At 26.6% G+C, this 115343-nt stretch carries 94 protein-coding genes, 6 tRNA genes and 3 pseudogenes (1 of these 103 only partly in view); 52 read left to right on the top strand and 51 right to left on the bottom strand.

The window, feature by feature from the left end:
• Positions 1–1066, bottom strand: the 5' portion of a protein-coding gene (locus MBIO_RS03695) for a potassium channel family protein (RefSeq protein ID WP_041594247.1). The gene continues 62 nt to the left of window position 1, outside the view; only the first 1066 of its 1128 coding nucleotides appear in the window; it begins with the start codon at positions 1064–1066; the stop codon falls past the left edge of the window.
• Positions 1067–1154: 88 nt separating this feature from the next.
• Between MBIO_RS03695 and MBIO_RS03690 the strand changes: the two genes are divergently transcribed.
• Entirely contained in the window at positions 1155–1703 is a 549-nt protein-coding gene (locus MBIO_RS03690) for an MHJ_0274 family protein (RefSeq protein ID WP_013355026.1), read from the top strand.
• Positions 1675–2316: a CDP-diacylglycerol--glycerol-3-phosphate 3-phosphatidyltransferase gene (gene pgsA, locus MBIO_RS03685; RefSeq protein ID WP_013355027.1), complete on the top strand. Its 642-nt coding sequence runs from the start codon at positions 1675–1677 to the stop codon at positions 2314–2316. The genes MBIO_RS03690 and pgsA overlap by 29 nt, the downstream gene beginning before the upstream one ends.
• Positions 2317–2354: 38 nt before the next feature.
• Here the strand turns inward: pgsA and MBIO_RS03680 are convergent, their stop codons facing one another.
• The 3 genes from MBIO_RS03680 to trmB are packed head-to-tail and all read right to left on the bottom strand — an operon-like array spanning position 2355 to position 4053.
• Complete coding sequence (locus tag MBIO_RS03680) at positions 2355–2642, bottom strand: hypothetical protein (protein ID WP_013355028.1); 288 nt, start codon at positions 2640–2642, stop codon at positions 2355–2357.
• Positions 2643–2676: 34 nt separating this feature from the next.
• Positions 2677–3432: an NAD-dependent protein deacylase gene (locus MBIO_RS03675; protein ID WP_013355029.1), complete on the bottom strand. Its 756-nt coding sequence runs from the start codon at positions 3430–3432 to the stop codon at positions 2677–2679.
• 6 nt (positions 3433–3438) lie between these two features.
• The gene (gene trmB / locus MBIO_RS03670) at positions 3439–4053 is read right to left on the bottom strand and encodes a tRNA (guanosine(46)-N7)-methyltransferase TrmB (RefSeq protein WP_041594246.1); all 615 of its coding nucleotides are present in this window, start codon (positions 4051–4053) and stop codon (positions 3439–3441) included.
• Positions 4054–4160: 107 nt separating this feature from the next.
• Between trmB and MBIO_RS03665 the strand changes: the two genes are divergently transcribed.
• Genes MBIO_RS03665 through MBIO_RS03645 form a run of 5 tightly spaced genes read left to right on the top strand, consistent with a single transcriptional unit; the run spans position 4161 to position 10712 of the window.
• Positions 4161–4355, top strand: coding sequence for a helix-turn-helix transcriptional regulator (locus MBIO_RS03665; protein WP_013355031.1), 195 nt, complete (start codon positions 4161–4163; stop codon positions 4353–4355).
• The gene (locus MBIO_RS03660; RefSeq protein ID WP_013355032.1) at positions 4355–7450 is read left to right on the top strand and encodes a DEAD/DEAH box helicase family protein; all 3096 of its coding nucleotides are present in this window, start codon (positions 4355–4357) and stop codon (positions 7448–7450) included. The genes MBIO_RS03665 and MBIO_RS03660 overlap by 1 nt, the downstream gene beginning before the upstream one ends.
• An 8-nt stretch (positions 7451–7458) precedes the next feature.
• Positions 7459–9114, top strand: coding sequence for an HsdM family class I SAM-dependent methyltransferase (locus MBIO_RS03655; protein WP_013355033.1), 1656 nt, complete (start codon positions 7459–7461; stop codon positions 9112–9114).
• A 16-nt stretch (positions 9115–9130) separates the two neighbouring features.
• Positions 9131–9634, top strand: coding sequence for a restriction endonuclease subunit S (locus MBIO_RS03650; protein WP_041594245.1), 504 nt, complete (start codon positions 9131–9133; stop codon positions 9632–9634).
• Positions 9624–10712 carry a restriction endonuclease subunit S gene (locus MBIO_RS03645; protein WP_013355035.1) on the top strand — a complete coding sequence of 363 codons (1089 nt, stop codon included), beginning with the start codon at positions 9624–9626 and terminating at the stop codon, positions 10710–10712. The genes MBIO_RS03650 and MBIO_RS03645 overlap by 11 nt, the downstream gene beginning before the upstream one ends.
• A 23-nt stretch (positions 10713–10735) precedes the next feature.
• Here the strand turns inward: MBIO_RS03645 and MBIO_RS03640 are convergent, their stop codons facing one another.
• Positions 10736–11404, bottom strand: a complete 669-nt coding sequence (locus tag MBIO_RS03640) for a restriction endonuclease subunit S (protein ID WP_013355036.1) — start codon at positions 11402–11404, stop codon at positions 10736–10738.
• A gap of 18 nt (positions 11405–11422) precedes the next feature.
• Complete coding sequence (locus MBIO_RS03635) at positions 11423–11995, bottom strand: recombinase family protein (RefSeq protein WP_013355037.1); 573 nt, start codon at positions 11993–11995, stop codon at positions 11423–11425.
• Positions 11996–12158: 163 nt separating this feature from the next.
• Here MBIO_RS03635 and MBIO_RS03630 point away from each other — a divergent pair, with 163 nt between their 5' ends.
• Positions 12159–14312 carry an ATP-dependent Clp protease ATP-binding subunit gene (locus tag MBIO_RS03630; protein WP_013355038.1) on the top strand — a complete coding sequence of 718 codons (2154 nt, stop codon included), beginning with the start codon at positions 12159–12161 and terminating at the stop codon, positions 14310–14312.
• A gap of 72 nt (positions 14313–14384) precedes the next feature.
• Here MBIO_RS03630 and MBIO_RS03625 read toward each other — a convergent pair whose 3' ends face one another.
• The 5 genes from MBIO_RS03625 to MBIO_RS03600 all read right to left on the bottom strand — a co-directional run bounded on the left by MBIO_RS03625 (position 14385) and on the right by MBIO_RS03600 (position 22800).
• Entirely contained in the window at positions 14385–18752 is a 4368-nt protein-coding gene (locus MBIO_RS03625) for a PolC-type DNA polymerase III (RefSeq protein WP_041594244.1), read from the bottom strand.
• A 483-nt stretch (positions 18753–19235) separates the two neighbouring features.
• Positions 19236–19964, bottom strand: coding sequence for an MAG0920 family protein (locus tag MBIO_RS05340; RefSeq protein WP_013355040.1), 729 nt, complete (start codon positions 19962–19964; stop codon positions 19236–19238).
• 29 nt (positions 19965–19993) lie between these two features.
• Positions 19994–20551, bottom strand: a complete 558-nt coding sequence (locus MBIO_RS03610; protein WP_232048373.1) for an MAG0920 family protein — start codon at positions 20549–20551, stop codon at positions 19994–19996.
• 141 nt (positions 20552–20692) lie between these two features.
• Entirely contained in the window at positions 20693–22003 is a 1311-nt protein-coding gene (locus tag MBIO_RS03605) for a hypothetical protein (protein ID WP_013355042.1), read from the bottom strand.
• Between the two features lie 455 nt (positions 22004–22458).
• Positions 22459–22800, bottom strand: coding sequence for a hypothetical protein (locus MBIO_RS03600; protein ID WP_013355043.1), 342 nt, complete (start codon positions 22798–22800; stop codon positions 22459–22461).
• A gap of 79 nt (positions 22801–22879) precedes the next feature.
• Between MBIO_RS03600 and MBIO_RS04740 the strand changes: the two are divergent.
• Positions 22880–23782: pseudogene (locus MBIO_RS04740) on the top strand (IS30 family transposase).
• A 200-nt stretch (positions 23783–23982) separates the two neighbouring features.
• Here MBIO_RS04740 and MBIO_RS03585 read toward each other — a convergent pair.
• The 8 genes from MBIO_RS03585 to MBIO_RS03550 form a co-directional block, all read right to left on the bottom strand.
• On the bottom strand, positions 23983–24366 hold the full coding sequence (locus tag MBIO_RS03585) for an MG284/MPN403 family protein (protein WP_013355044.1): 384 nt from the start codon (positions 24364–24366) through the stop codon (positions 23983–23985).
• A gap of 41 nt (positions 24367–24407) precedes the next feature.
• Positions 24408–25844, bottom strand: a complete 1437-nt coding sequence (gene proS / locus MBIO_RS03580) for a proline--tRNA ligase (RefSeq protein ID WP_013355045.1) — start codon at positions 25842–25844, stop codon at positions 24408–24410.
• Between the two features lie 131 nt (positions 25845–25975).
• Positions 25976–26128: a 50S ribosomal protein L33 gene (rpmG, locus tag MBIO_RS03575; protein WP_013355046.1), complete on the bottom strand. Its 153-nt coding sequence runs from the start codon at positions 26126–26128 to the stop codon at positions 25976–25978.
• 79 nt (positions 26129–26207) lie between these two features.
• Positions 26208–26450, bottom strand: a complete 243-nt coding sequence (locus MBIO_RS03570; protein ID WP_013527195.1) for a hypothetical protein — start codon at positions 26448–26450, stop codon at positions 26208–26210.
• A 27-nt stretch (positions 26451–26477) separates the two neighbouring features.
• On the bottom strand, positions 26478–27758 hold the full coding sequence (locus MBIO_RS03565; RefSeq protein WP_041594243.1) for a transglutaminase-like domain-containing protein: 1281 nt from the start codon (positions 27756–27758) through the stop codon (positions 26478–26480).
• Positions 27759–27852: 94 nt separating this feature from the next.
• The gene (locus MBIO_RS03560) at positions 27853–29505 is read right to left on the bottom strand and encodes a transglutaminase domain-containing protein (RefSeq protein WP_013355048.1); all 1653 of its coding nucleotides are present in this window, start codon (positions 29503–29505) and stop codon (positions 27853–27855) included.
• 110 nt (positions 29506–29615) lie between these two features.
• Complete coding sequence (locus MBIO_RS03555) at positions 29616–30170, bottom strand: inorganic diphosphatase (protein ID WP_013355049.1); 555 nt, start codon at positions 30168–30170, stop codon at positions 29616–29618.
• A 56-nt stretch (positions 30171–30226) separates the two neighbouring features.
• Positions 30227–30583 carry a hypothetical protein gene (locus tag MBIO_RS03550; RefSeq protein ID WP_013355050.1) on the bottom strand — a complete coding sequence of 119 codons (357 nt, stop codon included), beginning with the start codon at positions 30581–30583 and terminating at the stop codon, positions 30227–30229.
• A 112-nt stretch (positions 30584–30695) separates the two neighbouring features.
• On the opposite strand from MBIO_RS03550, the gene MBIO_RS03545 reads away from it, so the two are divergent.
• From MBIO_RS03545 to MBIO_RS03535, 3 genes are read left to right on the top strand one after another with little or no spacing between them, the layout of a single operon-like run.
• The gene (locus MBIO_RS03545; RefSeq protein WP_013355051.1) at positions 30696–31532 is read left to right on the top strand and encodes an HAD-IIB family hydrolase; all 837 of its coding nucleotides are present in this window, start codon (positions 30696–30698) and stop codon (positions 31530–31532) included.
• A gap of 31 nt (positions 31533–31563) precedes the next feature.
• Entirely contained in the window at positions 31564–33459 is a 1896-nt protein-coding gene (locus tag MBIO_RS03540; protein ID WP_013355052.1) for an ABC transporter permease, read from the top strand.
• Positions 33459–34487: an ABC transporter ATP-binding protein gene (locus tag MBIO_RS03535; RefSeq protein WP_013355053.1), complete on the top strand. Its 1029-nt coding sequence runs from the start codon at positions 33459–33461 to the stop codon at positions 34485–34487. The genes MBIO_RS03540 and MBIO_RS03535 overlap by 1 nt, the downstream gene beginning before the upstream one ends.
• Positions 34488–34544: 57 nt before the next feature.
• Here MBIO_RS03535 and MBIO_RS04895 read toward each other — a convergent pair whose 3' ends face one another.
• Entirely contained in the window at positions 34545–36920 is a 2376-nt protein-coding gene (locus MBIO_RS04895) for a YobI family P-loop NTPase (protein WP_334198840.1), read from the bottom strand.
• 33 nt (positions 36921–36953) lie between these two features.
• Entirely contained in the window at positions 36954–37220 is a 267-nt protein-coding gene (locus MBIO_RS03525; RefSeq protein ID WP_013527198.1) for a hypothetical protein, read from the bottom strand.
• A gap of 348 nt (positions 37221–37568) precedes the next feature.
• Here MBIO_RS03525 and MBIO_RS03520 point away from each other — a divergent pair, with 348 nt between their 5' ends.
• Positions 37569–39410: a ribonuclease J gene (locus tag MBIO_RS03520; RefSeq protein WP_013355055.1), complete on the top strand. Its 1842-nt coding sequence runs from the start codon at positions 37569–37571 to the stop codon at positions 39408–39410.
• Between the two features lie 80 nt (positions 39411–39490).
• Here the strand turns inward: MBIO_RS03520 and MBIO_RS03515 are convergent.
• Positions 39491–39566: transfer RNA gene (locus MBIO_RS03515), tRNA-Lys, on the bottom strand.
• Positions 39567–39867: 301 nt separating this feature from the next.
• Complete coding sequence (locus MBIO_RS03510) at positions 39868–40254, bottom strand: hypothetical protein (RefSeq protein WP_013355056.1); 387 nt, start codon at positions 40252–40254, stop codon at positions 39868–39870.
• A gap of 199 nt (positions 40255–40453) precedes the next feature.
• Here MBIO_RS03510 and rplK point away from each other — a divergent pair, with 199 nt between their 5' ends.
• The gene (gene rplK / locus MBIO_RS03505; RefSeq protein ID WP_013527199.1) at positions 40454–41056 is read left to right on the top strand and encodes a 50S ribosomal protein L11; all 603 of its coding nucleotides are present in this window, start codon (positions 40454–40456) and stop codon (positions 41054–41056) included.
• Complete coding sequence (gene rplA / locus MBIO_RS03500; protein WP_013355058.1) at positions 41056–41751, top strand: 50S ribosomal protein L1; 696 nt, start codon at positions 41056–41058, stop codon at positions 41749–41751. Before rplK ends, rplA begins: the two co-directional genes overlap by 1 nt.
• An 87-nt stretch (positions 41752–41838) precedes the next feature.
• Here the strand turns inward: rplA and MBIO_RS03495 are convergent, their stop codons facing one another.
• From MBIO_RS03495 to MBIO_RS03455, 11 genes are all read right to left on the bottom strand, one after another.
• Positions 41839–43653, bottom strand: a complete 1815-nt coding sequence (locus MBIO_RS03495; RefSeq protein WP_041594242.1) for an aminotransferase class V-fold PLP-dependent enzyme — start codon at positions 43651–43653, stop codon at positions 41839–41841.
• A gap of 49 nt (positions 43654–43702) precedes the next feature.
• Complete coding sequence (locus MBIO_RS03490) at positions 43703–44608, bottom strand: phosphatidate cytidylyltransferase (protein ID WP_013355060.1); 906 nt, start codon at positions 44606–44608, stop codon at positions 43703–43705.
• Positions 44609–44729: 121 nt separating this feature from the next.
• Positions 44730–45815 carry an ABC transporter ATP-binding protein gene (locus MBIO_RS03485; protein ID WP_041594241.1) on the bottom strand — a complete coding sequence of 362 codons (1086 nt, stop codon included), beginning with the start codon at positions 45813–45815 and terminating at the stop codon, positions 44730–44732.
• A gap of 1 nt (position 45816) precedes the next feature.
• Entirely contained in the window at positions 45817–53856 is an 8040-nt protein-coding gene (locus tag MBIO_RS03480; RefSeq protein ID WP_013355062.1) for an ABC transporter permease, read from the bottom strand.
• Between the two features lie 207 nt (positions 53857–54063).
• A complete protein-coding gene (ftsH, locus tag MBIO_RS03475) occupies positions 54064–56157 on the bottom strand; it encodes an ATP-dependent zinc metalloprotease FtsH (protein WP_013527202.1) in 2094 nt (697 codons plus the stop codon).
• A 58-nt stretch (positions 56158–56215) separates the two neighbouring features.
• A complete protein-coding gene (tilS, locus tag MBIO_RS03470; protein ID WP_013527203.1) occupies positions 56216–57106 on the bottom strand; it encodes a tRNA lysidine(34) synthetase TilS in 891 nt (296 codons plus the stop codon).
• Position 57107: 1 nt separating this feature from the next.
• The gene (pth, locus tag MBIO_RS03465; protein ID WP_013527204.1) at positions 57108–57668 is read right to left on the bottom strand and encodes an aminoacyl-tRNA hydrolase; all 561 of its coding nucleotides are present in this window, start codon (positions 57666–57668) and stop codon (positions 57108–57110) included.
• A gap of 66 nt (positions 57669–57734) precedes the next feature.
• A complete protein-coding gene (locus MBIO_RS04735; protein WP_081439138.1) occupies positions 57735–57950 on the bottom strand; it encodes a C-terminal helicase domain-containing protein in 216 nt (71 codons plus the stop codon).
• 239 nt (positions 57951–58189) lie between these two features.
• Positions 58190–58570: a hypothetical protein gene (locus MBIO_RS03460; RefSeq protein ID WP_013355067.1), complete on the bottom strand. Its 381-nt coding sequence runs from the start codon at positions 58568–58570 to the stop codon at positions 58190–58192.
• A 10-nt stretch (positions 58571–58580) separates the two neighbouring features.
• A complete protein-coding gene (locus MBIO_RS04890) occupies positions 58581–58742 on the bottom strand; it encodes a hypothetical protein (protein WP_158303400.1) in 162 nt (53 codons plus the stop codon).
• Between the two features lie 25 nt (positions 58743–58767).
• Entirely contained in the window at positions 58768–61008 is a 2241-nt protein-coding gene (locus tag MBIO_RS03455) for an ATP-dependent DNA helicase (RefSeq protein WP_013527206.1), read from the bottom strand.
• Positions 61009–61636: 628 nt separating this feature from the next.
• On the opposite strand from MBIO_RS03455, the gene dnaA reads away from it, so the two are divergent.
• From dnaA to MBIO_RS03440, 3 genes are all read left to right on the top strand, one after another.
• Entirely contained in the window at positions 61637–63049 is a 1413-nt protein-coding gene (gene dnaA, locus MBIO_RS03450) for a chromosomal replication initiator protein DnaA (RefSeq protein ID WP_013526577.1), read from the top strand.
• A 130-nt stretch (positions 63050–63179) separates the two neighbouring features.
• Entirely contained in the window at positions 63180–64286 is a 1107-nt protein-coding gene (gene dnaN, locus MBIO_RS03445) for a DNA polymerase III subunit beta (RefSeq protein WP_013526578.1), read from the top strand.
• A gap of 1 nt (position 64287) precedes the next feature.
• Positions 64288–64509, top strand: coding sequence for an RNA-binding S4 domain-containing protein (locus tag MBIO_RS03440; RefSeq protein WP_013526579.1), 222 nt, complete (start codon positions 64288–64290; stop codon positions 64507–64509).
• A 137-nt stretch (positions 64510–64646) separates the two neighbouring features.
• On the opposite strand, the gene MBIO_RS03435 is transcribed toward MBIO_RS03440, so the two are convergent.
• From MBIO_RS03435 to MBIO_RS03420, 4 genes are all read right to left on the bottom strand, one after another.
• Positions 64647–67445 carry a hypothetical protein gene (locus MBIO_RS03435; protein WP_013526580.1) on the bottom strand — a complete coding sequence of 933 codons (2799 nt, stop codon included), beginning with the start codon at positions 67443–67445 and terminating at the stop codon, positions 64647–64649.
• Positions 67446–68333: 888 nt separating this feature from the next.
• On the bottom strand, positions 68334–68546 hold the full coding sequence (locus MBIO_RS03430; protein ID WP_013354280.1) for a hypothetical protein: 213 nt from the start codon (positions 68544–68546) through the stop codon (positions 68334–68336).
• Positions 68547–68769: 223 nt separating this feature from the next.
• A complete protein-coding gene (locus MBIO_RS03425; RefSeq protein WP_013354281.1) occupies positions 68770–69261 on the bottom strand; it encodes a deoxycytidylate deaminase in 492 nt (163 codons plus the stop codon).
• 83 nt (positions 69262–69344) lie between these two features.
• Positions 69345–70247, bottom strand: coding sequence for a DegV family protein (locus MBIO_RS03420; RefSeq protein ID WP_013354282.1), 903 nt, complete (start codon positions 70245–70247; stop codon positions 69345–69347).
• Between the two features lie 26 nt (positions 70248–70273).
• Here MBIO_RS03420 and tapR point away from each other — a divergent pair, with 26 nt between their 5' ends.
• Both tapR and tyrS read left to right on the top strand, forming a co-directional pair.
• Positions 70274–70912, top strand: coding sequence for a TyrS-associated PheT N-terminal domain-related protein TapR (gene tapR, locus MBIO_RS03415; protein ID WP_041594281.1), 639 nt, complete (start codon positions 70274–70276; stop codon positions 70910–70912).
• Between the two features lie 8 nt (positions 70913–70920).
• Positions 70921–72156 (top strand): tyrosine--tRNA ligase, encoded by a 1236-nt coding sequence (tyrS, locus tag MBIO_RS03410; RefSeq protein WP_013354284.1) that lies wholly within the window; start codon positions 70921–70923, stop codon positions 72154–72156.
• Positions 72157–72197: 41 nt separating this feature from the next.
• On the opposite strand, the gene MBIO_RS03405 is transcribed toward tyrS, so the two are convergent.
• Complete coding sequence (locus MBIO_RS03405) at positions 72198–72977, bottom strand: MIP/aquaporin family protein (protein ID WP_013526582.1); 780 nt, start codon at positions 72975–72977, stop codon at positions 72198–72200.
• Between the two features lie 140 nt (positions 72978–73117).
• On the opposite strand from MBIO_RS03405, the gene MBIO_RS03400 reads away from it, so the two are divergent.
• A tRNA-Thr gene (locus MBIO_RS03400) sits at positions 73118–73191 on the top strand.
• 131 nt (positions 73192–73322) lie between these two features.
• On the opposite strand, the gene MBIO_RS03395 is transcribed toward MBIO_RS03400, so the two are convergent.
• Both MBIO_RS03395 and MBIO_RS04885 read right to left on the bottom strand, forming a co-directional pair.
• A complete protein-coding gene (locus MBIO_RS03395) occupies positions 73323–73592 on the bottom strand; it encodes a hypothetical protein (RefSeq protein WP_013526583.1) in 270 nt (89 codons plus the stop codon).
• Positions 73593–73715: 123 nt separating this feature from the next.
• Entirely contained in the window at positions 73716–73883 is a 168-nt protein-coding gene (locus MBIO_RS04885) for a hypothetical protein (protein ID WP_158304006.1), read from the bottom strand.
• Between the two features lie 360 nt (positions 73884–74243).
• Here MBIO_RS04885 and nadE point away from each other — a divergent pair, with 360 nt between their 5' ends.
• Genes nadE through MBIO_RS03380 form a run of 3 tightly spaced genes read left to right on the top strand, consistent with a single transcriptional unit; the run spans position 74244 to position 76871 of the window.
• On the top strand, positions 74244–75038 hold the full coding sequence (gene nadE / locus MBIO_RS03390; RefSeq protein WP_013526586.1) for an NAD(+) synthase: 795 nt from the start codon (positions 74244–74246) through the stop codon (positions 75036–75038).
• Between the two features lie 22 nt (positions 75039–75060).
• Positions 75061–75798: a YebC/PmpR family DNA-binding transcriptional regulator gene (locus MBIO_RS03385; RefSeq protein ID WP_013526587.1), complete on the top strand. Its 738-nt coding sequence runs from the start codon at positions 75061–75063 to the stop codon at positions 75796–75798.
• 32 nt (positions 75799–75830) lie between these two features.
• On the top strand, positions 75831–76871 hold the full coding sequence (locus MBIO_RS03380) for a ZIP family metal transporter (protein ID WP_013354290.1): 1041 nt from the start codon (positions 75831–75833) through the stop codon (positions 76869–76871).
• Positions 76872–77040: 169 nt separating this feature from the next.
• Here the strand turns inward: MBIO_RS03380 and MBIO_RS03375 are convergent, their stop codons facing one another.
• A complete protein-coding gene (locus MBIO_RS03375; RefSeq protein WP_013526588.1) occupies positions 77041–79419 on the bottom strand; it encodes a phosphoketolase family protein in 2379 nt (792 codons plus the stop codon).
• A gap of 236 nt (positions 79420–79655) precedes the next feature.
• The gene (locus tag MBIO_RS03370) at positions 79656–81098 is read right to left on the bottom strand and encodes a class I SAM-dependent methyltransferase (protein WP_013526589.1); all 1443 of its coding nucleotides are present in this window, start codon (positions 81096–81098) and stop codon (positions 79656–79658) included.
• Positions 81099–81388: 290 nt separating this feature from the next.
• Here MBIO_RS03370 and MBIO_RS03365 point away from each other — a divergent pair.
• The 3 genes from MBIO_RS03365 to MBIO_RS03355 all read left to right on the top strand — a co-directional run bounded on the left by MBIO_RS03365 (position 81389) and on the right by MBIO_RS03355 (position 82373).
• Positions 81389–81472, top strand: a tRNA-Tyr gene (locus tag MBIO_RS03365).
• A gap of 3 nt (positions 81473–81475) precedes the next feature.
• Positions 81476–81550 (top strand) — tRNA-Gln (locus tag MBIO_RS03360).
• Positions 81551–81620: 70 nt separating this feature from the next.
• A complete protein-coding gene (locus MBIO_RS03355; RefSeq protein ID WP_013526590.1) occupies positions 81621–82373 on the top strand; it encodes an MAG0110 family membrane protein in 753 nt (250 codons plus the stop codon).
• A 59-nt stretch (positions 82374–82432) separates the two neighbouring features.
• Here the strand turns inward: MBIO_RS03355 and MBIO_RS03350 are convergent, their stop codons facing one another.
• The 3 genes from MBIO_RS03350 to MBIO_RS03340 form a co-directional block, all read right to left on the bottom strand.
• Positions 82433–83167 (bottom strand): hypothetical protein, encoded by a 735-nt coding sequence (locus tag MBIO_RS03350; RefSeq protein ID WP_232048371.1) that lies wholly within the window; start codon positions 83165–83167, stop codon positions 82433–82435.
• Between the two features lie 82 nt (positions 83168–83249).
• Positions 83250–83327, bottom strand: a tRNA-Arg gene (locus tag MBIO_RS03345).
• A 38-nt stretch (positions 83328–83365) separates the two neighbouring features.
• A tRNA-Arg gene (locus MBIO_RS03340) sits at positions 83366–83442 on the bottom strand.
• 355 nt (positions 83443–83797) lie between these two features.
• On the opposite strand from MBIO_RS03340, the pseudogene MBIO_RS03335 reads away from it, so the two are divergent.
• The 15 genes and pseudogenes from MBIO_RS03335 to MBIO_RS05150 form a co-directional block, all read left to right on the top strand.
• Positions 83798–84047, top strand: a pseudogene (locus MBIO_RS03335) (helix-turn-helix domain-containing protein); the annotation flags it as partial.
• Positions 84048–84173: 126 nt separating this feature from the next.
• The gene (gene lysS / locus MBIO_RS03330; RefSeq protein ID WP_041594239.1) at positions 84174–85640 is read left to right on the top strand and encodes a lysine--tRNA ligase; all 1467 of its coding nucleotides are present in this window, start codon (positions 84174–84176) and stop codon (positions 85638–85640) included.
• Positions 85641–86003: 363 nt separating this feature from the next.
• Positions 86004–86165 (top strand): hypothetical protein, encoded by a 162-nt coding sequence (locus tag MBIO_RS04925; RefSeq protein ID WP_013526595.1) that lies wholly within the window; start codon positions 86004–86006, stop codon positions 86163–86165.
• A 168-nt stretch (positions 86166–86333) separates the two neighbouring features.
• Positions 86334–86468 carry a hypothetical protein gene (locus MBIO_RS05160; protein WP_258408937.1) on the top strand — a complete coding sequence of 45 codons (135 nt, stop codon included), beginning with the start codon at positions 86334–86336 and terminating at the stop codon, positions 86466–86468.
• A gap of 510 nt (positions 86469–86978) precedes the next feature.
• Complete coding sequence (locus MBIO_RS03325) at positions 86979–88040, top strand: phospho-furanose lactonase (protein ID WP_013526598.1); 1062 nt, start codon at positions 86979–86981, stop codon at positions 88038–88040.
• 151 nt (positions 88041–88191) lie between these two features.
• Positions 88192–90330, top strand: a complete 2139-nt coding sequence (locus MBIO_RS03320) for a PTS ascorbate transporter subunit IIC (RefSeq protein WP_015511119.1) — start codon at positions 88192–88194, stop codon at positions 90328–90330.
• A 98-nt stretch (positions 90331–90428) separates the two neighbouring features.
• Positions 90429–90707 carry a PTS sugar transporter subunit IIB gene (locus MBIO_RS03315; RefSeq protein ID WP_041594238.1) on the top strand — a complete coding sequence of 93 codons (279 nt, stop codon included), beginning with the start codon at positions 90429–90431 and terminating at the stop codon, positions 90705–90707.
• Between the two features lie 2 nt (positions 90708–90709).
• A complete protein-coding gene (locus MBIO_RS03310) occupies positions 90710–91195 on the top strand; it encodes a PTS sugar transporter subunit IIA (protein ID WP_013526601.1) in 486 nt (161 codons plus the stop codon).
• Between the two features lie 8 nt (positions 91196–91203).
• On the top strand, positions 91204–91857 hold the full coding sequence (locus MBIO_RS03305) for a 3-keto-L-gulonate-6-phosphate decarboxylase UlaD (protein ID WP_013354304.1): 654 nt from the start codon (positions 91204–91206) through the stop codon (positions 91855–91857).
• Positions 91838–92716: an L-ribulose-5-phosphate 3-epimerase gene (locus tag MBIO_RS03300; protein ID WP_013526602.1), complete on the top strand. Its 879-nt coding sequence runs from the start codon at positions 91838–91840 to the stop codon at positions 92714–92716. The genes MBIO_RS03305 and MBIO_RS03300 overlap by 20 nt, the downstream gene beginning before the upstream one ends.
• Complete coding sequence (locus tag MBIO_RS03295) at positions 92713–93447, top strand: L-ribulose-5-phosphate 4-epimerase (RefSeq protein WP_015511114.1); 735 nt, start codon at positions 92713–92715, stop codon at positions 93445–93447. Before MBIO_RS03300 ends, MBIO_RS03295 begins: the two co-directional genes overlap by 4 nt.
• A complete protein-coding gene (locus MBIO_RS03290; RefSeq protein ID WP_232048370.1) occupies positions 93431–94279 on the top strand; it encodes an HAD family hydrolase in 849 nt (282 codons plus the stop codon). The genes MBIO_RS03295 and MBIO_RS03290 overlap by 17 nt, the downstream gene beginning before the upstream one ends.
• Entirely contained in the window at positions 94272–94760 is a 489-nt protein-coding gene (locus tag MBIO_RS03285) for an MPN499 family protein (RefSeq protein ID WP_015511113.1), read from the top strand. The genes MBIO_RS03290 and MBIO_RS03285 overlap by 8 nt, the downstream gene beginning before the upstream one ends.
• A gap of 68 nt (positions 94761–94828) precedes the next feature.
• The gene (locus MBIO_RS05155; protein ID WP_013526604.1) at positions 94829–95260 is read left to right on the top strand and encodes a helix-turn-helix domain-containing protein; all 432 of its coding nucleotides are present in this window, start codon (positions 94829–94831) and stop codon (positions 95258–95260) included.
• Positions 95182–96162: an IS3 family transposase gene (locus tag MBIO_RS05150; protein ID WP_015511046.1), complete on the top strand. Its 981-nt coding sequence runs from the start codon at positions 95182–95184 to the stop codon at positions 96160–96162. Before MBIO_RS05155 ends, MBIO_RS05150 begins: the two co-directional genes overlap by 79 nt.
• Before the next feature lie 120 nt (positions 96163–96282).
• On the opposite strand, the gene MBIO_RS03270 is transcribed toward MBIO_RS05150, so the two are convergent.
• Together MBIO_RS03270 and MBIO_RS03265 are read right to left on the bottom strand one after the other, a co-directional pair.
• The gene (locus MBIO_RS03270; RefSeq protein WP_013526605.1) at positions 96283–97008 is read right to left on the bottom strand and encodes a leucine-rich repeat domain-containing protein; all 726 of its coding nucleotides are present in this window, start codon (positions 97006–97008) and stop codon (positions 96283–96285) included.
• A gap of 92 nt (positions 97009–97100) precedes the next feature.
• Complete coding sequence (locus tag MBIO_RS03265) at positions 97101–99701, bottom strand: PTS sugar transporter subunit IIABC (protein ID WP_013354310.1); 2601 nt, start codon at positions 99699–99701, stop codon at positions 97101–97103.
• 683 nt (positions 99702–100384) lie between these two features.
• On the opposite strand from MBIO_RS03265, the gene MBIO_RS03260 reads away from it, so the two are divergent.
• The 10 genes from MBIO_RS03260 (at position 100385) to MBIO_RS03220 (ending at position 109204) form a co-directional block, all read left to right on the top strand.
• A complete protein-coding gene (locus tag MBIO_RS03260) occupies positions 100385–101368 on the top strand; it encodes a lipoate--protein ligase (protein ID WP_013354311.1) in 984 nt (327 codons plus the stop codon).
• Between the two features lie 9 nt (positions 101369–101377).
• A complete protein-coding gene (locus tag MBIO_RS03255) occupies positions 101378–102259 on the top strand; it encodes an alpha/beta fold hydrolase (RefSeq protein ID WP_013526607.1) in 882 nt (293 codons plus the stop codon).
• 149 nt (positions 102260–102408) lie between these two features.
• Complete coding sequence (locus MBIO_RS03250; protein WP_013526608.1) at positions 102409–103416, top strand: glycosyltransferase family 2 protein; 1008 nt, start codon at positions 102409–102411, stop codon at positions 103414–103416.
• A gap of 12 nt (positions 103417–103428) precedes the next feature.
• On the top strand, positions 103429–104421 hold the full coding sequence (gene galE, locus MBIO_RS03245) for a UDP-glucose 4-epimerase GalE (RefSeq protein ID WP_013526609.1): 993 nt from the start codon (positions 103429–103431) through the stop codon (positions 104419–104421).
• A gap of 65 nt (positions 104422–104486) precedes the next feature.
• Positions 104487–105386, top strand: a complete 900-nt coding sequence (locus MBIO_RS03240) for a hypothetical protein (RefSeq protein WP_232048369.1) — start codon at positions 104487–104489, stop codon at positions 105384–105386.
• Positions 105341–105748, top strand: a complete 408-nt coding sequence (locus MBIO_RS03235) for a hypothetical protein (protein ID WP_015511105.1) — start codon at positions 105341–105343, stop codon at positions 105746–105748. Before MBIO_RS03240 ends, MBIO_RS03235 begins: the two co-directional genes overlap by 46 nt.
• Positions 105749–106153: 405 nt before the next feature.
• A complete protein-coding gene (locus tag MBIO_RS03230; RefSeq protein WP_013354316.1) occupies positions 106154–107440 on the top strand; it encodes a glycosyltransferase family 2 protein in 1287 nt (428 codons plus the stop codon).
• A gap of 31 nt (positions 107441–107471) precedes the next feature.
• The gene (locus tag MBIO_RS05145; RefSeq protein ID WP_015511103.1) at positions 107472–107966 is read left to right on the top strand and encodes a 2-phospho-L-lactate transferase CofD family protein; all 495 of its coding nucleotides are present in this window, start codon (positions 107472–107474) and stop codon (positions 107964–107966) included.
• Positions 107939–108493, top strand: a complete 555-nt coding sequence (locus MBIO_RS05140; protein ID WP_015511102.1) for a 2-phospho-L-lactate transferase CofD family protein — start codon at positions 107939–107941, stop codon at positions 108491–108493. Before MBIO_RS05145 ends, MBIO_RS05140 begins: the two co-directional genes overlap by 28 nt.
• A gap of 12 nt (positions 108494–108505) precedes the next feature.
• On the top strand, positions 108506–109204 hold the full coding sequence (locus MBIO_RS03220) for an NTP transferase domain-containing protein (RefSeq protein WP_013354318.1): 699 nt from the start codon (positions 108506–108508) through the stop codon (positions 109202–109204).
• Positions 109205–109406: 202 nt separating this feature from the next.
• Here the strand turns inward: MBIO_RS03220 and MBIO_RS03215 are convergent.
• The 3 genes and pseudogenes from MBIO_RS03215 to MBIO_RS03205 form a co-directional block, all read right to left on the bottom strand.
• Positions 109407–109877 (bottom strand): annotated as a pseudogene (locus tag MBIO_RS03215) (IS30-like element IS1630 family transposase); the annotation flags it as partial.
• Between the two features lie 164 nt (positions 109878–110041).
• Entirely contained in the window at positions 110042–111259 is a 1218-nt protein-coding gene (locus MBIO_RS03210) for an Mbov_0401 family ICE element transposase-like protein (protein WP_013526874.1), read from the bottom strand.
• A 75-nt stretch (positions 111260–111334) separates the two neighbouring features.
• On the bottom strand, positions 111335–115213 hold the full coding sequence (locus MBIO_RS03205) for a hypothetical protein (RefSeq protein WP_148228955.1): 3879 nt from the start codon (positions 115211–115213) through the stop codon (positions 111335–111337).
• Positions 115214–115343 lie beyond the last annotated feature (130 nt).

The following is a 115343-nucleotide window of genomic DNA, read 5'->3' as shown; positions in this document are numbered from 1 at the left end:
TTTGAATTGTTTCATCAAAACGATGTAATAAATCGTGTTTCATTTCTTTTTCTTCTTCTTTAATTCTTTCTTTAACTCTTCTTTCAATTTCTGCATCAATTATTTCAGCAAGCTCATTAGCTTTTTCTTTATTATCTTTTTTCTTTTGAAAACTAGTTAAAACACTTGCTGCTACCATACCACCAGGTATAGCAATAATTGCAATACCAACAATAGAAATTAAGGGCACAATCATTTTTGTAAAACCACTATAAGGAATATAGTCTCCATAACCAATAGTTGTTAAGGTTATGGCACTAAAGTATAAGGCATCTCCAAAGTTTTTTACAATGTTGGTGTGTTCTGTATAAAACTTAATTTTTTCACTTTCAAATTTAGTTGGATTAGCTTTAACTTCAGGTAATTCTCTAACTAAATTATTTACATATTCTGTTTCTGTATATCAAACTGTAAGAGCAAATAAAACGATCAAAATACCTATAAATAAGAAGATATTGAAAAACAAAACTTTTTCATTTGATACAGATTCTGAAATATTTTTAAAAACTACAAAAACATTTAAAAGCATAATTAATCTTAAAATTCTTAAAAACTTAAAGCCGTTAAAAGCTTTTAATGCATTACTTTGATTAGCTTCAGGCAAGAAATTATTAATCACATAAAGTGAAGGCAAAAATGTAAGAATCAAAATAATATTGCCGCTTGTAATCAAATATTTTAAATATGAAACTCCTATATTTTTACTTTTCTTGTCTCTTGCTGGATAAGTGATTCAATGTATTAATCAGTCAACAACAAAAACAAAAAATGAAGAAATTTCAATAAATTTAATTGCTTTATCAAAAGTATTTTTATGATTTGAATACTTTAATAAAATAAAGCTAACAAATCCAAATAGAACAAAAAGTGCAATGAAAACTAAATAAAGTGTTCTAAAAATTCATAATGTAATTCTATGTTTTTTGTTGTTTGTTTTTAAATCGTTATCAACTGTAACAATTATTCCAATTGCTTCAAAAATGTCATTTATTTTCTTATTTTTTATTAAGTTAGTTTCTCTTTCCATAATGGAAAAAATTATAAAACTAAAATCAATATTTTGTTTATAATTAATATACTTATTTTACTTATACATTTATTTTATAGGAGGTTATATGAAGGGTGGCGTAACAATGTGGATAATACTTGGTATCTTAGTTGCTGTTTTAGCCAGCTTCTTTGTATGAAGTGCTGTTAAAGAAAAGATCAAGAAAAAGAAAAGAAAGAAAGAAGAATTACAATTCAAAAAAGATACTGAACAACAATCTAGATTACTTATTTTTGCTTTAAAAATATTAGTTGACAAAAATGAAAAATATTTAAAAGAATTTGAACCATCAATTGGTCAATACAAAATGTCAAACATAATTAATACAGCTCGTGGTTTCTTAGAAAAATATCAAGAAGATGCTTTATTTAAAGAATGTATTTTGAATAATGCTGATGCTAGGGATGAAATTTTTGCTTTTGGTTTTTTAAGAGATACAAGAAGCAATTCGTGAAGTAAAAGATGTGCTGATAAACTTCAATGAATAGAAGAAAAATTTAATTCATATAACATTTCTCTTTATGAAGATGAATATCAAAGAGTGGAAAAAAGAGTTAATGATTATTATGATGCGGAGTTTTTAAAAGATGACAAAGAAGATGAATCTACCAAATAAACTAACAATACTTAGATTGATTTTATTCTTACCTCTTTTAGCTCTTTTTATTACTTATAAGATGATCCAAAATTACATGGATAATTACTATAAAATAGCTGGCCGTTCAATATTATCTGGAATTTTACTTATCTTTTTAGGAGCAATGATTACTGACTATTTTGATGGCAAAATTGCTAGAAAATACAATATGATTACAAGCTTTGGAAAGCTGTGAGATCCTTTAGCTGACAAAATTATTGTCACAAGTACATTAATTTTTTTAGCTGCTTTTAAATTCATTCCTTTATGAATTGTTATAGTTTTTGTAGTTCGTGATTTGATAGTGGATGGTTCTCGTGTAATAATGGCTGAAAAGAAAATTGGGGTTGAGGCTTCAATTTGAGGAAAGATGAAAACCTTGTTTCAAACGCTTGCAATTATTGCTATTTTAATTATTGCTATAAGCTTTGAATATCCTATTGAATTGGTTGAAAAATATGGCCTAACTTTAGTTCAAAGTGATGCTTGTATTTATGCAATTAACACTCTTACAATTGTTGCATTATTCTTCAGTATTTACTCAGGAATATTGTATGTTAAAAAAATAATCCCTTTCCTAGAAATGGTATAAAAAAGCTGCTTTGGTCAAAAAGCAACTTTTTTATATAATTATTTTTTATGTAAGTAAATAATTAGTGCAAGTATCAAAATTACTGTAATTGCAATGATTATTCCAGCTACTAAAATTACAGCTAAAGAAGACAAATATCTTTTCTTCCTATTTGCAATTATATTGGCTTCATTTTTTTTAGCATTATCAATTGCATCTTTAACTAATTTTTCTCTTTGTTCATTAGTTAAATTGTTTAAATCTTCATTCTTAATAATTCTAAATTTTTCAGCATCGTATAGAGTTGTAATCTCTAAGCTGTTTTCTTTTTTGTCATCTTTATTCATGATAATTTTATTTTATCAAAATTGTTTCATTTAACTATGAATTAGCTAAATTTTCAAAAACATCCTTCATATTTTCATTAAACAACAAGATATTTTCATTGTTACTATTTTCATAACGTGAAGTATCTTTATTTAGAATTACTATTCTTTTACCCTGATAAAAATGAATATATGAAGCTGCAGGATAAACACTTAATGAAGTACCTGCAATAATTAATAAATCACTATTTGAAATGGCTTCAGCTGCATCATTAGTTGAATCTTCCATTAGTGGATCTTCATATAAAACTACATCTGGATTTATTACTCCCCCACATTTACAAGTAGGAATTCCATCTTTATCTTTTTGATGAATTAATTGAGCTAAATCATAAAACTTACCACAGAGCAAACAATAATTACGATTAATATTTCCATGTAATTCAATTACATATTTATTACCAGCTTTAATATCCAAGTTATCAATATTTTGTGTAATAACATGGCATTTATTTTTATTGCATCAGCTTGCCACAGTTTCATGAATAATATTTGGTTTAATGTTATCAAAAGCTATATTTGAAAAATAGTATTCATAAAAATCTTTTTTATTTTTTCTTCAAAAACTTCTTGAAAGAATACTTTCAGGATTCATGTTTTTAAATTTTTTAGAATATAAACCATCAGCTGATCTAAAATCAGGAATTCCTGAAGCTGTTGAAACACCAGCTCCACTAAAGAAAACAATATGTTTAGATTCTTTAATTCAATTTTTAAATTTGTCTATTTTTTCATTAAAATTTTGCACCATATACCTCTATTTAATTTTAGCAAAAATATAATTTATGTTTTTGCCAGCTTGACTTCATTTTGCTTCATAGCCTGTCATAACATTATCTTTAGCATATTTGCTTTTATGAAAATCTGTACCATATGCTATTATGTTTCAATCGTTTTCTTTAAAGCTTTCTAGCGAAAATCCATAAAGTTTATCATTGTCTGATTTGAATTTTAGAATAGTATTTTTATCCATAATAAGTTTATATTTTTCCAAAAAATCTTTGTAAGTTAATCTTCTTTTAAAATGTCTAGCCTTAGGTCAAGGATCACTAAAAGTTAATCAAATTGTGCCACAAGTTCCTTTAAAAATGCTTTTTAATTCTTTAGCATCTTCTAAAATAATTTTAAAGTTATTAAGCTTATATTCTTTAGCTCTTCTTACGCTTTTAGCAGCTACAGTAGCAAACTTTTCTAAACCATAAAAATTTATATTTGGATTTAGAGCAGCTAATTGAGTTATCATTTCGCCTTTACCCATGCCAATTTCAATTACATCAGTATTTTTTAAGCTAATAGGATATTGACTTTTAGTAATCAATAAATTAGATTCTTCAAGCTTTTTTGGTGCATCTTTGTCATTTCTTAATCTCATGTTTTCTATTTTACTATATAAAGGAAGTTAAATATTAATTTAATATTTATAAAAAAATAAAATGTTATAATTTGTTATAAGTTGTTAGCGAATGGAGGCAAAAGATAATGGAATTTAAAGACAAAATTTTACGTGCTAGAGCTCTTTTAAACTTAACTCAAGAAGAATTAGCAAAACAACTTGGTGTTTCTTTTAACACCATAAATAGATGGGAAAATGGAAAAGTTAAGCCAACAAAAGTTGCTAAATTGAGATTTGATGAATATTGTAGAAAAAATGGTGTTTTGTTGGAGGTTAGATAATGGAATTTAATGAAGATACAAGAGTAAAATTACCAGCAACGATTCACTTTTTAAAACTTGGTTACAATTATCAAACTGTTAGAAGCCCAGAAATTAATAGAGACAATAACATTTTTGAAGAAAGATTTCATAGAGCAATTGAAAAAATAAATAAGAAAAAATTTGCTAAAGAAGAAATAAATGAATTGATCTCTGATATAAGCAGAAAAATCAAAAATAAGGATTTAGGAAAAGAATTTTATAATCGATTAATTTCGACCGATTACCCTATAAAACTGATAGATTTTGAAAATATTGAGAACAATGATTTTGCAATTGTTAATGAATTAACTTTTAGAAGTAACGCTAATTCTAATTATGATTCATTTAGACCAGATATTACAATTTTAGTTAATGGTATGCCATTAGCATTTTTAGAAGTAAAAGTTAAAAACAACAAAAATGGTATTCAAGCAGAATTTATTAGAATGTGAGAAGATAGATTAAAAGTTGATGAATACAGAAAATTTTTTAATATGTTGCAAATTGTTTCATTTACAAACAATATGGATTATGAAGAATTTAATGATGCTGAGGCTTCACTACTAAAACAAGGCTCTTTCTATACAACACCAAATGGAAAAGACAATACTACTTTTTCAGCTTTTAGAGAAGATGAACCTAACTACCATGCTAACTACTCTTTTGAGGAAATAGACAATGACAAAATAAAAGAAATTTTAATTGATAATAATATTAAAACTTCACATGTTGATAGTGATTGATTCCAAACAAATTTATCAGATACAACTCCTTGCAACCGTTTTATAACTTCAATTTTTGACAAAGAAAGATTTCTATACTTCATTAAATATGGAATGATGTATCTTAGCCAAATAAAAGAAATTAAAAATGAAACTTTAAATAAAGTTGAACAATTGCCAATTAATCAAAAACACATTATGAGATATCCTCAATTTTTCGCTACAAGAGCAATTATCAAAAGATTCAAACGAACTAATAAAAATGGAATTATTTGACATACTCAAGGTTCAGGCAAAACAGCACTAAGTGCTTTTGCTACAAAAGTAATTAAAGATTATTGAAGTAAAAAGAAAATAAATGCAAGATTCTTCTTTATAGTTGATAGATTAGACTTAATGAGACAAGCTTCTGCAGAATTTGCCAATAGAGGTTTCAATGTTGTTAATGTTGATTCAAAAGAAGCATTCGCTAAAGAATTAAATGAGACAATCGATAGAAATAATAATGGTATTGGCACAATTTGTGTTGTAAACATTCATAAATTTATGGATAGTTCAAAAATGCCAGAAGCTAAAAATGATTACAACATAAGAACTCAAAGAATTTTCTTTATTGATGAAGCTCACAGAAGTTATACAATGCATGGTGAATTTTACAAAAACCTTATGACTTGTGATAGAGATGGAATTTACATTGCAATGACTGGTACACCTTTATTAACTAAAAGAGAAAGATCAAATTTAAAATTTGGAGACTACATTCATAAATACTTTTATGATAAATCAATAGCTGATGGTTATACTTTGAGAATTAAAAAAGAACAAATTAAAACTGAAGCTAGAGCTACAATTATTAGAAACTTAAATATTGAAATTGAAAAATTAGAATCAAGAATTATTTATGAATCAGATGATTATGTTAAAAGCGTTAGCCAATATATAGAAAAAGACTTTATTGATTTTAGATTTATTTGCAGAAATGATTTAACAATTGGTGGAATGATTGTCTGTCGTTCAAATGACCAAGCGAAAAAAATTCATGAATGATTTAAAAAGAATTCTAAATTAACTACTGGCCTTGTTTTATCAGACACTGATAATCCATTGCAAGACAACATAAATAAAAATAATCAAAAAACCTTTAAAGAAAGTAATTATCCAGATATTTTAGTTGTTCACTATATGCTTACAACTGGATATGATGTTAAAAGACTTAAGAAGATGTATTTATTAAGAGGACCTAAAGCTCAAAATCTTTTGCAAACTATTTCACGTGTTAATAGACCCTATCGTAGTCCTAATGGCCAAGAATATCAATATGGATATATAGTTGATTTTATTGATATTGAAAAAGAATACAACAATACTATTGATGCTTATCGTAAAGAAATAGAAGAAGAATACGATTTTGAAGAAGAAGACACTTCCCTTTCTGGTTTAATTATTGATAAAACAGATATCAAAAAAAGATATGATGTTTTAAAAAGTGATCTTGAAAAATTTGTTAATAATTACAATTTAGAAACCTTTGTTGACAAAATTAACAATTTTGACAAAGATACTTTACAAAAGATCAAAAAGATTCTTGTTAATATTAAAAACTGTTCAATTGAATTCAAATTATCACAAGCTGATGAATATTCAAAACTCATTAACGATTATGAAATCAATGTGTTTATTAAAGAAGTACAAAAGAAAATTAATTTTTTAAACTTGCGTTCAGATCCTATTGATACAATTCAATTAATAGATAACAAAGAAGTTGTTCAAATCATTTATGATTTTCTTTTAAAAAATATTACTGTTTTAGATTTAGGTAAATTTGATAAAGAAAATAAAATGGAACTTATTAAACAAAAGTTTATGAAAATGCAAAAAGAAATTAAAGAAAACAAAAATACAAGAGATGTTAAATTTATGAATCTTAATGCATTGATTAAGAAATTACTTGATAAATTAGCTGTTGAGGAATTGACTTACGAAGAAGTAGAAGATGAATTAGATTTAATTTACAATTCAACTAAAAAAATAAATGAAGAAAATAAAGAAATATCTAAAGACTTTGGAAATAGTTTGGCTTTTGTCACAACAATGAATATTGTTTTAGCAGAAACTAAATTAGATCGTTCAATTTTAAAGAACTTTTTATTAATGGTTTATGATGAATTAAAAGGCAACATTTCTGACGAAATCCTCATTAAACAAGGCAAAAATGGATTTATTGACTCAACAAAATCTAAAATAACAACTAGATTAATTAAGAAGAATTTATATAAACAAATTAAAGATAATTACGATTATATTTTGAACGAATTATACTTTAATCTGCTTAATTACAAGGAAACACTTTAAGGAGAAAAATGACTAATTTTACAAAACTTGAAAATAATATAAAATCAATAATCGATGATTTGAAGGGATTGTGTTCAACAAATGGTCTTTCAAATACAGCTGGCGAAGAAATAGTTGTTACTTCTGTCTTTTTATATAAATTTCTAAATGATAAATTCATTTCAAATTTAAAAAAATTTGCAAAAGAATTAAATGTTCCTTTTGAAGAAATAATTAAAAATTCAAACTATATGGATGGATTTTATGATGCTTATCCACAAGATGTTGCATTCAAATATGAAGATACAATTGATTATTTAGTTGGATACATTAATGAAGATGATTTTTATCAAAAATTTGACGATACATTAATTAGAATTTCAGATTATAAACAAAATGAAGCTTTTAATGTTGATACTGCAGAAGGAACTAAAAAGCCACTTTTTGTTCGTCTTAGTACTTTTGTTGAACCTTCAAAAAGAAATAACTTCACAAAAAATGTTTTTTCTTACATTACAAGAGATAGATTTGATTTTGGTGAAGCTTTTAATAATAACTATGATTTCTTTTCAACTATTTTTGAATACCTAATTTCAGATTACAACATTGCAAGTGGTAAATATGCTGAATACTTTACACCTCAAACATTATCAAAAGCTATTGGTGAAATATTAGTTAAAATGTCTCCAATTGAAGATAAAATTTATGAAATATATGACCCAAGTGCAGGTTCTGGATCGCTTGTGTTGCATTTAGCAAATGAACTTGGAGAAGGTAAATTTGGAAATAAGGCTCGTGTTTACACTCAAGATATTTCACAAAAATCATCAAGATTTTTAAGAATAAATATGTTACTTAATGGTTTAAAAGAATCACTAGATAACATAATTGAAGGCGATACCTTACTTACCCCAACACACTATAAAAAAGCAGGAGACGCAACAACAGGTCTTAAACAATTTGATTTTATTACATCTAATCCACCATTCAAAACTGACTTCTCTTCTACTAGAGATAACATTGAATTAATGTGACAAAATACAGAAAGATTTTTTGCTGGTATTCCTAAAGTTCCCAAAACTAAAAAAGATTCAATGGCTATTTATCTTTTATTTATTCAACATATTCTTTATTCATTAAAAGAAGGTGGTAAAGCCGCTATAGTTGTACCTACAGGGTTTATTACAGCACAAAGTGGAATTGAAAAAACTATTAGACAATATATTATTGATAGAAAATGACTAAAGGGTGTGATTTCAATGCCATCAAATATTTTTGCTAATACTGGAACTAACGTATCCGTTTTATTTATAGATAAAACAAATACTAATGGTGAAGTGTTATTAATGGACGCTTCAAAAATGGGTCATAAAGAAAAAGTTAAAGATCTTCAAAAAACAGTTTTAACTCATGATGAATTAAACAAAATAGTTAATGATTTTGTTAATCATAAAGTTGAAGATGATTTTACAATTTCAGTTACCTATGATCAAATAAAAGAAAGAAACTATTCATTATCAGCTGGTCAATATTTTGAAGTAAAAATTGAATATGTTGATATTACTCAAGAAGAATTTGACAAAATGATTGATGACTTTAATAAAGAATTAGAACAATTTACAAAAGATACAGAAGAATTCCAAAAAGAGATGTCTAAAACATTGAAGGAGTTGAAGCTAAAATAAATTAATAAGGATAAATATGGAATATAAATTAAAAGAATTAGGTATATTTGAAACTGGAAGCACATTAATCAAAAAAATTGGAAATTTTCCTGCTTTTGGAGGCAATGGCATTATTACATATGTGAATAAATGAAATGTTGATGAAGATGCAATAATTATTGGTAGAGTTGGAGCGAATTGTGGTTGTGTAAATATCACAAACAAAAAAAGTTTTGTTACAGATAATGCTTTAATATTTAAACCTAAAGAAAAAAATATGGCAAGATTTTATTTTTATTTTCTTTTACATTTAAACTTAAATAAATTTCATATAGGTTCTTCACAGCCTTTATTAACTCAAGGAATTTTAGGAAACATAAAAATAAATATTCCTAGTTTAAATAAGTGCCAAAAAATATCAAAAATATTAGATAACATAGATAATCAAATTGAGCGAAATAATTCTATGGTTCAAAAGTTACAGTCTTTTGAGCAAGCATTAATTTTCTCAAAAAAGTGAGGGGCAAATTATGCTTGTTAAATTGAAAGATATTGTAACTTTCATTAATGGAAGAGCCTATTCTCAACCTGAATTACAAGACAAGGGAAAATATAGAATAGTGCGAGTAGGAAATTTTTCTGGTAAAAATGAATGATTTTATTCAGATATGGAATTGAATGAAGATAAATATTGTGAAAATGGCGATTTGTTATATAAATGAGCTTGTAATTTCGGCCCTGAAATTTGGAAATCTGAAAAAACAATATTTCATTATCATATATGAAAAATAAAATGAGATGAAAAGCGCGTCGATAAAATGTTTCTTTATTATCTTTTAATGTATATGACACCTTATTGGCTTTCATCAACTAATGGATCAATAATGATTCATATTACAAAAGAAACAATGGAAGAAAAAATTGTTGATTTGCCTCCACTAAAAACTCAAAAAAAGATTTCTAAAATATTAGAAAATTTAGACAAGCAGATTGAAAAGAATTTGCATATAGTCAAAAGATTACAAGTTATGGGACAGGCTATTTTTGATATGTTTTTGAATAATGCGAAAGATTATGAAAATATAGAAAGTTTGTGCAAAATAATTTGGGGTCAGTGTCCAAAAGGAAACAACATTTTAAGCGAAAACGTATCAAATAATTTAATGCTTTATGCATCAGGAGCAGGTGATTTAGAGAATAATAAAATATTAATTTCTCCTAAAGCTTTTACTGATAAACCAATTAAAATAATAGATAATAGGACAATTTGTATGTCTATTGCGGGAACTGTTGGTAAAATTGGAATAAGTGATAAAAATATTGCAATTGGGAGAGCTATGGTTGGATTTTATAATGAAAAAAAATTTGGACTAATTTATTTTATTCTAAATAAATATAGTTCATTTTTAAAAAGACAATCAATTGGAGCTATACAAAAAATTATTAACAAAAATCATCTCAATATTGTGAATGTTCCAATATTAACAAACGAAAAAAACAATTTATTAAACGAATTAATAACTAAATGCATGAAATTAGAAAAAAATACTTTAAGTTTGATAAAGCTTAAAGAAAAGTTGATACCTTTATTAATAAATGGCCAAATAGAAATAAATTAGCCCTATCTATTGATAGGACTTTTTTAAATAATTTGTTGATTAATCAATAAAGGTAATAGCTTATTTTTGAATTTTATTAATTTCTTAGTCATTAAACTGATTTGACTTATTTTAGCATATATATTTTGAGTTAAATTATTAAATATGTCCAAAACATTTTTTGGTGGTAAAACAATTTTTAAATTTTCTATAAAATTTTTATTTATATGTTTTTGACAGTTCCCAGTAGAAGATCTTATTAAAAACTCAATTTTATTCTTTAAAAAAGGATATAAATATCCTATTTTCAATAACTCATTTTCTTCTATTCCTACTATAGATTGATTTATACATGAATCAATTGCAAGATAACTGACCCTTATATTTCCTGTTATAGAAATAACTACAGTACCTTTTTTCAATAATTTAGTGTTTGAATTTTTTAAACCTTTTTCATTTATTGTTTTTTCGCTATCTATTATTGGAAAATTGGCTACCTCACCAGAATTTAGTCAATTTATCTCGCCATTTCAATATTCTCTATTTTTTGTGCTAGGGGTTCCTCCAAGAAAAATTTTACAAATTTCAGCAATTTTTTTAACTTCTCAATTTTCAGGAATTTTTAAATTTAAATCTTCATTGTATTTAAATTTATTATCTTTTTTAAAATGCTCAAATTGTAAAAATCACCTATTAAAAATAGCCTGTCCCATAACTTGTAACTTTTGAAACTAGCTATTTTTTAGTGCTTTTTTAGCTCTAACTAATGTTGATTTACTAATACCAGTTAAAAGTGAAACTTGGCGATAGGAAAAGGAATCTAAAAGCAAAATTGCTTCACTTAAAAGATCTTCAGTATAAACTTTTGGTCTACCTTCTTTATAATCTGTTCTTAGTCTTGCTATCTCTTTACCATTTTGTGTTCTTTCTACTATCATGTTTCTTTCTAATTCAGCAACTGCTAACATAGTTGTTAAGAAAAAACGACCCATTGGAGTGTCCTCTAATAAGCCTATATTTAAAATATGTATTGCTACTTTCTTTTTAAATAAAGCTTCAACTACTTTAATACCTTCAACTGTATTTCTAGCAAATCTATCTAATTTAGAAACTACTAGAATATCATCTTTTTCTAATTTAGTTAATAGATCATTAAATAGTGGTCTATTTAATTTTGTTCCTGTAAATTGTTCATTAATTATTATTGCGTTTGGATATTTATTCAATATTTCATTTTGTTGTATTTCAAAACCATATCCATCAATTTGTTTTTTTGTGCTAACTCTTGTATAACCATAAATCATTTTTTTACCTCGCTTTGCAATTAACACATAATTAAATAGTTAATATTAATTCTTAATTTTTGAGCTCAAAAAGCAATAAATAATATTTTAAATAATTTTTGGCACTCTCACCCTTAAAGTGCTAAAATTATGATATAATTGATTTTCTATAGGAGGTGAAATTATGGATTTTAATTTAGATGACTTATTTGGTTCTAATGACAATAAAAGTAAAAAATCAAGTGATCCATTAAAAATTTATGGAAGAAACTTAACTGATTTAGCTGCTCGGAATGAATTAGATCCTGTTATTAATCGTGATGATGAAATCAGAAGAATGATTCGCATTTTGAGTAGGAAAACAAAAAACAACCCAGTATTAGTCGGCGAACCAGGTGTTGGTAAAACAGCTATTGTTGAAGGATTGGCTAGAAAAATAGTTGAGGGTCAAGTACCAGAAAACTTAAAAGGTAAAGATATTTTTGAACTTGACTTAGCTGCTTTAATAGCTGGCGCTTCATATCAAGGACAATTTGAAAAGAGATTAAAAGACGTACTCAAAAGAATTGAAGAATCTAATGGTGACATTATAGTTTTCATTGATGAAATTCACATGCTTATTGGAACAGGTCGAAATGCTGAAGGTGGTATGGATGCTGCTAACATCATTAAACCTTTAATGGCCAGAGGTAAAATGCATTTAATTGGTGCTACAACTTTTGATGAATATAGAAAATATATAGAAAAAGATGCGGCTCTTGAAAGAAGAATGCAAAGAGTGGATGTATTAGAGCCTTCAATTGAAGATACTATTACAATTCTTCGTGGTATCAAAGACCGTTTTGAAAATTACCACAATGTAAAAATTCAAGATGATGCTTTAGTAGCTGCTGCTCGTCTTTCTTCAAGATATATTTCTGATAGATTTTTACCAGATAAAGCTATTGACTTAGTTGATGAAGCTGCTGCAACTATTAAAACAGAAATAAACTTTCAACCTGAAGAATTAGAAAAAGCTAAACAAAAAATGGCTAGATTGAAAATGGAAAAAATAGCCATTTCTAGTGAAGACAAGAAAAAACATGCAGTTAGACTTAAAGAAATTGATGCCGAAATAAAAGATATTGAAAAAACAATAAAACAATTAGAAGATAAATGAAATTTTGAAAAACAAAGACTTGAAGAATTGTCTAATTTAAAAAGTAAATTAGATGACGCAAGACATAGATTAAATATTTACCAAAAAGAAACAGATTATGAAAAAGCTTCAAAAATTTTGTATGATGAAATTCCAAGCATTAAGAAACAAATCGAAGAAACAGAAAAAGAAATAGCAGAATCAGGTAACACAATTGTTAAAGATAGTGTTACAAGTGAAGAAATTGCTAACATTGTTTCGAAATGAACTAAAATTCCAATTTCAAAATTACTTGAAAGTGATAAAGAAAAATTGTTAAATCTTGAAAACGATTTAAAGAAAAGAATAAAAGGGCAAGATGCTGCCATTAGATTAGTTGCTCAAGCTGTATTAAGAGCTAAAGCAAATATTAATGATCCTAATAGGCCTTTAGCAAGTTTCTTATTTACAGGACCTACTGGTGTTGGTAAAACAGAATTAGCAAGAGCTCTTGCATATTCTCTTTTTGATAGTGAAAAACAAATGATTCGTTTAGACATGTCTGAATACATGGAAAAACATAGTGTTTCTAAAATCATTGGTGCTCCTCCAGGATATGTTGGATATGACAGCGGTGGATCATTAACTGAAAAAATTAGAAAGAATCCTTACACAATTCTTTTATTCGATGAAATCGAAAAAGCTGACCGCGATGTTCTTAACATTCTTTTACAAATGATGGATAATGGGGCTATTACAGACTCAAAAGGCCGTGTAATTAACTGTCGTAATTTAATTATAATTATGACAAGTAATTTAGGCTCACAAGAAATACTTAAACATTTAGATCAAATGCCAAGTATTAAAGCTGAATTGCTTAAATTCTTGAGTCCTGAATTTGTAAACAGAATTGATGAAATTGTCAAATTTAATCCATTAACTAAAGATGTAATTAATGAAATTGTTGAACTTGAACTTCAAAAATTAGCTACTAGAATGAAAGATGTTAAAGATGTAAAAATATCATTCACAAGCAAAACTGTTGACTTTGTAGGTTCTTCTTCATATGATGAAAACTTTGGGGCAAGGCCTATTAAAAGATTTATCCAAAATAAAATTGAAAGCTTATTAGCTTACAAGATTATTGATGGCACCATAAGAAGCGGAAAAGCCTATAAAATAGACGTTTTCGCCGGAAACTTTGTTGTTAAAGAAGCCTAAATTTAAATAAGTATTGTTACAAAACAGTACTTATTTTTTGATCAAAAAAAGACCTTTAAAAGGTCTTAATTTTTAAAATAATTTCATTTGGTCAGTATCGTCAAGACCTTTAAAAATGTTAAGTTTATCCATTTTTTCAATTAATGTTTTATTAACTGAAGTACGGCGAATAACATCTTCTTTTGAAGTAAAATCTTTAGCATCTCTAGCTTCTACTAAAGATACTGCAGCTGCATCACCTAATCCATCAATTGATTTAAAAGGAGGAATTAAACAACCGTGTTTATTGTCAATAATTCATTCATGTGCTGCCGATTTTTTCAAGTCAATATTAGCAATATAGAAACCACGAGCATAAAGTTCTTGAGCTATTTCAAATACTGGAATTAAGTCATCATCTTTAACTTTTCTTTCATTCTTTGGAATGTTATTCAATTGATTCAATCTGTCTGTAACTTTATGTCCACCTTTAATATCAATCATACTTTCAATTTCAACCGCTTTAGCATGGGTTGCAAAATAACAAGCATAGTGAGCTAAAGGATAATAAAGTTTAAATCAAGCAATTCATCAAGCCATTAAAACATAAGCGGTAGCATGGGCTTTGGGGAACATGTACTTGATTTTCTTCATACTTTCAATCATTCAGTCAGCCACTTTATATTCTTTTAATCTCTTAACTTCATCATCAGTTAAACCTTTACCTTTACGAACTTTTTCCATAATATTGAAAGCAAATAAAGGTTCAACTTTTTTCTTTAAAAGAAATTGCATAATGTCGTCACGACAACAAATAACATCAGTTATTTCAAAATTCTTTTTGCTTACTAATTCTTGAGCATTGTTCAACCAAACATTTTCACCATGAGAAAGTCCAGCTAAAGAAATAAGGTTAGCAAATGATTTTGGTTTAGCTTCTTTTAACATTTGACGAACAAAACTTGTTCCGAATTCAGGCAAACCTAATGCCCCTGTTGTTTCATTATTAATTTGTTCAGGTTTAATATTCATAGCTTTAGTACTTGCAAATAAACTTAAAACTTTAGGATCATTTTTTGGAATGTCATCAATATTAATATTGGTATATTTTTTAAGCAATCTAATAATTGTTGGATTATCATGACCAAGTAAGTCAAGTTTTAAAATGTTGTCATGAATTGAATGGAAGTCGAAGTGACTTGTTAATCAAGAAGAATCAGGTTCATTGGCTGGATAGTTTATTGGGGTAAAATCATAGACATCAAATTCTTTTGGAATAATAAGAATACCACCTGGGTGTTGGCCTGTAGTTCTTTTCAATTTTTCTATTTTATGGGCTAAAAAGTCAATAAATGGTTCTGAATAATTACGCATTGCTTCTTCTGTAAATGCTTTAACATGTCCATATGAAGTTTTAAGAGCAACTGTTGATATGGTACCAGCTTTTAAAGTGTGAGTATTATCAAAAATACGTTTAACTTCATTGTGAATATCACCTTGAATATCGCCTGAGAAGTTAAGGTCAATATCAGGAACTTTATCAGCTTTAAAACCTAAGAAGGTTTCAAAAGGAATTCCTTGTCCATCAGCTTCTAATAAAATATTACATTTAGGGCAATTTTTGTTAGGTAAGTCATATCCACTTGTTATTTTTTCATCTTTTGACAATTCAAAATATTTACATTTGTTGCAAAGATAATGAGGAGGTAAGGGATTAACTTCAGTAATACCTGCAAGGGTTGCAACAAATGAGCTACCTACAGATCCCCGACTACCAACAACAAAACCATTGTCAGTTGATTTTTGAATTAAGATATGACTAATTCAATAAATAACACTAAAACCATAATCAATAATAGGATTTAATTCGGCTTCAATTCTTTCTTCAACTATTTTTGGTAATTTTTCACCATATTTTTTGTATGCTGTTTCATAAACTAAATCATGTAGTTTTTTACCGCTGTCTTCAAACTTAGGTGTATAAAGTTTATCTTTGATAACTTGAATTTTGTCGCACATGTCTGCTATTTTATTTGTGTTGTTTATAACTATGTCTTCAATTAATTGTTTGTCTTTTAAAAAGGCAAATTGTTCAAGCATTTCTTCAGTGGTTAAATAGTCTTGATTTGGAATTGGAATATTTCCGTTTTTAGCTTGTTCATAGTTGAATAAGTAATGACGAGAGTTTTTAATTCCTTTAGCATAAACTAAAACCTCATAAGCTACTTTGTCATATAAATTTAGATACTTAACATCAGCTGTAGCAACCACTATTTTTTTAGCTTTTATTGCTTCTTTAATAATTTCTTTTAAAGAAATTTCTAATTGTTCTTGAGTAATAAATTCATTATCAATTCAATGGCTAAACACTTGAGGTGCTGGCACTTCAATATAGTCATAAAGTTTTAATTCTTTAATGAATTCTTCATGTGAAGAATAAAAATAAACATCAAGCAATCTACTTTTTAGTGTTCCTGAACCTAATAAAAGATTTTCACTATGAGCTGCTAAATCTTCCATAAATGTTTTAGGTCCATTGTATAAGTTTTTAGTTAAAGCTGTTGTTAAATAACCATATTGTTCTTTTAAACCTTCATAGTTTTTAGCTATTGTTGAAACTTCATATGAAAAGGTTTTATTATAAAGATCATCTTTAATATATGAATTAAGTTGATTAAAGGTTAAAATACCTTTTTTACCTAATTCGTCCATTAAAGCCACTCAAACTTCAGCTAAAACTTTCGCATCATAATCACCACGGTGAGCAACTGTAGGATCATATTCAACACCAACACGAGTAGCAACATCTTCAAGTTTATGTTTTTTGTTTTGAGGGAAAACAATTCTTGAAACAATAAGTGTGTCAATTACTGTTACATTTGGAAATTCTATTTTAGCTTGTCTAAATTTTTCTTTTAAGAAGTTGAAGTCAAATCTAGCATTGTGTGCTAAAGCAATTTTGCCATTTAAGTCATTATAAATTTTTTGCAAAGCTTCTTTTAATTCCAAACCACTTTTTTCAATCATTGCATTAGTAATACCTGTCAAGTTTTCTGTAAAAGGTTTAATTGGTTCTTGACATTTAATGAAAAATTGTGTTTTTCTCCCATACTTCATGTTTGAGTGAATTGGCAATGAACCATATTCAATAATTACGGCAAAACGAGGACAAAGTCCAGTGGTTTCAATATCGAATGAAACATATTCTTGACCTTTAATTTCGCCTTCAGGTATGTTTCCTAAAATAGATTTATTACTTTTGTTTATAACTGAAAACGCAGTTCCAAAAAGAGGTTTAACTTTTGATTTTTTAGCTGCATTATAAAATTCAGGATAACCTTGAGCACCATCAACGTCCATAATTGCAACAGCAGAATGATTCAATTTTTCAGCAAAAGCCACAATGTCTTTAGGAAAAATTAATCCATCCATTGTGTTCATTTTTGAGCTAACATGTAACTCAACTCTTTTTTTAGCTATGTCTTTATTTTCTTTCTTTTCTGTTAGTAAACTTTTTGCTTTTTCATAGAAATCTAAGAAGACAAATTTGTTTCTAGCACCAAAAGTACTTTCAGAAACTGTTCCATAAATTGTTACTCATTTGTTGTCTTCAAGCTCATTTATTTGTTCAGGTTCTAATAATGTTGTTCTTATTGTTTTTACTTCTACAGCATCTTTATAGTTGGTTAGAAAAAATGTGTAAATGTGTTTACCATTTTTACTTAAAGCATAGTCTTGAGAATAAATCATTCCAGTAAATGAAACAGCAGTTTTATCATCTAACGAAGATATGTCTTGGAGCTCAACTTTTTCATAGCTTTTTCTTCTTCATCTATTCGAATTATTTGGAGTTGTAACTCTTTCATTTTCTTTGGTAAGTTTTTCTTGGTTTTCTTGTCATTTTTTCATAAATTCTAGAGTTCTTTTGTTTTCTTCCTCAATAACACCGTTGTCAACTGAAACCATGGTTTTTTGTTCAAAATTAATTTTTAAATCTTTTCAACCGTATTTATTTAAAGTTTTTTGAAGGTTTTTAAAAACGGGGTTAAACTCTTCATATTCTTTAGCTGAAATAGTTGTAATTGTTGCTACAAATTGATCATTAAATTTAAGTTTTTTAACAATTGGCAAATTTCTCAATTTGATGAATTTGGCTTTTTCATAGGTTAATTCGTTAATAAAATCTATTAAATTTTCTTTTTTATATTGTGAAATATCAAAAGTAATTTTACCTTTGATGTTATAAACTTTATTATTTTTTAAACTAGAAAGAAACGAAAAAAATTCCTTTGCACTGATTGAATTTGTAAATTTAAATGACACATTTAATTGGTCTTTAACACTGTCATATTCGACATCGTCTAATTCAACTTTATCCAATCCAGGTGTCACTTTTACATTAATATCTTTACAAAATGTAATGAAATTTTCATTTTCTATTTTTCTATTTTCTTTAGGCATATTATTACTATTATACATATATTTTTTTATAAAAATTTAATTATGTAAATTAATTTATTTTAATAATTTTTTAGCCTATTTTTAAGCTTTTTTATGTTAAAAATTAACAAGAAAAATACCACTAATTTTGTGGTATTAAACCAGGACAAAAGAATTAGACTTAAATCCCAAAAAGATTTAAGTCTTTTTGTACTATGAAGTTTTATGGGAAAACATTTAAATACTGAAAAATGGATAGAAATTTTTATATTTTTTAAAGAATATTTAGACTATAAAATTACAAAGATGGAATTTAAAATGAATATTTTAGAAAGGGCGACAAGTCGCCAAATATTTTAGGGATGGCTAATGCCCTCACTTTTATTTGTCCTATCGGAAAAAAATAATAACAATATTAATAATTAAAAAGGAATATCGACATGCGATATTCCAAATTTCTAGGTGTAAACTTACAGATTACAATCTAGGGATTAGCCTTTAAAGCTAATCATTTTTATTATTCTGGATAATTTGATATTTAATAAATGTGTCTTTAAACATATTAATATCAAAATATGTTAATTTATCAGGCTTAGTATTTTCAAAATCGAAGATTGAATTTGCATATACTAATTTTCTTTGCTTTTTAGGAGATAAGTTTTCAAAATTTTCTGGATATTTAATATAAAAATCGACTGATCTGAAAAAGAATGAAACTAACGACTTTTCATTTGGAAGGGAGTTATAGTGATATTTTTGGCCTAATGAAAAATCAAATTGTGTTTTGTTAGTTTCTGAATTAATCTTCTTTTCATAAAGATTTTCGTCATTTAAATTATTGTTGAATTTCAATCATTTGGTTGTTTTTACAAATATGTTTATCTGTATAAGGATAAAACAAATTACTAAAAAAGTGCTACCGCCGAATATAATTCAATAGTATGCAAGCGAATCATAGTATTTGATATTAGGCTTTCATAATAATCCTACTAGCAAAGCAATAAGTATTTCTATTAACAGTCAGCCCAATGAACCTAACATATAGAATAATTGATATTTTTGTTGGTTTTTGATAACAAAATCTTGAAGTTTTATTTCATTACTTATGCAATTAGGTCTTACTGTTAGACAAAAATATAAGATTTTTTTAAAGGTATTTTGTTTGACTAAAATTGAATCTATGAACAAAGGCATAAGTGTAATAAAACATATAATAATCACTAATCAAATCATTTTTAACTTTCTAAACAATGAATAATATATTATTCAATAATTTTATAAGCTTTTGCTTCATTTTTGAACATATTAATATTTAGCGGCTCAAATTTATTATCAAATGCTGTATCATCGTAATTGAGAACCATAGTCATATAAATAAAAAGTTTTTGCTTTTCGAATGAGTATGACTTGAATTTTTGAGTATTAAAAGTTGAAAAATAAAGTGCATTAAAACCTTGTCTTTTAAAATAACATTTATTTTTAGATGGATACAATTGTTCAACATCTGTGTTTATGTCAATTGATTTTTCGATTAAAGAACTATCTGGAAGCATATTATTAAACTTTCTTCACTTTTTTTGTTTTATATATCATAGTAAGCATACAACAATATATCACAAGGGCAATGGTACATAAAATATTATGCCAAGTGTTACAAACATTGTAAAAAATGATTCCTTTTCATATACTTGTAGAAAAACCATTAAAACTAAGCTTTCTAGCATTAATGCGATTGCAAGTAAAGCATAAATTAATGGAATTTTAGACATCAGACAATAATGATTTACTAATGAATTTTGAACTCTTAATTTTCTTTTCATGCAATATTTATTTACACTACCAAAAGCATATATATATCATCTAATTTTAGGAAACAAAATAATGAATGGCGTAAGATTAATAAAAGCAATTCAAAAACTAAAAAAGATAATTGAAAAAATTAAAAAATTACTCATATGTGATTATCCTAAATTATCATATAAAGAATTATTAGCTTTTTTACGCAAATATGTTCCTTTTTTAGGGTCATTAACTCTTTGTAAACTTCACAAACTTAATTCAAAATCAGAAAGCTCTAGCATTTCATTAATAGTTTTTATTTCGTTGGTTTCTAAATTTTTAAAAATAAGGTTTTTTCCACCAGTACCTCCCATATAATAAGGACCAGTTTGTTCGCTTTCATGTATAACAACTCATCCTATTTTTTTAATATCTTTTATTTTCTTTGAAAAATCACTAATTAAATCTGATGCCTTTTTAGCACATTCATTAAAATAATCTAATTCTTTTGAAGCGGTGTAAACATCATAAAATGATCCAAGAGTTTGTAATGCTGAACCAACAACACCAGTAGCCATAGTTGCTATTGATGGCGCAGCTTGTGATAATTTAAGCATTTCATATACTCTAGCAACACGATTTAATGCCATAGGAATACTTGAAACCATACCTCATATTGGTATGCTATAATTTGACGATTGAAATAGCTCAATAAATTTTTGAGAATTTTTTAGAGTCTCGTTTAAATAATATATTCTATCAGATAATGTAATTGCGGCAATTGATAGCAAAGATGCTGACGCTGATGCTACTGATGCAGCAATTGCACATGGTGGACAGAAAAAGCTAGCTATTCATAATCCAGTTGCTGATGCTGCTGATATGGCAGATAATGAAACACAAGCGATTTTTCATTTTTGCAAGAACGCAATATGATCTATTGTTTTTTTAATTGAATCATTAAGGTTAATTAAATGATTATTCAATAACTCATAATCTTTTAAAATAAATTTAGATGAAATTGTACCGTCATCATTTATTTTTCAATCTTTATTTTCAAAAGACGAATTGACTCTTTTTATCATTGAATTGATTTCTATTTTTGATTTTTTTTCGCTTTTTTTAAAAGTTAAAGATTGTTCTTTTATTTTTTTAATTAATTCAGTTTTAAAAATTTCTCTTTTGTCTCTTAGTTTATTTAATAATTCATCTTTATTTTTTATACTAGATTGGCTAATTTTAGATATAAACAAATCATAAATTTTATCTAATTTTATTTCATCAATGGAATTTATAACTTTTTTAGTTGAATTTTTGTTATTGATAATATCATTTGAGATATAGTTAAAAATTTCAATTTCATCGTTTGTAAATCGAGAAAATAATTCCAAAATTTTTTGTTGCTCTGAATTTAAATTTTCATTTGATGCAACAATGACTGATGGTGTTATGTTAGTTACATTAATTGTATTTAGTAAAGTAGATAATTTCATAAATTATATTAGCAAAATGCCACTCTCCATTTTATTATAAGGTTTTTAGATGCTACGACATTTCATATTTATAAATAATAAGACAACGATCCAAAACAAACATTAGATATTTATATAACTGCATTGGGAAATTGTTATTAATATTTTTAATAAATATTACTATAAAACAGCACTAAAAGTATTATAGAATATATATAGTCCTTAACTTTAACTTCCTAAATTAATAACTGTATATATTCTTAATTAGATTATAACATGAAAAATTAAACTAGGTGTAATAATTGATTAGTTTCTGTTTTAAATACTCATTTATTAGATTGTTTAAATGCTAATACAATTTTATAATTGTGATTATTCCCATATGCTTTAAATTAATAAAATGATTGCTGGGTTTAACTTGTATTAAATAAGTAATATTATCGTAGCAATTAAATCAATGCCTATAATCGCGTCTATTAATATGTCTGAGACTTTTCTTTATAAGTCAATAAATCTAATAATTCCTTTTCTCTGTTGTAATTAATAAAACCTTGATAAAAAATAATTTGATACATATTTAAAAAATTTGTTTTGGTGTTGGCTTTATGCTTACTTAGATAATGACCTAATTTAGCACAAAAAACGCCACTATATGCCTTTTGGAACTCTGTAAAGCTTTTATAATTTTTAGTCCACAAAATCTTTTTAATATTTATATTTAAATCTTTATAGGTAGGAACTTTTAACATTGAAAATAATTGTAAAATAAAAAACAATATTAACTGTTTTGCTACATTGTAATCTGAAACTTTACACATTTTAGATAAAATCTATAATGGGTGAAATTTTTTTTATAAAAAAGTCACTCAAAGAGTATTTGGCGACTGTCATGAAGAAATGCAAAAAAAATTATCATGAAATGAACGCAATGTTCTTGAATACTTACTTTGAACAACTAATTATAGTATAACAAAAATAGCAAAAATATTAGGTTATTCAAGAACAACTATTAATAATGAAATAAAAAATCTTTATCCTAATATTGATGTTCCTTCTTTTAAAACAGTCTACAATTGAATAAAAAGTGGTCATTGAATTTTGAACTGAAAAGATTTATTAAGAAAATTCTACAAAAAAGGTGGAAAAAGAGAGAAACAAAGCGCTGCTAGAAGATTGGTTGGCGCACGTTATGTAAGACCTTTTTGATCTAGACCAGCAAACATAAACGAAAGAAAAGAATTCGGCCATTGGGAAATAGACCTTATTGTAGGCAAGAGTAAAGGCACACATTGTCATTTCCTTAGTTTTACCGAAAGAGTCTCTAGATATGGATTTTTGGTAAAAATCCATCAAATTTAAATTTGTGTTTATGGAATCTTATTTGAAAACATAAATTAAATGTTAAATCTATAACTCAGGATAATGGATTAGAATTTTCAACATTATTTTTCATTGGATATAAACTAAAAATTTTTATATATAAAGCTGATCCATACGCTTCTTTTCAAAGGGGTTCAAATGAAAATTTCAATGGTTTAGTTAGAAGATTTTTTAAGAAAAAAAACTAATTTTGATGATATTATTGAAGAAGAAATTCTAAAAGTACAAAATGAAATAAACAATCGTCCAAGAGAAATTTTTGGATATTTATCTGCTTTGGAAATGTACGAAAAATTGAATGCAGAAAATCCTTGAAATTCAACAGGTATTGACAAAGTATTATATGGAAAACAAAAGAGAAACTGAGAAAGTAACAAGAATAGAAATTTGTTTTTCAAAAAAATAGGAAAATTAAAATAATATTTTAGAAAGGGCGACAAGTCGCCAAATATTTTAGGGAGGGCTAATGCCCTCACTTTTATTTGTCCAATTGGACAAAAAATAATAACAATATTAATAATTAAAAAGGAATATCGACATGCGATATTCCAAATTTCTAGGTGTAAACTTACAGATTACAATCTAGGATACCACTAATTTTGTGGTATTTTAAAATTATATTAAGGTTTTATAACTGCACGGGGAGTATAGTCCAAATAATAAATTAAAAATTCGTCAATAGCATTTTTTCTATTTTTATAATATGTCGATTTTGAAAAATAATCCTGGTATCATAACTTGTTTTCAGATTGTTTCATAAACTCATTTTTAATGATCAGTTGACTTACACCGCTTAAGCAATTGTATACTCTTTTGAATTTGTCTGAAAAGTAATTATTAGATCTTGAATTTTCATTCTTCTTGTAATATTTTTCTATAAAATCTTCTTGACGATTTTTCAAGAATATGGCTTTTTCCATATTAATTATTGTTTCTACACTACGATACTTTTGTAAATTACTCATTTGGTATTGTGAAGCAAATTGCGAAATAGTACTTGTCATATTACCTTTCTTTTTTAAATCAGGTAAATAAAAGTATATTGCTAGTAAGCTCTTGCAAAGATTACATATCTATTGGTTTCTTTACAACATTTTTCAAAAATACATTTGTGTTTTTGATTTGGTTTATCAAACTTTTTAGGTAAGCAACGAGTTGAAGCGCCAGTTTCATTTTTGATTATTTCTTCAGCCACATCTAAACAACAAAATGGGGCTATAACAAATTTATGATTTTTAATTTGTTTTTTGAAATCTTCGTAGTTATCTACAAAGACTGTATTTTCATTTAGTCTTTTTTCAGCTTGTAAGTACAAGTTATCGTGGATTTGATTTAAAAGAGTTTCAACTTGATCCTTAACTTCTGATTGTTTTATATTAATCTTTTCAAGGGTGTCTCTTCTAACAATTGTCACACTTTTATTTTCAATGTCTTTAGGTCCAACTTCAATTCTAAGAGGAACACCTTGAATTTCAGAATTTGAGGCTTTAAATCCTGGACCTTTGTCACTTGAATCAAGTCTTACTCTAAATTTTCTACTTAGGTCTTTGTAAAGATTATCACAGTATGTATGAACTTCTTTATTTTTATTTGCAAAAAGCTCTAAAACATCTATTTGAATTGGAGCTACTCGAGGTGGAATAATAATTCCTCTATTGTCTCCATGAGTCATTATAATAGCTCCAAGCAGACGGGTTGAAACACCCCATGAAGTTTGGTAAGCATAATCTAATTCATTGTTTTCAGTTTTGAATTGAATTTCAAATTGTTTTGAAAAGTTTTGAGCTAAATAATGGCTTGTTCCTGCTTGTAAAGCACGACCATCCTTCATCATTGCTTCAACTGTATAAGTTGAACATGCGCCAGCAAATTTTTCTTTTGGCGTTTTCTTACCAATAATTGTTGGTATTGCTAAAAAGTTTTTTAAAAATTTTGAATAAGTTGAAATCATTCCTTTTGTAAATTTTCTAGCTTCAAGCGGATTACTATGACATGTATGTCCTTCTTGTCATAAGAATTCTCTACTTCTTAAAAATGGGTTGGTTGTTTTTTCTCATCTAACAACATTAGCTCATTGGTTATAAATCATAGGTAAGTCTTTGTAAGACTCAATTGAGTTTTTAAATAAATCAGCAAATAAAACTTCTGATGTTGGTCTAATAAATACTTTTTCATCTAAATCCTTGTCGCCAACTTTAGTAATTGTTGCTAATTCTGGATTAAATCCTGCTATGTGATCTTTTTCTTTGTTAAACAATTTTTCAGGTATTAAAAGTGGCAAATATACATTTTGCACACCTTTTTCTCTAAAACATTCATTTAAATTTTTTTGAATTTGTTCTCAAATTCCATATGAATTGGGTTTAAATACAATTGTTCCTTTTACAGGCCCATAAGCAATTAAATTCCCTTGTTTAACAACATCTGTATATCACTTAGCAAAATCTTGTTCTAATGGAGTAATTTTTTCTAGTTCTTTCATAATTTTAATTATATTAAAAAGTTAATTTTTGGCAAGTAAAAAGGTTGAAAAACTAACTTTTTTAAATTTTTGGTGTTTTTTAAATTAAAAAACTTGCTTATTAATTTAGCAAGCTTCTTATATATTATTTTTTATTTCTTTTCTTTGTGATTTTGGTGTTTTCTACATTTTGAACAATATTTGCTTAATTCAACTTTTTCTGGTGTATTTTTCTTGTTCTTTTTACTAATGTAGTTTTCCATTTTACATGATTCGCAAACTAATGTAAAACCGTCTCTTGGCATATTAATCCTCCTAAAAGTTCAAAATTCTTTTTATATTATATAAAGAAATTAGTTTTTTGAAAATATTTTATTTCATAAATTAATTTACATGTATGTAATCTAAACCTAAACTTTGACGATATGCAGCAATTTTTTTAATACTTTGATCAAAATCTCTTGCAGTATTTCCAGTATTTTTTATTTGATCTCAAGTTAATAAATAATAAGTAAATCTATGTGGCATCATTTTTTTACCTTCAAAATAATTTTTCATTGAAGGGCCCATTGTTGGATCATTTCAAGTTGGATCTAAATATAATTCTCGCCCTCCAAGTCTTACCATATTTCAAGCATGACCTTCTTGCCCACTTTAATTAGCAGCTTGACCGGTTACATATCACACAGGAATATTTATTAATGTTAGAAATCTTGAAAATGTTCTTGCATATCCTTCGCAAACTATTCTTCTTTTTGGTTTAGTAAAATATGAATATGGACTACGACATTGACTTCGTATTGGTTCATTATTTGATAAAGCTAACTCTCCATCAGTCAAATATTCATTATTGTCAATCACTCAATTATGTATTGCTCTTATTTTTTGTTCATCAGTCATTTTTTTAGAAATTATTTTATAAATTACTTCTGTCATCAATGAATTTAGTTTAACTTCTTCAGAAGCACTATCTGTTCTATATCTAAATTCTGATTCTTTTATATTTATTTTTTGACGCGTGTAAGTAATACGTTCAAGGATTTTGTCATTAAAATAATTGCTACCACCAGTTATGTCATATCAAGTTGAATTTAAATCTCAGAAATAATCTCCTAAATTATGATTAGTTACGGCAATATCAGAAGTTATTTTTCCTTTAAATAGCAAGTCTTTTCTAATTTTTAAAACTTGTTCTTTTGTGAGAGTATCAACAGCTTTAGCACTTTTTAGAAAGTCCAAATTGTTTAAATCAACTTCATATGCATCTTTAATGTCAAATGATAAGTCTAAGTCTTTTTTATAGTACTTTACAGATTTTTCTATATTGCTTAAAATGTCGTTAAAAAATTTATAATTAAGATTAAGAAGACTTCCTTGAGATATATAATTCTCTAAAATATATTTTATTGTAGGTTCAGGATTCCCATTTATTGTAGCAGTTAATCCTGTATTTGATTGTACAAAACCTATATTAACGAAATTTTTGTAAGCATTTAAATAACTTTCAAATCTTCCCTCATGTAATCCAAAAGCATTAAAAATTTTTTCATTTAATTCTAATAATTCTTTTTTAAGTTTTAAAGCTTTCTTTACTAACAAGTCAACTTTGGAACTTATTGTATCTTTTACAGTTTCTACATCACTAACAAAATATTTTACCTTTGATAAATATAAAGCTTTTTCAACTTCATTTGCTTCTTTTTCTTCTTTTGTATTTTCTTTTAATCCATATTTATAGATGCTAGATGGTTTATTATCTCCAGGTTTTGGGGCTGGGCCTGGACCTGGTTCTGGTGTTACAGGTGTAACTGTCGTACTTGGTGTTGAAGGTATATTGCCAGTAACATCATCTCAAAAACATGATGTTGTTATAGTTGGTAGACTAACAATAGCAGTTAGAGTACCTAGTCAATTAAATATTTTATTTTTTTTCATATTTATCTCTTTCTACAATTAAATAATAACAAAATTTTAATTAAATATCTTAAAAGTGAACAATAAAAATGCAACCATAAGGCTACAAATTTTATTAAACATATTCATTAGCTTTAAAATAAGGAAGACCTAAGTTAGTTCTTAATTCATATAAATCATGATAACTATCATATAGTTCTCTGGTTATTTCTATCTTTTTATTATTTTTATTAATATATGTTTCATATTTAATATCTTTTCATTCTTTTAATAAATAGTTATTATTAATTGGACTAATTTCTTTTGAATTTACATTGTATTTTTCTTTATATTCATTATAAGAAGGATCATCTCAAGTACAATCTACAAAATATTCTTTACCATTTAATAAAACTAGGTTTCAAGCATGGCCCTCATCATCTTTTAGTTTGCCATCAACATAAGTTTTAACTGGTCCAGTTATATATCAAGATGGAATATCTAAAAGAGTCATAAATCTTTGAAATGTTCTAGCATAAGCGTCACAAACTATTCTTCAATTTCCAATATAAGCATATGGACTACGACAAGTTTGAGCTCATTGTTTGTCACAATATACCATCTCATCATCTCTTAAGTAGTCATTATTTAAAATGATTCAATTGTGAATAGCTCTAATTTTTTGTTCATCATTCATTTGTTTTGAAATAATAGAATAAATAATTTTTTCAAAATATTTATTGATATCAATTTCTTCTTGTGCATTTTCAGTTCTATAAGCTAAACGATTTATTTTAATGTTTATTACATTATTTTCTGGTTGATAAAATGTAACAGATGTTGAATTTTTATAGTGGTTTCCTTTAAAACAAAAATCATTAAAATAGTTTGAACCGCCCGTTAGATCATAAACTAAATTTCTTAAGCTGTTATATTTATCCGTGCCATAATAATATTTGATAAGAGGAGCAACATTAACACCATTTTTAACTAATGATTTTCTAAAATGTTCAACATTCAATTGTTTGTTTAAAACTGAGTTAATATTTTCTGTATACATTTTTAAATTATTAATATTAATTTGTTTAGCATCTTTTAAATCAAAAACTAATTCAAGATCCTTTTTGTTTCTATCAATAAAGTTTCTAAACAAGTCATAATTTTTGTAGAATAAATCTTTATTATTGACTATTCGATCAAAAGCACCTCTTTTGTATTTGTCTAAATAAAATGAAATTCAGGAACAAAAATTATTATGTTTTGGAGCTAAAAGATCAAAAATATAAGCTCTGCTATTTTCATTATCAATATATAAATTTATAAAATTTTTGTAAGCAACTAAATATTTTTTATAACGGTTTTCATGCAAACCAAATTTATCATAAACATCATTGTTTAATTGCAATAATTCTTGTTTAATTGCTCAAGCATCTTTAATAATTTTATTAACTTCAGGATCTGAGCTAGCTTCAAAATTAGTTATCTCAATATCTGAAACAAATTTCTTTATTTTTAATAAAGATAATTCTTTTTCTTTAGAATTGATTTCAATTTCTTGAGCAGTATTTGGTTTTAAATAATATTTGTAAATACTGCCATCATCTTCTCATTCACCTTCAGGCACAAAATTAGGAACACTTAAACTTGGCTGTTTATAATCTTCTCAGTTGTCATCATCGTTTGAAGGTTTTTGTGGTTCAGCTGAATTATTGCAGCTTCAAGAAGAAAATGATGACATAAGTAATAAACATATAATTGGACCAAATGACATTAATATTTTTTTCTTCATCAATCCTCCTATTTTAATTATATTAAAATTTATAAATAATATTTAAAATTCAAGACTTTGAAATCAACAAAAATAAACTAAAACGCCTGTTTTAAAGGCGTTTTGGAAAATTAAGCTTCATATTTTTCTGGGTGTTCTTTCATCATTTTCTTGATGAATTCTTTTTTAGGCATCTTGCCATATTTAACCATTAATTCTTCACATTCTTTTAATTCTGCTAAGGCTCATTTTTCGCCTTCAAATCCTTGAACTTTTGTAGCTCCTTTTTTCTTTCAATTTTTATAGTTGCTAAAGAATGTTTCAATGTGCATTAAAAATGGTTCAGGTAAGTCTTCTAATTTTTTAATACCATCTAAACGATAATCATCAGCATGAACAGCAATTAATTTTGTATCTGTTTCTCCTGAGTCAATCATTTTCATAGCACCAATAATTCTTGCATTAAGAACAACACCTGGTGTAAATGTTTCTGGAGAGTAAAGTAAAACATCTAACTCATCGCCATCTCAATCTAAAGCTGTAGGAATAAAGCCATAATTACATGGGTAGACAAAATCTCCTCTCAAAATACGGTCTACATGAATATTTCCGTCAGCACGATCATATTCGTATTTTATGTTTGAATTCTTTTGAATTTCAACTTTCATTTCAATAATATTACTCATGCTATTATTATAGTTAAATAAATTAAAAAATATAATAAAAAGCAGCCTAAGCTACTTTATAATGTCGAAATAGTTTTGCCAACAATCATTGTTATACCAACAACAACAAATAAGATCCCGAAAAATAATGGTGCAAATAATTTAATTCTTTCTCAAGCTGGTAAATACATTCCTGTTGCTTCATAATTCGTTACTTTAGATTTTGGATTATTTTTTTTATATTCTTCCATTTGTTTTTCTTTATACAAATAAACCTTGTCTTTTGCTTTAGGATAAAAGAAAAAGCATGTAATTCCAATTACTATTAGTGATAATCCAATAATAAATAAAGCTAAATAAGGAGCATTTAATTTGTGTGTTCCTTGTTCGTAAAATGGGTTATTTGCTTTATAAAATACTGAGTTTAAAATCATTTAAGTCCTTTTTTAATGTTAAAAGTATAACAAAAATAAAAATATTTTGTACATTCTTTTATTTGTGTTTTTAATAATCAAAATTTAATATCTTTTATATAATAAAAGCATTATGACTAAAGAATTAAAAAAACCTAAAATAATTTTTATCGATTTGGATGGTACAACAATTGATAAAAGTAGCAAATTTAAAAAAGATATCAGTGAAATTAACCAAAAAGGTTTAGCTAAACTTAAAGAAAAATATGGCTTAGAAATTTTTGTTTCAACTGGCCGCGCAGTAGTTGAAAAAACAAAAATGTTGGCTAGAAAATGTGGCAATGAAAATAATTTTGTTGCTTGAAATGGGGCTAAAGTTTTAAAAGATGGTCAAGAAATTTTTTCAGCAGCTATAGATCAAGAAGTAGTAGAACAAATTTTTGAATTAGCTGAAAAATGAAAAATGACAATTATTATTAACTCAAACTTTAAAAATGGTTTGTACTCGAATTCATTTCTTTTTAAAGTTGCTTCAATTTTCAAAAAAGGCAAATGCTACAAACTAAAAGAATTTAATAAAGAAACTGAAGTATTTAAGTTACTTTTTCTTAATTTGTCAAAGAAAAAACTTCATTTATTTGCTGAAGAACTTAAAAAATTATGACCAAAAGATCTTAATGTATCTATATCAGGATTTAAAAATGAATTTTTAGAAGTTACATCATTTTTTGCTTCTAAGGGTAGTTCAAATAAATACTTAGCTAAAAGTTTTGGAGTAGATGCTGAAGATTGCTGACATGTTGGTGATTCACAAAATGATTCAACAGCTAGTGGACATATGGGTTATGTAATTGCTATGAAAAACTCTGTTCCTGAATTTAAAGATAAAGCAGATTTTATTAGTCCTTTTACAAATAAAAAAGGTGGTTTATATAAAACTTTAGAAATGTTACTTACAAAGTTTGAATAATTAAATTTAATATTAATTTATAATTTAATTTATGAAAGCATTTTTTAATTTACAACTAAAAATATATTTTAGACACGCATCAAGCTATGTCGTGCCTTTAATTTTCGGTATCTTTTTTATCATTATTAATGTTGTTCTTAAATGAAGTGCTGCAAGTCCAAAAGTTTTTGAAACTCTTTTATATTCGGTGAACTTCTTAACAAATATTAACCATTTTTCAATTTTTATGATTTTTATTGTTGCCACTTTTGTGTGTCAAACTGTATTTTATAAATACAAAAGAGAAGGTGTGGATTACATTTTATATTCAAAACCTTTAAGTAGAACTCAAATATATTTTGCTAATATTTTTGTATCTGCAATTGGTCTATTATTTTCAATAGCAATTATCGAATTAGGTTATTTTATAAGCAGATTGGTTTATCCAACAATTATTTGAAAAGAGGTCTGAGGTGCTTCAGGTGCTCACTTATTAGCAATAACACTAACAGCTCTTTTTGCTCTAGGAATTGCTAGCTTAGTACACTCAAGTGTGGGTTTAAGGATGTTTCAAATTTTAATAGGTGCTATACCTTTTCTTATAACAATTATTTTCGGTGTTGTTAAGTTTGCTTGATCTGTAGATAACATTAAAAGCTTAACTAAATCAACAAATAATGTTATAGCGACCTTGCCTTCTAAAGAAAAAGGCAACAAGAAATTCCTTGAAGAATTAAAAGGCAGATTCAATGAAAATCAACCTATCTTGATGAGTAGATACAACGATGACTTAAAAAATACTTTATTAAATATTACAGAAGATTCAGAAGATATCACAAAATATATTGACAATACTCATAAGTCAGTTTATAACTATTTATATTGATTAAACATTGAAAACTATTTCTCATTACAAAGCGGTTGCTTTGATCATCGTATTAATTCATTTAACAAAAAAATTAGTTATTACAAAATAAATCCACTTAAAAGTGACGGTACTATAGATTATCGAATGTATGAAAAATATGGCTATCATTTAGACAACAATATTAAATTAAATATCTGAAATGTTGTTTATCAAGATAACAATAAAAATTCTATAAAAGAAGTTAAATCAAAAAATCTTTTTGGTGTTAGTTATGATGCAAATTCAATTAAAAATAAATTAAGTAAAGGCTACTTAACTAAAGAAGATTTATATGAAAGTTTTTATAAAACTTATAAAGAAGAAACAATTGAACCAATGATTGATAAGTTAAAACTTTTTGAATCAATATTTTTAGATAAATTATATGAAAATATTCAAGAGATCAAATTTAACAAATTACCTTATGTTATAGATTACGAGGGCAAAAAGGTATTAGTCTTATCAAAAGTATTTCAAGACTTTAACAAAATATTAAGCTATGTTGAAGAACATCAAAAAGATAAATACAAAAACTTAAAAATTAAAACGTATATTGCAACATATTATCCACAATGAATCGATTTCTTTGAACAATTTAATGATGAAAAAGTAGCAAAACTTAATGAATTTTTTGTTGCTGTTGCAGAGCTACTCACAATACAACCTAAAAAACCAAAATCTAATTCAATTGGTGAAAGAATTAGATATGAAAAGAAACTTAAAATATATCAAGAAAAATTAGAAGAAAACAAAAAACTTTTTAAAAAAGTTGGTTACTTAATGACTCTTATGTATGGTTTAAATAAAGAACAATATGTTTTAAGTTATCAAGCTTCACCTAATAATTTGGATGAATTAAATGAATTAGACAATGCAGGTGGTATTGAATTAATTAAATTAACACCACTTGAAAGAGATTTAATTGTTGTTACAAGAAAAGATCACATGACAGTTGGCGGATCAATAATTTTATCAATGTTAGCTGCTTTTGCTATGATGGCTGGTGGTTGAGCAATATTTGTTAGAAAGAATTTTAAATAATGAAAACACTAGTTAAAAAAAGTAAATGAAGAATTTATCTTGAAAAAAGAGCAAATTATAAAGCTACAATCAAGAGAGCTAAAAATTATGAATATCAACAGCCTCAAGAGGATGTTGCAATTTCAATTCAACATTTACATAAATTTTTTAAACTTGGACATGGCGATTTTAAAACTGCTTTAGACGATGTTTGTTTTGATGTTAAAAAAGGATCATTTCATGGTTTTATTGGTGATAATGGTGCCGGTAAAACCACAACTATAAGATCAATACTGGGATTCTATCCTTCTAAAATAGGCAAAATATTTATCAATGGTATTGATTCAACAAACAAGAAAGCAAAATCATTTATTGGTTATATTCCTGAAGTTTCTCTTTTTCCTAGAAAAGTAAAAGTAAAAGAATATCTTTTAGCATTTGCTGAAATGTCAAATTTAAAACCTGAAGAAGCAAAAGAAAAAGTAAATTTCTTATTAAAAAAATATCACTTTGATGGACCTGAATTTGAAAAATCAGCAGAGCAACTTTCATCAGGCCAAAAGAAAACAATTTTATTAATGCAAGCTTTATTAAATGATCCTGAAATTTTAATTATGGATGAACCTGCTGCTAATTTAGACCCAAGTGCTAGAGTGATATTTTATGAACAAATAAAAGAATTAAGTTTACAAGGAAAAACTATATTTATTTCTAGTCATATTCTTCTAGAACTTGAAAGATATATCGATTCTTTTACGGTGCTTGCTAAGGGCAAAGTACTAGACAATGGAACAATAAAAGAAAAATTGCACAATGCAAAATATAACAAAAAAATAAATACAAATGATAACAATAAAATAGTGGAATATTTAATTAAAAACCGAATTGATTTTATTGAAAAACATGATTGAATTAATGCAAAATTAGATGAAGAACAAGTTAATAAATTTCTTCAATATTGTTTAAAAAACAATATTCAAATTTATAATTTAGCTGATAACAAATTAAGTCTAAATGAACTTTATTTTAATGCCGAAAATGTTGAATAAATAATGAATAAAAATAGAACTGAGAGATTAAAACTCAGTTCTATTTTTTTACGAAAACTATTGTTTTATAGGATTATTAGGATTTTGTGGTTGTCTTTGAGCTACATTTATGTTTGTATAATTTTGGTTTGGATAATATGGGTTTTGTCTAGGAGGATATTGTGCAAATCTTGGATCAACATAGCCTTTATTTGGAAAGTTTTGATATTGGTTTGGATATTGAACATTTTGATACATATTTGGATTTACTTGGCGAAGTCTAGAAGTTTGTTGGTATTGATCTTGAGGTTTATTTAAATTGAATTTAGGTTGATTTGGTTGAGCTTGTTGTGCAGAAGGATTTTTAACTTCTTCAACTTTAATATTTTGTTCTTCAACTTTAGTTTCAGGAACAACTTCTTCCTTAATTTCTGTAATTGTTTCTTTTGCATCTTCTTCTATCTTTTGAGTTTCAACCTTTTGATTTTTCTTTTCTTCAATTTCAGCTTCTTCAAAGTTAGCCAAGTTTTCTAAATCAACAACTTTTTGAGCTTCTGCTTGTAATTGTTCAAGATTATCAACATTTTGAACTTCGACATTTAAGTCAACTTCTTTTTCGCCACCATTTTCATCATCATCTGAATTATCTAATTTGATTTCACTTGAAAGTTGATGACTATCATTCATGTAATATTGACAGTCTAAACCTAAGTATGATTCTTTGAATAATTGCTCAATTAATTCAAGATGTTCAATTTGATATTTCTCAGTAATTTCTTCTCTTGCTTTTTCAAAATTAATGATATTTTTATTAGATTCAACTTTGTTGTATTCATCTTGTGTGAAGTCCATTAAGATTTCTCTATTTATTACAACTTCTGAATTTTCTTTATTAGTTAATGTATCAACAATAGCATTTGCTACAAATTCTCTTGATCAGTAGAACGATTCAGTTAAATTCATATCTAAGTTTAATTGTGAACATAAATTAAAGGTTAATAAATATGCAAGTGATTTAACTGTAATTGCTTTACCATCTAATTTAATGTTGGCAAATACTTTTTCTTTGCTTTCATTTTCCACTATTTTAAATAATCTATTGTATTGTTGTTTTTTAATTGAATTAAGTTTGTATAATCAACCTTTTTCTTCTAATAGGTTGCTGTATTCATGTGAGAATAAGTTTTTGTAAATTAAGAATGCAAATAGTTTACTTCTATTGTTTTTCAATGCTTTACGAACATAAGTAATTAAATATCTACTTTCATTAGGTTTTTTTGTTTTAAAGAATATTTCAAGATCTGAATTATTTCTTAATAAATCTAATTGACTTTCAATGTAAGGATCAAAACCAATTTCTTGATAGTGAATTGAACAACCTGCATAAGCTAATTCTTGAGCTATCTTGTTGTTTTCACCTAATGTTTGTTTTAAAGCTTTGAATGCATTTAAAGCTAAATTGTTTTGATTTTTGATTTTGCTAAATACATTATTTTGCAATAAACTGTTTACATATTTAACAATTTCTTCAAATTTATTGTTGTAATCTTTTTTGAATTCTTCTGCAATATCATCACCCATTGTGTTAGTGCTTCTGAAGTTATGGATATCTGAGTACATATTAAAATCATTAATTAATACTTTGTTTAATTTAACGTCTTCAATTTGTTTTATTCAGCTTAATTCTTTAACACTTAAATTTGATTGTGATAACAATTTATTGATTTGTTCTTTTTTGTATTCTTTGCTAATTGGTAAAACAGTTAATGAAAAATCAAAAATATTACCTTTGTCTTCTAGTGATGCAAGTGTGTTGTCAATTACATAGAAGAATTTAATTGCTTTACATTTTTTAACATAGTATTTTGATGCATAAAATTTAGCAATTTGTTCTTTTTTATTTTCAAGTTTAGCTAAAATTTTTTCAATTCTTTTTTGTCTTCTTTTGTTTACAAGTGTGTTAATATCTTTAATTCTTTTGATTAATTGATAATCTTTAGATTCGCCTAAATCTTCTATAATCAAAGCATCTAAGCCAGATTTGTCAATTAAGTTAACAAGTTTTTCTTTATCTTCAATAACTACTATTTCTTTAGTTTCTTGAACTACTATATTTTTTGATTTTTTTAAGTCTAATAAATAGTTTCTACCATAATAAATAGCAATTGCTAAGAATCCAACTATCATTCCAAATAAAATAAATGCAACTGGTAAGAAGAATCCTAAATGGTTTAAATCAAATGATTTGCTTCAACCATGAGCAATAATTTTTCTTGCACTAAAGCTAAAAAATACTACTGATAATAAAATGAAAATACTTGTTAAAGCTGTTCATAATACAACATGTTTTACACTTGTTTTATTATTTGCTTGATTAACATTCTTTTTAGTAACTTGGCCTGAAATTTGATTAATGATTTCTGATTCTAATAATTCATTATTTGTGTTTGCTAATGAAACATTAGCTATATTAAAATCTTTTCTACTTTATTTATATGTTTCAATAACATTTTGATTTTGTCCATCTTGAGAACCTATAATAGCAATATTATTCACTTTGTCATTGTTGTTACTCATTGCAAAATCAAGTGATTTTTTATATAACTTGAAAGCATTAGAATTTTTCATGTCTTCAGTTGAATAAAGCTCTATAGTTTCAATAATATGTTCTTCATTTTGAACTTTATTTTGGATGTTTCCATTTCTAATACATTGGTGATTTGTAAAAGAAGAAGAATTATTATTTTGTGACATCACCACCTCCTTATATTAAGTAAAAAAATTATACCTTATTAATTGTATTAATAATTAAATTGAAAAATAATTTATATGCTTTTTTAAACAAAAATTATTCTAGTTTGTCCAAAAATTATAAATTTTTGACAAATAATACTATTTGATAAGACTATTGGCAGAATGTAAAATTTCAAATAATTTTTTTATACTTTTTAATAATAGTTTGCTTATTCTTTGGTATTATATTTACATAACTATTAATAGTAAACTGTATTGTATTTCTACATCTTTATAATAATCCTTCATAATAGAAGCATAAAGGTACTTTTAGCAGTTTTTTTAAACATTAAAAAAGGAGATCAAAACATGAATCCTACAAGATTAATACCTATTGGTGGAGTTCAAGAAATTGGTAAAGCTGCACTAATAGTTGAATACAAAAACCAAATATTTATTATTGATGCAGGTATCAAATTTGCTGATACAGCTTTAACTGGTATTAAAGGTATTATTCCTGACTATACATATTTGGCAGAAAGATATAAAAATATTGAAGGTCTTTTTATTACTCATGGTCACGAAGACCACATTGGTGGTGTTATTCATTTAATGAAACAAGTAGCAGTTAAAAAGATTTTTGCACCTAGAATTGCTATTCAATATTTGAAATTAAAATTCGATGAAAATAAAATTAAAAACAAGGTTGAATTTATTGAAATTGAAAAAAGTGCTGTACACACTTTTGGCGAATGTTCAGTAGATTTTTGAACAGCTCAACACTCAATCCCAGATGCTTTTGGTATTAGAATCAAAACTCCAAATGGTTCAATAATGTGTACCGGTGACTTTAGATTTGATTACAACCCTATTGGTGAAATTTATACTGATTTTGCTCGTTTAGATCAAATTGGAAAAGAAGGCCTAACTGTTCTTTTGTCAGACTCAACTAATGCTATGCGTCCTTTCCACTCGCCTAGTGAAAATGACATCTTAACAGATATTGAAAAATACATGCGTCAAGCTACAAGAAAAACTATTATTACAGCTTTTGCTTCAAACTTAACTAGAGTTACAGCAATTATTGAGTTAGCTGTTAAACTTGGCAAAAAAGTTGCAGCTTTTGGTCGTTCAATGGTTCAAGGAATCAAAATTGGACGTAAATTAGGTTACATTAAAGCGCCTGCAAGTGTTTTTGTTGATAAAAAAGATGTATCAAAAGTTCCTGACAAAGATCTTGTTATTCTTACAACAGGTTCACAAGGTGAACAATTGGCTGCTCTTTCAAGAATGTCTTATGGTAAACACCAAAGCGTAAAAATTGAAAAAGGTGACATGATTATCTTTTCATCAAGTCCAATTCCAGGGAATAGAATGGTTATTGAACTTTTAGTTAATAGACTTTCAAAACTTGGAGCTATTATTAAAGAAAATGGTGTTGATGGTTACTTGCATACCTCAGGTCATGCTTACAAACACGAACATGATAAAATTTTCCAACTTACTAAACCAAAATACTTTTTACCTTACCATGGTGAATTCAGAATGAGTATAGTTCATGGCCAAAGCGCTATTAGAAATGGAGTTAAACCAGAAAATATAATGATTCCTGAAATTGGTCGTGTTTACAACATGATTAATGAAGAAATTACACAAACAGATGAAAAAATAGATTGTGGTCCTATTTATATTGATGGACACACAACCTTGAATTTAAGTGCAAATATACTTAAGGAAAGAGCTAAATTAGCTGATAGCGGTTTTGTAAATATGATCCTAAATATTAACAAAAAAACTAATTCAATAGTTGGCCGTCCAAGTTTAATTAGTCGTGGGAGCTTCTATGTAAAAACTTCGCTTGAATTAGTTGAAGAAGCTAAAAGAATTGCTCATGGTGCTGCTCTTTTCTATATTAAAAATACACCTGATTGAAATATTGTAGATTTAAAACAATTGATTATTGATCGTCTTGAAAATCTTTTCTACAAAGAAAAAAGAAGAAGACCAATTGTTGTGGCAACTATTCTTTTTACAGATGAAGAAAATGAACCAGCATTTGCAACTTCTAAAATTAAATTTAATGTTAAGGGTACAAAAGAAGATGAGAAAAGCAAAAAAGCTACTGCTGCTCTTAAAGAAGCAAAATCAGAAATGTTTGGTGAAAACAGTGAAATGTCAGAAGACATTCATGATGAAGAAGACGAAGAATAATGATAAAAAAATTAGCAATTTGATTGTTGCTAATTTTTTAATAACACTATAAAACAGTGCTTTTGGTCAAATAAATGATTTGGTACACCGTGCAGGGTTCGAACCTGTGACCCGCTGGTTAAGAGCCAGCTGCTCTACCGACTGAGCTAACGGTGCTTAAGTGCATTTATTATATATCAATTGTTTTTTTCTCAAAATATTTTTACAAAAACAATGAGTAAAAAGTGCAATTTCAATAGAAATGAAAACAAATAAATATAAGATTTTTTGAATGGTGGATCTCACTTTTATAACATTTGTTGCTATTGAATAACTTAACATTTTTTGTCATACTATATAATTAGTTGCTTAAAGTAAGTATTCAAGAACAGTGCATTCATTTCATGACAGTTGTCAAATACTCTTTTGGTGACTTTTTTATAAAAAAGTTGAATAAAAAAATGCAATAATGCACTTTTTAAACTTCAATTGCTTCATTTTCTTCATCAACTAATTCATTAACAATAGAATCTCTTTTAGCAAGAATAATTCCTGCTACTACATAGAAAACAGGGACAAAGAAAATTCCTAAAATTGCTAAAACATAAATGTAACGATCTTTTTTAAGAAAACTTAATTTTGCTGCTTGAATTGAACCAACAACAATAAAAGAAATGCATAGAGCAAGAGTAATAACTAATAAAATAATGTTAGTAATTCCAGCCACATAATTGTTATTTGTCGCTTTTATTACTGCTTCTGGGATATTTTTTTGTAATCCAAAAAATGAGATAGTTAGTGTTAATAATAAAATTGCTGCTATAGCAATTGAAGTTAAAGTTGATTTAAAACTTTTTTTATTCATTTAGTTTCTCCTTATTATTTACAATAAAATTATACAAAATATTATTTCATTTCTAAAAGGTTAAATATGCAAAATTAATTGTTTTCATTTTTTAAACTTTTGTATATAATAAAAAAGCAATTATAAATAATTGCCTCTAACTAGTGGGAGAGAAAACAAAAAGTATCATTAGTACCACACTTATCGAAAGGATATTACAATGGCAAAATCAAAAGCTGATATTGTCCGTGTTCGTAAGCTACAATTCATCGCTGGCCAAGCCAAACCTGGTCCAGCTTTAGCTGGTGTTGGAATCAATATGCCTGATTTCACACGTGCTTTTAATGACGCAACACGTGATAGAGGTAATGAACCAGTTCCTGTTGAAATTACCGTTTACAAAGATAAATCATTTGACTACAAGTTATTTACAGCTCCAGCTTCGTACAAATTAAAGCAAGCTGCTAAATTAAACAAAGGTAGTTCAAACTCAAAAACAACAATTGCTGCTACTATTACAAAAGAACAATTGAGAGAAATTGCTGAATACAAATTACCAGACTTAAACAAAAATGATGTTGAAGCTGCTATGAGAACTATTGCTGGAACAGCAAGACAAATGGGTATTATTATCGAAGGATTTGATAACGTTGCTGCTAAAAAAGCTGCTGCTGCTAAAGCTGCAAAAGACAACGCAGCTGCTGCAGCTAAAGAAGCCGCTTTAGATGAAGCTCAAAACGAACTAAAAGAATCTAAAGGTAAAACCATTGATGTTAAAACAATTTCAGACGAAAAAGCTGCTGCTAAAGAAGGAGAAGAATAATGTCTCTTAAAGGTGGAAAGAAAATAAGAAATGCTCGTGAATCATTTGACAAAACAGTTGCATATGATTTAAAAGAAGCATTAGAAATTGTTAAAAGAACATCATTTACAAAATTTGTTCCTACAGTAGAATTAGTATTCAAATTAAACCTTGACGTTAGAAAAGCTGACCAACAATTGCGTGGATCAGTATTGTTGCCTAACGGTACAGGTAAAAGCGTTCGTGTATTAGTTGTTTCAAACAATCCAGCAATTCAAAAATCATCAAAAGCTGCTGGTGCAGACATCGTTGTTGATGGTCCAGCACTTGAACAAAAAATTAAAGAAGACGAATTTGACTTTGATGTTATGGTTGCTGACCCTTCAATGATGCCTTTATTAGGTAAATATGGTAAAAAACTTGGACCTAAAGGTTTAATGCCAAACCCTAAAACAGGTACAGTTACACCTACTCCTGATAAAACAGTTGCTGAACTTAAAAAAGGTAAAGCTAACTACCGTACAGATAAAGCAGGTATTGTACATACAATCATTGGTAAATTAAATATGACAACAGACCAATTAGCAGAAAATGCTCAAACAATCATTAATTTAATTAAAAAACTTAAACCAGCTACAGTTAAAGGTGCTTACATGCAAAACTTAGTTGTAACATCAACAATGGGTCCTGGTGTTAAAGTTAAAATTGAAAAATAATCCAAACAATTAAACTTCCTATTTAGGAAGTTTTTTGTATAAAAAAATAAGCCAAACTTTGACTTATTTTATTGTTTTATAGTGCTTTTAATCAATTTTAATCTTTAAAGTTTCCTTAATTACTTTAACAAGTTTTTTAGCTTTTTCCATGTCTATAGTATTAGGAATTCCAATTCTGACTTGTTTACTTCTTCTATTTCCACGACCTAATTCAAAATAAATATTGTGATTATATTCAATTTTATTTCTTAACTTAATTGCATCAACACCTTCTGGAACATTTAAAACTAAAAGTCCAATAGTTATATTCTTTTTAGGAACTACATCCTTAAATCCAATAGCAATTAATTCTTTTTTAATGTAGTCATATATTTTGAGTTTATTATTTCTTATATTCTTAAATGTTTGGTTTTTGATAACTTTCATTGCAGCATTCAAAGCTAATAAAATACCTGAAGCTTGAGTATAAGGAGTTGATTTTTCTCTTTCATAAAAATTAATATAAGCTGATAAATCAAAATAGAATTTAAAGTTTTTATTTGCTTTAACTACTTGTTGAGCTCTTTTAGATAAAACAACACAACTTAAACCAGGCATTACACAAAATGCTTTTCCGCTTGTTGCTATAGCAACATCTAAACCTCAATTATCAAACTCAACATTTTCATGAATAAATGAACTAACTGTATCCACAATAAATAATGTATCTTTAGCATATTTTTTAACTACTTTTGAAATAGCTTCAATATCATTTAAAACACCTGTTGATGTTTCATGATGAGTACAGAAGAATGCATCATATTTATTTTCTTTAAGTTTATTTTCTATATCTTTTACTTTGAATGCTTCACCATCTTCATAATGAATAACATCAAGATTATTAGCTCCAATTAATCTTTCTAAAATTATTTGGAATCTTTTACCAAAGTCACCTGCTTCAACCAATAAAACTTTGTTTTCAGGACTAATAAGGTTAACAACAACTGCTTCCATAGCCCCAGTTGCTGAACATGTAATAAATAATGGAAGTGCTTCTTTAGTTCTAAAGAATTCTTTAATTAAATTAGTTGATTCTTCCATGTAGTGTTTGAACAACTCACTTCTATGATGCAACACTGACTCAGATAAAATCTCAGAAACTTCTGGATAATTATTAATAGGACCTGGTGTAAATAATAAAGTAGAAGCGTGGTTTGCATAATGATGATCAATATTAATTAAGTCTTGAAAATTGTCAAGTTCTTTAATCAAATTTGAAGAAATTGCTTCCAATCTCATTTTGTTTTCTAAAGTTCATAAAAATGTTTCAAAATATTGTTGCTTATTTCCTTGTTGATTAAATCATGCATCAACTTTTTCTTTTGCTTCATTAGCTAATTTTTTATTTAAATATAAAATACCAATTCAGATATTTTGATTATATGCATCTTTTTCATTGTGATGTTTAACTACATATCCTTTATTATTTGTATCAAAAACTCATTCCGATTTGTGTTTTGTACATTTTTCAGTAAAACAAATTGAATCTTCAGAGTTTTCAATTATTTTAATTATTTCTGGAAAAATATTTTTTTCAATATACAAATCACCTTCAATATATAAAGTGTCTCCAAATGCATTTTTGGAAACAACATAAGAATAAATGTTGTTTGCTTCATCATATAAATCATTTTCAATTAATTTGACATTATATTTTTCTTTAATTAAATTAAATTGGTCTTTCATATAACCAACAACCACAGTGATGTCATTAATGCCTATTTCTTGTAAATGCTTTATGTTTCTTTCAATCATTGATTCATCATTTACAGTTATTAATGGTTTAGGAACATAATGAGTTAATGGGGTCATTCTAGTCCCCTTACCTGCTGCAAAAATAACAGCATTTCTAACTTTTGCCATAATTACCTCCAAACATTTATTAAATTATATATTTAAAATAAAAATTGATTTATATAAATATAACAAACAACAAAAGAAAAGTTAATCCTCCTAAAGCAACACTATCAAAACGATCTAAAATACCACCATGACTTATTAAAATTTTTGAATAATCTTTTATCGCATTTATTCTTTTAACATATGAAAAGTATAAATCACCTAATATCGAAAAGAAAGGCATTAAAACAGCAATTGATATTTGTGCTTCTAATTTTCCATAGAATAAATTAAGCCCTAATATTAATGCTAATCCAATTCCAATTCCACCAATTAAAGCAAAAATAAAACCTTCTCAAGTTTTTTTAGGTGAAACATTTGGAGCAAATGATTGTTTGATTCATTTTTTGCCTGCTAATGTTCCTCCAACAAAACCAAAGATATCACAAGTAGAAGGAATAACAAATAATAGGATGGTATATCTTCAATCAAGTATAATGGTTATTTGAATCAATTTTGAAGTGTTGACTATTACGTATAGAGAAATAAACATTAGTATTCCTCTAACCAAACGATCTTCAAAACTCATATTATTTCTTGTTATATATTCAATAATAATAAAAGCAACAGAAATCATTAATAAAACAACTGGTGTAAATCATTCTTTTGCTATTTCTTGAATAAAACTAGGATGAAATTCTAAAGGATGAGAAACAAAAATAAACTCAGTAAAGTTATTAACCGGTAAAACTACAGTAGGTAGTATAAGCATAATAAAAATAGCAATAACATATCATTTTAAATGATTAGCTTTGAAATATTCATAGCATAGTATTCCTATCCCAATAGCAGTAAAAATATATGAAACTATTCTAGCTTCATAATGATTTTTTCCAAAAATTGCTAAAGGTACCATTCAACTTAGCAATACTACTACGAAAATAAAAGCAGGTAGTATTCTTGATTTAAAAAATTTCATGTTAATAATTATACATTTTTTTAAAATAAAAAAATATTAAAAGTTTGTATGAAATATTCCTTTTTTATAGTCATTTTGGTCAAAAAATATCCTTTGCATTAAGCAAAGAATATCTAAATTATTATTTTTCTTTAAAAAGTTCAATATCATCAGGGTGAATTGGTTTTTGATTAACTTCAACTTTTGCAATTCTTCCTTTAACAACATGAATAATTCTATCAGCCATTTGCGCCATAACTGGGTTATGACTAACCATAACAACTGTAGCGCCTGTTTCTTTATTAATATTGTAAAGAAATCTTAAAACTATTTTTGTTGTTGCTTCATCAAGAGCACCAGTAGGTTCATCAGCAAAAATGATATCTGCATTTTTAGCTAAGGCTCTCATAATTGAAACACGTTGTTGTTGACCACCAGACATTTGAGCAGGGAATTTTGATATTTCTTCATCCATTTCAAATTTCTTAAATAACTCAACAACATCAACTTTTTTAGCAGGATTTTTTTGTAAGTAAGCTCCCGTTTGAACATTGTCAAAAGCATTTAAGTTTGCTAACAAGTTATAGTTTTGGAAAATGAAACTAACATGTTTTCTTCTAAATAGAGTTAATTGACTATCAGACATATAAGGAAGATTATTATCGCAAGCAATAACTTGTCCTTTTGAAGGTCTATCAAGTCCTGAAATAAGGTTTAGAAGTGTACTTTTACCACCACCACTAACACCATAAATAAGCATTAGCTCACCTTTTTTAATTTCAATTGAAACATCTTTTAAAACTCTTGTAACAATATTACCATTAACATAATATTTGCTAACGTTCTTAACTTCAATAACATTACCTTCTTCATTTTTTAGGTTTTCATTGCCATCTTTTTTTATTTTTTTCTTAGCTAACTTAGTCAATAATTTTCGAACTTTTTTAGGAACAATAATATTCTTTTTAGAACTATCTCTGTCTAAAAGCTCAAAAACATTGCCTTTAGTAATTTTGATATTTTTGTCAATTTCTAATTCAGCGACTTGTTCTTCAAGAAGTTTTTCTTCTTCAATAATAGCTTGTAAAAGACCAGTTTCTTCTTTTTTATTTTTTTCTCTTTCAGCCTTTTTTGCAGACTTTTTGGTCATTTTTTTGGCTGTTGATTTTTTAGTAGAAGTTTGATCTTTTTTAACTTTTTTTTCTTTGTTTTCTAATTCTTCAGACACACTATTTTCCTTTCAATAAATCTACTGGTTTCATTTTACTAATACTAATTCAGGTAGCAAATGATGTAATAATAAATATTCCAAAAATTACTAAAGCTGTTAAGAATATATGTAGTGGCGTAAGCACTAATGGCAAGGCAATTGACGAGGAGGCCAGCAAGAACTTGTTAAATGCAAATATCATCAGTATTACTATTGGTATCGCCAGAGCGATGGCCAGAACTATAAATGGAATAAAGACACTGAAGAACATACTAATTTTTTCTTTTTGTGTATATCCAAGAATAGATCAAATAGCAATGTTTTTCTCATTTTCACTAATCATAATTGTTGACATAATAATAAGAATAACAAGTGAAATTATGAAACTAATTGCAATAATTGCAATACTAATTGTTCCTATAGTAGAACCAATTTGGGTTGTAAATCCAGCTTCTATATCTTTTGAATCAATACTTGTACCTAAAGCAATATAATGTTTAGAATCATACAATTTAGCATAATTTTCTATTGCGTTTTTAGGCGCATTTTTAATTTGATCATATTTAGCTTTATTAAATGTTAATTCAGTTGAATCTAATAAATTCATAATTTGATCTTTTGTTAGATTCAATCTGGTTTTTAATATTCCAGTATCTGGATTATAAATTTGTTCAAACATTGATTTAAGTGTGTTGTCATCGATACCGCTTAAATCAAAACCATCATATCCCGATCAATAACCACTTAATGAATAAAGCGAAGTTGAATCAAGAACTTGGCTAGGCGCTGGACTATTTGTCATAACACCATTGAAGGCTTTAAATCCAACAACATTTGGAAGTTTGTCTAAGCCAACTAATTTATTAGCTGCATCAACTGTTGTTATTAATTCATTATTAATGTATGTAGGGTTAATACCAACAACTTTAAATGTTACTTTTGGATTTTTTAAGTCAACATTACTTCTTAATGATTTATCTATTTTTGACAACACTTTGTTTGCATAACGTTTTGTATGGTTAAGAACTTCAAATTGGACTAAATCGCCTATATTAATGTTATATTTCTTCGAAGTAACTTCATTTACAACCAAAGGATAAATGTTGTTTTTGACTTTATAGTTATATAAATCATTGTATAAATTATTACCATTTTTATCTACAAGTTTTATGTATTTACTATCTTTTTGATAACCATAAATTTTGAAGTTATTATCTTTGTTTGCAACTTTTACATAAGTATAAGTTTCATCATGATTTGGGTCAATATAAACACCACCAAAACTAATAAAGTAATCTTGAATAGTTGGACCACTTAAATCACTTTTATCAGTTAATCAGTAATCAGATAAATTGGTTGGTTTCTTTTCTTTAGGTTTAATTAAACTTGGATTTTCTTTTTCGGCTTTAATTTTTTGAGCAATTTTAGTATAACCATTGATTAAGAGTGTTCTAAATTCATCACGATATTTATCGGTTGTTATATTTACCATTTGATAATTTGCATTATCTTTATCTCAGTAAGCATATTTGAAACTACCTTGTTTTTCATATGGTGAATGATAGTATTTAAAGAAGCTTAATTTTTCCTTATTAGCCTTATTTACTAAGCTTAAAGCATAAGTATTAGGATCTACAAAGAATTCTTTATCTTTGTCTTCTTGAGTTCTTTCTAACTCATAACCAACACGGTCTCTTATCTTATCAATTTTAGCTTTTTGAGTATCTGGCATACCATTGTAAGCTACTTGTCAAGGGTCAGCGGCTACACCAGCTGCAACAGTAACATTAACTGAGAATTGGCTTAAGATATGTGAGTCTAAATCTTGAGGACTACCATTTTTAGTTCCTTTATTAAGCACACTAGAAGCACCAGGTTTAAAGTAATCTCCTATTTCTCTGTTACCTTCATTTATATCACCAAGAGGAGTATAAATGTTGTTATATAAATTATCAGGATTAAATGGTTTGAATGCTCCACCTTCAACTGTTGGACTTTCTAAATCAACTTTAAATGTATAACTTCTATTTTTATAAGTATCATTAATAGTTCTATTAAAGACGTTTGTATTGGCTACACCAAATAAGGTTGCGATACCTGTTAACATAACACTGACTGTAAATGAAATTAGTTTTCAAAAACTTGTAAATGCCAATGTAAATGAGAAACGTTTTTTAACATTAAATTTCTTAGTTGCTTTTTGATAAGTTTTGAATAATTTTGATTGAGGTATTTCATTAACTCCACTAATTAAGTCTATAGCTTTATGTCTTAAAGCAAATAATGAAACTATAAAGATCAATAAGCTCATTCCAATAAATGGTAAGAAGACAGTGAAGAATAATGTAAAGAAGTTAAATGAAATCGTTTGTTTTGGCAGTGTCCAATAACTACTAAAGATGTTCATAACCATCAGTTGTAGTTTATAACCAATTACATAACCTAAGATTCCACCAATAACTGATGTAACTAAAGCAAACACTGTAAAGCTTAGTGATATTTGTCATGGACGATAACCTTGGGCCACTAAAATACCAATAACTTTGTTTTTATTTGAAATATATCTCTTAATAATAAAGATAGTTGAAATAGCCACAAGTGTAACGAATACTGAAACTAAGGCAATAGTAGCTGATGAAACAGCTTTAATAATTCCTTGAACAGTTGTTATTCTAAGAGACCTTTCAGGGTTAATTGGATCAATTTCATTTGCTAAGAAAACTCTTTGAAGTTTGTTACTGTCTGCAATTGAGTTATCTATTATTTTAGTAATGAATTTTTTAAGTTCATTATTATTCATACCAGTTGCTGCTGAGTTTTTAACTAAAAGAGTTTTCTTAATAACATTTCCAATGTAACCTGAGTGAATTCTGTCAAAACCATATTTGTTAACATAAACTAAGGATTGGTTTTGTGTATTAACTTGTAAGTTATTTTCATCAATAACTGGGTACATATAGTCGACTGTAGTTTCTTGACCAATAATAATAAATTTGGTTCCATTAACATTTAAAATGAATTTTTCATCTAATTTATCTAATAATGATAATAGTTCAATAGGATCACTTGGAATTTTACCTGTATAAATTGCTTTATTATTTTTTGCTAAGTATGCATAGTTAACTTTAGCTAAGTAACTATTTGAATTTGAGAACACAATGTCCTTCATTTCTTTAGGTTCAACTATCGTGTTCATTGCTTCATTAACAAATTTAATAAAATCAATTCCAAATAATGAAGAGCTTGTATCTTTTAATTTATCAAATGTAGCTCCATCCATTACTAATGTTTGTTCGTCATCTAAGTCAAGAGGAATTAGTGAGGTATCTTTTTTGCTAAATGCAGTTCCTAACATGTTAGTTAAGGCATAAAATTTGTCTTCGCCTTTTCTAACAATTTTTTCGAAATCATCTATTTTATTGAGCAATAAGTATTGTAAGTTAGCTTTAACTAAACTAGCATTTGTTTTTTGACTTGCTAAATAAGATAATGTAATTTCAGGGAAAGTAAATCTTAAAATAGGATTGACTAAGGCTTCACTTAAACCAAAAATTTGTAATGGTACATTAAGATTTAATGAAGACATAATGATTTGAGCTTGGTCTTTAATGTCATAAAAATCTTTGCTTAATAAATAATTGTTCAAGAATTTTTGAATTATTCCTAAATAAATACCATCAGGATATTCAGAAGAATTACTGTAAAGTTTGCTTGCTGTAATATAACCTAATTGTTGTAATATTAATAATTTATTATTTTGAATTCATTTTCTATATATTTCATTTTTAGCAGCAAATTGTTCAACTTTGTCATTTAAGAATTTGCCATTAACATCATAAGCAAATAAGTTTGATTTTTCGGGATTTTCAAGTAATTCTAATAATCCATAGTTAGTTACACCAGCAAAAGGTATATTGTCATTTGTTGACATTTTTTTGTTAATGTCAAATATTTCAGGTTCCAATGCTAATGCAATTAAATCTTTAACAAATCTTTTTGCTTCTTCATGATTTGCATATTTATTCATAAACATTTGAATTCATGGATTATAAATTGAAAATGTTTGAGCTCCTAATGCATATTCATTTTGAACAACTGGAGTTGTTAATGAAGATAATAATTTTTTAATTAATGATCAAGTCCCGTTGTTTTCAAAATTTTTTAAATCATTTAATAAATCACTACCTGTTTTATTAGCATCATTACTTATATATGAAGTTCCACCTTTTGTTTGTTTTATGAACCTTAATATTTTATTAATTTTTTCTAATATGACTGTTTTATAGGTTTTTGTGACAAATAAACCATATTGTTTAAGTAATCTTTTTTGAGGTTCTTTTAAGTAATCTAAATTAATTTGAGTGCCTTCCTCTTTAAGACTTTCAATTGATGATTTAAGTGCTAAGAAGTCATGTTCAATTTTGTAGTTATTGAATTCATTAGCTTCTGTATTTGATAAACCTGAAGCAAAAATTTTTAAGAAATCAAAGAAACCTACTTTTGTGTCGTCATTATCTGGAACATAAATTTTTACACTACTATTAGGTAGTTCTATTTCTTTATATTTGTCAGACAAATTGAACATTTTGATTAAGTTTTCTTTAAATGCTCTATTTGATCCAGGCATACCAAACATAGATCTTAAGAATGATATAATTCCATCTTTTGGACTTATTGCATTTAAAACAACTGAAAAGACTTTTTCTTCATCTTTGTTTAAGTCTGGATTAAATTTAACTACTTTGTAATCAATATAATGTGTTGTTATTGTTTGATTTAATTCACGAGCCAGAATATTAAAATCAATATTTGATAGAATATTAATTAAGCCTTGTTTTACATTAGAATAAGGATTTGTTGGATCGCTATTCATTTTTTTAATAATAGGTTTTAAACCACTAATTAATGAAGGATTCATTTTAATTAATAAATTGTAAAGTAAACTATCACTATTATCTAAATTAATTGAAGCAGCTATATCTAAATTATCAACTAATAATTTAAGACCTTCTTTTAATGTTTTTTGGTCTAATGAATTGAATAATCATTTGATTAATAAACCTGATGAAAGTTTTTGAGTGTATGTTTTACCATTATGAACTACTTTTTTATCACTTTCATTTTTATATCATTCATGCGAGTATTCACTAAATTTTTTAAAATCTATTGAATCAATTATTTTTCAAATTGCATTAATAAATATTTTTGGATCATTTGAAACATTAACTAATGATTCTGCACTTAAGTATTGGTTTAAATCAATAGAAGCTAAATCTTGTAGTAATTTGTATAAGTTATTTACTTCAGCTGCTAAATAAGCTTTTTGTTCAACTAAAGTTGATTTAGAAGCTATTTTAGCTTTTGCTTGTTCTAGAATGCTAAAGAATAGTGATTTGAGAACATCACCACCTTCATAATGACTTAACTCATAAACAAAGTCAAACATTAATTTAGGTAATATTTTCTTGTTCATTTTGCCAGTAGCAAACACTGAAGCAAAGTTGTTATCATTTAACACTTTTTTCATAACTTTTGTTAATTGATAAACTTGCTCAGGTGTAATAAATTGTTGTTTAACTAAATCAAAATTTAATAAATATTTTTCAATTGCATTAGCTAAATAATCAATTTTTCCATGATTTAAAACATCATAAATTAATTGAGATTTTGGACTTAAAAAAAGCATTGGGATATATGAAACATTTTGGAAAGTAGAGTCTTGTTTTACTCAACCATTACCACTTGTTTTAATAAATTTGGTTGCAATAGTTAATTGATATTTTTCCATTCATTTTGACAAAAGACCCTTATCCATACCATTTTGTGGCATTTTTTCTGTATAAACAACTTCTCATGTCTCAGGGCTTACATATTTATTGTTTACATCTTTTTGTCTTCTAACGATTTTGTATTTGCTTCCAAAAAATGCAACACCAAGATTAGTTAAATTATAATCTGGAGTTTTCGAACCATCTTTATTTTGATCGTGTGGAATAAATTGAGTTAAAGGAACAATTTTTGCATTTTTTGTTTCTTTTAATTCACCTGTTTTTTGGTTGTAGTCAATTAATTTTCCAAAATGATATGCAGGTCTAATATACTCAGGATTAGGATATAAGTTACGTCCAATTGATTGTAAAACTAAAGAAGAAACATAAGGTGTAAGTTGATGAGTTTTATAAATGTTGTTCTGGTTTTCGGTTGCTTTATTTAAAATTGAAGGATCATAATATTCATCATATAATTTACCAACATTTAATTTAACACCATCAACTACATAATTCTCATCACCTGTATTAATAAAGTGGAAAACATTTTGTTTTCCTGTTTCCTCATTAATTCCATCAACAGTTAAAGTTTTACGAAGTCCGATATTATCTTGTTTAACTTTTGCTACAATTAAATCAATGATTTTTCTTTTTGTTGATTCATAAGCTTCATTTTTAATAATTGCAAATCTTTCAGATTTAATGTTTTCATTGTTAATTTCATCTAAAAATCTAACTTTATCTTTTAAGAATTGTGATTCTTTTTCAATTTTATTAATTGTTCTAGGAGTGTCTTTTCCAATTAAATATTTTTGACCATCTGGTCTAATTCTTGAATCTTTTGTATATAACTCTAATTGAGTTGTTTCAAAATAATTAAAACTTGAGCCTAATGGAATAACCGATTCTTTTGTAATTTTGTTACTTAAATCTAATGTTTTGTCACTTTTGTATGGGGTAACTATATTCTTTTTACTTTTTCTTCAATATGAAAAAGTTGTTAATTTATCTAACATTTTTTTGTTTTCTGGATTTGTTTTTGAAGACTCAATTAAGTCTTCCATAAATGTTTTGAAAGCACCTAATCATTTATCTTTTGATTTATCTTTATCAACAAAACTTGTGTAGTAGTTTCATCTTAAAAAACGAACTATGTTTTCTTCTTTAGCAATTCATTCAATTGGTAAAGTAAATTTATTATTTTTGTTTAAAGATAATTTCTTTTGAGCTTTTATTGCTTTAGGGTTGGCTGCAAAAACATCTTCAAGATTTCAGTCAGGTTTTAAATTTAAGTTTTCATTTATTTCAGCTCAACTTGGATTATATTTAATAAATTTATCTAAATTGGTTGTTTTATCTTTTTGTTTAAAAAGTAAGCCATTTGGAGTACTGCCATCAAATGAAGTAGGTTCAAAATTAAATAATGCAGCAAGTTGTTTAGGTTCTATTTCAATACCTTTTTCTTGGTTAATTCAACTTTTACCTTTTGAATAGTCTGCTGTTATTTCCTTTGTGTCAGTATTAATAAATAATGAACTTAATTGAGTTGCATAAATTTCATTATTGTTGATAGTTAAATTCATTAAATTACCTATTTTATAGGTTTTATCGAAATGAACAATGTTAGTTCTTTCAAGTTTCTTTTCAAGAAAAACTTGTTCATAAGTATCGCCTTTCTTTTCATAAATATTCAAGAAACGGTTTTTTTGTTTTAGTTCAAAAGTTAAATTATTTATGTCTTTTAAATCAAAAACAATGTCTGGGTTTTTATTATTTTCAATGTTTTGTTCAGCTTTATAAATTGAGTAAAGATTTAATAAGTCATCTTTTTTAAAGTAATAACTATTTACCGAAGGGTCAATATTACCTATTTTATTAAATGGCAAATATTCTCTTTTATCATTGCCAAAAAATAAAACATTTCTTGTAAAGTCTTCATATTCTTTTTTAGTTGAATCGGGCAATGAAGAAGCTTTTACACTTTGATAATCAATTTGATATTCAATTGGTGTATAGTCTTTATTTGTCCCTTTGAAATCATCTGATTTTTCACCATTAATGTAGTAACCTTGATTATATGCACTACCTTGTGTTGGTAAATTTAAGTCAACATTGATATCTTGCAATTTTGATACATGTTTATAATCATTAAAACCATTAACCATTGAAGAGCTAACGTTTGATAGCAAGGTAAAAATTGCTGAAGTTAAAAAAACTAAAATGCTTAGTCCAGCAACTATAACTTTATTTTTAGAGAGAGATTTAAAAACTTCTTTGAATAATCTTCACATACTTTCTCCTAATAATTAATATGTATTATTATAATAAAAAATATTTAATATTAAAGATTTAATTTTTTATAGAAAATTACAAAAATTAATTTTTGTAAAAATTATTAATCAATAGATTATGTTTCTATTTTTAGAATTATCTTTTTTATAGGATTTTTAGTCAAAATTTCAAATAAAAACTTGCTCTTTTAAAGCAAGTAATTATGATTATTTTTTAGAATTATCTTTTTTTGTTTCAGCTTTTGAATCTTCTAATTTTTTGTCATCTTTGTGTTCATTGATAAGCTCATCTAAAGTATAAACTTTGGTTTTGATTTTGTCAGCTTCTCTTTTTGGAGGAAGTTTCATATTCTTTTCAATGTATTCAATTTCTTCAGCAACAATTGTTTCATTTTCAAGTAAAGCTGTCTTGATTAATTCAAGAAGTTGTCTGTTTTCTTTAATGATTTTAGCGGCATTCTTTTCTGCTTCTGTCATTATTCTTCTAACTTCAAGATCAATTTCGTGGGCTACTTGAGAACTAAATGAAGCACTTTTTAGATAATCACGGCCTAAGAATGGAGAGCTTTCATCTTTTTCATATTGAATAGGGCCAAGTTGTGACATACCAAATTCAGTTACCATTCTACGAGCAATTTTGGTTGCTTTAGAAATATCATCACTAGCGCCTGTAGAAACATTGTCTTTTCCATAAATTAATTCTTCAGATGCACGACCACCCATAAATCCAGTAATCATTGCAATCAATTCTTGTTTTGTTGCATTATATTTTTCTTCTTCGGGTGTCATTAAGTTGTAACCACCGGCATTTCCACGAGGAATAATGGTAATTTTTTGAACTTTGTTTCCACCTTTAACTTTTAATCCAACAACAGCATGACCGGCTTCGTGGTAAGCAACCATTGTAAGTTCTTCTTTAGTAATAACTCTATTTTTCTTAGCAGGTCCAGCCATAACTCTATCGATACCTTCATCAATATCTTCACGTCTAATAACGTCTGAGTTAGCTCTAACTGCTAATAATGAGGCTTCATTAATAACATTTTCAAGTTGAGCGCCAGAAAATCCTGGAGTTCTTTTTGCAACTTGATCAAGTTTAATTTCAGGTGATAATCTTTTACCTTTAGCATGCAATTCTAAAATTTCTTCACGTTCTTTAACATCAGGTAATCCAACTGTAATTGTTCTGTCAAAACGACCTGGACGAGTTAAAGCAGGGTCTAAAACGTCTGTACGGTTAGTTGCTGCAAAAATTAATATTCCATTATTTTGAGTCATACCATCCATTTCAACAAGAAGTTCGTTAAGTGTTTGTTCACGTTCATCATGACCTCCGCCTAAACCAGCTCCACGGGTACGACCAATAGCATCTAATTCATCAATAAAGATAATAGCTGGAGCATTTTTACGAGCTTCTGCAAAAACAGTTCTAACTCTTTTAGCACCTAAACCAACATACATTTCAACAAAGTTTGAAGCTGAAATAAAGTAGAAAGGTACATTTGCTTCACCTGCTGTAGCTTTAGCTAACAATGTTTTACCTGTCCCTGTAGGGCCTCCAAGTAAAATACCATGTGGCATTCTAGCACCAGCAAGTGCATATTTTTTAGGATTTTTAAGATAATCAACAATTTCTTCAATTTCTTCAATTGCTTCTTTGTTACCTGCAACATCTTTAAATGTTTTATCTGATTTGACTTTTCTTGCAGGATTCTTTACATCTCCAATTGCACCCATCATACTCATATTTTTTTTCATCAAGTATCTGTAAAGGAAAAATAATAAAAGAATAGTAATAAATGTTGGAATTAATGAAGTAAGTAAACTTCTTAATAATGAAGGTTGTCCATCGGGAATAGGTTTAGCTAAGTAAGATCCACCTTTTGTTAGGACAAAAGTTTTTAAGAATTCAAAAAAAGTTAATCCTTTAAAACCAGCTTTATTACCTAAGACATTGGCTAATCCTTCTCCAATAATTTCATTAGTTGAAGATCATGATGCTGCATTAGATCTTCCAATTTGAGCAATTCTTTCAACTAATATGCGGTTACCTTTTAAGTCTAAACCAGCATATACATATTTTGCAGTTCCATAATACGAGTCAAACTCTATACTTGCAAAATAAACATCATCTGATTGACTAGCTGAAGCAGCTTTTAAATCATTCATAAATTGATTTAAGTCAACAATTTGAGGCTTAGGTCCAAATCTTTTAAACAAATAATATGAAACGATTGATAAAGCTAAGAATGACAATACTGTAATTAAAATAATTGACAGTATGCTTGGTTTTTTTTGCATAAATGCTCCTTTCTTAATTTGGTTAATAAATAAAACAAATTATACATTAATATTTATATTAAATAGTAATTTTACTTTTTAGTAATAATTTTCCTTGCGACTTTTGCAAATAATATTGACTGTTTAAAATAAAAATAGGATTATTTGTATTATCTGCAATTACATAATTAACAAGATTTTTAATCTTGCCTGAAGTTAAATTGATTTTATCTTCGCAATGAGCAAAAATAAATTTTCTAATTAATTGCTCTTGAATTTCATAATCAAGATCTTTATAATAATTAACCTTGAATTCTATTTTTTTTCAGCTTGCAAACGCTTTATTAAATTCTTTTTCTAATCATTCTAATTCTTTGTTTTTTTCATTAACTTCATCAATAATTTTTTGTTTTTCTTCGTTAGTTAATTTCTTTAGTTTTAATCTAAATTTATTGCGTGTATAAATAGGCAATTCATTGGTGTAATCAATTGCATAATCTAATTTTAGTTTTTTACATTTTTCTAAAATTTCATCTTTAAAATACTTATCAATAAAAGGTCTTTCAATTAAACAGCCTTTATAAATATTTGTTTTTTTAATGCCTCAAAATGAAGGTTTTCTTTTCGCTACTTTTTGCATAAAAAATGACTCTAAAAAATCATCTTTGTGGTGTGCTAACAAAATTTTAGAAGCATTCTTTTCATGATAATTTTGAATAAAGATTTCCATTCTTTTGTCTCTGGCCCATTCTTCAAAATTGCCTGTTTTATAGTCTTTTTGGTCAAAATTGTATATTTGATAATCTATAAAATTTTGTTTGCAATAATTTTCTACAATTTCCACATCTTTATGTGAATCCATCCTTTGATTATAATTAATGCACACTACAAAAATGGGCTCTTTTTTATAAGCATATTCATGTAAAAGTAGCATTGAATCTGGGCCGCCACTAATTCCTAAAATATACATATTATTTACCTTTACGAAAAACATTAAAGTTATTCATTACTATCTTAATATCATTGTAAACAAAAGATATTGCAGCTTGTGCAGCAACATTTAGAACTTGTTCGACTACTAACATTTGATCACTTGTAAAATTACTTAAAACATAATCTTTTAATTCCATTTTAGGATCTCTTCCGATTCCTATTCTAAGCCTCTTAAATTCATTGCTTCTAAGAGCATTAATTATGCTTTGAACACCATTATGTCCAGCACTTGAACCGCCTACTTTAATTGCTGCTTGACCAATTTCATAATCCTTTTCATCATGAATAATCAAAATATCTGAAGGATCTATTTTATAAAATGAAGCTATCGCTTGAACAAATTCACCAGAATTATTCATATAAGTAGTTGGCTTAGCTAAAATAAAATCTTCAGTTTTTGCATAAAAGCCATTAAATTTTTCTTTTGTAAGAGTTAAATTAAAGTTCGCACAAATTTTGTCGACAGTTAAAAAACCAATATTGTGTTTTGTAAAACGATATTGGTTTCCTGGATTACCTAAACCTACGATTAATTTCATATGTTAATTATAAATTATTTTTATTTTTAAATTCAAAATTCATATTTGTTAAAACATTAATTTCTTTTAGTTTAGGTACTGTTCTTTAAATTCATCTACATCATTCATAATAATGATTTTCTTTTTAGCTCTTGAAAGAGCAGTATATAAGTGATTTTTAGTAATATATTTGGCTATGTTTTTGTCAAAGTAAATGATAACTACATCAGATTCAGAACCTTGAACTTTATAATAATTCAAACAATAAGCTGATAAAAAATCTTCACTTTTTTTATTGTAAATGATCTTTTTTTCTAAGTCATCTTTGTAGAATCTTAATTCAATTAGATCTCTTTTATAATTTTCTAAAGCTTGACCTAATTCACTATTATAAATGTTTAAATGATACTTATTTACATTTTGAATAAAAGCATAAACAAAGGAACTAAATAAATTTTACATTACACCTTGGAAATAAAAATCAATATTATTTAATTTGTGAATAACATCTCTAACTTGTGAATTTAAAGGAAACAAAGCAACTACTTTTTCAACTCAGTTGGTTTTCCTTCTGGATAATTGCACCCATAAAATTCTTTTAGAAGTGCATAAATAACAAAAAGTTCATCTTTATAATTTGGGAAACATTCTTTAATATTTTTTGATGAATCGATAAACTTCGAGTCAATATAATTATAATAATATTTGAGAGCTTCGTATTTTCTAGCCATATCATTTTGATTAAATGCAATTACATTTTCACCATCAAAGTGAAATGGTTTGTTTTCTAAAATACTTTCATAGAATTCTTCAATATTTTTGTTCGCACGGAATGAGCCTTTAAGTTTTAATACTTGTGAATCTTCAGAATAATAATTAATGATCTTTTTTTTATCATCAAAATTGTAATTAATTGAACACAATGTGCCAATTTTAAGATCTTCTAATTCAAATTTGATGTGAAATATAACCTTTTATTTTGTTATAAACCATTTTGTTGATATCAAAAGATTCAAAAACAGCTAAAACACCATTCACGTTGTGATTTTTTAATTTGTTTAAAACCATTCGTTCATTTGTATTAGTTATAAACATTATGAAAATTATAATAAATTATTTATTAATTTTGTTCCTTAATTAAATCAAATAAATATGTTTTTATTTTACTATAATCTTCAGTTTTTGTTTTTTTAGCGTATAAAGCTAAGTCGCCTAAAATAAATAATTTTTCTTTAGCTCTTGAAACTGCTGTATATAAAAGTTTTTTATTAAGCATTCTTGAATAATCTTTAAAAACCGGAATTACAACATGTGGCGCTTCTGAACCTTGAAATTTATGAACAGTTAAAGCATATGCTAAAGATAAATTAATTGCTATTTCTGATTTTACATAATTAACTGTTTTAAATTTATTTCCACCTTGTGGATATTCAACACTAACAATTTTGTCATCTATTATTTCTTTTATTATTCCGATCTCACCATTAAAAACATTTTTTTCATAATCATTTATTAATTGGATAACATTGTCAAATAAATAGAATTTTGTACCTTCTCAAGATTGGATATAGTTGTCTTTACTTTGTTTAAATTTAGGCAACTTATATGTGTAATTATTTAGTTTTTCTTTTTGCAATCATTTATTAACTGTTTTGGCTCCAACTTGACCATCATGAAGTGGAATCAAGGTTACCATTTTTTCAGAATTGTATTCTGGATTATAAGTTTGATATAAGTATGATAATTCGTTTAATAATGCAACTGAGTTTATTTCTTTCATTTGAATTGTGTTTGTACTTCCTATTTCAACTTCTTTAACTTTTGAATCAATAATACTTAAAAAGTGTTCGCAAATTTCATCACTTTCAGCTCTTTGATTTTCAATTAAAAGAGTTTTAGGAATAAAATCTCAATTACATAAGTCGTGCATTAAATTGCCAGGTCCAATACATGGAAGCTGATCTTTATCTCCAACAATAATGAGCTTTTCAAGCTTGGATAAATGACTTAAAAGTTGATAAAAAATCTTTAAATTAACCATTGAAAACTCGTCAATAATTACAACTTTCGTTTTGTCACAATCATTGTTATAAACAACGTCTTCATCTTCTTTATCAATTTTTAAATAGTTGTGAATCGTTTTTGCAGGCAAATTATTACTCTTATTTTTAATATTAATTGCAGCTCTACCAGTGGGGGTCAAAATTTCTATTTCACCTTTTTTATAGACTTTTTGGGCAATTAATGACTCATAAATATTACTAATTAAATATGTTTTGCCAGTGCCAGGGAATCCTGAAATTATGCTTATCGGTTCATTTAGTGCAATGTTTAAAGCATCAAGTTGTTTAGCAGTTAATGTATCATCTTCTATTTGCGGAATAGTTTTATTTATCTTATTTTTTATAGTTATTAATTTTTCAAAAATAAAGTCTTCTTGTTCTTTAATAAAACTAAGTGCTATAGTTGGAACTTCTTTTTCTGCATAATATAATTTTTGCATTTCAATTAGTTTGTTTATAGAATTAATAAATATATTATCAATAGCAAGCTTTGAAATTGATAACTTATTATTTAGTATTAACTCATTTGTAAATTCAAGTCAATTTTTATGTAAATCAGACAAATTGTAATATGTATCATTAACTTGAATTCCAAAATCATAAATAGATTTATAAACTATTGCATAATATCTAGTTTCGCAATCTTTTGAATATCCTATTAAGCTTGCAAAATTGTCTACTGAGTCAAAGCTTAATCCTAATTCAATATACAAAATAAGATAAGGATCTTCATGATTTTCTTTGTTTTTATCAAAAAAATCTAAATATGATTCGCCATCTGCAAGAGGTAATTTTTGCTTCAATTTAATATAAAAATTGTAAATATTATTGGTTATAAAAAATCTTTCATCTTTACCCATGTTTAGAACTTCTTCAATAAAAGCTTCTATTTTTTTAAGCAAAGGGGGTTTAATAAATTCGTAAAATATTTTTCTTTCTTCTTTAGGTGTATCTTTAATAACATCTAAATAATTTTCACCTAAATTTTCTTTTAAAATATTATGATCTTCTTCTTTAAAACCTCTAATATGATTCTTCAACATAACTTTTAAATCTTCTTTTGTTGCTTCAATCATATTGTAGCCTTCAAGTATGTAATTATTATATTTATTAGGCCCACTTAATTCCATTTCATATAAATAACCAACTTGTAAAAAGTCATCGGAACTAATTCGAGCATAGACAACAAATAATTGGTTTTCTTGAGATTTAAATTCAAAAAGAATTCACTTTTGAGCCAATCCTTTTCTTATTTTTTTTATTGTTCCTTTTACTTTTATTGTTGTTTTTGCTTGCATATTATTAAATTATATTGAATAATATAAAAATAAATATGCTTAATTTTAAAAAATAAAATAATAAAAACAAAATATAAAATCCACTTTCTAGTTTCATATGCTTGGTAGTTTGTACTTATTATTTTAAACGATGAATTCACTATAAAGATAATTCTTTAGATCTAAATTATAAGTTTTATTCTTATTTGATCACAAATTACCATCATTAACTACTAAATTTTTATATAGTTTTTAGAAATTGAATCTTCTTTTCTTTTGAAACTAAATTTAAATCTAATTGCTGAATTATAGTGGTGTAACATATTTGTAGCTATAAAAGTTGATAAAATTTGAAACACAACATTATTGAGCTCATTTAAATAAGTTTAATATTCATTTTCATTAAATATTTTTTTGTCTTTAAATAAGGATATTATCAAATTTTTAAGTATATATAAAGAGTATTCTTATTTTTAAACACAGTTTTCCACATAGTTATAAACATATGTTAATAAGTTAACTTTTCTACTTTTTATACTATAAATAAGACTTTTAATTGTTGATAAGTTTGTGGATAACTTGTTTAAATAACTAAAAAACTTACTAATTATTTCTTACATTAAAATATAAATAATACTATTTTTATATTATGGCAGAGAATAAAAATATAAAAGATAGTATCACAATGAAAGCAAATACATTAACATTTTTAAAATCTTTAAGTTCAGATGTTAATGACCAAATGTTGTTCAAAAATTTCATTTCAAACTTCACAATTGTAGGCATAGATCAGAACAATCATGTCAAAATTCAAACATGACTACAAAAACCAAGCTTAGAAATATTAATAAAAATGCTAGATGGTAATATTTTAAAAGCTTTAGAAGAAACTTTTGAAAGAGAATGCACATATGAATTTGTTCATATTCCTAAACCTATTGTTAAATTAACAAAAGCCTCAAGCAACAAAACAATTTCTTCTAAAACAATTGAAGAAGAAGTGAAATTAGGCGTTGATTTAAATAAAGAATTAACATTTGACAACTATGTTGAAAGTGATTTTAATAAAGATGCAATCAAATTAGCTAACTATTTAGTTAAAGGTGGAAAAGAATATAATCCTATTTTTATTTATGCTAAAAGTGGACTAGGAAAAACACACTTATTACATGCAATTGGTAACAAATTACAAGAGCAAGGCAAAGTTGTTAAATACATTAATCCAAGCATTTATGCTAGAGATATATCATTCTATTTGCAAGAAAATGATCAAGCAAAATTAAAGAAAATAAAAGATGAATTTGATAATGCTGATTACTTAATATTTGATGATTTTCAAAGTTATGGAGTCGGAAATAAAAAAGCAACAATTCAAACAATTTATAATATTTTAGACTATCGTTTGAACACAAATAAAACAACCATATTTTGTTCGGATAAGCCTATAAATAACTTGAATGCGATGTTTGATGAAAGATTAATTTCTCGTCTTTATATGGGTTTACAACTTGAAATTAAAATTCCACAACAAAGTGATTTATTAAGAGTTTTAGATTACATGCTAGATATTAATGATATGAATCCAGAGGCTTGAGAAAAAGAAGCTAAAAACTTCGTTACAAGAAATTACTCAACATCAATTCGAACATTAATTGGAGCCATAACAAGATTAAAATTCTACAAAATGGAAATGGCCCGGACTAATTCTAAATATACTGTTGCTGTTGTTAATTCAATATTAAAAGACATGCAACAAACAAAAGAAAATATTACACCAGATTCAATAATAGAATATGTAGCAAAATATTACAAAATTCCTAAAAAAGAAATCTTAGGCAAAAGCAGACAAAAAGATGTCGTTCTAGCAAGACACATAGCTATTTATGTTATAAGAACACAACTGGAAGTTCCATTAGAACAAATTGGTCATATATTTGGTAATAGAGATCACTCAACTATTATTAATGCAATTAGAAAAATAGAAACTGAAAGTGATATGCCAGATAAAACAATTAAAAGAACCATATCAATGATTAGTGATGATATCTACAAATTAAAATAGTTATTAACTACATATAAACATTAAAATTAATCAAAAATTTAAAAAATAAGCAAAAAAAACATAAAAAATAAACTTTTTAGAAGTTATCCACAAAATAACAATGCTTATTAATATTATATAAGGAGTTATTATGAAATTACACATTAAAAAACAAATTTTAGATGAAACATTGGAAATTGTTTCAAAGTATACAGATCCTATTAATTCATTGTATGGGTTCAGATGTATATTAATTAAAGTAGATAATGAAAAAGTAACATTTTCAGCATCTAATGGAGTTATAAGTATAGTTAAATCACTAGATGTTGAAGATGTGGATATTAAAGTAGAAGAAACAGGAACATTTTTAATTCAAGCAAATATATTTAAAGCTATTATTAAAAAATTAAGTGAAACAATTACTTTAAGTCAAGAATATTCAACAACATTAGAAATATCACAAGGCAATTCAAATTATTCATTAACTACAAACCCAATCAATTCATTTCCACAAATAGAAGAAAATATTAATTTAAAAAAAATTGAAATCGATACAAATGAATTTAAAAAAGCTATTAGATGCACAGCTTTTGCTGTTAGTCAAGACGCTTCATTAGTATATAAATGTATTAATTTTAAATTTAAAAATAATAAATTAAATCTAACAGCTACAGATGCAGCAAGACTTGCATATTACACAATGGATCTTAAAAGTTCGCAAGTAGATAATGAAGAATTTTCAGTAAACAATAAAGATGTTAAAGATTTAATACCTGCAGATGCATCTAAAAAAGTAACATTATTCTTTAATAGAATAAAAATAGGAATTGAATATAAAAATACAGTTATCACTTCAAGAATAGTTGATTTGCCTTACCCAGATGTTGAAAGTTTATTTGCTTCAATAGATATTGAAAATAAAATATTTATTAAAAAAGAAGAAATAAATGATTTAATTAACAAAGTTTGATTAGGAACAAGTGATAAACAAAATAGATTAGAATTTACAATTAATAAAAATGAAATAACTGTTTTAAATAGATTGAATGAAATCGGAACATCTATTGCAAAAACAGAAAATTTTAAATTTGAAGGAAAAGCTTTTGAATTTGATATTAACTATCATTTCTTAAAAGATGCTTTAAGTGTGTTTGAAGGTGACGTTTTAATTCTATTTGATAAAAGTGTACAAAAAATTTTAGTAGTTTCAGATTCAAATAAAGAATCTAAACAACTAGTAACTCCTATGAGAAGATAATATGAATAATGAAATTTATTTAAAAGATGATGTAATTACACTAGGTCAATTATTAAAGAAAATAGGACTTATTGACACAGGCGGATCAGCTAAAGGTTATTTACTTTCTAATAAAATTTTAATAAATAATAGAACACCAAATGGACGTAGTGCAAAAGTTAAAATTGGTGACATTGTGTGGATAAATAATAAAGTTTTTATGATTAAAAAACTTGAAAAATAATTAGATAATAGATATTTAATATCTTTTATTTTTTTATATATATTAAATCATTTAATAAATACTAAAATGTTTGTTTTATAGTTATTAAAGAAAAAATAAAAAGCGAGAAAATCTCGCTTAATATAATAATAAATTAATTAAATGTTACCTAATATTCATGTAAATACTTTATATTCATCATCGTCAACTGATGTTTTATATTCAAATTTAGTTAAATCAAATTTAACATGATCTCTAGCAACAATTCTAAATGATGCAGCTAATTGTGTATTACCATTTATTCTAAAAACTTTTATGTGGCGAGACATCGGTTGATCTTTATTATATTTATTACCAACAATATGATGTCTAATTAAAGTATCAAATTTTTCATCTTGAACTGTTTCAGTATCAGCTGAAACAAAGTTAAATACATATTCAAAATTGAAGTTGTTTTCCATTGTCATTTGGTTAAAACCATATTTTGTTAAGCCTTGTTTAATAGATGTTGTCATGCCAAATGGACCTGCAACATTCATTTCATTAATTGTGTTTTGATCTACTTGTTTGAACAAAATATTATTTTTTGCCAAGTAAACAATTAACTTCATTTTGTCTTTAAATATCATATTTTCAGTTGAAGATTTAACGTTTTTGTTAAAGCCACTGACTGAAATTGTTTTAGTATTTGAATTTGAATCAAACGAAATGTTTAATTCAATGTCTAATTTACCTTCAGCAACATTAGGTGTTGTTTTATTAATAACAACATTAACTGTTGAATTTATTTTTTTGAGATCATCTAAGTTTGTAATAGATACTTCATTTTTTGTAATATATGAAGACAAGAAGTATTTTTTGTCTAATTGAACATTTTCTTTAATTAATTGGATATTTAATAGCTTAACAATTTTTTCAGCTGTTAAAGTTTCTTTTTTGAAATCATTAATGATGTATTCTTTATTAATAACTTCAGTTTCTTTTGTGAATTTTAAGTTGAATTTAATAATACCTTCTAAATTTTTAACTTCAACAATAGTTGTTTCAAGAGAAACACCTTTAGTTGCAAAATCATAAGCAGTACTTGTTCTTTTGTCTGTGATTGTAATGTTGTTTACATCTGTGAATTCTTTAGCTTCTTTAGCTTTAAATGAATCAGCAATTGTAACTTCCATGTTAGTGATTTCTTCTGCTAATTCGCTACGGTAGAAACCTGAAATTGTAATTGGAACTTTATTAGAGAAAACATCTGGATGTTGAGAATTACTTAATTGAACATTAAATGTAATTTTGTCATTTAAAGTTGTGAAGTCTGAAATTTTAACGCTGTAACCTGAGCCAAAATCTGGGCTAACAATGTTTTCTTGAATGGCATTTTTAGCTTTTGTTGTTGTTTTGTTTTTATAATCAAATTCATTAATTTTTGAATTTACCATTGCTGTCAATTCAGCAGGTGTTTGGATTTTAGCTATAGTAGTGCTACTTTCTTCATAGTGTCTTACATATTTGCCATATACTTTTCCACCTAAGTAGAAACTTAAATAATAGTTTTCATTATCTTTATTTAGTAATACTTTTTTAGCTGAAGTATCATTATCTTCAGAAAATAGATATGCAGTAAAATTGTAACTAAATAATTCAACCCCATCTATTGAAATAGAATTGTTAAATGCATCTAAAGTTGTACCATCAACTAAGCTTTCTAATTTATTTAAAGCTTCAGTTGTTTCAACAAGTTTAATTTTATTAAGTTTTTTTAATGATGTAATTATTTCATTCGTTGTTGGTCTTACTTGAAGTTCTTGTTCACTTCTGAAGAATTTGTTTCCTTTATAAACAAAACTAAAATCAATTTTTCTTTTACCACTTTTGTATTCAGTAGAGCTAGGGCTAGAATTTGTGAATTTAAAAACAAAATCTGAAAAATCTGATGGTGTTTTAAGTCCTTCTATTTTAATTTTGCTTTCAAAAATATCAAAAGCATTTACTTTGTTAGTACCGCCTTCATATGATAATTTAGCTTTTTCAAATTCTTGAACTAAAGCATCATAATGATCACTTTTGTGATATATGTATTCAGTTCTAGTATTAGATTTATTGTTTTCATTGTGAATATTTGTAAGATGAAATTTAATTTCTAACTGATCAGCATTTTCTTTATATACTTCAACAGATTCAAAAACAATTTTTACTGTTGATGGTAAGTTATTAATAAATATTGTTTTGTATGTTGTTGTATTTGGATTTAAAAGTTCAGTTTTTGTTTCTTTTAAAGTTTTAGATCCATCTGAATAAATTTCAATATTTCCGAGTTGATAATTTAAATATTTGTCTGTTAATTTAAAACCATCAATTTGTATAGTTCTTTTATTTGTAGAAACTTCATTTCTAATTTTGTTTTTAATTTTAAATTCAAATTTTAATGTTGAATAAAATTTACTCAAAAGTTTAGATTCAACTATTTCAAAGGTGTTTTGGTCAAAATTAGAGTAAACAATTTTATTTATATTAGCATCTGTAACAAACACATTTAAGTGATCTGGATATTCAGCTTTAATTTGATTCAATACCATATCAGGTGTTAATAAAGTTTTTATTTCAAATGTTTTTTCTTTAGAGAATTTATTTGAATCTTTTTTATCAACAACTTTAAGTGTTAATTCAACTTCACCTTTATTTGCACCTTTTTTAATTGATACAATTTTAAAATTAACTTTAGTATCTACATCTGTAAATTTAAAAATGTCTTTGCCTTTAGCTATAACTTCATCAGCAGTTAAATTTTTATCTAATAAAGTTACTTTGATTTTTTCTAATAAACTATTTAGTTCTGTTTCAGTAAGAGATTTTGGAGTTTCCTTAGGATCTTTATGACATGAAATAGTAGTCAACGGTAAAGTTGTTACTGTTGCAATTGCAGGAACAATAGCCAAACTTATTTTCTTTATTTTTTTCATATTTTTCCTTTCGTTTTTTTATTTTGTCAGCCCTTTAATTATACAAAATTGACTAAAAATGCAAATTTTCTATTTTTCTATAAAAATAGATTAACAAATAAAAAACTATTTTTATTAAGGTGAATATTCAGATTATCAAAGCGTTTTATTTGTTTTTTGAGAACTATAAATTTTTCCATTTTGAGTTTCTAGTCTATATTTAATAATTACAAATTTGTGCATTTGTAATTCATTTTTTTCTTTGTTTTGTGAATTTAAAAGCACTTAGTAGTATTTAAACTATTATTTAAAATTTTAATAATGCCATCAATTTTTCCTTTGTCAAATGTTATAGCATTACTAATTTCTAAAGAAGCTAATTATTATTTTTAAATTTAGATTCATAATCAAATTTTTAGTTTTCTAAAGATCTTTCTATGTCTTCATTTGACTTTTGAAATTTGCCTAAATGTTTATAAGTTTTAGTATTTATTTTTTTATTTTGGTGCCACCAGATATATTGTAAAGTAATTCTCAACAGAATCTTTGTAAATCATTTTTAATTTCCAAATCGACTGTTTTATAGTATTTTAGTTAAAATCATAAGGCAAAATAATTTTAACATTCTGTAGTTAATTTTTCAACATAGTCTTTTCAAAATTGAAATTTTTAACTTCAAATTTAAGTTTACTATTTAATTCATTTAGTTTTTCTTTGATTTGATCATCTGTGTAATAGTCAGGTAATTTATCTTTGGTGTTTTTTTAAAACCACCATTGTATACTTTTGTAAATTTCATGACTTGATCTAAAATTAGAGTGAGAATTGATACCTCAAAAATACTAATTAATTTTTACAATAACATTTGTACTATCATTGTTTCCAATTTAAAACCTTGAAAATAATCTTTTAAAATTTCTCCGAAACTGCCAATTCTAAGTTATCTTTAATGAATTGTTCTTTTTTATAATTTGTGATTTTTTTGTATTTTTTAATAGTCATATTTTTTAATGATACTTTTTCGCCATCACTATAAACATATTTAAGAGAAAAAACAATATAAACAAAATTTGCTTTTTCATAATATTGGACGCTTTGTGTATAACTTGTTTGACATAGCATATGAATTAGGAATGATTTATAAATTTATCTAGATAAGGATTATTATCAAGTTTAAATTTAATTTTTCTATTGCTACTTCATTTACATATTTATCTTTGATTGCTTTGTTATCAGCTAGATAAAGTATTATTTTGATTTGACTTGCTATTTTAATAATTTTATTATTAGTTAAATTAAAAATTAATTCAAAACAAAAAGAGCCAATAAATAAGCTCTTAATGTGTTAATTTTTGTATTTGTTTTTACCCACTTGAACTTCAACATTTGTATCTATTTCAATTTTTCTTGTTTTAATATTGCTTGCATTTAAAATGTGCCTTGCTATTTCTGCGTCTTCAGTGTCATGATATTTGTCATCTTCATAAACTACTTCACTAATGCCTGATTGAGCTATGGTCTTAGCACAACTTGAGCATGGATATAAAGAAGTGAAGATTGTGCAACCTTGAAGATTATTGTTTGTATTTAGAATTGCATTCATTTCGGCATGAACAACATAAGCATATTTAGTTTCTTTTGGACTTTCACCTTCACGGTCTCAAGGGAATTCGTCATCTATGCCTTTTGGCATTCCATTGTAACCTAGAGCAATAATTCTTTTGTTTTCATTAACTACGCAAGCACCGACCTTTGTTGAAGGATCTTTAGATCTTAATGCAGATACTTTAGCTAAAGCCATAAAATATCCGTCTCAATATAATGATTTGTTTTTCATGCAAGAATTATACTTTTAAAAGTAAAAAAGCAAAATTTACTGCAAAAATGGAAAAATAAAACTTAAATCGTGAAATTTAAGCATTATAATAAATCTTTAATTTTGTCCATTTTTTCTCAGAATATTTGCTTTGTTTCTTTCGGGCATTCAACAGCAACATTTGAAAAAGCTTCAGGACCTGTGTGAATTGCAACAACAGGAGCAAGTCAGTTAACTCAAGGGTCTTGGTGGTATTGTTTTTTGAATTCTTCAATAAAAGTTTTTTGTTCTTCTTCTGAAGCACCTGTGTGTATATAAGCAGTAAGAAGTACATTTTTCTTGTCATTGATTTTGAAGTTTTTAGCTTTAGATACTATATTTTTAATAGTGGTTTTTGAAAAAACATGACCGACGCCTTCTTTTTTAAGTTGACCACCATCAACAGCAATTAAAGGAACAATTTTAAATAATTTTGCTATGGCTGCGGCAGCAGGATGCAGTCTTCCACCTTTAACTAAATAATCATTGTATTTAGGTATAAGGGTAATTGATTTGTGGAACCCCCCGTCTTCAATGTATTTAAGATATTCATCCATTTTTGAAGGATCTTTAGCCATTTGTTGTTCGAATCAAATTAAATCTAAAACAATTAATTGAACAATTTGAACCGATTTAATTGTTCTTAATTTTGGAAACTCTTCTTCCATTGTTTTTGAAGTTTGATAAGTACTTGACAAATGATGAGAGATTGGATAGAAAATAATTTTGTCATACTCTTTTGACAATTTTTCAAATAATTCTGTAGTTTTAGCTATATTGATAGCCGATGTTTTTACTTTAGCTTTTTTAGTGTAAAAGTTAAACAAATTAGAGGTGTTGATATCAACACCATCTTCAAATTCCTTCTCATCGATATTTATATGTAGAGGGGTATAAAATCATCCTAGTGCTTCAGCTTGTTTTTTTGTTAAAGCACATGATGAGTCGACAATTATTGCATATTTCATATTTTATATTATATAATAAAAATATTATGGGTATATTTTTTAATTTAAATTCAAAATTTAAGAACACAAAAATCATATATTTTGATACAACAATAAACAAAAAAACTATGGATATTTATGAAGATATGGTTGTTTTTAGAGATGAAAATTTTAATGTAAATTCGGTTAATTTACTGAATGCAAAAAGTAAAAAAAGAGATGAAAAAATATTTGGTTTTTTAAATGAAAATGAAACTAAAAAACTAGTCAATAAATTGCACAAATATAACAAAAAATATTTACTAAAATCAATTAAATACTTTAGAATTGGTAAAATTGTAGAAAGAAAAAAACACCCAAAAAGCGATAGATTATTTGTATTAAAAATAGATTTTGGAAATGAAGTAAAACAAATAATAACTAACACAACATATACACTTGAAAATAAATATTTTACATTCTGTTTACCAGGATCAATTACAGCTAATGGATTAGAAATTTTAGATGGTAAAATTATGAATGTAGAAAGTGATGGAATGCTTTGCTCAGCAGAATCTTTAGATTTAGAAGCAAAAAGCTATAAAGAATTTGAAGAAGGCTTTTTCAATAATGTTTTAGAAGAAGAAAAACAAAAATATTTAGGCAAAGAAATACAAGAATTATTGCCAGAATTAATAAGCAAATAGGAGTAATCATGACAATATTAGAAGATTTAAAATTAAGAGGAATATTAAAGCAAATTAGTAATGAAGATAAGTTTAAAAAACTTGATCCTAAGAAAGTTGCTGTATATTGTGGTTTTGATCCAACTGCGCAAAGTTTGCATTTAGGAAACTATGTTTTAATTTCAGTTTTAAAAAGATTTAAGCAATATGGTTTTAAAGTTTATGGACTTATTGGAGGGGCGACAGGAATGATTGGCGACCCTTCATTTAAAGATAGTGAAAGAGTTCTTTTAGATAATAAAACTTTGAAATTAAATAAAAGTAAAATTAGAAAACAATTAGAAGCTCAAGGCTTAGAAGTAATTGACAACATTCAATTTTATGAAAAAATGAATGTGCTTGAATTCTTAAGAGATGCCGGGAAACTTGTTAATGTTTCATATATGATGACTAAGGATTCAGTTCAAAAAAGAATTGAAAGAGGTTTGTCATTTACTGAATTTTCATATCAAGTTTTACAAGGTTGAGACTTCTTGCAACTTTATAAAAATTACAATATAATGATTCAAGTTGGTGGTTCAGATCAATGAGGTAATTTAACTACAGGTCTTGAAATGATTTCTAAAGTTGAGGGTGATGATCATAAAGCTGTTGTAGTTACTGCAGACTTATTAACTGATGAAAATGGAAATAAAATTGGTAAATCAACAGGTGGTGGCAAACTTTGATTAGATAAAACTATGGCTTCACCATATGAAATGTATCAATACTTATTAAATCAACCAGATAGCAAAGTTGAAACATTTTTAAATTGATTAACATTTTTAGATAATAAAAAAATAGCAAAAATTATGGAAGAACATAATCAAGCACCGTTTAAACATGTAGCTCAAAGAGTAGTAGCTAGTGAAGTAGTTAGAGATATTTTTGGTCAAGATGAATTAGATTCAGCTATTCAAATTACAGAAGTTTTGTTTAACAAAAATTTTGATACAAGCAAACTAAATTTAAAAGATCTTAAATCAATTGAGCAATATTTACCAGTAGTTGAAATTAAGCAAAATCAAAATATTATTGAAACTTTAATTGAAAAAGGTTTTATTGCTTCAAAACGTGAAGCTAGAGAATTTATGGCAACTAAAGCTTTAAAAATAGATGAAGATATAGTTGAAGAAAACTCAGTTTATAAACCAAAAAACTTTTCTAAAAAGTATGCATTCTTTAGAAAAGGAAAGAAACAAACTATACTATTAAAAACTATTTAGTTGATTAAAAAAAGCGGAAAAGACCGCTTTTTTAATTTTGATTACATAAATGTTTCAACTAAAGGAATAATGCCAACTAGTAAACCTGCTGCAAAAGGTGTAGCACCAGGAACAATTGAACCATATACTCAATTTGCTGAAGGAGCTTTAACTACTTCTCCTGTTTTTTCATCTTTTATTCCGTCTTTAAAGAAGAATAATACTGTCATTTGATAAACAAGTCTTGGACTTCAGTCTCTTGCAGGATTAAGTGCAAAACCTGTTACACCACCAAGTGACATACCAATAGACATAATAACTAATGCCACAGGTAGAGGGTCTAAAATAGTAAATTTTGATTTTTCTATTAAGTAAATCATAAGAATTAAAACAGTTGTGCCAACAAATTCATAAAGAACATTTTGTACTCAAGCGTTTTCATGTGAAGCACCTGTGGCACTTGAAGCTTTAAGAAGGGTTAAATCATTTTCTTTAATGTGTTTTCAGTTCATTACATTTAATAAAATTTGAGCAAGTAAGGCACCAACAAATTGCATTATGATCATTAAAATACCATTACCTCACGCCTCACCTGTTGTGTGTTTTCCAAATGAAATTAATCAATATAATGTTACTGCAGGATTCAAGTGACCTAGTCCACCAATTCCAATAGCAGCTAAAGCACCAACAAAAATTGCTAAACCTCAACCTATTGCAATTAATAATCAACCTGCACCTTTACTATGCATATTTTTAAAATTGTTTGCTGCACAAACGCCGTTACCTAGCAGTATTAATAAGAAAGTACCAACTAGTTCTCCAACAATTAATTGTCAACTCATAATATCTCCATTTTTTAATTTAGTGTGCTTCTTTGCACAAAAAAATTATATTGCTTAAATTAATAAAAGTTATCGATATGAAAATATGAATAAAGGTATTATTTACTATTATTTTGTATAATTTATAATAATTTATATGTGCCAATTTCGCTTAGTGGTAAAGCAGCTGACTCGTAATTAGCCGCCATGAGTTCGATTCTCATAATTGGCACCAGATCATTTTAAGTAGCTCAAAAAGCTACTTTTTTGATAAGCATTTTTTCAAAAACGACTGTTTTATAGAATTATTAGTCAAAAATGTATAAAAAAGATTATTCTATTTTTGTAGATTAAGTCTTAATAGTTTTAAATTGTTTCATTAATTTTTTGGAATTCGTTTTTGTTGTTTTCAGGTAAAGATTTTTTCAATTTAATATTATTTCACGTGTAAATAAAATTACATAAAACAATAGATATTAATGCAAAAATAGTCATGGTTATTAAATACTTAGAATATTCATTTCAAGTTCTTTTAGGTTTAAATGTAAATGTTACAAATAATATTGTGAAGAGAATTGATAAATCAAATTGGATTGCTGTTGTTATAAAAGCAGTTGATTTGTATTCTTTTTTCATAATACTTTTAATAAATAAATTAAATAACCTTAAGCTGCAATAAGCATAATATCTATAACAAATTTAAAAATCAAACCTAATGAAACTCCCACAAATATTATGTCAATATTTAAGTTTTCCATTCTATCCGCCAAGAAAAACAAAAATAAATGAAAAAATAATTGATAAAATACCTAAAATTATTCTTTCATCTTGATATTTGTTAGCGAATTTTGTTATTCTAGTTGTTGCATTTGTTTTTAAATCTCAATGATCAATAGTTTTTATAAACATAGGAATAAATTTGCACATATTGATAAAAATATAATAGTTAATATACTTAGCAATGTTGTCGATATAATTTCTCAAACGAAAACAATTTTTGAATTGTAAAGAAGAGTTTATTTTTCTTCTTTTAATTAAGTATTATTCATTTACCTTCTTATTATCCCTTTTTGATTTTAATAATTAAAATTAATTTTTAAAAGAAAATATTTATGAAAAACTTGATGTTGGTTTATATTAAACATTTTTTGACTTTTGAATACAAAAAATGTTTCATCTATGCCTACATATTTAAAAAATGTTTGAAAATGGAGCACTCATAAAAATAAAAAATTTTGGCTAAAAATATTTTTATATAAAATATAATAATTAAAAAAAAGAGGATTAATGAAAAAACATATTGGATTAAGAAAAGAAGCTAAATATGAAGCAGATTTTGATGATAAAAAAATTAAAGCTTATATTGACTATTTAATTTCTTGAATGAAAGAGAGAGTTGCTGATGCTTGTGCTAAAGGAATTGTTTTAGGTATTAGTGGAGGTATAGATTCTGCTGTAGTTGTCGCCTTAGCAAAAAAAGCTTTTGGCAAAAATGTTCTAGGTGTAATAATGCCTGTTGATAGCATGCAAAATGATTTAAAAGATATCAAAGAATTAGAAAAAGCAGTTGATTTAAAATTTATAACTATTGATCTAAAAAATACCTATGATACTATAAAGCAGGCTTTACCGTTAATTAACAGCAATTTAGCTTTAAGTAATATTAAACCAAGATTGCGTATGGCTGTCATATATGCTTTAGCTCAAGAAAACAATTATTTAGTTGCAGGAACAGGTAATAAATGTGAAACTCATATTGGTTATTTTACAAAATATGGTGATGGCGGAAGTGACATTTTGCCTTTAAGTAAACTGTTAAAAAGTGAAGTAAAAATTATTGCAAAGCACTTAAAAGTGCCAGACTCAATTATTAATAAAAAACCTTCTGCCGGTCTTTGAGAAGGACAAAATGATGAAGATGAATTAGGATTCAGTTATAAAGATTTGGATTCTTATTTAATGGATTCTAATGCAAAAATTAGTCAAGAGGTCAAAAATAAAATAGACAAAATGTACAAAAATAGTGAACACAAAAGAAATGTTTCATTACAACCTCAAGAAATTGATACAATATTAAAATAAAAAAATCACAAGGAGATTTATTATGTCAGGACACTCACATTGAGCAGGAATTAAACACAAGAAGGGAGCAAACGATGCTGCCCGTGGTAAGATATTCCAAAAAATGTTTAAAGAAATTTATGTAGCAGCAACAACAGCTGGTGGACCAGATCCAGATATGAACCCAGCACTTAAATTAGCTATTGCAAAAGCTAAAAGTAAAAACATGCCTAAAGCAAATATTGAAAGAGCTTTAGCAAAAGCAAAAGGTGATGGTAAAGATGCATCAGCTTATACAGAAGTTTTATTCAATGCAACAATTGCAGGGGGAGCTACATTTTTAGTTGTTGCCTTAACAGATAATATGAATAGAACAACAAGTTCTATGAAAGCACACTTTAATAGACAAAATGCAGCTTTAGGTAAAACAGGTCAAGTACCTTTTGCTTTCGATCATAAAGGTGTTTTAGAAGTTTCAAAAAACTTAGTTGGAGAAGACGATCTAACTATGGTTGCACTTGAAAATGGTGCCGAAGATTTTGAAGTAACTGAAGATTCTTATATAATTACAACAGCACCAGAAAACTTTTCAAAATGTAAAAGCGCTGTTGAAAGTAACTTAAATATTAGTGATTTTATGCAATGTGAAGTTACATATATTCCTAACACAACAGTTGCTTTTGATAAAGAAAAAAGTGAAAAACTTCAAGAATTTATCGCTCGTTTAGAAGATGACGATGATGTTCAAGAAGTATTTCACAATATTGAATTTGAAGAATAATTATTATCTTTAACTTCAAGTAGAAAGTTAGTATGAGAAAATTTATTAGAGCTCTTGAAAATGGTGCTTTAACAATAGGCACAAGAGAAATAGCAGCTAAATTCTATTTGATCTTAATTGCATTTGCAATTATATTTTTAGTGCCAGTTTTAGTGGCATTAATTTTTCCTTTATTTAAGAAAAGCTTAAGTAAAAAAGGAAGTATATTGCTTTATGCTTTTGTAACTGGTTTCTTTTTAACGATGGCTTTATTTGGATTTTTAAAAGAAGCTTTGGAAATAAGTTCAATTAGTGCTCCGGCATCAATGCCACCAGAAGCTTCGTCAGCGCAGATTAAATGAGCAACATATGGTTGAAACATATTCTTATTAGTTTCAGGTTTAGTTGGTGGATTATTATTTGCACTTGGAATTAGAATGACAGTTAAAAAGATAAGTGAAAAACATTTAGCTAAAAGTAAAGCAAGTGTATTTGTGCATACACATGATATGGTTCATAACCATGAACATGGTGAAAATGAAGAACATTCTCATGATCATGTGGCACAAGAACATAAAATATCAACAGACGAAAAAAATGCTAATAACAAACTAAAAGTAGTTGCATTATTGTTGTTATTAACTCACAGAATACCAGAAGGTTTCTTAATTGGTTATTCATTAAATAACTTATATAATCAGAATATTGGCTCATTAAGTATTGCATTCTTTGTTTCATTTATAATGCACTTAATACCTGAAGAAATGGTTTTTTATTATAGACAACGTGAAATGGGTGTAGGTCGTTGAAAAGCAATTGGAATATCAATAGGTTGTTTATTCTTATTCTTGCCTATGATGCTTTTAGGAATATTCACAGGGGATTATATTCAACAAATTTGACAACTAAGAGCATTCTTACAAGCAATGATAGCTGGTATATTCTTCTTTACAGCTGTGATGGAATTTCTACCTGAGTTTTATCATGCACATCATGACAAAGATTTGTTCAAAAAAGTTATGATTACATTTATGGCTGGACTTGTGGTTTGTGCCTTGATATTAGCATTGCATCAACATGGGACATATAATTAATTTAAGTACTTAGCGAAGTACTTTTATTTTTATTATTTTGCTGTTTTATAGTGTTTTTGGTAATTTTTCTGATACTATTTTTTCATTTTTCCCTCGAATAAAATTGTTTAAGATATGAAAAAAATAATTTAAAAAAATGAACTCTATTGAGTCCATTTTGTGGTCTAAATTATTTAATAAGACCTTCTCATTTTCAGTTTTTAACTTCAGGAATATCTGTACCAACTTCACGAATGTATTTGTTGTGGAATTGGATTGTTTCTTCCATTTTGTCCATGAATTCTTTTGCTTTTGATGATCCGAATACAGCTGCAGCAGCATCGCTAGCCATGTGGAATCTGTCCATGTGACTTAATTGACGAATGTCGAATGATGTTGTAATGTCACCATTTTCTCTATAACCGTGAGCAATTAAATTGTGGTTGTGACGGTCAAAGAAGATGTCTCTTAAAATACCTTCAAAACCATGGAAAGCAAATAATACTGGTTTGTCTTTTGTAAAGATTTCATCAAATTCTTCATCACTTAAACCGCGTGGGTCAATTTTTGGATGTCTTAATTTAAGTAAATCTACAACGTTAACAAATCTAATTTTCATACTTGGATATTCTTTGTTAAGAATTGAGATAGTAGCTAAAGCTTCTAAGTTAGGTTCTGTACCACTAGCAACAACAACAAGATCTGGAGTTTCATTTCTTGAACATGTTGAAGCTCAATCAATAATGTCTAAACCTTTTTCAACCAATGTTTCAGCTTCTTCTACTGAGTAGAATTGGTGTCTTGGTTGTTTTGAAGAAACGATTAAGTTAATTACATTTCTTTCTGTAAATGCTTTATCCATAACGGCTAATAATGTGTTTGTATCAGCTGGTAAGTATTCTCTAATTAGTTCTGGTCTTTTATCTGCCATGTGTCCAATAATACCTGGGTCTTGGTGTGTATAACCATTGTGGTCTTGTTGGAAAGCAGTTGAAGTAGCCATAATGTTTAATGATGGATAATCTTTTCTTCAGTTAATTTCTTTTGCTTTTCTTAATCATTTCATGTGTTGTGTAACCATTGAGTCAACAACTCTTAAGAATGATTCATATGAAGCAAAGATACCATGACGACCTGTTAATACATAACCTTCTAAGAAACCTTGAGCTTGGTGTTCTGAAAGTTGTGAGTCAATGATTCTACCTACTGGACTAAGAGCTTCATCTAATTTAGAATCAATTCTTTCCATTCATTGACGGTTTGTAACTTTGAATAAGTTGTAAAGACGGTTTGATTTAGTTTCATCTGGTCCAAAAATTCTAAAGTTTTCTGGATTTCTTTTTACTAAGTCAGCAAAGTATGTTCCTAATTCAACCATGTCTTGAGCAACAACTGAACCTGGTCTATCAAAGTGAAGAGCAAATTTTCTTCAGTCTCCAAGTTTCATAACTTTAGGATTAATACCACCGTTTGTAATAGGGTTCATGCCCATTCTTCTTTTGCCTTTAGGAGCAATAGCAGCGATTTCTTTTACCAATTTACCTTTTTTATCAAATAATTCTTCAGGACGATATGATCTTAATCATTTTTCAAGTGCATCTGCATGTTCCATGTTTTCTGCATTAATTGGAAGTGGAACTTGGTGTGCACGGAAGCTTCCTTCAATAGCTTCTTTGTTTCATGATTTAGGACCTGTTCAACCTTTAGGTGTTCTAAGAACGATCATTGGTCATACTGGTCTTTTAGCTTTGTCAGCTGGTTTTTTACGAGCTTTTGTTTGAATGCTTTGAATTTCTTCAATAACTGAGTCTAAAGTTTTTGCCATTAATTCATGCATAACTTCAGGTTTGTCGCCTTCAACAAAGTGAGGTTCTCAGCCCATACCTCTAAAGTATTGTTGTAGTTCTTCATTACTTTTACGGCTTAAAATTGTAGGGTTTGAAATTTTTCCACCGTTTAAGTGAAGAATAGGTAATACAGCACCATCATTTACTGGGTTAATAAATGAGTTTGAGAATCAGCTAGTTGCAAGAGGTCCTGTTTCAGCTTCACCATCACCAACGATAGTAGCAGCAATAACATCAGGGTTATCTAAAATTGCACCTGTTGCGTGTGAAATTGAGTAACCTAATTCTCCACCTTCATGAATTGATCCAGGGGTTTCAGGAGCAGCATGTGAAGCTGTTCCACCAGGGAATGAGAAGTATTTAAATAAATGTTGCATTCCGGCTTCATCTTGTGTTACATGTGGGAATAATTCTGTGTAACTTCCATCTAAGTATGAGTTAGATGTCATAACTTGGCCACCATGTCCTGGTCCTTCAATGTAGAACATGTTTAAGTCATATTTGTTAATAACTCTGTTTAAGTGTGCATAAGCAAAGTTTTGTCCAGAAATAGTTCCTCAGTGACCAATTGGGTAAACTTTAACATCATCAGAAGTTAAAGGATGTTTTAAAAGAGGATTATTTCTTAAGTAAATTTGACCAACTGAAAGATAGTTTGCAGCTCTTCATCAAGCATCAACTTTTTCAAGGTATTCTTTACTGTCGAATTCTTTTTTGTTCATTTGATCTCCTTATTTATTTTTTGCATTTGTTAGTCTTTCTAAAGTTTAGGCTAAATTAATAACCAGAAGAATAGAATAGACAAGTTTATACTCTCCCGCTTTTGTTACTTACAAATTGCAAAAAAATTATATATTAAATTTAAAATTTATATTGATAATAAATTATTATTATTTGATTTTTTTAAAAATAACAAAAAATCCTAGCAATGCTAGGATAGAAATAAGTAAAAATTGTATTAGAAACTGCTTTCGTATTCTTTGGTGTCAATATCAAAGTCATCTGAGAAATCGTATTCTTGAGTTTCGCTTTGTTTTTTGTTTGTTTCAACATCATCTTCTTGAAGCAAACCGAAGTAGAATACACTTGATGTATCAACTGAGCTTGATCTTGATGAAAAGTTTGTGGCTATTTGATAAAAGTGTCTAAAATCTTTTGAGTTAAAGAATTCTAAATCCTTTTCAGTAATTTGAGTTAAAGGCTCAAGCATGTATAGTTTGTCACTAACTGCAACATTAGCAGGTTTAGGAACAACCGAAATTTGGTTTGTGTTCATATAAAGAATATAAAGGTCTTTTCTTTCTAAAGTTTTAGCTAAATTAGTATTTGGTTTAATTAAATTTAGACTAACAAATAAGTCAGTGCCATTATTGTTTTTAACATATTTGTTTTTGTTATTTAAATTTAATGGTTGAATTAATCAAACCGAGTTACTTTCATTGTAGGTTGTTTGAGGAATTGAATTTTTCATGATATTTAATGAATTGAAATTCATTCTACGAGCTATTGAGTTAAAGAAAGTATTACGGTAAAGTATTCAGTTAGGATATGTTTTTGAAGTTAAGAATCTTTGATTAATTTCATGCAATTTTTCAAATTTAGCTGAATATACAACAGTTGTATTGCTCATTGAAACTTTTTTAGCTAAATTAGCAAAAATAATAATGTTTTCATTACTAATTCCGTTGTAACCAAGAGTATCTAAATCTACAATGTGATCAATTGTAAATTTTGAAATGTCATTTCTTAATTCTTCATATTCATTTGTTGATAAAAAGTTTTTAGTTAAAACTGTAACAATATATTTGGCTCATTTTTTACTTTGCATTAAGTATAATGGAGCAAAACTTTGTAATAATTTGTTTTCTTTAGTTAATGAAGGATATTTTTTTCTTAAAGCTGGATGAGACATTCTTATGTTAGGGAAATCACCAATTAATAAGTCAATTGGTTCATTAGTTCTTTTCATTAGAAAATCAGCATTTTGAAAACTAACACCAAAAGTAACTTTAAGTTTTATCATTTTAGATAAAGCGCGAGCAATATTTATTGTTTCATTATCTACATCATAAAAAGTAATACTTAGTTTGTCTTTGTCTCCATATTTTTCAATAATTAAAGGTAAGAAAATACCAACACCACATAAAGGATCAACAATCGTTAATTCTTTGCCTCTAATATTTGGAAGTCTTTTGTAAATTGAGTTTAGTAAACTTTCATCTGTATAAAAAGGTTTTTGACCTAATCTCAAGCAGTTTGCATATTGAGCTACTTGGTACATTGATCTAACATCCATAAGTTTTGGATTTTTTTCAATATATTTAATTAAATATTTAACATCTGTTAATTTTTCTTTTTTGATGATATCTTTTATGTTTCTTTCAGTTAGTGAACCAAACATATTTCCTCCTATTTTGTCTTTTTTACTATAAAATAAGCATTTATAATCAATTTTGTGAGTTAAATTATAATTTAATTATAATATATATTTTAGATTAATATTATTAATATTAAAAAAAGTGGTGTAAAAAATTTTATTAGGTAATTTTTGACAAATTTAACTATAAAACAGGACTTTTGGTAAAACGCAAAAACAATTTTAAAAAATATTGCATACAAAATTAATTTTTTCTATTAAAATTAAATATGCAAAAAATGTTTTTATATTATAATTACATTGCTTATGCAAATGGAGGGGTAGCGAAGCGGCCAAACGCGGGTGGCTGTAACCCACTTCCTCACGGTTCGGGGGTTCGAATCCCTCCCCCTCCACCATTTTGCCCCATAGCCAAGCGGTAAGGCAACGGGTTTTGGTTCCGTCATGCGTTAGTTCGAATCTAACTGGGGCAACCATATCGCTGCGTAGGCGATTTTTTTATTTTTATTTTTTTACTTTATAATATATATGTTATGAATAATGATTATGAACAATGAACAAATAAAAGACGATAGCTTTAAAACAACTAACGATGTCTTTGTCAGAAGAAATAGTTTTTTAGGTTACACATTACTTTGATTTGCATTTTGCATGGCAATTAGTTTCGGTACAGCATTTGTATGTACATTGTATATGGAAAAAATTGCTGGCTATTTTGCAAATAATGTTATTGGATGAATAATTGGAGGTATTCTAACAATAATTTTACTTTTTGTATATATGTTTTTAGGACCTAGAATGCATATAGGTGTATCCATACCTATGGTTATGATCATAATGATGGGATTTGGTCTATTTGCGCTTTCTATTCCTCTTTACTATGCAAAAGAAACCATGGTTTGATGAAAATTATATTTAGTATTATTCTTGCCAGCAGGTTTTATGTTTATTATGGGAACTTTAGCAGCAACTAATAAAGTTGATTTAAGTAAAATTTGAATTCCTATTATAGTGGTAGTAGTAACAATGTTGATTTTAGGTATTGTATCATGATTTGTATTTTCAAGTTATATAGTTGCTTTAATTTCAGCATTAGGTGTTTTATTAATGGCACTTTACATGGGATTTGATTGATACTTTATTAGCAAATACAATAAAGTTTATAACAACTTTATGGATGATGAAGAAACCAAAAAAGAAATGATAAAATTATCTCTTTTCTTTGGTTTCAAATTAGCATATGATTATATTTATTGTGTACTTTATTTAATTAGATTATTGTCAAATATGAAAAATTAAAACTAGCCCCTTTTTAGTAAGCTAAGCTTATTTATTGAGCTAGTTTTTTTAATTATTTTTTAAGCTAAAGAAACTTCTGCATTGTAAACAATTGGATCATCCAAAACAGGTTTATTGTTTTCAAATTTAGCTAATTTAAAGCTGAATTTTACAGTATTGCCTTCTAGTTTAAAATCAAGAATTGAAGAAATAGATTCTCCTTTTTTGCTATTATATGTAGGTTTTTTTGCATTTGCAAGTTGTACACTATTTTTTTCAATATGTTCTTTTAGTGCACCTGTTATATTTAATGCAATAACCTTGTCTCCATTGCTTCAATTAATTCTTCCTTTAAAGCAAACAATGTTGTGGCCTTTACGATCATATGCAAATGAATATGATTTAGAATCTTTTTTTATGGCTTCAATAGCTTCTTTAATTCTATCTTTGCCTTCTCCTAAAGTAAAGCATGTTTTATATTTGTCTTGGTCAGATGTACTTTTACTTTCAACCTTAGCAACAACTTTTTTAATTTTTGCATCTACAGCTTCAAAATCTTTAACTGTTTTAGCAGCATCGAAATCTTTTTTAATAGCTTCTGCTTCCTTTTTAAGTTCAGCTTTTTTAGTTTCATCAGTAACAGTTTCAATTTTAGCATTTAAATCTTTTAATGCTTGTTCAACTAATGCTTTCTTAGCAGCAACTGGATCAGTAGGGGTTTCTCCACCTTTAGAACCACATCCAGCACTAATTGCTACTGGTGCAAAAGATAAAATTCCTGCAATTGAGCCTAATTTTAAAAATTTTTTATTCATAGATTTTCTCCTCATTATTTTTACTAAATAATTATACTATTTTTTATATATAAAAATTAAAAGTACCACATAAATAAAAAAATGGCGTCCTTGAGTGGAATTGAACCACCCACCCCAAGCTTAGGAGGCTCGTGCTCTGATCCATCTGAGCTACAAGGACATATTTGTATTATATAACAAAAAATAAAAATAAAAAAATGGCGATCACGAGAGGATTCGAACCTCTGACCACGGGCTTAGAAGGCTCGTGCTCTATCCTACTGAGCTACGCGACCACGCTATTTACAAAACATTTATTTTTGCATTTATATATTACCACAATATTATTTTTTTTATTATTTTTTGTTTTAAAAAAATGATAGGGTCTAGTTTTAAAGAAATAGTTAATTTTACCAAAACAACTATCAAACAATGATATTGGTTAAAAATTTATATATAAATTTGTAATTTTTTGTGTAAAAAAATATTGAAATTTTTTAAAAAAATCACATTTTTATATAACTTCATCGTGATAATAAATAGAATAGAAAAGGAATTATTAGAATGAAGAAACTAATTTTACTTGGTTCTCCACTAAGCATCGTATAGTGAACCCCAAATTCCGGACTTTTTGGAAAGTGATTCATTTTTATGCAATTCAAATTTAAAAAAGAAAAAAAACAAATGAAATAGAGAAATAAAAGGTTATTTAAAATTAATGCTTGATCAAAAGATAAAAATTGTCGAATTATATCTTCGAGAATTTAGTATTTTAGAAATATCTAAAATAATGAATAACTCTTATTCAACATGCTATTCAGTGATAGAGAAATACAAAAAGTTTGGTTATAATTCTTTTGCTATGGAAAAGAAAAAAGGAAGAAAATCTAAAATGAATTTAAAGTTATAAAAGTGAGACCACCATTTTAGTGAATTTCACTTTTATAACTTTCATATTAAAAATTAATTAAATTCTTTAATTATTTACTTTATAATTAATTTTAATATTAATAATAAGGAGAAAAACATGACAAAATACACAGAACAAGAACAAATTCGTCGTGATAAACTAGAATTTTATAAAAAATTTGATGTAGTACCTTTTAAAAAAGCTTATGGTCTAGGTAAATTGAGTACAAGTGATGAACTTAATAAAAAATATGGTCAATTTGCTAGAGAAGAATTAGAAGCTAAAAAAGTTAAGAAAAATATTAGTGGTAGATTAATTACAGCTAGAGGACCTTTCTTAGTATTAAAAGATCGTAAAGGAACAATTCAAGTTTATTTCAATAAAAAAGAAAATCCTGAATTAACTAAAATAGTTGAAACATTTGACTTAGGGGACATTTTATGAGTTAGAGGTCTATTAATGAAAACTCATACAGGTGAAATGACAGTTAGGGCTCAAGATATTCAATTATTAACTAAAGCTCTTAAACCCCTTCCAGATAAATTTCATGGATTAACTGATACTGAAGAAAGATATCGTCACAGATACTTAGATTTAATTACTAATCCAGAATCAAGAAATACATTCATTATGAGAACAAAAATTGTTCAATGAATTAGAGATTACTTTAATAAACTTGATTATTTAGAAGCTGAGACTCCATTTTTGCATGATTATCTTTCAGGAGCAGCTGCTAAACCATTTACTACACATCATAATTCATTGAACCAAGATTTTGTTTTACGAATAGCAACAGAAATTCCGCTTAAAAAATTAGTTGTTGGTGGATTTGAAAGAGTTTATGAAATGGGTCGCATATTCAGAAATGAAGGATACGACACAACACATAACCCTGAATTTACAACTATTGAATTTTATGAAGCTTATTCAAATGTTGAAGGTATGATGAATAGAACTGAAACATTAATTAAAGAACTTTGCAAAAAAATTGGTAAAAGTAAATTTGTAACAAATGGTGTTGAAGTTGATTTATCAAAACCATTTAAGCGTGTAAATATGATTGATGAAGTAAGCAAGAAAACTGGTAAAAACTTTAGAAAAATTACTTTAGAAGAAGCTATTGAAGTAGCTAAAGCTTACAAAATCAAAATCGAAAAATTCTTTACTATTGGACACATTATTAATGCTTTATATGAAGAATTAGTTGAACCAACATTAATTCAACCTACATTCTTATATGGACATCCAATTGAAATTTCTCCTTTAAGTGCTAAGAGTGATGATCCAAGATTTACTGAACGTGCTGAATTATTTATTAACACAAAAGAATATGCCAACATGTATACAGAATTAAGTGATCCAATTGACCAATTAGAAAGATTCGAAAGTCAATTAGAAGAAAAGAATAAAGGTAATGATGAAGCAAGTGATATTGACTATGACTTTGTTGATGCTTTAGAATATGGCATGCCTCCAACAGGTGGTTGTGGAATTGGAATTGACCGTTTAGTTATGTTATTAACTGAAACAGATTCTATTAGAGATGTACTTTTATTTCCCACACTAAAAAGAATCAAAAAATAATAATATTATTTAATGCCCTAGATAAAAGGGTATTTTTTTATCTTTTTTCATAAAAAGCAAAAGTTAAAAATACATCTCTTTTACCAAAACAACTGTTTTATAGGCTTATTAATAAAATAATCAATGAATTATTGTGTGAAAAATTTATAAAAAATATGTATTTTCAAGTGATTTTTATCATTTAAAAAATACAAAAATAACATTATTAAGCATTTTTAAACATAATTTAAATATGCAATAAAAGATTAAAATTGACCAATGAATTGAATCATGTCAGGATAAATCTAATAAAAGGTTTTAAAGTTTTATAAGGATTAACAACTACTACAGCAACAGCTAAAGGCGCATTGTTAATTGCTTTAGTTGCTAGACATAATCAAAAGAAAGAGAAAAACAATAAAACCAGCTAAAGATACATATTTAGAAAATAAACAACAAATCGAAAAATGAACTAATAAATTAGTTAAATATAGCATTGTCAAAGATTCATATCCAAAATATGAGACTGAAATAGTTTCAATATAAAATCTTGCTAATGAATCTATTAAAAAAGTTGCTCAAGATAAAAAATATTTTAGCAAATGGCCCAAATAATCTTTTAAACAATATTAAAAGTTTTGAGTTAGCAAATGTTAGAGCAAAAGAAACTTATGACCAAATTAGACAAATGAGAAAGTCACATTTAGACAAATATTGCCTAACATTGTTACAATTGTTGAATATAGTAAAAAACATGATGTGGCAACTGAATTAAGACATGTTGTAGAGTTAATGAAAGTTGTAGACAATGATCTTTCAACTTATTTCAATAGTTTAACAAGAAATTAATTAAAAGGTAATTTTTGTCCTAACGGTTTATATAAATTAGTAATGGATGATATTGATAAATATAATAATGCAAAAAAGTAGAAACTTTAGGCTCAATAAGCTAAGATTTTTATTTTGCTTGTCAATTTTTTTATACATTTATTTTCTTATAAATGCTTTAAGTTTAAGTGTGTTTTGAATGAAAATATATTTTTTGGTTTTTAAATAAATTAGTTTTAAAAAATGAGAATTTTTCACATTTTACAATCTTTTTAATTTTGTTAATTTTTAGAGATTTAAAAATTTTAAAAATTTGAAAATAATTTTCAATTTATTTATGTATTTTTGCTTATATATATTATAAGGTATCAAGAAAAGTAAAAAAAGCTGTAAAGATTTTCATATAAAAATTTTGGAAAAAACTTTCAAAATACGCAAATTTTATTTATTTTAATTATTAAATTTATTATCTAAAATAAGTTTAGAACCAAAAATCAAAAAGGGTTCTATTGATTACAAAAAAGGAGATTTATGAAGAAAGAAAAATTTGTTAGGACTGTGCTAGGCGATGTGCCTGCTAGTTCTATCGGTATTACTGACTGTCACGACCACCTTATAAAGAACGGTGGCCCTGAAATGGAAGAACACATTGACTTTTTAATGATCGATGTTGAAGCTGCTAAAAAAGAACTTCAAGAATTCGTTGATCACGGTGGAAAAACAATGGTTACAATGGATCCACCTAATGTTGGACGTGATGTATTTAGAATGATGGAAATTGCTAATGCATTCAAAGGCAAAGCAAACATTATTATGTCTACAGGTTTCCACAAAGCTAAATTCTATGACAAATACTGTTCATGATTAGCTAATGTTCCAACAGACGACATTGTTAAAATGTGTGTCGCAGAAATTGAAGAAGGTATGGACGTTTACAACTATAATGGACCAGTTGTAAAACGTGGTAAAGCTAAAGCTGGTATTATTAAAGCTGGTACAGGTTATGCTGCTATTGACCGTCTTGAATTAAAAGCACTTGAAGTTGCTGCTAGAACCTCAATTACAACAGGTTGCCCAATTTTAGTACATACTCAATTAGGTACAATGGCTTTAGAAGTTGCACAACACTTAATTGACTTTGGTGCAAACCCTCGTAAAATTCAAATTTCTCACTTAAATAAAAACCCAGACCCATACTACTATGAAAAAGTTATTAAAGATACAGGCGTTACACTTTGTCTTGATGGACCAGACAGAGTTAAATACTACCCTGACTCAACTCTTGCAGATAACATTAAATACTTAGTAGACCAAGGTCTTCAAAAACATATAACATTAAGCCTTGATGCTGGTAGAATTCTATACCAACGTAACTATGGTTTAACAAAAGGTAAAGAAACATTTGGATTCTCATACTTATTTGATAGATTTATTCCTTTACTTAAAAAAGTTGGTGTTCCTCAAGATGCTATTGATGACATTTTGATCAACAACCCACGTGAAATTCTTGCATTTGATGAACCTCGTAAATATGAACCATCAAAAGTATCAAACGAATTAAAACAACTTAAAAAAAATCTAAAACTAGATTAATTTAAACTTTTATATATTTATTAAAATTAAACTTAACTTAATTAATTATTCATTTATTTTTATCCATAAAAACTTAAAAACATAAAATTACTTATAACTTATATACTTATTTAACTCAAAATAATTCCACTTTTCGGGGGAAGGATATCTTATGTCAGAAAACAAGACAAAAAGATCTTTTAACTGAAAAGCTTTAGTTGGTGCTCTTGTAGTTATCGCTATTTTTGCAGGATTCTATGTTCTTGCTTTAGGTCTCAAAAAATGAGATTTTAAAGCTGGTACATTATTCTTTGCAAAAGACTTATTATTAAATAACTTCTTAGGAATTAACGCTGTATTAATCGGATTAATTGTCTTCATTGGCTATTTAATACTAGGTAGAGGCTTTTCAGACTCACTTATTGGAATGCTTAAAGCCATGATTGGTGTCTTAATGATGCAAATCGGTTCAGGAATGATTGTTGGTTTAGCTAAACCAGTGTTCCTTGCATTCTCTAAATTCGGTAAAGGGCTTACACCACTTGATACATACTTAGGACAAGTTTCAGTAGAAAACTTCCTTAACTCAGTTGGTCAAGGTTTTGCTTCATGATTAGCATATGCCCTATTAATTGGTTTAACAATTAACATTATTTTAATTGCATTAAGAAGATGAACAAATGTTCACTCACTTATGATTACAGGACACGTTATGTTCCAACAAGCAGCTGTTGTTGTTCCAGTTGTACTTGTATTAATGTTCTCAGGACAACAATTTAGAACAGCAGAAGGTGCTATTAATGTAGGCGGCCAAGTCGGTACAATCTTCTTCTCAGGTTTATTACTTGGTACTTACTGAGGTGTAGCTTCATCTTCAACAATTAAAGGTTCAGATGCTGTTACACAAAAAGCTGGTTTCTGTGTTGGTCACCAACAAATGTTCGGTATTGCTATTGCATACCAAATTGGTAAATTCTTCGGTAAAAAAGAAGATTCAGCAGAAACTAAAAAACTTTCAAACAAAGTTAAATTATTAGAAGACAATATCTTCACACAAAGTGTATTGATCTTATTAATTTTCTTAATCCTTATCTTAATTATTCAATTCGCACCTGCAGGTGCATCAGTAAGATTTGGTTTAAGCAATGGACTTGTAAACAAAGCAATTTATGGTTCATGAACACCAGGCGGTGGAGCAGTTTATTGACCAATTAACCTTGTTTTAGGGTCATTACAATTAATTGCTGCTATCCTTACATTGCAAGCTGGTATTCGTATGTTCGTTTCAGAACTTCAACAAGCTTTTCAAGGAATTAGTGAAAAATTAGTTCCAGGATCAGTTGTTGCTGTTGACGTTGCTGCCACATATGGTTTCAGCCAAAACTCAGTTACCTATGGTTTCTTATTTGGTTCAATTGGCCAATTCTTAGCTATGGGTCTTGTAATTGGATTAGCTCAAATTCCAAACTCAAGATTTGAAATTGTTATGGTAGTTCCATTATTCATTACATTGTTCTTTAACTCAGGTTCAATTGGAGTATTTGCAAATGCTTCAGGTGGATATAAAGCTACTATTGCAGTACCAATGATCTTTGGTTTCGTTGAAATTATTGTTGTTGCTCTTGCTTTAAGTATGATTAAAAACTTTGGTGTAATGCACCAAGTAGATCTTGACTTCCAATACTTTGAAAAAACTCTCACAAAAGCAGATGCATTCAAATCATTTACAGATTCATTAAATGCAAATTCTGCTAACTTGTTTATTCAAGGTGATGCTACTAAAGCTGTTTCAGCAGCACAATTAAATGATGCTATTACAAACATTAACAGTCAAGATTCATTTAAAATCTTAAAAAGCTTAAGTGAAGTTACAACAAACTGAACTTTAGGACATGGTAAAAATGCTAAAGCTATATCTCTCCCAGATATGCAATACTTATCAAGATATGTTTCAGACCAAATAGCTAAAGCTAAAGATATGAAAGAAATCTTGAAATTATCTTCATTCCAAAGAACACCATTCTTAACAGGATTTAATGGTATGTTTGACTGAACATGTATCTTTGGTTCAATTATGATTCTTGGTGGATGACACCCATATGCAGCTTACATCGTATTCCCTCTTTACGTTGTTGGTATGATCTTTGCTGCTCAATTCTTTGACTCACACAGACAACACAAACCTACAGTATTCCAAAGAATGCTTAAAGTTAAAGTCGAAACTTTAGAAGATCAAAAGAAAGCTGAAGAAGTTGCTAATGCACCAGTTGAAGAAGTTCCTCAACCAGAAGTTGCAGAACAAGCTGCTTAATTAGGCAAAAAAGTAAAAATAAAGGCAGAATTTTCTGCTTTTATTGCTTATATTAATATAAATTATATATACTAATTATTAAAATTTAGGAGATTAACATGAAAGTATTATGTGTTTGTGGCTCAGGTATGGGCACAAGTATGATTATTAAAATGAAAGTTCAACAAGCTATGAAAGAACTTTCAATTCCAGGAACAGTTGAAGCTTTAGGTTTAGGTCAAGGCAAAACAGTTGTAAACAACTTTGATGTTGTTTTGTGTACCTCAAACTTTGTTTCAGAAGTATCAAAAGGCAAAGCAAAAGCTTATGGTTTAAAAAACATCATGGATGTTAATGAAATCAAAGCTGCTCTAAAAGATGCATCAAGCAAGATGTAATAATGGCTGATAAATTAAATTTATTAGATAACTTAATTGTTAATGATTCAATCGTACCTCATGTTGATGTTAAAGATTGAAAAGACGCAATTAAGAAAGCTTGCTTACCATTAGAAAAAGCAAAAGTTATTAATTCTAAGTATTATGACTGCATTTTAGAGTCAATTAAAAAACATGGACCATATTTCATTTTAGTAGATGGTCTTGCTATGCCACATGCTTCAGCAACAAAAGACGCTGTTTTTGGAAACGGATTCTCACTTATTACTCTTAAAAAACCTATCAAATTTGAAGGAGATGAAAGAGAAGTAAAAATCCTTATGGGACTAGCCGCAAAAGATGGTGAAACTCATACATCTGTTGCTATTCCACAAATTATTGCTGTTTTTGAAGATCCACAAAATATTGAAAAAATAGCACAAGCTAAAACAAAAGAAGAAATTATAAATATCATAAAAGGTGTTGATTATACTAAATACCTTAGTTAGGACTTAATATGAAACCAATGTTACAAATTGCTTTAGATAACTTAACAATTGAAGATGCAATTGCAAGTGCCAAAAAGGTTGAAAAATACATAGACATTATTGAAGTAGGAACTATTCTTATTGCTTCAGAAGGTAAAAAAGCTATTAAAGCTTTGAGAGAAGCATTTCCTACAAAAATCATTGTTGCTGATGGCAAAATTGCAGATGCTGGGAAAGTTTTTGGAAAAATGTTTTTCGAAAATGGTGCTGACTTTACAACATGCATTTGTGCAGCTGAAGTGCCTACAATTGTTGAAACAATGAATATAGCCAAAGAATATGGCAAAAATAAAGAAGTTCAAATTGAATTAACTTCAAACTTTACTTGAGATCAAGTTGATGATTGAGCAAAAGTAAAAGTTCCTCAAGTTGTTTGACACCGTTCAAGAGACAGTCAAGCTAGTGGAGTTAAATGAGGACAAAAAGACATAGATGCTGTTGCAAAACTTGCTAAAAAAGGTTTTAAAGTAACTATTACAGGTGGTGTTGCTCTTGAAGATATTAAACTATTTAAAGATATTCCTATTTACATCTTTATAGCTGGAAGATCATTAAGAGATGCTGAAAATCCTGAATTAGCTGCTAAAGCCTTTAAGGACGAATTTGCCAAATATTGAAAATAAAAAAAGACTTCTAGGCATCTATGAAAAAGCTATAAACAACAAATTTAGCTTAGAAGAAAAAATTATAATTGCTAAAGAAGCTGGTTATGACTTTATGGAATTTTCAGTTGATGAAAGTCCTCAAAGATTAGCTCGCTTAGACTGAAGTGATGAAGAAATTACTCATGCTCAAAGCTTACTAATCAAACACAAATTTAACTTTAACTCAATGACCCTTAGTGGTCATCGTAAATATCCTTTTGGTTCTAAAGATCCTAAAATCAGAGCTAGAGCCAAAGAAATAATGACTAAAGCAATTATTTTAGCCAAAAAATTAGGTATTAGAACTGTTCAACTTGCTGGTTATGATGTTTATTATGAACCAGGTGATGAAGAAACAAGAAAAAACTTTATTGAAGGAATGAAATGAGCAGTTACTGAAGCAAGTAAATATTCAGTTATGTTAGCTTTTGAAATTATGGATACTCAATTCATGGGAACTAATTCAAGAGCAATGACTTATATCAACATGATTAATAGTCCATATTTACAAATCTATCCTGATTTAGGTAATATTTATCAATGAAGTAAAAAAGAAGATTTGTATAACGAATTTGAACTTGCTAGAAATCATATAGTAGCTTTCCACTTTAAAGATACTGTACCTGGTAAATTTAGAGATACACCTTTTGGAACTGGCACTGTAGATTTCCCTTATCTTTTAAAAATATTAAAAGATTTAAAAATGAACCAACCTATTATGATAGAAATGTGATCTTTAAATAAAGAAAATGAAACAAAAACACAAGCTATAAAATACATTAAAGATGCTCATGATTTTTATGACAAAATGTGAGCTAAGGTAGGAGGTGACAAATAATGGCAATTGATAAAAAATATGAATCTGAAATCAAAAAACTTAAACAAGAAGTTTATGAAGCTAATATGTTATTAGTTAAATATGGACTTGTTATTCATACTTGAGGTAATGTATCAGGTATAACACAAGACCGTAAATATATGGTTATTAAACCAAGTGGTGTTTCTTATGACACACTTAAAGCTGATGACATGGTCATAACTGATTTAGATAACAATGTATTTGATTCTAAATATCGCCCTTCTTCAGACACACCTACTCATACCTTACTTTATAAAGAAAATCCTGAAATAAAAGGTATTGTTCATACTCACAGTCCTCATGCAGTAGCTTTTGCACAAGCAGGTAAAGATATTCCTTGCTTTGGTACAACACATGCAGATAATTTTTATGGACCAGTGCCATGTGCTAGAGCTCTAACTCCAAAAGAAATTGATGGAGAATATGAACACAATACAGGACTTGTAATAATAGAAACATTTAAAAAACGCAAGATTGACTGAAAAGCTTGTTCCGCAACATTAGTTAAAGAACATGGGCCTTTTGCTTGATCATTCAAATCTCCTAAAGATGCTGTTGACTTAGCCTTAACACTTGAACAAGTGGCAAAAATGGCTATTAATACCTTAATAGTTTCAAATAATAGTGCTCCAACTGCGCAAGAAGCATTGATTGAAAAGCACTATAACCGTAAGCACGGAAAGAATGCTTATTATGGTCAAAATAAATAATATAGACTACTTCATTTTTGATTTAGATGGTACACTCTATGATGATAATAAAAACATCTTAGAATCAACCAAAAACACTTTAAAACAGCTTCAAAAGGAAAATAAAAATATAATAATTGCTACTGGTAGACCTTATTATATGAACTATAAATTAATTAAGGATTTAGATATTAAACTACCAATAATAGCAGTTAATGGGGCTATGATTTATGATCCTATCACTAAAGAAGTGCCTTATTTTCAAGGACTAGACAAAAAAGTTGTTCAAGAATTAATTAACTTTTTAGAAGAGAATAGAATTGATTTTTTAGCTTACGATATTAATGGTATGAAAGGTAATAATTTCTCGAACCCTTATTGATTCGAATTTATGATCTATAAGAATGTAGTGGAAACTAATCCTTATCGTTGAGATTATCAAGAAGGAAGCTTAAAAGAAACTTGTAACCAATTTAACTTTGCTAAAATATTAATCATCACTCAAAACGTTCCACAAGAGAAGATAGACTCCTTACTTACAATTGCAAGCAAATTTCCAAAACAAATATATACGGTATCTTCTCAAAAAGGTGTTATTGACATAATGCCAATAGGAATATCAAAAGGTGAAACATTAAAAAAAATAGCTAAGATTAAAAATATTGATTTATCAAAAGCAATGGCTTTTGGTGATGCTGATAATGACATAAGTATGTTAAAATCTGTTAAAATTTCAGTTGCAATGGGTAATGCAACAGAGAATTTAAAGAAAGTTGCAACTTATGTAACAGATACAAATAATAATGATGGAATTGCCAAAATTATTAAAGAATTAGAGTTAGTAAATGACTAAAATTAAAGTTTATAAAGTTAACATAATCGAAAATAGATACTGATATTGTCCTTCACTTTTTACATTCAGTAGAAGGTTATGAGCTTCAAGACCATTTGCTACTCTTGAAGAATTAATGAGACATTTAGAAATTAAATATAATCCAGGGTATTTTAATTTCAATGGTGATCTAAGATTTAAAGCATTCAATGAGTTACAACGAGTACATAAAGTAGGTATCTCAATTAATCCTTCAGCGGTTAAAAATAAAGACAATTATTTCAAGTTTCATATTAGTGAAAATGTTGAAGTAGTGTTAGATGATTTATCACTAAAATTAATTAGTAAAGGTAGATCGTTTGCCTGTCCAATGCATTTCTTTGATGATTTATACTTAGAATATTTTGATGAGAAAAAAGTAACTAAAAATCAAAAATTGAGATTAACTTGAAGAAAGTATTTCTTCAATATTGAAGTTGTTGAAAAAGAACAAACAGAATAATAATAAAAAAATGAACTTTTGTAGAGTGAACCCCAAATTCCGGACTTTTTGGAAAGGGGTTCATTTTTATGCAATTTAAATTTAAAAAAGTAAAAAGAAACAAATGAAATAGAGATATAAAAGGTTATTTAAAATTAAAACTTGATCAAAAGATAAAAATTATCGAATTATATTTTCAAGAATTTAGTATTTTAGAAATATCTAAAATAATGGAAAACTCTTATTCAGCATGCTATTCAGTAATAGAAAAATACAAAAAGTTTGGTTATAATTCTTTTGCTATGGAAAAGAAAAAAGGAAGAAAATCTAAAATAAATTTAGATGCTCAAAAGGCAACAAATTTTAAAATCAATATTGAAAATAAAATAGAAAATAAAGATTTATTAATTAAACAATTAAAGGAAGAAAATAAAATACTCAAATTGGAGAATGCGATAGCAAAAAAAGTGAGCGCCTTGGTTCAATTGAAAGACTCACTAACAAAGAAAAATTCCAAATAACAATTGAACTAAGGCAAGAATTTAAAAAGCTATTTTTTATTAAATTAATATTAGAAAAAATTAAATTGAAAAAGTCAACTTTTTATGAGATATTAAAATCACAAAATAAACCTGATAAAGATGAAAATTTAAAAAAGGTTATTTTTGACTTATTTAACTATAATAAAGGACTATACGGTTATAGACGTATTACTTTTGCTTTAAGAAATAAAGGAATAATAATCAATCATAAAAAAGTTCAAAAATTAATGAAAGCAATGAATATTTTCGGCAAAACGCTAAGAAGAAAAAATAAATATTCTTCATTCAAAGGTGATGCTCACAAAAACATTCCAAACTTGCTTTTAGATAAAGAAAATATCACAGAAGATTTCTTCAGATACAAAAGAAATTTTTCAAATAATAAATATTTGAAAATACTAGGAACAGATGTTACTGAATTTAAATTAAAAAATGATGAAAAAGCATATTTTTCTCCTGTAGTTGATTTTGAAAACAGAGAGATTTTAGGTTATTCGATTTCTAAATCGCCTAATTTAAGAATGGTTGGTAAAATGTTAGAAAACGTAGAAGAGAATGGCCACAGCTTAAAAAATGTATTATTACATTCTGATCAAGGATGACAATACACTCATCAAGATTATATTGATTATTTGAAAGAAAAACAAACAACTCAAAGCATGTCAAGAAAGGGAAATTGTTTAGACAATAGTCCTACTGAATGTTTATTTAGTGTTATAAAAAGAGAATTTTGATTTGGAGAAGAAAAGAAATTTAATAGTTTTAAAGAATTTAAAACTGCTTTAGGAGAATATATTTCATATTATAATAATGACAGAATTGTTAATAAATTAAAAGGACTTAGTCCTGTCCAATACAGGAATAAGTCCAAACATAATTAAAAAGTCCAATTTTTGGGGTTCATACCATTGCTTAAAAACAAGGGTTCATTTTTTGATATTATTTTGTTCTAATTAGCCTATAAAAAAATGTAATAAGTAAAAATTGCATTCAATTTTTGTTTAAATATTAAAAACAAAAATTGAATTATTATCGCTTGCTTGAGGGTCTATTTGAGTGTCTTTTTTGACCTTAACTTCTTTTAGGTTTGTACATCCTTTAAATGTATTTGCTTGTATTTGATTCACGTTGGTATTTGTTAAGTCTAATGTTTCTAATGATTCGCACTGTTTAAAGGCATTAGTTTTAATTATTGTTGTGTTATTTGGGATATGAACGGTTTTTAAATTAAAACACATTTCAAAAGCACCTTCAGTGTTTAAATTTACAGTATCTGGAATGTTTATTTCTTCTATTGAATTACAATGGCTAAAAGTTTCTTTTCCAATTATTTGAAGTTGACTGTTGAAGATAATTTTTGTTAGACTTCTACAACCATAAAAAACACCATCACCTAATTTAATCAAATTTGCGGGGAATGTAATTTCAGTTAATGAAACACAATAGGCAAAAACTTTGTTTCCAATAGTTTGTAAAGATTGAGGTAAATGAATTTTAGTTATTTTATCAAAACCATTAAATACTTCATTTTTAATTTTAGTTATACCTTCTGGTAAAGTAATTTCACCCGCGTAGTTTTTATTTTTGTTAAAAGATATTAGTTCATTGTTAACTATTTCAAAATCTTTGGAGTTGTTGTTTGAAGTTTGATTATTACAACTTAATGTGCTTAAAGGTAATAATGGTAAACTTCAAATTAAGTTTGATAAAAGTATTTTCTTTTTCATGTTAGTCCTCCTTTTATCTATATTTTTATTCTACTCTTTTTTGAAATAATAAAAAATGAACTCGCAAATTCGAGTCCACTTTGTAAGTTAAATTATTTAACAAGCATTAATTTGTCAGCACGTTTAGTCATTTTTTCGCCAAGAGCTGTATCAATAATGTGTTTGTGTTCTGATTCATTAAGAATTACAACGATAACATCACTTACTTTATTTTGGTTTGATAAGTATTCAACATCTACTGTACATAACAAGTCACCAGCTTTAACTTTTTTGCCTTGTTTTAATTTGGTTTCGAAACCTTCGCCATTTAAAGCAACAGTATCAACACCAATGTGAATAAGTACTTTAATACCTTCTTCTGTTGTAATACCATAAGCATGTTTTGTAGGGAATACTGTTTCAAGAGTACCTGAAACTGGAGCTCAAATTGAAGCTTTCTTTTCAGCTTTAAGACGAATTGCAATACCATCACCTAAGTATTTATTTGCAAATGTTTCGTCAGGTACTTGACTAAGAGGAATTACATCTCCAACTGCTGGAGCAAAGAATTCAACTGGACGTTCTAAGTCGTTAGATTCGTCAACTCATTTAGTTTCTGTCATTGATGATGTTTCAACTTGAGGTTCAGGTGTAACTGCTGGGGTTTCTTGAACAGTAGGTTGTTCTTGTGTTGGAGCTTCAACTACTACAACTGGTTGTGTTGGTTCGCTTTTTGCTTCAACAACAATGTCATCTAATTCACCTGAAGCTAAAATTTTTCTAATGTTAGCATTCATTTGTTCAGCAACAGGGCCAACAATAACTTGAACGTGTTTATCACCTTCTCATTTAAGTGCAACTGCACCTGCTGCCTTACATTCAACTTCATTTACTAAGTTTCTATCGTTAATATCATATCTTAATCTTGAAGCACAGTTATTTGTGTTAACGATGTTTTTTGGACCGCCTAAAGCAAGAATCATTGCATATTCTCTTGCGTTTCTTGCTGAAGTATCTTTACTTGAAGAATTTTCATCATTTCCATCTTGTTTAGCTTGGAAGTCTTTTTTGGTGAATAATCTAACTGTTTCACCACGACCTGGGGTTGCCAAGTTGAATTTCTTGATGAAGAAGTAAAAACCACCAAGATAAATAAAGAAGTAAGGAACTCCGACTGCTAATGCTCATCAGAAGTTTGTACCTTTCATCACAGGAATAATGCCATAGATGATTAAGTCCATAATTCCACCTGAGAATGACATACCAATGTGAACGCCAAGAACGTTAGCTAACAAGAATGATAATGCACAGAAGAATGCATGGAATCCCCAAAACAATCATGGTGCTAAGAATAAGAATGTAAATTCAATAGGTTCTGTAACACCAGTAATAACTGAAGTAAGAGCTGCAGGAATAACTGTACCAGCTGCCACTTTTCTATTTTCTTTAGGAGCCGCTAAAATCATAGCAACAGCTGCACCCGGTAATCCTAGAATCATGAATGAGTATTTGCCTTGCATGAATCTACCTAATTTAATGCCTAATTCACTAGCAACAAATTTATATAAAGGTAATGTATGAACTTCATGTGCTGGTGTAGCATCTTTTCATGTTATAGTGTTGAAATTTAATTTCATTACACCAATAGCAGCATATGAGTCACCCATTCATTCATTGTGTTTAGAAGCCATCAAAGCTTTTCAACCATTGTACGCAGTTAATGCAGTAGCATCTCCTGAAAAAGTATTTCCTCTTGCTTCTCAATCTTCAAGCGCTTTAAGAATATCACCGCCTGCATTTGTGTATCAAAGAGGTGCATAAAATGCGTGGTGTAAACCAAATGGAATTAATGATCTTTCAATATAACCAAAAACAAATGATTCAATTCCATAAGGTACATGGCCAAGACTATTACCAAAGTAACTAAGACCAATACCAACTCATGGTCATATAAGGAGGAATAAGAATGCTAATGGAATCATAGCAACTATTGTTATTAATGAAACAAAACGTTTTCCTCCAAAGAATGAAATAACAGTTGGAAGTTTAATTGTGTGTAATTTGTTGTATAAGTATGAAACTATTAAACCAACAAAAATACCACCGAAAACTGAAGTTTGAAGAGTTTTGAATCCTAATGAAGAACCAACGACTTGTTTAACTTCAGCACCAAATTTACCTGTCATTCAAAGAATGTTATATCCTTTTAATGTTTCATAGTAAAGTTGTCCTGTTTTATCATCTTTAAGTATTGTTTTACCTATTAATTCACTAGCTTGTTTAGTGCCATCAATATTAGTTTTTTCTATAACACTTTGAATAAATGGAGCTTGTATTGCTGAGAATACTAAGTATCCAACTATTGCGGCGAAGACACCGACTCCGGCTTCGTCGGTAAATGCCACAACAAAGGCAGCGGCAAACAATAGCGGCATTGCTCCAAATATTGGGTCACCTAATAACTTAATAAAGTCACCAATTACAATACCAGCTTTAGCAGCAGATGATAATGGATTGTTGTTAAGAACAATCGCTGATTGACTTGATATTGTTGCACCAACCCCTAGAAATAGACCAGCTATAGACATAACGGAAATTGGTAACATGAAAGCACCAGAGATTTTACTTAGAATCTTACGAAAATTTCCCTTACGGCTATTGTCTTTTGGTTTAGATTTTTTGTTTTCTATACCTGTAGTTTGTGCTGTAGTCATTTTTCTCCTTTCATATACATTTAATAAAATTACCCTAAAATCTAATATTAATAATAAATATTAAGGTTCTTAAATTATAAAAAGAAAATCAATAAAAATAATTTTCAAAATTAACTATGTGAAAAAAATAAGGAATTTATTCCATACTAATTTTTTAATCATAATCTTTTTAAAAAATTGAAAAACTTTAAAAAAATATTTTACTAAAAAGCCTATAAAATAGATAAATTTATCAATTATTAAAAAAGAGGTTAATGTAATTGAAATTTGATTATAAAATGAAAAAATTTTTAGAGAGGTAAAAAAAACTTTCACATAAAGCAAAAATTTTAAATAAAAAAAGGACTTTTTTGAGCCCTTTTTTTACATTGAAGATTAATATAATATTTTGAAATAAAATGAGAAAAGCATCCGCGCACAGCACTTTTCAATTATCTAAAGAAAGGAGTCTATATACTCTTAAGCAACTATCCCTATGGGTATAGTAATTGTCCATCTAAAGGGGACACATCGACATCATTATATACCATTATTGGGATTAAGTCAAGAAAAAAATATACAAAATGGTTGGTACAATTTTCTTTAAAATTTTGAAGATATTAATTTATGCTTTTACTTTACAAAAATTCTTTTTTGTATAAAATAAAGTTAAATTTATATATTCATATAGTAAAGGGGTTAATATGAAAATTTTTAGAATTAAGGAAACTTCACCTTATGTTACTTTAGCTTTAGAAAATATTATTATGCATGATCATGATTTAAAAGGTGATGTACTTTTAATTTATCAACATGATAATGCTATTATTATTGGTAACAATCAAAATGCATATGAAGAAATTAACCGTTCTTTTGTAAAAGAAAATAATATTAAATTAGCTCGTAGAATGTCTGGCGGTGGAGCTGTGTATCATGATTTAGGCAATATTAATTTTAGTTTCATAACTGACTATGATAAAAAAGGCGGTTATGAAAGATTTCTAACTCCAATTATTGCTTTTCTTAAAAGCTTAGGTCTAGATGCTCAATTTAAAGGTCGCAATGATGTTGTGGTTAATGGCTGCAAAATAAGTGGTAACGCCCAATATATTAGTAATAATCGAATAGTAAGCCATGGAACATTATTATTTGATGTTGATTTAACAAAATTATCGAAAGCACTTAATCCTGCAAGAATTAAGTATGAATCTAAAGGCATTCAATCAGTTAGATCTAGAGTAGTTAATATTTATGATGAATTATTAAACAAAATGACAGCTGAAGAATTTATTAGTCGTCTAATTAATTATTTTGTTAAGAATTTTAAAGGAGAATTTATTGATATTGATTATGCAAAATATCAAGAACAATTAAACTCTTTACAACAAAAATTTGCTTCTGAAGAATGAATATATAATAAAGCAGCAACTTTTAAATATAAAAATGGAGCTAAATTTCCTGGTGGAATTTTAGTAGTTAAAGGTAATATTGAAAAAGGTACTATTAAACAATTAGTTTTTGAAGGTGACTTTTTAAGCAAAAAAGATATTCATGAAATTGAACCCTTATTTAGTAATGTAGCTTTAAATGAACAAAGCATTCTAGAAGTTTTAAATCAAATTAAAAACTTGAATGAATATTTTGGAACTGTTACTAAGGAAGAAATTGTTAGCTTGTTAATTGGTTAGGAGGCTAAAATGTATAAAAGACAATCAATTGAACTTTTAGGCGAAACAATTTATTATGAAAGAATAGATTGTTTTCAAAAAGAAAAAAGACCAGCAACTGTTTTACTTGTGCACGGTTTTAATTCTGATTCAAATACCTTTACTAGATTTATTGATTTTGCTGAAGTAGTGGCCGAAAATACACCCGATAATGACGAATTAAGAGAAGAATATAGAAACTTTCATCGTTTCAATTTATATGCTTTAGATTTGCCTGGTTGTGGAAAATCTGGAAAAAATAGTCAAATAACACTTGATTTATATAACAAAATAGTAGTTGAATTTATTAACACAGTTTTAAAAGACCACGAAGTAATTTTAATTTCGCATTCAATGGGTTCAGTACCTTGTTTGTATGCTAAAAAAGAATGCAAAAACGTAACTAGGTTATTTATGGTAGCTCCTTTAAATTATGCTTTAGTTGACGATAAGCAAAAACTAATTAATCTTAAAAAATGATTGATTCCTGCTAATGTTGAAGATGCTAGAAATTCATTAAAAGCATTGGTTTATAATCCTGAAGATTATTATTTAAGAAACTTGGATTATAATGCTGAAAAATTAGCGAGCAAATATAATGAAAACAAAGAAACTTTTTCTTATCTATTAAATGAACAAATTTTAAATAAAGATTATTTATTAAAACATGTAAAGCCTTTATTTGCAAATCCAAATGGTTGTGTAATTATTTATGGTGAAAATGATGAATTTGTGACACCAAAAGAAATTAAAAAAATAGAAGAAGATTATGGTTATAAAATTGTGCAATTAAATGAATGTGGACATGCTGCATTTTATCAAAAATTAAATACCATTTATTGAATAGTTCAAAAAGAATTAAATTATAAATAAAAATAGAACTTTTTTGCAAACTGTTAATTCCAAAAGTGAGACCCCATGTTTTAGAGATCTCACTTTTATAATTTACATTATTTATATTCATTGATAATTATTGAATGTTTAGTAAAATAAGTAATATATATTATATTAAAAGGAAAAATATGAATAGGCAAAAAACTTTATATCAACCTAAAATTTCAATTTTAATTCCCTTGCATAATAGTGCTAAATATTTTAATTCCACTATTAAAACTATTCTTAATCAAAGTTATGAAAATTTAGAAATTTTATTCCATGATGATGCCTCTAATGATGAAACAAGAAAAATCTTAGAAGATTTGACCATTAAAGATTCTAGAGTTAAATATATCTTTTCTGATACTAATATTGGTTCAGGATATTCAAGAAACAAATTAATTGAAGCTTCTACCGGAGATTTCATTTTTTTCATCGATGATGATGATGAATTTTTAAGTCCTAAAATAATAGAACGTTGTGTTAAATATTTAAAGCCTAATTTAGAAATACTTTCAACACAATTTAAATATAAATTTGATGATTTAGGTATTAAAATACCTATCAATAATATTGTTAAAACATTGAAAATCAATCCTTCACCAATGCATTATTATTTGAATACCACAACTTTTGCTTGAGGACATTTCTTCAACAAAAAATTTTTATATGATATTGATGTTAATTTTAGCAAAGTTAAAAAATATGAAGATATTGCAGAAATGGGAAACATTTTTTCCAAATGTAAGAATTTTAAAAGAACTTTGATTTATTCTATAATTTATCATAGAAAAACCAATTCATTAACTTCATTTGATAAAAACTATATCAATAAAATTGAATGTATCAACCAAGCCTACAAATTTAATTTAGAAAACATAGTATCAAATTTAAAAAATGATGTAAGTTTTAAAATTCTTAAAAAAACTGTAAATTCCTTATTTATGGAACATTTAAGTTTGATTAGTGTTTACTATATCAATTTAAAAAATCGAAATTTAAAAAAAGAATTTAAAAAATTCATCAAAGATATTTATCCTTCAATTTTAGAAATATATAATGGTTTTGATGTAAAAATCAAATATCGAAGAATTTCTGATTTACCAGTTTTTGTTACTAAATTTTTATATAAAATACCAAAAGTTAAAAAATAGAAAGGAGAAATAATGACTTATTTATTAATTGGTGGAGCAGGTTATATCGGAAGCCATGTAGCTGAAGTTATAAATAAAGAAAATCAAAATAAAGTAATTATTTATGATAATCTTTCAACAGGATTTAAAGAATTTATTGAAGAAAAAAGTAAATTCATTCATGGAGATATTTTAGATATAAAAACATTAGATTTAACTTTTAAAAAAAATAAAATAGATGTAGTAATTTATTTAGCAGGTTTAATTAAAGTTGGTGAAAGTGTACAAAAACCACTTGACTATTATGAAACCAATATTCAAGGCTTAGTAAATGTTTTAAAAACAATGAAGAAGCATAATGTTAATAATTTGGTATTTTCTTCATCAGCAGCAGTATATGGTAATAACTCATTACACGATGGTTATTTTTTTGAAGAAGACCCAAAAGAACCATGTAGTCCTTATGGTAGAACCAAATATTTTGGAGAACAAATTATCAAAGACTTTGCTAATACAAATAGTGATTTCAAATATACTTTTTTAAGATACTTCAATGTTGCCGGTGCTTCAAAAAGTAAAAGAATTGGTTATTTAACCAAAAATGGTGTTGCACCGACTCATCTTATACCTGCTATTAGTTATTATGCTTTTGGTTTAATTCCCGAATTCAAAATTTTTGGTAATGACTATAACACACCTGATGGGACATGCATAAGAGATTATGTATATGTATATGAATTAGCAGAATTACATTTATTAACTGCAAAAAAAATGATTAAAGAAAAAACTTCATTATATTACAACATTGGTAGCTCAAAAGGCTTTTCAAATCTTGAAGTTGTAAATGCTTTTGAAAAAAATTTAAGCAAGAAATTAAATATTGAATATGGTCTAAGAAGAGCAGGAGACCCTGATAAATTAATAGCTTCAAATAAAAAAATATGTAAAGAATTAAATTATGAAGTAAAAACTAATTTAGATGAAATAATTTCTAGTGAGATTGAATTTAGAAAAGAACATTTATAAAATGTGTGAAAGTTATAAAAGCGAGACCCACCATTTTAGTGAATCTCACTTTTTTTGTTTTGTCCTTGTATAATATAAATTGCATCAAAAGAATTAAAAATAAAAATAATGAATTTATAACTGAATATATACATGTTTTTGTCGAAAAATACGATCTTTTAACATTTATGAATTCGTTAAATAGAAATAAATTACATCCCAATAATGTAAGAATTGAAACAGTTATTAAAGCACTAGAAATGTTTAAAGAATTAAATAACTTTAAGAATATTCATAAATCTTTAAATTTAAAACGCGAAACATTTCAAAAACTATTTGATGACTTATCAGATGATAGAAAAATGATTTCCAAAACCGATAAATTTTTTAAAGGTTTGACGTGCCCACATTGTGGGGCTTATAAGCCCTTAGTTACAATTTTGAGTATAAAAAATAAAATTTCAGTTTTAAATAAATACAGAAATTGTAGAAGAATAATAGTTAATCAAAAAATTAAAAATAAACACAAAGATTGAATTAAATATATAAATCAAAATTCAAATGTATATGATAGATTATGCAATGAAAATAGAAAAAATTCTTTAAGAACTTTTTGCCAAAAATCAGTTCGAACATTAATTGATGAAGCTAAAGAAAAATGCTTAAAAATTAAGTTTCCACACTTCACTACAATATACAAAAATATAAACATTTTAATATTTGATATAAATATCTCAATTTTGCCCAATAAGTCTGTAGGAAAGGGAGAAAGGCATAAAAAAGACCCTTCAATTCCAAAGAAAAGAAGAGTCGGATTACATATAAGTTTAAGACCAGAAATTACAACAATGTTCGATTTTGAATTTGATACAGTACATGGCAAAAGCGATGATTTATATCATATTGCTGTTTTAATGAATAGAGCAACACGAAATTTTATATGCGATTATGCGAACGAGATGCAGATTCAACTAAAGAAGCGTTAATACATATGATTGATGAACATGAATTAAATATTAATACTTTAACCATTGACAATGGTTCAGAAAATTACACTTTAGATCAGATCAACACTATTAAGCAAATATATCATTGCGATGCTTTCAATTCAAGTCAAAAAGGTAGAATTAAAAATTGTAATAAAATGATAAGAAAATATAGACCAAAATCAATTACTTTTGATAATTTAACACATGAATGAATTGAAATAATTAACGAAAAAATAAATAATTTTGTAAGACATGAAGTAGATGATTTTCCATTTGCTATGTCAGCAAATCAATTTGAAAAATTTATTCAAGAAAACAAACATTTATACCCATCATTTTATACAAATTTATACGCTTAATTAAATATTTTAAAAAATAAAACTACCTAACTCAGCTGAGTTATTTTTCCTATTGCTTTATTTCGAATTATTTTTATTTATTAACAAAAATAGCAAAAAAACTTTTATAATATCTTTAGCAATTTGTGTTTAACGGACAAATTATTTTAAAAATCCATAATGGTATGTCTCACTTTTATAAAAATTTTAATAAGATTAAATTAATATTTTACTTCTTAATTTTTGATATAATTTGAAAATTATCTTTTGAATTATTTATATTATATTTTAAATATAATTAAAGAGAAAAATAATAAAATACAATTTACATTTATATACTTAAAACAATATTTTGAAATATTATTTTAGAAATTTGTAGTAAATTTAACAATTAAAAAATTGGATTTTATGTAGTAAGGAGTGGTAATGGTATATCAAAATGTAGTTTATATAGTTATGCCAATTATTGTAGCGATTTTTTTAATTTTTTCATTTCAATATTGATTTGTTTTATTTTTTGGTTTATTTGCTAAGCCAGTGAAATTTAAGACTCAAACTCAAAAGCTAAAATATGGTATAGTCATTTGTGCTAGAAATGAAGAAAAAGTTATTGCTGAGTTAGTAAAAAGCATAAAAAATTCTCAATATGATCAAGATAAACTCCAAACATTTGTGATAGCACATAATTGTACAGATAAAACAGCGGAAAAAGCAAGAAATGCTGGTGCTATTGTTTATGAATATTCTAATTCTAGCGAAAGAACTAAGGGTTATGCATTAAAAAAAATATTTGAATTCATAGAACAAGACTATGGTATACAAAGTTTTGATGGATATCATATATTTGATGCGGACAATATAGTTGATAGTCTATATTTTGAAAAAATGAATGATGCTTTTTTACACTATGATAAAAAAAATGTAATTACTTCATTTAGAAATACTAAAAATTTTGGTAAAAGCATTCAAACAATTAATTATGGACTTATGTTTATGTTCCATACAACCATTGAATCAAACGCTAGAATGAAGTTTAAGATGTCTTCAAAAATTTTGGGTTCTGGTTTTTTAATTAGCAATGAAATGGTTAAAGATGGTTGAAATATAACTATTCCATCCGATGATTCAGACTTTACGGTTGAACAAATTTCAGAAGGAAAAAATGTTAAATATTGTGATGAAGCAATGTTTTATGATGAACAACCTACTAAATTTAAAGATATGTGACGTCAAAGATTGAGATGAGTTTTTGGAAATAGAATTGTTTGAAGAAAAAGATTTAAATCTTTGATAAAAAATATATTTTCATCTAAAAAAGAGGATGATAAAAAAATATCAAAGTCTTCTTCTATTGATATTTTATTTATGATATCACCAATTAGTTTTATAGGTTTTTTAATTTTACTTTTAAATATTTTGTTAGTTTCACTTGGACCTATTTTTGGAGCTAATGCTACTCAAATGTGAATTGATTGAGCAATATCTTTCTCTATAAGTCATGCAATAATATACTTAATATTATTTGTAATTGGTATAATTACATACGCAAGAGGTAGAAAAAGAGTTCAGCGTGTTCCATGGTGAAAAATGATAATATCATTATTTATTTGACCTTTGTTTTTAGCGTTATACTTTCCTCTTCAAATTGTTGCTATATTTAAAAATATCAATAAATTTAATTGAACACAAATTGAACACAACAAAAACATTTAGTATTAAAAACATTGATAGGAGAAATTTATTTATGAAAATAACTATTATTTCAGGTGGATCAGGTAATGATGCACTAGTAAAAGGATTAAAAGCTTTTTACAAAGATAAAAATTTAAGCATTAAAGTTATTGTAAATGCTTATGATAATGGAAAATCTACTGGTGTATGTAGAAAAGTTACTGATACTTTAGGAGTATCAGATATAAGAAAAAATCACTCAAGAATGTATGTGAGTGAATATGGCGATAAAGTGGATAAAAACCTTTTAGAGTTTTATGAAAAAAGATTTGATTTCACTAAAAATAAAGAAGAATTAGAAATTTCTAAACTTTTAGATAAATGAAATTTAAAAGAATATAAAAAATATGTTTCTAACTTTTTCAAAAACCCTAAGGCCAATGAATTTAATTATAAAGACTTTAGTGTTTCAAATATAGTATATTCTCAAATGTATAAAGAATTAGGTTATGAAAAAACAAATAAACATTTTGCGATAAAATGGGAATTGATGATTTCGTTGTTTTAAATTCATTTGATAATATCTTTATCAAGGCATTAACGGAATCTGGAACAATAATAGATGATGAAGGAAAAACTGTCTTTTGAAACAATAAAAACGATAGAATAATTTCCACCATATATGAAGGAAAAATAAAATATGGTTTAAATCCTAAAGCCATTGAACTTATTGATAATTCGGATTTAATTATTATATCTACTGGTACTTTTTGATCGTCAATTCAACCTACAATTGAATATATGAATTTTTATGATTATATCAATAAGGCAAAATGTCAAAAAATTTGAATCATTAATAATGAAGATGATGGTGATTCATTTGGAGTTACTAATTTAGATTTTATCCATTATATGGAAAGAACCGGTCTTGACTTATCAAATGTAAAAATTTTACTTAATAAAAGTGCAAAAGAAACCTTAAAATTAACCATACCAAACTATAATTTCATAGTCAAAGATATGGGAAATATTAAGGGTAAACAAGAACCAGAAAAAATGGTTAAATCTGTTATTGATACCTATTATGATAAATAATTAAGGAGATAGATGAAATTCGGAATTATACTATCTGCTGGTAATCAAACTAGATTTAAAAGCGCAACTCCTAAAGCCTTGGTTAATGTAAATGGAAAAATTTTACTTGAGGAAAATATTTTGCGAATGTCAAAATATTGTGATCATATTTTTACGATATGTTCTTCCCAAAATGAGCATTTTTTTGAAAAATATAATCATATTGCTATCTCATCAGGTAAGGGTAGTGGAGATGCTGTACTAAAAGCATTATTGGAAATCAAACAAAAATATGGTTTTTCTTCAAATGATACTTGTTTTATATTATGAGGAGATTGTTTAATTGAAGACTTAATTTATAAAAAAGTTGTAGAAAATTATAAAAAAGTTGGTATTGTTCCATGTGTATTTGAAGAAAAACCCTACGTTCAAATATTTCAAAAACAAGATAATAAAATTGATGTTTTATTTTCTAAATTTGGAGAAAATGCATCATCTGGTTTTCATGATTTAAGTATTTTTTATTTTAATTGTGAGGAAATATTAAAATATCTTTTAGATTTTCAAAATAAAATAATAGGTAGGGATGGAAATTATGTTCATAAACATGGAAATGAAATGGAATTTTTAGATGTTTTTAATGAAACAGATATAAAAGCTCAAATATTAGAAATCAAAAATTATCAAGATATGTCATTTAACACTATAGAACAATTAAAAAATATAAAATAGTTTTTACAAAAACATCCCGTAACTTTCGGGATGTTGCTACATTGTAATTTATGAGTTTATACCTAGAAATTTGGAATATCGCATGTCGATATTCCTTTTTAATTATTAATATTGTTATTATCTTTTGTCCGCTAGGACAAATAAAAGTGAGGGAATTAACCCTCCCTAAAATATTTGGCAACTTGTCGCTCTTTCTAAAATATTATTTTAATTTTCCTATTTTTTTGAAAAACAAATTTCTATTCTTGTTACTTTCTCAGTTTCTCTTTTGTTTTCCATATAATAATTTGTCAATACCTGTTGAATTTCAAGGATTTTCTGCATTCAATTTTTCATACATTTCCAAAGCAGATAAATATCCAAAAATTTCTCTTGGACGATTGTTTATTTCATTTTGTACTTTTAGAATTTCTTCTTCAGTAATATCATCAAAATTAGTTTTTTTCTTAAAAAATCTTCTAACTAAACCATTGAAATTTTCATTTGAACCCCTTTGAAAAGAAGCATATGGATCAGCTTTATATATAAAAATTTTTAGTTTATATCCAATGAAAAATAATGTTGAAAATTCTAATCCATTATCCTGAGTTATAGATTTAACATTTAATTTATGTTTTCAAATAAGATTCCATAAATACAAATTTAAATTTCATGGATTTTTATTAGGAATTTGGTGATGTAAATTATTAATGGGATAAGTTAGAAATTTAAAAGAGAAAACGGTATTTCCTTTTTCTATCAACTATATTTTATATTAAAAAATGTAAATTACAAAGAAAATTGTATGGAAAAAATAGCAAATTTAATTGCCTTTCTATACTAATATTAATATAAATACTAATATGTCTGAATAAGAGTATTTTGAATTTTATTATCATTCAACAATAAAGCTTCTATTGTTTTTTGAGAATATAATGCAAAGCTTTTGTTTAGTTTTCTTTTAATATAAACAGATATGTGTCCTTCTATTAGTGAACTATAATCATTATTAATGATTCCACTTTCAAGTTTAGATGTGTATCTTATCAAACTATTTAAATTGTATCTATCAATATCGCTCAAAACAAAAGAGTCTCTAAAATAGAGATAAATTGTATTTAATATATCTAACAACTTTCCATAATCTCTACTGTTGTAAGCTTCTGATATTTCTTTTTCGATTTTTCACCCACTTAAATTTTGAATGCTATCTATAAAATTGTTAAATCCACGATTTCTCTTTTTGAAAATAAAATCATTAAATTTTCTTAAAAAATGAAATTTACACAAAATAAAATTGCCTTTTAGTTGTTTTGCTAGTGTTTGAATTCAATGAGCACCATCCCCTAAAATATAAACATTAAAGCTATTATAATCTCCATAATTTTTTGATATTGCTTCTTTAATTGTCTTTGATAAACATTTGCCAGAAATCATTTTAGAAGATGGCAAAATATTCATTATTTTATTCAAATTAACTATTTTATTATTCTTCAATTGATATATGGTTAAAAATCTTATTTTTAGTTTTTGTTTTGTTCTTCCTTGATTTGAATTTATAAATGTATCATCGATACCTATAAAAATGTTATTGTTTACTAATTCATTCTTGTAGTTTTTTAGACTGTTTATTTTATCTAAATTTATTTGTTTTACAATTTTATATATTTGAGTTTTGCTTACATTGTATTTGCTCGCAATTCTGGAATAAGTGATTCTATCTTTAACAGCATAATTTTGAATTCTTTCTTTTTCATCTTCACATATAGATGATCCAAAATTTAAATAATCAGGATAAAATGTATGCAACTTATTTGTTGTTTTATCTTTATATCTTTCTACTTTCAATTTAAATGTAAAATTTTCAAATCTCACAATTCTTATAATCACATCATGAGCTTTATATTTACTTTTTCTTTCATCACTATATTTATAATTAATTAATTGGTTAATCATATTTTTAATTAAGTTAATAGCAATGAATTTATTTAATGAATTTTCATCATTCATAATTAATGAACTTAATGAAAAATTCAAATTACTTTCATAATAATTTTGCTTATCTTGTAAATTCATATTTTTATTATAAGCCTGTTTTATAGTATTTTTAGTAAAATCACAGAAATAGAAAAAGAAGCCTATAGGCTTAATCTATAAATGTTTCTTCTTCTTTCTATATCATATTGCAATAACTGTTGCAATAATTCCAGCAACACTTAAAATAATTACTGGAATTAGCCATGAAAGTAATTTTTTCTTGTTTTTAGATTTAATTTCTAAAGCTTCTTTTAACATTTCTTCTGTAAAAATATTAATTAATTTAAATTCTTTATCTCCACTTATTAAATTCGATTCTTCTTTTAATTGAATCATCATTTTTAATTCATTATTGCCAACTTTACTAAAGAAAGAATCTCACTTTTGGTTTTCTAATAATTTAAATTCAATTAATTTGATTATTTCTTTAGCAGGATAATTTTCTTTTTTGAGAATATCAATAATTTTTTCATTTAAAGCTTTTTTGAAATCATTTAAATTCTTTTCACTTAAAGTAATAACTTCAAAATTTAAATCTTTTAAATTTAATTTTTTGTTTGCTGATGAATGAGTATTTATAACATTAACTGTATAAGGATTTTTCAACATAAAATGCTTGCCTTTTAAAGTTAAGGTTGTTCCGATAGACAAATCTAAATTATTGAAAAATGAATCAGTAAAATCAATAGTATATAACTTATCAATTTCAAGCTTTGGAGCTCTCTTTTTAAATTCTTCTATTATTTTTTCTCTAACTTGTCTAATAGCCTCATTTTTAATTTGAGCCATTTTAACAGGGTCTTTTTTATTTTCCATATCAACATTCACTTTTACAGTTAAGCCTGCTTCTGGTCAATTAAAATCGTCATCTGGAGCATTGTTGATAACATGGAGAGTGCAAGGATGATAAGTTTTAAAATTATTGTTGAAGTTTATTGCAAATTTTGCAATATTTTCATCTTTATTTCAATAAATGTCATCGTCTTTTGGATTAATTATTTTGTTTAACTCTTCATCATTGAACGATATATTAATATCATCTATTGTGATTTTTTTGTAAAGAGATTGATCAATTTTTTCATTGTATTTGATTAAATAATTCTTTAATAGTTCTTTAATGTATTTTTTGATTTCTTCTTTATCTTTTAAACCAAAAACATTTAAAGTTCCAGGATTAAAATTCAATAAATAACTATAATCTGATTTAAGTAAACTTACATTGTATGTATATGTATCATTATTAGCTATATAATAGTTTTTGTCTTTTGATATAGATTTAACTATTATTTGATTTTCATCACTATCTTTCAAAAGTTTTAATTCGATAATATTCAAGTCAATGTCTTTGTTATTTATATCTTTAGCAGATTTAATCAAATTATTAAGATTATTATTAGTTAACTCATTAACAAATACATTAAATGGTATATGTTCTTCAATATTAATACTATTAAATTTAATAAAAATAGGTTTTAATTCTAAATTGATATTAAAGCTTTTTCTTCTGATAAAAAAACTATTTAAGCTAGCATTTTCTTTTAAATCAATAACAACTTTAATTAATTTGCTTTTTGAATCAAAATAGCAGTTTTTAATTGTTAAAAATTCTTTATTTTTTGAGATAACATAATTTTCAATAAATTTAGCTTCATTATCTTTTTGATTTATATAATTTAAAAATTGTTCGTTTGTTTTAAAATCTTGTCTTAATTTGTTAATGTTAATTTCTGGTTTGATTTCAAAATTTTCTTCAAAAGATTTTTCAATTAAAAAATTATTATACTCATTAAAAATATCATCATATTTTAATTTATCAAGATCTTTTTTTGTTATGTTTAAATCAATAATTTTTTTCTTAGCTAAGTATTTTTCGAAATCATTTGAAACTTTAAGATTTTTATTTCTTCAAAATTTCTTGATAAATGATGGAGAATTTGCTTCTTCTGTTAAATAACTAGGTTTTGTATATGTAGTACTATTATTATCTATTCAAACAATTTTAAATTTATTAATATTTGTTTTATCTAGTGATATGTCATATATTAAATAAAAACCATTTTTAGTTAATTTGATTTCTTTCCCAGGAGCTGAATTAGATATTTCCATATTTTCTGAATCATTTACAAATTCTCATTTTCCTATTGAATTTTGTTTTATTTCTCTTATTAAAATATTTGAATTTGCATTAATAGTTAAATATTGAGTCTTAATAGCTTCTGCTAATACAGATGAGTTATTATTTTTATATTTTAGATAAAATGAACCAAAAGGATTTGAAGCAAAGTTTGAATCAAAATGATTTTTATATTTTCTTAATTGTTTTAAATTTGAATAACTATCTTTGTTTACTGATTCGTCTTGAAGAAAGTCAATTTTATTTATTTTGTCATATAAATCTATTAGCCCATATAGAATTTCGATATTTTTTTCTATTTCTTCATCAGGAACATTTTTACCAAAATAATATCCATCGTAGGGATATGGGCCAAACACCGATTCATCTCAGGTGTGTCATTTATCATATTCATGTTTTAAACCTTCATATCAACTTAAAAATAAATTTCAACCAAATTCTTTATCATTTACAAATTCTCAAAGAAATTTAGATTCTTTTTCTGTTAGTATGGCATAACAATATTTTTCTAAGTTATTTAGCAAAAAATTATTTAATTCATCTATTTTTAAATTTAAGAGTTTTTTTATTGTTTCAGGGGCTAAAATTTTATATCCTAATAAGTCGCTTGAAATATAATCAAAATTATCAAAAGCAATATTATGTAATTTTAAATAATAACTAACTCATTTTTCTAAATTTATTATGTTTTTTCAGTCAATGTAAAAGTCATTTGCATAAAATAAGTCGTTATCTAATTTAAGTTTTGGGTTTCAGTTTAATTCATTAAAATTTAATCACACAATTTCTGATTTTAGTCCTGTTTTAGGATCAATCCCAGGGTCATATTTTTTTGATGGTACAGGGTTCCCATTAGCATCTTTAATTTCATTTCCATCTTTATTTAATTCATTTTTGCTTATAAATTGTTTGTATTCTAATAAATCAGGATTTCAATTTGGATATTTTAAATCAATTGTGTTTGATATATCGCTTTTTTCAAATTTAATTTGAATTTTTTCTTTAATGCCATTTGAATCTTCGTGTATTAAGAAAAGCTTATTAGAAAAATTTAATTTATTTTTAACAATTTTCCTTATATCAATAACACTATAAAAAATTTCATTATTGTTTATTGAAACAATTTTTTCACCATTTTCACTTTCAATTCTAATTTCAAATTTTTCCTGTAAATTTTGTGGTGAAACAAAATAAATTTCTGTTGGTGGATATTCACAAATAATTTCATTTGAAGTTATATTTTTTGATTTAGATTCTTTTATTTGTATTGTTCCATCATTATTTATTTTGTAATTATACCCATAATTTATTATTAATCTTTCTTTTCAATTTAATTGTGAAATATCAGAACTTAGTTTTCAATTTATTTTTTGATTTTTAATCAATAAATATCTACTTGTTTTATTAAGACTAACATTTTCATTAATTAAATAAATATTTAAATATTGATTTTCTACAATTTCAAAATCAAATTTAAAAAATTCATTTTTATTAATGCTTTTGTTTTTCAAATAATTATTTAGTGCTAAATTAATGTCAAGATTTTTTCAATATTGAAGTAATTCTTCTTTAGGAGTTTTTTTATCACTGAATTTATTTAGTTTTAATTTTGAATTTAAATTATCTTTCATGCCTGAATAAGACACCAATTCAATATCTTTTTTGTATGGTAATTTAGATTTTAAAATATCAAATATTTCTTCTCAGTTAGCATTTTTTATAGGACATTTATCTTTAATACTTTCATTTCAATTATTAAAACTATCTTCATTTTTAGAATTAGTGCTTGATATCAAAAATACTCCAGAAGCTGGAATTGTAGATGAAATACCAAGCAAAAAATTTTTTAATTTTTTCATACTATCCTTTCTCCAAAAACACTGTTTTATAGTATTATTGCTTAAATGTTACTAAATCACAGATTGTAATCAATCTTTTCGAATGATGTATAATACTATTGAATCTGTTTATATCTATGAAACATCCATT

The organism is Mycoplasmopsis fermentans PG18 (genome assembly GCF_000209735.1).
GTDB lineage: Bacteria > Bacillota_I > Bacilli_A > Mycoplasmatales > Metamycoplasmataceae > Mycoplasmopsis > Mycoplasmopsis fermentans.
The sequence above is the reverse complement of the archived record's forward strand: the minus strand, read 5'-3'. Positions and strand labels throughout refer to the sequence as shown.